We start from the raw sequence: 114,298 nt of genomic DNA, 5'->3' as shown, positions 1-114,298 counted from the left end.
AACTGATTCTCAGCAATCGCTGTAACGATGGTTGGCAATCCAAGAAAACAGCGCTCCCATGTTGTCGTACCGCCTGCACCGAGACAAAGATCCGCATTTGCCATTAGCTCTGCCATATTGGAAACTTGACAGTAATAGTGAAGGAATCTATGTGCGTCGCAAAGCTCCTTGATATATGCACGACACGGATTACTCCCGCCAACGACAACATCCACAGCGACGGAAGGAAGCTGCAGCTGAATGAGTGCGCGGATTGCTTTTTCGGTCTCCCTTGTCACATCACTGCCGCCATAAAAGACAAGAATGCGGCGCAGGACACCATCCCGTACACCAATCTTTTCCCGCGCCGCATAAAACTCCTCGCGCAGGAGAGCATGGCATGGACCGAGCAGAAGCTTACAGGCAGGAGGCACCAGTCCATCATACCGATGCCGCATCTCACGATAGAAGTTCTGGTCGAGAAGTACATCGCAGTCATGTGGGCGGTTCGCGAGATCGTCAATGACAAAGATCTCACGCACAAGAGGACGCAGTTTTTGCTCCCATACCACATCCAGCGCATAGCTGTCGACGACGAGACGGCTGACAGGCTGCATACGCGACAGAATCGCTCCCGTCTCCTCTGCGTCCACCAGCTGCGGCACCGTAAGCCATGCCGCATACCCTATGAGATTTGGATACATCTCATGCTGCGGCAAAAGATGCAGGGTAAATCCGCGCTCCGTAGCCAAGCGGTGCAGACTCCCAGAGAGATCACGCGAGATAAAATGAACCTCGGCGCCATCCTTCCACAGTCGCTCCGCCAGTGTCAGGCATCGCATCAAATGACCGCTTCCGATCTGCTCGGATGAGTCCACGCGAATCGCTACAACACAGTTCATGACATCCATCCGATCTGTTCCAACATAGAGCATCACCCCAGAACGATCTTGAGCGGCTGCCCCTCCATATAAGTTTCGGGATGCCCACTCTTCAGCGCCTCGCGATAAACTTTCATCGCATCCTCAAATACATTGAGCGTGAAGTCAAGATCCTCCTGCGTATGCGAGTAACAGGGGAAGATGTGCCAGCCAAGGAGGACGCCGCGCTTGACGCTTTCCTGCATAAAGATGGAGTTGTAGAGCCAATCCTTTTTCCCATCATAGTCTGTGTATTCAAGATTCAGACGGCAGGGATAACCGTTGAGATCAATCGGCACATCGATATCCTTGGCAAGACAGCGGAAATTATCCTGCAGATATTTCCCCTTTTCCCAGATTTTCTTTGTAACCTCACCGGATTCGAGTTCCTTCATCACGGCGATACCGGCGGCAAGAGACAGGCAGTCACCGCCAAAGGTAGTAGAGATAAAGATCTTCTTGTCCACTTCATCCATGATGCCCTTGCATCCCGCAACAATGGAAAGAGGCATACCGTTTGCCGCCGCCTTGCCAAACGTCGAGAGATCAGGCGTCACCCCGAAATATGCCTGTGCCCCACCGATCGAGAAACGGAAGCCGTTGACAACCTCATCAAAGATAAGCAACGCCCCATTCCGATGGCAGAGTTCCTTCAACTGTTCAAGGAAGCCTTCTTTCGGTGGCTCGACCTCGACCGCCTCAGTGATGACAGCGGCAATTTCCCCCGGATAGGTTTCAAAATACTCTTCGACCTTTGCCAAATCGTTATAGTCGAATTTATGGACGAACTGTCGCACTTCGGGAAGGATGCCGCCCTGACGAACATTCTCCGCCGCCGTCGTCCATTCATGCCAGCCGTGATACTCTCCGCGCACGATGTGCTTGCGCCCCGTATAGCAGCGCGCAATGCGTACAGCTGCCTCCGTCGCCGAGGATCCCGTCTTGAGGAAGCGCACTTTTCCCGCACTCGGGATATGCTTCACACACAGTTCGGCATACTCCACTTCTTCGGGCGCAACGAGGGAGTAGCCCATACCGCGATGAAGCTGCTTCATGACAGCATCATCCACCGCCTTGTATTGATAGCCAAGAAGGATCGGACCAAGCCCCATATCATAGTCAATGTATTCGTTGCCGTCCGGATCCCAGACGTGCCCATCTTTGCCGTGGTCGATATAGATGGGAGACACGCCCTTGATGTGCGTCTCCGGACCTTTGCTGTAGAGTTGACATCCCGAAAGAATGGTGTCTTGCGCCCTCTGCCACAGCTCATCCGACTTTTCCAAGCTTCTCTGATTGATCTTCATATAGATGTGCCTCCCATATTTACCCTATGTACTCCGTATCCTCTGCCAGAGATTTCTGTAGCCCCTCATTTCGGATAACCCCTTGATTGAGCTCTCGCAGTTCCGGATGCTCACTGAACAGCATCAGTATATCCTGCATGGCAAAATCGTTGTTGGTTGGATAAAGCTGCTCATAGATCGTCTCAACGAGCGCAAAATCACACGGCTCATCCACAGTCCAGCGCATATCCCCATAGTCTTCTGCACAATCCACAGCGCCAATACGAAAACATTCTGGATTGTTTCGGAAATAAAGTGTAACATGCTCTCGTTCAGAGGAACGTGTCGCTGCACGGTAAGCACGTTCCAAAGCAGCAAAGGTCATCACCTCTGTATCAAGACCTTCCGGAAAACGTTCCGTCATGTGCGTATAGTCATTATGCTCGGCAAGATGCCGCGCAATCACATCGTCAGTGACACGCCAGTCAATCACGGGACAATCCCCCGTCACGCGAACGATATGATCTGCGCCATATTCTTTCGCACAGGCATAATACCGTCCCAGAACATCATCAAGACTCCCCCGATAAACACTGACCCTCGCCTTATGAACAGCATCATATAATCCGTCATCGCTCATGTCCGTACTCGTCGCAAGAACGACCTTATCCATATAGCGACTGTGTGAGAGCCTCTCGATCTGACGCAGAATCATCGGGCGTCCAAGCAGCGGCTTCAAAACCTTGTTCGGCAGCCGACGCGAGGAACAGCGCGCTTGTAAAATAGCAAGTATCAAAATAATCCGTCCTTTTTCACCGGAAAACCATATACAGGAACATCAAGTATCATGCGAAAGAATGCATGCGTGGCCAATCCCTCTTTGAAATATGAAATTGAGAGTTCCTTATCCGTCGGTTTTATCATATCACCTGGGTATGCACGCATGCCGATATGATACCACTTCAGACCAAGCTCCTGCATATGTTGGATCGCCCGATTGTGTACGGCGTGACTGACCGGCTGATCAAACAGGTCACGCCGATACGCAGCTACGCTATAGACAGCCTCATCACGCGAAAACTCATAGAATGCCGCGCCAATCAGTTCCCCATCCTTTTGCCGCGCTGTCACAAGGAATCCACACCCTAACCTTATCGCTTTTTCCTGTATCTTCCATGTCAAAAACGACCTCGATACCCTCTTCTGCAAATACACGCTGCATACACGAACGCAAGAGCTCTGTTTCCATTTAGGATACCTTCTTCCACCGCTGCGGCTCAAGTATATTCACATCTACATCACGAAACGCACCATACAATTTTTGATAGGTTGCCGAAAATGCGGGACACTTTGATCGCAGCGCAGTATTTTCCCGTAGCTGCGCACCTGTGTCCACACCAAACACAACATAGGAAATACCCGTATGACAGAGCGCGTAGAGCATCGCCGCCTCACGCGGGAGGAATCCATCCTCTGCCGCCATTGATTGAAACTGCTCCACATACACACCGCTCCCCGCAACCTTTGTCTCTGCATCCGCAGGATGCATGAGCAGAAGCCCCTGCAAAAACGTACTCCGCGCAAATACTTCCTTCCCATTTTCCTTGGCACGTTTGAAAAAGTCACCGTCGTCAAGACGCTGATCGAGGACGTTGTAGGGCACCTGTATGATATCAATGCGGGAATCCTCTGCCGCTCGCACGGCATCCTCGGGGCTGTAGATGCTCACACCGATCGTATCCGTCCATCCATGCGCCTTTGCCTCATCCATCGCATCCATAACAGAGGCGTCATCCAGATCCTCTACGCGATGCAACATATAGCAGTAAAGCCTAGACACGGCAAGACGCACAAGGGAACGCCGGATTTCGTTTCGCACATCGCGCCGCTCTCCCCCCTCTGCAGGATGCAGCTTTGAGATAATCCGCCCGCCGCGTGCCGCCAAACCATAGCGACCGAGCAGAGCCTCTGCCGTGCCGTATGCGCTTGCAGTATCAAACATACGAATACCTGTATCAAGCGCAGCATTCAGTACACCAAAGACTTCTTCCTCAGTCGGCTGACGCCCCAATGTATTGTGAATACCATAGTGCATACCGAACTGCACCGTTCCTAGACAGAGCTTCGCCGCCATAATTCCTCCTGCTTTCCAACACGGCTGCTCCAATCAGCGCTGCCGCATTCAGCCGTCAATCAATACCTCATGCAGCGCCCGTGCGACCATTTCCTGCTCTGCATCCGTCATACATGGATAGAGCGGCAACGTCAGCGCCTCACGGTAGTACTCCATCGCCGCCGGACAATCCTCTGTATGGAAACCGAGCGTCTCATAATAAGGCTGCGTATGCACGGGGATATAGTGCAAATTTAGAGCAACGCCCCGCGTGCGCATTTCTGTAAAGATTTGCTGCTTCGTCTTATGTACACGATCAAAGTCAATGCGGACGATGTACAGATGCCACGATGGCTGCGCTCCATCCAAAACAAAAGGTGTTCTGAGAGGAAGATCGCGCAGCAGTTCATCGTAACGCGCCGCAAGAGCACGTCTGCGCACAACGAATTCATCCAGACGATTCATCTGGCTCACACCAAGCGCCGCCTGAATATCTGTCATGCGATAGTTGAAGCCAAGAGCCACCTGCTGATAGTACCAATCCCCATCGCTTTCCTTGGTCATGCGCTTTGGATCACGCGTAATGCCGTGACTGCGATAGAGACAAAGCCGTTCATAGAGGGCATTGTCATTCGTGAGAACCATCCCGCCCTCGCCTGTCGTGATGATCTTGACCGGATGAAAACTCAGCACCGCCATGTCCGAATGGGCACAGCTTCCCACCTTGGCATCGGCATAGTCCGCGCCGATACAATGTGAAGCATCCTCAAGCAGTATAAAACCGTACTCATCCGACAGTTTCTTGATGGCACGCATATCGCAAGACTGCCCTGCCATATGTACAGGAACGACGATCTTGGGCAGCCTGCCCCGCCGCTTCGCCTCCTGCAGTTTCTTCTCCAATGCAGAGACACTCATATTATAGGTGTTTTCATCAATATCGACGAAATCCACATCTGCACCGCAATAGCGTGCGCAGTTCGCTGAAGCGACAAAGGTAATCGGACTCGTCCAGAGGAGATCGCCTTTCCCAAGACCTGCTGCAAGGCAAGCGATGTGAAGCGCAGAAGTCGCATTGCAGACAGCCACCGCATACTTCACGCCGCAATACTGTGCAACGCGCTGCTCAAAACGCTCGATCACAGGTCCCTGGGTCAGAAAATCTGAGCGCAGCACCGTCTCGACCGCCTCCATATCTGCCTCGTTAATATCCTGTTTTCCATAGTAAATCATGGATTCATCTCCCGTAGCTCCTCCACCGTCAAAAAGTGTGGATTATTGCCGGAATTATAGTCAAAGCCATCTGGCACAAGTGCACCGACTTCGCCGATCGCATTATGTGTATAATCCACCGTCCGCTCCTGCGTAGAGGGCATGATAACAAAGTGATCTGCAAACTCCAACGTCTCATAGTAGAGGTCTGAGGGACACATCACCTCATGCAGCTTCTCCCCCGGACGAATGCCGATAACCTTGACCGGCACCCCCGGTGCGATCGCCTGTGCGAGATCAGTAATCCGCATCGACGGTATCTTCGGAATGAAGATTTCGCCGCCCTTCATTCGCTCAAAGCTCTTGAACACGAACGCAATACCATCCTCCAATCGAAGCCAGAATCGCGTCATACGCGGATCGGTCACGGGAATCTCTCGCGCCCCCTCTGCCATGAGCCGTTTAAAAAACGGCACAACTGAGCCGCGGCTTCCAACCACGTTGCCATAGCGTACGACAGCGAACCGCGTCGCCTTTGCACCGACAAAGTTATTCGCCGCCGTGAAAAGCTTGTCCGAACATAGCTTTGTCGCGCCATACAAGTTGATCGGATTTGCCGCTTTGTCCGTAGAAAGCGCAATGACCTTCTTGACACCTGCATGGAGCGCTACATCGATAACATTCTGCGCACCGTTCACATTCGTCTTGATGCACTCCATCGGATTATACTCCGCTGCCGGCACCTGCTTGAGCGCCGCCGCATGAACGACGTAATCCACGCCTTCCATCGCATATTTCAGACGCTCCCCATCTCGTACATCACCGATGAAGTAACGCATACATCTGTCGTTATACATCTGCTGCATCTCAAACTGTTTGAGTTCGTCACGTGAGTATACAATGACTTTGTTGGGCTGGTACTTCTCAAGTAAAATCTTGATGAACATCTTCCCGAACGATCCAGTCCCTCCCGTGACAAGGATATTTTTATTGTTGAACATATCTTACTCCCTTCCTCCCACCGCTACCTGTGGAGGATGCTCTTCCATATAGGGCACAATGAAGCGAAAAAACTTCTCCAGCCTTTCACCATTCTCCTTCGCGTCAAACACCGGCATAGCCTCCTGAACCTCCGTCGAATAAACGGCATCCACGGTCTTTTCCAAATAGCGGTACAAGGCTTGTTTCAAAGCATCATGATCGATCACATATGATGTGATATCCTCTGCACGCAACCCTTCATGATAACGAAATACACCGGGAAACGACTCGTACCATATGCGACCAAAAATCAGAGCGTTCTTTCCTCCACTGATTGCCTCCCACCCCGCCGTCCCCGTAATGGTAGCAACAAATTTGGAATGTTCCATAAGAGCATAGGTATCAATGGAGCGATCCACATATTTGACATTCGGAATAAGCTTCAGACGCTTGAAGAAACAACCGAGCCGCATGAGTTTTGTCTGCTTCGGATTTTCCTTAACATAAATCATCCAGTCCGGCGGCAACATCACACGCAGCTTTTCGATAGCGAGCAGCTGATCGTAGTATATTCCTCCTAATACATCTGTCGTCATCTCCGGCTGAAGATGGAGCGGAAAATATACATAATTGCAATTCAGATCAATATTTTTATCGACACTGCGTGTTGCATTCGTCTGGTATTGCTTCTTTTCGTAATAGTCCATCGCGCATATCGCAATTTTTTTAAAAATGAACTCGTGAAGGTTGCTGTATTTTTGAAGGGACCGTCTAAAAATCGTCTTCTTGCGCTGTATGAACGCCTTCGGCGAAGATACCTCTCTCCAGTGATATTGTAGAGAATGCCCTTGCTTCGGTGCATGTTTCCCCTTCATATAGAACAGGTCTTTTTTATACTCTTGCCGAATCTCAATCTCCTCAGCACGTGGCGTGCGGAATATCGGAACATCAACAAAGCGGCCATAATCTTCTATGGAAAAACAATATGCAAACGTACCAAAAGGACCGGACGGTACCAGAATCAAGATGCGTATTCCCATCGCCTGTAACAAAGGGTACAAAATACTCCTAAACCCATCATGCGGTATGTCGGCAAAAACAACCAACTCAATTTGATTCCGAGAGAGCAGTGTATAAAAATACCGTACCCAAAGCTGTATAATGTTCATATACTCATAGACAGGAGTTCGAAAATAGAACGCCTCACGGGCAAAATTTTGTAAAATCACGGGAAAATAGTGGCGTATCTTCTCATCCAACCAAGCAGGTGGAAGATCTACGTCCTCCTGCCGAAAATTCAGGTCAAACTTATCCTCAATGATTTCGACGCCTTCCCTCTGTGCAAAGAACGGCATCCTTCTCTCATCCACACCAACGATCCACTTTTTTATACAGAACACACCCACATCATGCAACTGCCCAATCACGGGTGCAGTAAAAGGCTGATCCAACCCCCAAATCAGTGTTCGTAACATCCTATTCTCTCCTCAAGCATAGTCATAAGCGGAAAAATAAACGAGCGAAAGGATTGAAACGCCTCGTTTCCATGCCACCCATGCTAAAAATCTCACCCACTAGCTCATGATGCGTCTAATCTGCGCTGTGAAGTATTCACATACAACCATGCTGCAAATCCCCAAAGCGCAGCGAGATTCCCAGCATGGATTCATAGTTTTTCTTCTTAACAGAGAGCTTCATGCAAACGTCAGATGATATGCTCGCCGTGATACTTCTCTCCGCCGATCTCAGGATAGACGCCGTACTCGATCGCCCACTCGCACTTGTACTTGATCGCCTGCGCATGAATCGTCTTGATGCGGTCAATCGTGCGCACGACCTTGCCCGGCATACCGACGACGAGGGAGTTCGGCGGAATGACCTCGTTCTCGCGCACGAGCGCCCCTGCGGCGATGATCGAGCCTTCGCCGACCTTCGCGCCCGTCAGAACCGTCGCATTCATGCCGATGAGGACATGGTTGCCGATCTCCGCGCCGTGCACGACGGCGCTGTGACCGATCGTCACATAGTCGCCAATGATGCACGGATTGTCATCCGCCACATGAAGGCAGACGAGATCCTGCACATTCGAGCACTCGCCAACGGAGATATAATTCACATCGCCGCGCGCAACAACGCCCGGCCAAAGGCTCGCGTACTTCGCGACGCGCACATCGCCCGAAAGGAACACCTGCGGCGCGACGAAAGCCTCCTCATCGATCTGCGGCTTGATACCATGAAATTCCGTGCTGGAAAGCGTATACATAAGACTCGCTCCTTTTCTTCGATTGGATTTGCTCACTGCATCCTATTATACAACGATTGGCGCGGAAAGGGAATATATCGTACCCAAATGCAGACACAACAGGATCTCCCATAGAAGAGAACAAGGGCGAAAGATCATTCTGTATCAAACACATAAAACCGCTCCTTTCCTTACTCGTCCGAGCAGTAGCGGAGCGGTTTTACCATGAAGCCCCAAGCGGTCAAGCCGAAGGTGCAGACCGATTGGCTAGGCTTCTGTAAGGGCGGCGCACAATGTCCACGAAGTGGACGTTTGTGCGTGTAGCTTATACATATCAGAACCAGCTTCAGCAGAACACGAAAGTTCCACGAATTAAAGCAAGCTGTGCATCTTGCCAAGTTCTTTCACTTTTTCCAAAGAAAACTTCGACATACTTGCGATCATTTCAAGCGGCAGCTTATTTCGCAGCATTTCCAGGACAATATCAACCTTTCCTTCCTCGCGCCCACGTTCCATGCCGCGCTCCATGCCGCGCTCCATGCCGCGCTCCATGCCACGTTCCATGCCTTGTTCATAGATGCCTGTACTCAGATTGCACATTGTCCTCATCTCCTCTTCTATATCTGCACTTATATCCATATCAAATTCATCTTTTAAAAGCTGCTTCTTCGCTGCCGGAGATATTTCCGTGTCCTTGAACAAGATCTGCAGGAATCGAATAAGCCAATCCTCGTCCTGCTGTCGTTCATTTCCAAGATAAACCGTGATGATGCTCATCAAATCATAGTCAGCACGCTTTTCTTTATGATGGTGCAGAATATGATGCTCGGCAAGGTCATAACGATTGATGGCGCTCCTGCCGTTTGGGGAGTCCATACAAAGCCAAATACTGTAGACTTTCTTGATTTCATCGTAGGATGATCCTGTAAATTCCGTTTCTTTCTGCGAAGAAATCAAGCGGCTCGCATAGTAGACGGCTCGGCGCAGGAGTGCGTAGCCCAGCTTCGCTCTTTTCTGTGTCCGCTGTGCCTCAACGTTGATAATCAAGGTGATGCGTTCACCCGATTGGGGAACTCTCGCGTGGAAAAGTATATCGAAGCGAATCCAGCCTTCCGTGATGCCGATATTTTCCGTGGCATCACCAAGGAATTCTTTCGGCGAATCTTTCCTGTTTCTTACGGTATTCGTCTTATCCCTGTCCACGGGAATCTCGCTGATCTGCGGCGTGCCCTCGATATATTTTTCTGCGATGTCAGCGATTGCAGCGTCCTCGAACTCCGGCACAGTTCGCTTCAAGAGACGTGCCATGATCGTTCTTTGCGAAAGCAGACGCTTGGCATGTTGATCGTATGTCGGATTTTGATAGGAAGCTCCTGGATTCTCTGGCATTAGGATTTCTCCTTGTTGTGTGAAAACGGTTTCCCTTCCACGCTCTGTCATCATTATAGCACTGATTACGCACTTTAGCCAGAAAGTTACTCCCCATATCCAACGGGATGCTTCTCGTGCCATTTCCATGCCGTCGCGATGATTTCTTCCACGTCGGTGAAGTGCGGCTGCCAGCCGAGGATGCGGCGCGCCTTGTCGCTGGAAGCAATGAGCTGCGCGGGGTCGCCCGCACGGCGTGCGCCGATTTCTGCCGCGATCTTCTTGCCCGTCGCCTTTTCTGCAGCAGCGATCATTTCCTTGACCGAGAAGCCCTGTCCGTTGCCGAGGTTGAAGATGTCGCTCTCGCCGCCCTTCCGCAAGTATTCGAGTGCGAGCACATGTGCATCGGCGAGGTCGACGACGTGGATGTAGTCGCGCAGACAGGTGCCGTCGGGCGTCTTGTAGTCATCGCCGTAGATCGTGATGTGCGCTCGCTTGCCGTTCGGTACTTGCAGGATCAGCGGAATCAGATGCGTCTCCGTCTTGTGATCCTCGCCGATCGAGCCGTCTGAGAGCGCACCTGCCGCGTTGAAGTAGCGAAGCGACACGTAGCGAACGCCGTCGGCACGACTGACCCACTTCATCATCTTCTCCATCGTCAGTTTCGTCTCGCCGTAGGTGTTCGTCGGCTCTGTGGCATCGTCCTCCAAAATCGGCACGCGCTTCGGCTCGCCATAGACCGCCGCCGTCGAGGAAAAGACGATCTTGTCGACGCCGTGCCGCACCATCACTTCGAGCAAAACCTGCATACCGTAGACGTTGTTGTTGAAATAGAGAAGCGGCTTCTCCATGCTCTCGCCCACGAGCGAGTTCGCCGCGAAATGAATCACAGCCTCGATCTCGTTCTCCGTGAAGATCGCATCAAGCACGGCGCGGTCGCGGATATCGCCTTCGTAAAACTTCGCCCGTGCGTGAATCGCACCGCGATGACCCGTCTGCAGATTGTCAACGACGACGACCTCTTCGCCCTTTTCAATGAGCTGATGAACGGCATGAGAGCCGATGTAGCCGGCGCCGCCGCAAACCAGAATTGCCACGGAAAAATCCCCCTCCAGATATATTGCCAAAAACTATCGCGAAACGCTCCTCATACCTTCGCCACAGGCAAGCAGCAGACGCTTCAAACGCCGCCGATCTGTGCGATGAAGGCGAGCGAGCGCAGCGGCTTGCCGAAAAGCGCACGCAGGTAAGCGAGCAGCAGACTTTCCGCTGCCAGAAGTTCCTGCTTTCTGACGGAAAACGGCGCCAAAGCGCGCACATCTGCCGCCTTCTGCGGCGAGAGAAACGCCTGCCAGTCGAGAGCGGTCAGCTTCTCAATGAACGCCTTCCATTCGGCAGAAAAGAGCGGCATATCCTCTTGACGGCAATCCGCGCACAATGCGCCGCCCTCGCCGATGTCGACGGACATCGGCTCTTCAAAGGGCGCACCGCAGTGGACGCAGCCTGCAAGATGAAGTGAAAGCCCCGCGAGCGCGAGGAGCTGATACGCCGCCGCCAGCGCCACGAGGCGCGGATTGCGCTCCTCAAAAGCGCAGAAAATCTGCAGCAGACGGTCGAAAGCGTCGGGCGCAGGCTCGTGTTCGGGAAAAAGCGCAAGCGCCAGTTCTGCCACGAAGGAGCCGTATGCCATGACCGAGAGGTCTTCCGAGAGACGGCGAAATCGCCCCTTGAGCGAACACTGCCGCACCGTCCAGACCCTGCCGCCTTCCGTAAGATCCACGTCGAGATGGCTGAACACCTGCATCCCTGCCGCAAGTGCGCTCTTCGGGCGGCGGCAGCCGAACGCCGCCGCCTCGACGCGCCCACACTCGCGCGTCAAGAGCGACGCCATCTTGTCCGCCTCACCCCAGTTCCTCGTGGCGAGCACGAGCGCCTCAGCGCTGCGGCGTGCCATGCGGTTCGGCTCCCTCGTTCGCACGTTTCCCTGCGCCTGCACACGAAACCTGTTCCTGCGACGCCGCCACGACCTCATCCGCCAACCGCGTCACAGATCCCGCATCCTGCATCTCTCCCGACGACTGCCGCTGCGGCATGACGGCGCCCGCCGTCAGCATGTACTGCAGCGCCGATTCGTTGCTGATGTCGAGATAGATGACGTCGCTCTTCTTGACGAAGAGGTTCGTACCCGAGGTCATGTTGAGACTCCACGGCACGAAGACGCAGACGTAGTCGTCGCCGAGCTTCTCGCGCAAGACCGCCGGCACCTCTGCCATGACGAAGCCGAGCGCCCGCGACTGATGAAACGGCACGAGCACGACGTGGTCAAACATGTTGTTCGACTCAAAAACGGCGGTCGAAAGGTGCTTGACACTGTTGTAAATGAACTTCACGACGGGAATCTTGCCGAGCAGCCATTCGCCATAGGAAATCACACGCTTCATGAACCAGTACGACGAGAGCCAGCCCACGAGATAAATGACGAGCAGCACCGTCACGATGCCCATGCCCGGATAATAGACGGGAAAATGCCTGCCAAGCACAATCTCCGTGAAATTCAGCACCTCTGTCACGACGAAAACCGTGATGGCCAGCGGCACGAGAAGGATAAGACCGTTAATAAAGCGTTTCGATACCTTGTTCATCCTGCTGCCGCCCTTTCCCTATTTCCTCTCATTCAAAGCCAAAGTTGTGCAGAACGCCCTCGCGGTTGCGCCAGTCCTTCTTCACCTTGACCCAGAGGTCGAGGAAGACCTTCGCGCCGAGAAGCATCTCGATGTCCTTCCTCGCCTGTGCGCCAATCTCGCGCAGAAGAGCGCCCTTCGCGCCGATGACGATGCCCTTCTGCGACTCGCGCTCCACGTAGATCGTCGCGCGGATGTAGAAGCCTCCCTTCGGGCGTTCCTTCATCTCATCGAGGTCGACGGCGATGGCATGGGGCAGTTCGTCGCGCGTCGCGAGAAGCGCCTTCTCGCGCACGAGCTCCGCCACAATAAGGCGCTCGGGCTGATCTGTCACCATATCTTCCGGATAGTAGGCAGGTCCTTCGGGCAGATACTTCTTGACTTCCGCCAGAAGCGAGTCGAGGTTCACCTCTTCCTTCGCCGATATGGGCACGGCGCCCGCAAACGGATATGCCTTCATGTAGCTTTCGAGGATCGGCAGCACGGCGGGCTTCTCGATGAGGTCGAGCTTGTTGACGACGAGGATACACGGACACTTCGTCGCCTGCAGGCGCTCTAAGATATAGCGCTCGCCCGGGCCCATCTTCTCCGTCGCATCGACGACGAAGAAGACGGCGTCGACCTCCTTCAAGGTGTTTTCCGCTGCACGCACCATGTATTCGCCGAGCTTGTGGCGCGGCTTGTGGATGCCCGGCGTGTCGAGAAAGACGATCTGCGCGTCCGGCTCCGTCAGGATACAGAGGATGCGCGTGCGCGTCGTCTGCGGCTTGTCGCTCATGATGGCGATCTTCTGCCCGATGAGGCTGTTGATGAGCGTCGACTTGCCGACGTTCGGCCGCCCAACGACAGCGATGAAGCCCGATCTATGCTTTGCCTTTTCCATCGTTCTCCCCTTTCGCTGTCATTTGCTCCGTGCATTCTGCAGAGCCTTTCGCCGCTTCCTCGCGCGTCACGCCGAGCGCCGCCATCACCTGGCGCTGCTCCTCCTCCATCTCCTGCCGTTCCGCCTCTTCTACATGGTCGTAGCCCAGGAGATGCAGCATGCCGTGCACCGTCAAGAAGACGATTTCGCGGCGCAGGCTGTGCCCGTAGTCCGCCGCCTGCGCCGCGGCGCGCTCAATCGAAAGGACGATGTCGCCGAGGACGTTGACGGCAGGTCCGCCCGCGATCGCCGGCTCCTCGCTCTCATTGAGCGCAAAGGAAATCACGTCCGTCGGACGATCGACCCTGCGGTACTCGCGGTTCAGCGCATGGATGTGCGCATCGTCCGTCAAGGTGATGCTGACCTCGGCGTCCGCCGCATCGTAAAGCTCGCCGACTTTTTCCACAGCGCGCCGAATCTCTGCTTCAAGGGTCTCATCGATGGGCAGGTCTTCCACCTCGTGACTGAGCAGGATGTTCATGCGTCCGCCTCCCCTCGCTCTGATGCCGCAGCCTTTTCCTGCGCCGCCGACTTTTTCTCAGAATCCCGACGCGCCTTGTCCGCGCGGTCATACGCCTCGACGATGCGTGCGACGACGTCGTGACGGATGACGTCGAGCGCTTCCAGCCGGACGACGCCCACGCCGCGCACATCGCGCAGGATGCGGCTCGCCTCGGAAAGTCCCGAGAACACGCCGCGCGGCAGGTCGACTTGGCTTAAATCTCCCGTCACGACCATGCGCGAGCCGAAGCCCAGACGCGTCAGGAACATCTTCATCTGGCTCGGCGTCGTATTCTGCGCCTCGTCAAGAATCACGAAGGCATCCTCCAGCGTGCGTCCGCGCATATAGGCGAGCGGCGCAATCTCAATGACGCCTTTGGCGAGGAGCTTCTGGTAAGTGTCAAAGCCGAGGATGTCATGCAGCGCATCGTAGAGCGGGCGCAGGTACGGATCGACCTTCTCCTGCAGATCGCCGGGCAGAAAGCCCAGCCGCTCGCCCGCCTCGACAGCGGGGCGCGTGAGCACGATCTTTTCCACCATCCTCGCACGAAGCGCCGCCACCGCCATGACGACGGCGAGATATGTCTTTCCCGTGCCTGCAGGTCCGATGCCGAACGTGATGGAATTTTTGCGGATGGCGTCGAGGTAGATGCGCTGGCCGAGCGTTTTCGGGCGCACATGACGACCGCGGCTCGTCACGAGGATCGTGTCGCTGAAAAGGCTGTGCAGCGCCTCACCCTTGCCGCGCTTGACAAGTCCCACGCTGTAGCGCACCTCGTGCATCGTGAGTGTCGTACCCTGCCAGTGCAGGTACTGCAGTTCGCGCACGACCTGCGCCGCTGCCCGCACGATCTGCGCTTCACCGTCGATCACAAGCGTATCGCCGCGGCTTATGAAGCGGCAGTCGAAATTGTCCATGAGCACCTGCAGATACTCGTCGCGCTCGCCGAGAAGCGCCGTCGCCTCGCGCTGATCGGCAAAGGCGATCTTCTCCTCCAAAACCTGTTGCAAAGAAAGACTCCTCTCTCGTGTATTCTTCTCATTATACCTTGCAGCAAGCGCGGACGCAATAGCGGTCCCTACCGTAAACCTTCATCATAGCATCAGTTGACTATAGGTGCCGTCTGAAATATAATAGGAAGGAATGCAAACTTTTGAAAGAAATGAGGCAAATGCCATGACAAAGGAAACCGCCGTCAAAAAACTCACAAAAGAGATTCTCTGCGGCCGCCGCATCAAGCGCGAGGACGACCTCTCCATCTTCCTCGATGCGCCGCTTGAAGCGCTGCAGCAGGGCGCACACGATCTGCAGCGGCAGTTCTGCGGCAAACACATCGACCTCTGCACGATCATCAACGCGCGCAGCGGTCACTGCAGCGAGGACTGCAAGTACTGCGCCCAGTCTGCGCACCACAGGACGGGCGTCGAGGAATACGCATTTCTCGCACAGGAAGAGATCATCGCCAACGCACGCGCCAACGAGGATGCGGGCGTCAACCGCTTCTCCATCGTGACCTCGGGCAGAGCGCTCGCGGGCAGGGAGTTCGACGCCGCACTCGACTGCTACCGCGCCATGCGCAAGAAGCTCCATATTGACCTCTGCGCCTCGCACGGCATTTTGACGCGCGAACAGTTCCGTGCGCTTCGCGCCGCGGGCGTCACGAGCTACCATCACAACATCGAGACATCGCGCCGCTTCTTTCCCGAGATCTGCACCTCGCACACCTACGACGACCGCATCCGCACGATCCGTCTCGCACAGGGCGAAGGCCTCAGCGTCTGTTCGGGCGGCATCATCGGCATGGGCGAGACGTGGGAAGACCGCCTCGACATGGCGGTGAGCCTCGCCGAACTCGGCATCGAATCCATCCCCATCAACTCCCTCATGGCGATTCCCGGCACGCCGCTTGAAGGCAGAACGCCTTTGACGAGCGACGAGATCCTGCGCACCATCGCCTTCTTCCGCTTCATCAACCCGACGGCAAACATCCGCCTCGGCGCGGGACGCAAGCTCATCGAGGACAACGGCACGCCCGCCTTCCTCTACGGCGCGTCGGCTTCCATCACGGGCAACATGCTCACGACCTCGGGCACGACCATTGCCGAGGACATGGCTCTTCTGCAGCGGCTCGGTCTCTCCAACGAGACGGCGAATGCAAGACAATCCTCCGCTGCCCACGCCGCCAATGAATGAATTGTCATCATTCTTGAGAAAATGTGATAAAAGCAACAGAAAAGATCCCGTCGTTGCTGTAAAATAAGCGCAAAGCGCATTTTCAGCAAAGGATAGGTGATCTTCATGGCAATCCATGTCATTGACGAGGCACGGCGCTGCCTCCAGTGCAAAAAGCCCCTGTGCCGCATCAAGGGCTGTCCTGTGCAGACGAACGTCCCCGAGATGATCCGCCTCTTTCTCGAAGGCAGCATCAACGAGGCGGGCGCCATGCTCTTCGAGAACAATCCTCTGAGCATCATCTGCTCGCTCGTCTGTGACCATGAAAAGCAGTGCGAGGGCAACTGCATCCAACTGCGCAAAGGATCTGCCATCCAGATCTCCAGCATCGAGCACTACATCTCGAATACTTACTTCGACCGCGTCGCCTTGGAGCGTGCGCCTTCGACGGGGCAGACCGTTGCCGTCATCGGCTCAGGGCCTGCCGGCATCACCGTCGCCATCAAACTCGCGCAGAAGGGCTACGACGTGACGATTTTCGAGCGCATGGACAAGATCGGCGGCATGATGCGCTACGGCATTCCCAACTTCCGTCTGCCGCTGAGCATCCTCGACCGCTATGAGAAAAAGCTGCGCGAATTCGGCATCTGCATCCGTCCCAACCGCACGATCGGCGGCCTTCTGACGCTCGACACGCTCTTTGCCGACGGGCACGACGCCATCTTCATCGGTTCCGGCGTCTGGCGTCCGCGCAGCCTCGGCGTCAAGGGCGAAAGCCTCGGCAACTGCCACTTCGCCGTCGACTATCTGCAAAATCCTGATTCCTTCGATCTCGGCGACCGCGTCGCCGTCATCGGCTCGGGCAACTCCGCTATGGATGTCGCGCGCACCGCGATCCGCAAGGGCTGCCGCTACGTCACGGTCTATTCGCGCAGCAACAATGTCGCCGCCAGCGTGCGCGAATTCGAGTACGCGCAGGCGGACGGCGTGGAATTCGAGTTCTGCAAAGGCGTCGATTCCATCACGAAGGAAGGACCTTTGATGCGCGACCGCCACTTCGACGAAGAAGGCAAACTGACGGGAGAGGGAGATCCTGTCCTATGTCCTGCCGACAGCACCGTCATCGCCGTCAGCCAAGATCCGAAAGACAAGATCGTGCGCACGACCACGGGCATAGAGACGAACGAAAAGGGCTTGGTCGAGGTCGATGAGACCGGCGCCACCACCCGCCCCGGCGTCTTCTCGGGCGGTGACGTCGTCCTCGGTCCGTGCAACGTCGTCCAAGTCGTCAACGACGCCAAACATGTAGCGGAGGCGATGGACGCCTATCTGCGTGAAAAGCGCGGCGAGAAGTAAGGTATAAATAAAAAAACAGGCAGAGCCGACATTTTTTTACGGTTCTGCCTGTTTTTGTCTTTTTCTACTGCTCTCACAAAAGCTCCGTCATGCGCTTGAGCGGCGCAGATGTGTCGAGGTGTCCGCCGAGAGAGTCAACCTTTTTCCCGTCGAGGAGAATCTGCACCGATTTGACTTCAGGGAACTCGGTCAGCGTATTGACGATAGAGCCGACAAGCATTTCTTCGCCGGTCGAACCGCCGGTGAAATTCTTGATGAGATCGTCATTGAAGTCGGCCGTCGCGATGCCGTTCTTGACTTCGACACTCTTGATCTTCGCTTTCTTGGGGATGATGGTAATTGCCCCCTTTGCTTTCGCTCCGGAAAGCAGCGATTCCACTGCCGCCTTGTACTTATCGCCCTTCGTCTCAATCGTGCGTGTCTCTGCGATGAGCTTCATACCGTTGTCGTCAGGATAGTAAACTTTGATGTTGATTTTTTCTGCCGCCTTTGCCGCACTGTCCTTTTTTTCTGCGTCTTTTTTTTCCGTGACCGCCGCCTTCTCCGAAGCCGGAGCTGCACCATCCTTCGATGCATTGTCCTTTTCACAGCCCGAGACAAAAAGGAGTGTGCAGAGCATGACGAGGGCGAGCATAGATTTCATGATATTCATTCTAAAGAAACCGCCTTTCTTTTCGCTAACCTTTCAGAATATATTCAGCCGTCACGCACAGCCGTAAACTTCTGCGCTTATCCGCCGATGAAGAAACGACTGAGTCCCTTCGCTATGGCAAACGCCATCTTATCTTGGAAGTCATCCGAAGTCAAAAGAGCTTCTTCACGCTCGTTTGAGATAAAAGCAAGCTCCACGAGAGATGCTGGAATGCTTGAGTGCTTGAGCACATAGAAGTTCGCTTCCTTCGTGCCTCGATCTCGCAGACCGCCTGCTTCAAGAAGCTCTTTCTGCAAAAGAAAAGCGAGTCTGCCGCCCTCGACGGAATCGTAATAGGAATACGTCTCCGTACCGTTCGCCGCAGGATTGGAAAATGCGTTGCAGTGGATACTCAAAAACAACTCTGCTCCCGGCGTACGTTCAGCCACATCGACGCGTGCCTGCAGCTCTTGCCCCGACGTGGCATTCGGACCATAGACGTCGCGATCTGTCGTACGCGTCATCACCACATGTGCGCCCGCGCCTTCTAAGAGGCGCTGTACCTTCTTCGCGACTTGGAGCGCTACATCCTTTTCGCGCACGCCGCTCGGACCGACAGCGCCCGAGTCGCTGCCTCCATGACCGGGATCGAGCACGATCGTATGTCCCGCAACGCCTTCGATACCGTCTGCTGTCAAAGGTTCCGGCACAGGTGCGGCGACGGGCGTCATGACGTCGATGACGAGGCGATACGGCTTCTTCGCACTGCGGTCGGCAGGCAGCGTATAGACCGCGTAATTCTGCTCATCCACATCAGAGGCGAGCGCCACCATGATCTCTACATGACGCTGCCCCGCAGGCCGCAGCGTCATAAAGCGACCGAGCGCGCCATCGAGCGTCACGTCCTTCGGCGCAGCGCCGATCTGCGCATCCTGCAAAGCAACGATCAAATGCTTTGGCTTGGCGGGATCCTTCTGCACTGTATAAGAAATATCCTCTCGATTCATACCGATCTCAATGCGCAGGACCGCACGCCCATTTTCCTCTATGACTTGCGTCTGAAGATCATGAATCTCATGCAGGCGCGCAGCGTATGCCTGCGGCGCAGCAAGCGAAAAGATCAGCAAAAAAAGACTGCAAACCCAAAAAAATCGCTGAAACAAAAAAACCACTCCTATCAAAACACAGAAGAGCGTCAAACTCCAACGGCAAAAATCGGCGCACATACGCCGCCCTTCACCGCGCTCACTCTCCCTTGAGCTCCTTCAAGAGAGCCGCCGCTTCTTCACGCGCCTCCTTCGTACGCTCTTCATCAAAGGAAATATCCCATCGGATATAGTCGCCCTCAGAAAGCCCAACAGGCAACTCATCTGCTGGAAAAACAACCTTCTTTTCCTCCTCGCCCACGAGAAGAACCGCTTTATCCGCTTCGAAACGGTCAATGACGGCAAATGCCATTTACTTCTCCTCCTTCACGTTATAGGTCTTGCCATCTGAGATCACGGCGATCGTGCCGCCTTGGTCGGTGCGATAGACCTTGATGTTGAATTTCTTGTATCTTTCGAGGACTTCCTTGTGCGGATGCCCATACTCGTTGCCTGCACCGCAGGAGATGGCGACCGCTTCGGGCGCCGCCGCCTTTAAGAACGCCGCCGTCGACGAAGTCTTGCTGCCGTGATGCGGCGCTTTGAGGACAAGGCTTTTGATCTCAGCAGCGCTGTGATGCGAGAGCACAGCCTTCTCCGTCTCCTTTTCTGCGTCGCCCGTAAAGAGCATGGTAAAGTCACCGTATTCGAGTCTGCCGACGATCGAATTGATGTTGAGATTCGGCTTGCCGTTCTTCTTGCCGCCCTCCTTCACCATCTGAGCCGTCGGACCGAGAACGCGGAAAGAAACGCCGCCGCCAAAGTCGAGCACGTCGCCGTCAACAAGCGCCTTGTAGGGTATGCCCTTCGCCTTGATGGTTTTCAAATAGTCACGGTAGAGTTTCGTCGTCGTCGGCTCGCCGTTGTCGTAAACCGCCTTGACTTCGCAGTTCTTGAAAATGACGGAAGCTCCGCCCAAATGATCGGCATGAGGGTGCGTGATGATGAGCTTGTCAACCGTCTTGATATTTTCCTTTTTGAGCGCTGCTTCGAGCTTTGGATGTTCGTCGACATCTCCCGTGTCGATGAAGATAACCTCTTCCGCTGTCCGTATAAGGATGGCGTCTCCCTGTCCGACATCGAGCACCTTGACTTCCAAAGCGCCGTCTTTCGCCTGCGCCGAGTCCGTCTTGCCCGCCGCACTCGGCTGTCCCGCCGCGCATCCCGTCAAAAGGGCACAGACAACAACGAACGCCGCAAGTACAAGCATCACTTTTCTCATGAAGATTCTCCTATCGTCCGTTGCATAACCGCAGATTTCAGCACATACACGCCTTTATTCTTCACCGACGCCATTCTTCTTTTCGCGCGGCAGATCAAAGACGACGCGCAGGATGAGGAACACCGTCCACAGCGCCATCGAAACGAGGTAAGCGATGTCAATGGTCTGCAGATTATTGTAGTCGAGCGTAGATATGAGCCAGACCGCCGCGATGAGAATGAACCAATCGAGCTTGCGTATTTTTTTCAGTTTTTCCATCCGATTCACCTTTACTTCACCGAAATTCTCTGCCGAAAAGCATCCCGTCCCAAGATGCAACATGTAAAAAAGCCGCTCTCACGCCAAGCGCCTTGGCTGAAAGCGGCTGCTCTCTCTATTTCCGCTGCATCTGAGTGTCAAGGGCGTCGTGCATACGATGGTTGATTGTACTCAAACCGCGGTAGACCGTCGTGATGTCAACCTCGTCCCCACGGTTTTCCATGTAGCGTTCGAGCTTCCGCTTCACGCGCTGCAGGGCGTTGTCGATGGACTTGACATGACGGTCGAGATCGACGGCAATCTCCTGGTACGATTTGCCGTCAAGATAGCTCATGAGCACACGCCATTCGAGATCACTCAGAATCTCCTCCATCTTTTCCTCGATGTCGATGAATTCTTCCTGACTGATGACGAGTTCCTCGGGATTCGAGACGCGCGCGCCCGGCAGAATATCGAGGAGCGTCCGATCCGAATCTTCATCGTAAATCGGCTTATTGAGCGATATGTAAGAATTCAGCGGAATATGCTTCTGCCGCGTCGCCGTTTTGATCGCCGTGATGATCTGGCGCGTCACACAAAGCTCGGCAAACGCACGGAAAGATGACAGACGGTCATTTCGAAAGTCGCGAATCGCCTTGTAAAGACCGATCATGCCTTCCTGCACGATGTCTTCGCGATCAGCGCCGATGAGAAAGTATGAACGAGCCTTCGCACGAACGAAGTTGCGATACTTGTTGATCAGGTAGTCCAGAGCAATATTGCTGCAATTTTCTTTAATTCTGGAAATGACTTCCTCATCCGTCAGACCATCAAATCCGTCAAACAGTGTATCGTTGCCGTCTTTCATTTCTGCTTCCATAGCATCGACCCCATTCGTGTTGTTTTCCGCATCCGTAGAAAACGCTGTCTCTCCCTAACAGCTTTGATTATACCCCAGAGATGCCCGAAACGTCAAGCATGACGCGGCTTTTTCCATCTTCGGCGCATTTTATTGTTCTTTGTTCTCATTTATCCGCGTATTTTCGTCTGCCTTTCAGCGCTGCTTTTTCCGCAGGGCATCGAGCTTTGCCGCCGTTCGGCTGTCGATGCGTGAGCCGACCTCGTTGCGCAAAAGGGGCAGCGTCACCTCGCCCAGATACTCGTCGGCGATCTTTTTTTTCGTCCTTTTCACGCGCCGCCAAAGCTCTGCCGATGAGATGCGATAGGCGCCCGCGCCGAGGATCGCCGACTGCTCGGCGCCGTCGGACGTCACGACATGCACCTCGCGCGAGGCGCGCACGGATTCATAAGCAAGCCGCTCGATGCAGCTGTCCGCCGTCACGCCCTCGCCCGTGTAGATGATTTCAAAGTGCGGCGCAGCCTGTTCTCTGTGCTCTTCGCCGCTTGCAAAGAGCGCATCGAATACGACGGTCATATCGTATTTTTCATACGCGCCGTATTCCATAAGGAGATGAATCAAACGATCACGCGCTTCTGCGAGATCGCCTGCGAGAGTGGCAAGCTCGGGCAGCGCATGAATGACGTTGTAGCCGTCGATGATGAAGTGTTCACGCTTCTTCGCCATCGTCTTACGCCTTTTTGAGAAGGCGCGTGCGCCTCGCCTCGTACATGAGGAGCGCTCCGGCGACGGAAGCGTTGAGCGAGTTGATCTTTCCGTGCATCGGTATGCGCACGAGAAAATCGCACGTCTCCTTGACAAGCCTGCCAAGCCCCTTGCCTTCGCTGCCGATGACGATGCACAAAGCCCCCTTCAAATCAGCATGAAAAAGATCCTGCTCGCCCGCCATATCCGCGCCTGCGAACCAAAGACCGCGCTCCTTGAGACGCTTCATCTCCTGCACAATATTGCCGATGCGCACAACGGGTACGTGCTCAACAGCTCCCGCCGCGGTCTTGGCGACCGTCGCGGTCAGCGCGCAGCTCCGGCGCTCGGGCACGAGCACGCCATGCACCCCCGCCGCGTCCGCCGTGCGCAGGAGTGCGCCGAAATTGTGCGGATCCTCGATCTCATCGAGCAGCAAGAGAAGAGGCGGCTCCCCCTCTTCTTCAGCGCGTTTGAAAACATCGTCAAGCGAAGCGTAGGCGACAGGCGCAGCGTAGGCGAGCACGCCTTGGTGGCGCAGATCGGGCGCAAGCAGGTCGAGCTTTTGGCGCGTGCTCGGACGCACGGGCACGCCCTGCTCACGCGCGAGCGCGAGAAGCGGCGCGAGCGCCGCATCCTTCGCGCCCTGCGCGACGAGGATGCGATTGATGCCGCGCCCCGCTTTCAGCGCTTCCCAGACGGCGTTTCGTCCGACGAGGATCTCATCGGCTGCGGGCGCGGCAGGCGCCGCTTCTTTCCTGCTCTTTTGCACCTGCTTCGGCGGATGCGGCATTTCTACCCGCTTCGCCGGATTCGTCCGCTTCTTCTTTTCCATCGCTTTGCACCAACTCCCACATGTCAATGTGCTTCGGGCTTCACGATGTACCTCGCGAGCCACGGCTCTTTTTCGATAAGGAGATCGCGCATCAAGAGCATCATTTCGCGGATCTCCCACTGCGCTCCCGGCGTCGTCACGCGCTTTTCGTAGACGTCCATGAAGGAGCGCAGGTTGAGCGTCGTCACGAAATTCGTACACGCCGCGCCCGGCAGCACGAACCGCGCATCCTGCTTCGCCACGCCGAGCGCGAGGAGATCATCGTAGGCTCGCTGAATCACCTGCATCGTTTCCATATAGCACACATACGCCGCTTCCTTCTCACGAATCGTCTCAGGCACGACATGGGAAAAAATGCCGTCCGCCTGCTTTTCCGACTGCTCCGAGACGTAGCGCTGGCTCTGGACGCTCAAGGAAACGCCGATGCGGTGGCGCGAATACTGCGCGAGAAGCGTGCGCGAGACGCCCTTGACGGCAAACGTCATCGAACAATGCTCGACGACCGAGAGGTGCTTGCTCGTCATGATGCGCTCCAACAGGCGCAGCATGTCCGCCTCGCTCTTTTCCTCGGCAAGAAGCTCGATGGGCGAATCCGCGCTGTAGCAGGTTCGCGCCGCCGTCCAGCACGTCTTCAGGTAGTTCGGCGTCTTTGCAATCAACTGTATTTCCACGGCTTTGTTCCTTCCTTAAAGCTGCACAGCATCATTCGATGCATCTTTCTTCACGCGCCGCCCGCGCTTTTTTGCAATCTCTTCCATCATATCACGCGCGATGGCTTGAAACGCCCATTCGGCGATCTCGTCCAAGCGCTCCATATCCTTTTCCAAAAACAGCGTGCCAAGAAGCGCTTCAAAGCCCGTGCTCGCGTGATACTCGGCGACACTCGCGCGGCGCGGCGCATGGCTCTTGGCGTTCCTGCCGCGGCGGAAGATGCCGCGCTCGCGCTCCGTCAAGCGCGCTTCGATCGCCCGATACGCTTTCGCCTGCCAGACCGCCGAGACGATCTGCGCGGCGAAGTCGCTCAAGACATGCACCTGCGACTGCTCGAAAGAAAGCAGCCGCGTGCGCACGAAGAGATGGAAGTAGGCGTCGCCGATGTAGGCGAGCACCAGAGGACTCGCCAGACGCACATCAAGCCCGTCGTAGCGCTCGGCGATGCCGCCCTCGCCGTCGGGTGTAAACATCGAGCCGACGATGGCGCGAAAACGATCAAACCTCATGCGCGTTTCCACCGTGCGCCCTGCGGCGTATCCTCGATGACGACGCCGCACGCTTTCAGCTCATCGCGCAGGTGATCGGCGAGCGCCCAGTTCTTCTCCGCACGCGCCTTTTGCCGCAGATTGAGGAGAAGTTCCATAAGGCTGTCAACAAGTCCATCGTCCGCCTTTTCTTCCTTCGCTTCAAAAATGCCGACAACCTCCGCCATCTCTGCATAGATGGCACGCACCTTAGCGAAATTCGCCGCATCAAAAGCCGCGCCGCCCGTCGTGACTTCGTGATAATAGCTGTTGATTTCCTTTGACAGAGAGAATATGTGGCTGACGGCGAGCGCTGTGTTGAAGTCGTCGTCCATCGCCTCGTAAAACGCCGTCTTTGCTGTCATCGCCGCTGACAGAAGGGATTTCGCACTGTCCGAAGCCGCATCGTCATGCGTCATAAGCGCTTCGGCATTGTCCCACGAAGTTTTCAGCCGCGCCAAACTCGTTTTCGCCTCCGTCAAACGCTCATCGGTGAAGTCAAGCGGACTGCGGTAGTGCGTCTGCACGATGAAGAAGCGCACGACTTCGCCCGCATATTTTTCTAAAATATCTTTTACCGTGAAGAAGTTGTTCTTCGACTTCGACATCTTCTCATCATGAATCGTGATGAAGCCGTTGTGCAGCCAATAGCGTGCGAAACTGTGATCGTCGCCCGTACATGCCTGCGCCTGCGCGATCTCGTTCTCATGATGCGGAAAGATGAGGTCGCTGCCGCCGCCGTGGAAATCGAAGGTATCGCCGAGGTACTTCATCGACATCGTCGAACACTCGATGTGCCAGCCCGGACGTCCCTTGCCCCACGGACTGTCCCAAAACGGCTCGCCGGGCTTCGCCGCCTTCCACAGCGCGAAATCCATCGGATGACGCTTGCGCTCGTCAACGCCGATGCGCGCGCCCGCCTGCATATCATCCAAGGCGCGGCCGCTGAGCTTGCCATAGCCTGCAAAATGCTCCACGCTGTAGTAAACGTCGCCTTCAAGCGCATAAGCATACCCTTTCGCAATGAGCTTCTCAATCACAGCGAGGACATCGTCGATATGCTCCGAAACACGCGGATAGGCGTCGGCGCGGCGCACATTGAGCGCGTCCATCGCCTTGAAATACGCCGCGATGTAGTGATCGGCAAGCTCCTTCCACGTTTCGCCCGCTTCCTTCGCACGGCGAATGATCTTGTCGTCAATATCCGTGAAATTCTGCACATAACGCACGGCATAGCCCTTTTTCTCCAAATAGCGGCGCACGACATCCCATGTGACGAAGGGGCGGGCGTTGCCGATATGCGGATCGTTGTACGGCGTCACGCCGCAGCAATAGATGCTGACCTTGCCCGGCTCCAGCGGCTTGAACTCTTCCTTCTCGCGCGTCAACGTATTGTAAACCCTCAGCATTTATCTCTCCTCCATTCGCTCCAAAGAAGCGACGGCATAGGCGGATATGCCCTTCTCCTCGCCCGTGAAACCGAGCTTCTCCTCCGTCGTCGCCTTCACGTTCACTTGGTCAAGCGCCAAATCAAGCGTTCCGGCGATATTTTGGCGCATCTTTTCGATGTATGGCGCGAACTTCGGACGCTGCGCCACAATCGTCGCGTCGATATTGCCGACGCAGTAACCTTTCTCACGAATCAATGCTGCGACATGCTCCAAGAGTTTCATGCTCGACACGTCCTTCCAACGCGCGTCGCTGTCTGGAAAATGCCTGCCGAGATCACCGAGCGCCGCCGCGCCCAAGAGCGCGTCCTCAACGGCGTGCAGCAGCACGTCAGCGTCCGAATGCCCCAAAAGCCCATATTCATGCGGGATGTCTACGCCGCCCACGATGAGTTTTCTTCCCGTCACCAAGCGGTGTACGTCATATCCCATGCCAAATCTCGTCATATCGTCACCTTCATTTCATCCGTACTTCTTAAGGATGCGCCAAAAGCGCCTCCGCCAGCCGCAAATCTTCCGGCGTCGTGATCTTCATATTGCCATAGTCACTCTCAACGACAAAAACCTCTTCCCCCAGACGCTCTACGAGACTCGCATCGTCCGTGCCAAGGAAGCCGTCCTTTGACGCCTTCTCATAAGCGCGCACAAAAAGCTCGCGACGAAACCCCTGCGGCGTCTGCACCTCCCAAAGCCTCGTGCGTGACGGCGTCGCTTCGACGCGCCCATCCTCGCCGACGACCTTGATCGTGTTCTTTGCACGCACGGCGGCGATGGCGGCGCCCTTCTCACGCGCCGCAGAGATGACCGCCTCAATCGTCTCTCGGCTTACCAAGGGACGCGCCGCATCATGCACAAGTACGATCTCACAAGCAGCAAAAAGATGCTCGATGCCGTTCGCGATGGAATACTGCCGCTCAGAGCCGCCCACAGCGATGCACCAAGGCTTGAGCGCCTTCGCTCCGGCGAGAAGGCGCTCCACAAAAGCAACCTCATCCTTTGCTGCAACAACGACCAGTTGTCCAACCTCGGGTACGGCAGAAAATGCCTGTAGGCTGCGAAGCAAGATCGGCACGCCGGAAATCTCCAAGAGCACCTTGTTTTGTCTCGCCCCCATGCGTCTGCCTGCGCCTGCTGCCGGAAAAATCACGGAAACCATAAAGCCTCCTTGCATATACTGCCTTATAAACACGCCGCCGATAAGTCTCTTGACCTATCGGCGGCACTCTCATTTCACCAATGTCGGGGCTTTGCAAAAATCATACGTCCGGCTGCCGTCTGCAGCGCCGAAGTGACCTCCACATCAATCGTGCTGTTGATATGGCGGCGTCCGTTCTCAATAACGATCATCGTTCCGTCATCGAGATAAGCGATGCCCTGCCCCGGCTCCTTACCCTCCTTGACAACGGAAACGCGCATCGCCTCGCCCGGAATGACCACGGGCTTGACAGCATTGGAAAGCTCGTTGATGTTGAGCACCGTTACACCGCGCAATTCCGCGACCTTATTCAAGTTGAAATCGTTCGTGATAAGTTTGCCGCCCACGACCTGCGCCAAGCGAACGAGCTTCGAATCAACCTCGGCGATATCGTCGAAATCCTGATTCGTGATCTCGACTTCCATCTTCGACTCCATACGGATGCGCTGCAGGACGTCAAGCCCGCGCCTGCCGCGCACACGCTTCAAAGCGTCCGACGAGTCAGCGATATGCTGCAGCTCTTCCAAGACGAACTCAGGGATGAGCAACGCGCCGTCGATGAAGCCCGTTTCGCATATATCGGCGATGCGGCCGTCGATGATGACGCTCGTATCGAGCAGCTTGTAGAGCTTGGGCGATTTCTGTTCCTTGCCGATTTGCCCCAGCGCTTCCTTGGCTTTCGCCTGCGCCTTCGCCTCGCGGCTCTTGCTGATCAGATTTGGAATCGTACCGAAAAGCTCCCCAACCTCTTTGCGCTTCTTGATCGTGATATGAATGCCGAGATAGCCGAACACGATGCTGAAAACGACTGGAAAATATGCGCCGACAAGCGGAATCTTAGAAAATGCCGCCCCCAATAAATTCGCGATGATAAGTCCGATGGCAAGTCCCGTTGCGCCTGCGATGACATCATGCGTCGGCATCTTGTTCAGCTGCGTCTCCACCCAATAGGTGAAGCGCTTGAGCGTAGCCGTAAAAAGAGGCGTCGTTATGAAGCCGAGAACCCCGCCCAAAGCAGCGCCGACAAGAATGCAGACGAGCGAAGCAAGCGTCAATCGAAAGAGTCCAAGATCCATCTTGAGAATTTCCGTGCTGATGAACAGCGTCAAAAGCGGGCTTGCAAGCTGCATGAGCGCACCACCGAGAATGACGAAAATCAGCGTGGTGAAAAAGCGCAATACTTTTTCGAGCAATAAACATCCCTCCCATCCCAGATAAAGGAAATGACAAAGCTAAACAGATTTATCATACTAAATCTATACAGCTTTGTCAAAAAAAATCCCTCTTGCATCACTCACTTGATCGGCGTCCGCATCAGGCAAAATCATTTTCTGCAAGGATGCCATCCATCCATGACTTGACTTCCTCAGGCGATTTGCTGCAAGCGTAAACAAGCTCGCTGACGATGATCTGCCGCGCAAGATCCAAAAGACGCCGCTCACCGCTTGAGATCTTGCGCAGACGATCCTGCAGGACAAGATTCCTCGCTACAGCCGCCACATCGCAAATATCGCCGCTCTTCATGCGCTCAAGATTTGCATGGAATCGTTTATTCCAACTGCCCGTTGCGCGTTCCGGCGCCATCTGTAATACACCCTTGACCTCTTCGACCTGCGTTTCGGGAATCACATCTCTAAGCCCCATATTATCTACATTATCCGTCGGTATCATAACCTTCATGTTGCCCAACGGCATCTTTAGCACATAATAGGACTTACCTTCACCCAGCACTTCGCAATCCTCTATACCGGAAATCACGCCCGCCCCGTGCATCGGGTAAACAACCGTATCACCAACCTGAAGCAATGCTTCACCCCCTGCCTTTCTCCACAGAAAACCCCTGTGGAAATCAAAAACTGCTTTTCCTATTATAGCACAAATCCTTGGCAAAGGGAAGAAATTAGATATTTTATCACATCCCCTATTTTATGTCAATTACCTCATTGGAATTTTAGGAAAATCGTCTAGATCATATCCGCGGGCATTTCCCCATGACGATGCCCCAAAGCCGCCGCCCATTCGTGGCTGATGAGACCGCCGTGCGCAAACAATTCGACAATATGCGCATTGGTTTCACGAATCGCCTGCGTCGCTTCCTCTGCGGCTCCCGCGCGAAGGAGTGCATAGTACGATTTTTTCAGCCGCCGATTGATGCGGTAATATTGCTGTGCGCGAAAATACATAAGAATTCCCCTTTCCTTTGCCCATTGCTTCGCAGTGCCGCAAGACATCACACCTTTTTTCCTATATGACTTAGTATAGCAGAAGTATACGACATCGGAAAAGTCTCAGAGGAAAAATAATTTTTCCTTCATGCTCTTGACAACGTTTCGGACAAGGAGTATATTATGCTTCATCGAGATTACAATGTAACACATCACGATAAAAGTTCATACACCGTAAAAATTCGATGACGGGAAAGAGTAACTGCGATAAGCACGTTCACAGAGAGCCGCTCCTGCGCTGAAAAGCGGCAGCCTGCCTTGCAGTGAAAATCCTCCCCGAGAAGCGAAGCTGAAATCGAGTAAGCCGAGCCGCCCCTTCCGCGTTAGAGGAAGCGCGTATGTTTGTACGCGGCAAGCGCCCGCTTCATGCGGGAATCTGGGTGGTACCGCGGATGATCTTCCGTCCCTTTCTAGGGGACGGAATTTTTTTATCATCCTGCATTATTTTAGGAGGAATCATTATGCAAACTTTAGATCTCGCCCTTCTCAGACGAAAGCGCGACCTGCGCATCATCCTGCCCGTCTTCCTCGTGTCCGTCATCGCCTGCATCGACCGCGTGAACATCGCCTATGCAGCGCTGACGATGACGCAGGATCTCGACTGGATCACGCCCGAAATCTTCGGCGCAGGCGCGGGCATCTTCTTCATGGGCTATCTGCTCCTGGAAATCCCCGGCGCACTCATCGCCGCCCGCTTTTCCGCCGCGAAGTGGATCGCACGCATCATGTTCACCTGGGGACTTGTCTGCATCTTCATGGCATTCATGCAGACGCAGACGGAGTTCTACCTTTGCCGCTTCCTGCTCGGCGCCTCGGAAGCGAGCCTTTACCCCGTCATCTACTCCGTGCTCTTCGCGCGTTGGTTTTCCGAAAGGGAGAGAGCGCGCGCCAATTCCCTCATGCTGACGTCACTTCTCATCTCAACGATCGTCGGCGCACCGCTCGCGGGATTCCTGCTGCAAACATCCTTCTTCGGCATGCACGGCTGGCAGGAGCTGTTCATCTTAGAGGCGCTGCCCGCTCTCCTCTTCGCCGTGTTTTTCTTCTACTTCGTCAAAGACAGACCCGAGCAAGTTTCCTGGCTCAGTGCAGCGGAAAAAGATTATCTCAACCGCCAATATGAAGAAGAGCAGGCGCGTATGCAGAGCGTCAAGAAGTACACGATCTTTCAGGCTTTCTCCGATCCCAAGGTCTTAAAGCTCTGCTTCATCTATTTCATGTGGGTCATCGGCTTCTGGGGCTTCAACTTCTGGATGCCGACGGTGCTCAAGGGGCTTTCGGGCTGGTCAACCGGATTCCTCGGCGGCGCCATCGCCATTCCGATGACGGCGGCGCTCCTCGTACAGGTCATCATCGGCAAGACTTCGACGAAGACGGGCGACAAGGTCTGGCACGTCGCGCTCGCTCTCTTCGTCGGCGCCGTCGGCCTCGGACTCAGCCCCTTTGCCGATAATATGTACACGGCGCTCTTCCTCGTCTGCCTGTCCGCCATCGGCATCTACGCCGCTATGGGCGTCTGGTGGACGATCCCGACGAGCTTCCTCTCCGGCTCCGCCGCCGCCGGCAGCGTCGCCCTCATCAACTCCTGCGGCAACCTCGGCGGCTGGGTCGGTCCCTACATGATGGGCTGGCTCAAGACGGAAACAGGCTCCTTCGACACGGGCTACTTCCTCATGTCGCTCTTCATGCTCATTGCGGCGCTCACCGTGCTGACGATCCAATACCGCTGGAACGGCGAGCGAAAGACGGCACAAGCGGAAAGCGAACATCCGCTTACGCTGCAGCAGGAAGCATAAGCGCAAAAGAAATGCACCATAAGCAAAAAGAGGGGCTGCGCACAAGTCGAATTCGACGACTGCACAGCCCCTCTTATCTGCTGTCGCACAAATTGGATGCGCGTCAGCTCTTCCTATTCATATTTTCCGCGCGAGAAACCGCATATCCCTAGAAACGATACGTGAGCTGCACACGCGCATAATCGCCGAGCTTGAAATCCTCGCTGCCAAAGAGCGTGGCTCGCTTCGCCGTTCCCTTGGCATCGAACGTATAGAAGAAGTCAACGCGCAGATTGTCGATGGGGACATAGCCCGCACCGAGCGTAAAGCTCCAGATGCCGTCGATGTAGCGATCGGGCAGGGACTCCGTGCCGTTGCCGCCGAGGAAGGAGCCATGCGCAAAACGCTTGTAGTCGAAAAATGCGTTCCAACTCCCCTTCTGCCAGCTGTCGGGCATCCCGTAGTCAAGACGCAGCACATGATAAGCAGGCGTCTCGCCCCCGTTCAGCCCTTTCGCAAAGCCCGAGGAGTTCTGCCCCCATTCATAGGAGAGCTTCGCCATCGCCCCCAGGCGCAGGCTCGCGCCGAGGCCGAACACCGAGGCAATTTTTCCGCCGTAAGCCGAATCCTGCAACGACTTCATATAGTGCGCCTGCACCCCGAGATCGTCCGTCAGAAGATGCTTGACCTGCACATATCCCGCCGTCTTGACGGCAGGCGTCGTATCGCGCATGAGGAGCTGTCCGTCGGGGACAGGAATCACTTTCGGTCCCTTGGAGAGCGGCAGATACGATACGCCATCCGGAGTCCACGATGTTGATAAATGGAAGAGCATATTCCCGATCGTCGTGTCAACGTTATCCCTTTTTGACAAATTATTCGGATCGCCGTTGCTCAGGCCGTAGTCGGCGAACCAGCGGCGGAAATTCTCCGGCGTAAGATCCGCCTCATGAACGGGCGTATGGCTGCCGTCCCTCAAATAGAGAACGCCGCCATTCTCCTTCATCGCCTTCTTTATCGTATTGAGGTATTCCGCACTGTTGAAATAGCTATCGAGATCCTTGGTCGGATCGAACTTATCCATCGCGACGCTGCCTACGTCGCCGCTGCCGGTTCTTCGTAAAAGCCCCGAATGCAGGCTAAATGTTTGTACACTTTCCGTAACGGACGGATCGATTTCCTTCAGCAGCGTATAGAACTCACGCAGAACCTTCATGCGATGCTCGACGCTGCCGCCGCCCGCCGCTTTGTCCCGCTGCTGGGCGTCGAGGAACTTCTGATGGTAGTTCATTTTGGGCAGATTAGGGGCAGGAATGCGATCGAATACCTCATCCCCCGCCGCATCTTCGGCCACCCAGCCAAGCAGCTCGTCCTTCGTCGCGCTGCGCAGGAACGCCATCGGCGAGAGCTTCGTATACGCCGTATCCGTGATGCCCGTCGTATGCGAGAAATCGCCAACGCCTGCACGCACCTGCGTACGATCGCTCGTCCAGACGGCGCGCGCCCCGTCGTAGTCCTTCCCGAAGAAATACCCCGTAAGACCGATGCGCTCCTCCAGCCGACCGAGCGAAACATCCACGTCCCCTGCTTCGTGACGCAGCTCTGCACGCTCGATACGCGCCTCATTCAGCCCCTGGCTCGGAGCGATGTCCTCCTGCCCGTCCATGCCGCCCGCCGCGCTGGCAGTAACCGTCGCTGACGTATGCTCGCCAAGCCCTGCATCCGCACGCACGCGCAGGCGCTGCGCATAGCCATGTGCAGGATTGTCCTCAAGATTCTTCTGCGCATCGCCGACATCCCGCTTGTCCGTGACGCGTACGCCGCTGCGCGCTTCGCCCGTATGACTGTCCTGCCGCAATCGGTAATCGCTGGAAACGCGGAACTCTCCCGGACGCAGCGTTTCCGTATCGCGCTGAATAAACCAATCGGGGCGATGCGAAGAAGAAAGCAGCCCCGTCCCCATGCGTGCGGCAGAACCGCCCGCGCTGTCAAAGGAGAAGTTCATGCCCAGACGATAGACGCGTCCTTGAAACGCACGATCATCGTCGCGCTTCGCGAAGAGATTGTCCACGCCGATATACGCCATAGCGTCTTCGCCGAACTTCTTCTGCACCATGAGATTCCAGATGCCAAAGCTTTTGCGCTTATAATCTGCAGCGCGCTTGGCTTCCGCCTGCTTGGACATGTCCACAGAATTGCTGTCGAGCATGTTCAGGTAGTAATCCGCCCAAAGCGAACCGCTCCAGCCGGTCTTCTCATCCATATAGCGGATGCCGAAATCGATCTTATGGCGCGGACGATCGAGAAGTTCGCGCGGCATGTGGTTCTCCTCGGCGTCCTTGTTGATCGCGTGCAGATACGTATAGCCGATTTTTGCCGACCAATGGCTGCTGAACGTATGGTCCAGCTCCGCCTCCAGCCCTGTGATCGCAACGTTGCCCAGATTGCGGAAAGAATAGAGCCGATCGCGCGAGCTGGGATCGGGATCGCCGATGCCTCCGGGCGTTGTCGGGGCTTTCGTCCGCAGATACAGATAATTCCCGCTGAAATAATGCGTCAGATAATCCTTGATGCGATTGTGGAAGATGCTCACGCGTGCAAAGCTGTTCTTCGTTTCCCCTTCCAGGGACAGCGAAAGATTGACGGACTTTTCCGGCTTGAGCTGCGCGTTGCCGATCCAATACCAGCCGGGAAAATCCTCGCTCATCGCCGGATACATCTCCCAGTTGTAGTAAAGCTCGCCCATGCCCGGCTCCGCATACCCTGTCCCTACATTCATCTTGAAGCGGCGATGGGAATTTCCTCCAACATTGTGCGTCATGCCGATGCCTGCCGTGACATGACTGCCAAAGAGACTGCTGTGATCCAAACGGACGACAGGCGTAAAAATCGTGTCTTTATCGTATTGCCACGTATCCATCAGATACGCATGCCATTTCTGGATGTGCGCCTTGCCGATCGTCAAGGTGTTCTGACGGGCATTGTATTCTTCCTTATATCCCAAGCCGTTAATGCGGGCAAGGTACGGAATCATCGGATTATCCCCGAATTTATAGGCGTAATATACGGTGCCGGCGCCCAGTGTCGTCAAAGGATCGGCGATTTCTTTCCCCGTCGCTTTATCGATGACCGTGATGTGATTGTTCGGCTTGAGTATATCGCTTGGCTTCGGCTGCTTGTAATTGTCCAAATCCGCCGTACCGCGATATTCGTACGCCTCATCCCAGTACACATTGCCGTTTGCATCTCGGTTGAATTTATAATCGTGTACGAAGGATTTTCCTTCCGGTGAAATATATGCGGTTCCCGGCAGGCTTTGATGCCACAAATTGGAATCATAATCGTCCGGTCGAATTTTTTTCTTATACGATTCAGGGGCATTTTGAATACGGGATCCCTCTCCATCTTCATCGGAGTAGCCGAATCCAAAGGTCAGGAAATGATCTGCATTGACTGCGGCATTGATCTTCGTATTCAAATGCCACTGCTGATGCGCAACGTCATTGAGGGTAAACAACATATTATATCCCGTGTACTGCGTATTTTTCGCCAAGGATAAAATACCGATGTCATTCTCCTGCCGTTTTCCATAATTGTAGTCTACGACCCAGTCGTATTTTCCCGTTCTCCCACGATAGGAGAGGTTATAGGTATCGCGTTTGATCTCTCGACGCAGATGCTGCTCCGGTTCTTCGTCTTCATTGCTATATTTGACGTTCTTCTTCATATCTTCGATCTCTTTGCCCAGAGAAAATTGGAGCGTTTGCTGCCTGCCAAGGTCATACTCCCCTTGAATGCCGACATTTTTGATACTTCCAAAGTAGCGCAGCGACGAGCGAAAGTCCGAATTCCAACTCGACGAAGTATCCTTCGCCGCATAGATCGGCAGGACGTCACGCTTGCTGCCCCATGCGGCAAGGTGCAGCTTACCCATCGCCCCCGCATCGGCACGCAGGAAGAAATTGCTGAACGGCGTATTTTCCTTGCCGTCCTGTGCGCGCAGACCTTCCACATTGAGCGCAACTGCAGCCTTTTTGCCTGCGGTCTTCGTGATGATATTGATGACGCCGCCGATCGCATCGGCGCCGTACTTCGCGCTCGCCGCCCCGCGAATGATTTCGATGCGCTCGATATTCTCCGCGCCAAGCCGCATCACCTCGTCGCCTGCGCCGCGATACTTCGCCACATCCCCGAGGACAGGATGTCCATCGACCATGATCAAGGTATGCCGCGGCTCCGCGCCGCGAATCGACACGCCGACATTCCCCATCGCATCGACCGTGCGCGTCACGCCGACCTCGCTGAAGATGATGTCCTCGACTGACTTCGCCTGCTTCTTCGCAATGTCGTCTGCCGTAATGATCGTCGTAGACTGCGATTCGTATTTCGCCTCTTCTTTCGCCGCGTCAGCTTCGACGTTTACCGATTCGGTTTGAACTTGTGTATCCCCCCCCGCACTTTCGTTCGCCCACACAACACAAGCAGGCAGCATCAAATGCAGTGCGACAGCCACCCCAAGCGCACGCTTGGCATTTCTCCTCATACACATTTCCATTAGAAGTTCTCCTCCTTATCATTACAAACAAAGATAATAAATATCACTTTTATTATAACATGACATGAAGAAAAGTCCACTGTTTTCACCAGAGAATTTATTATGAATGCGATTCACGTTTCTAGGGGATGGCTGATAAAACAATGTCGTTCCGGCGGGAAATACATCACAAAAACCGCCCTTGCAGTCGAGTGGACTGCAAGGGCGGTTTCTTATGCAATTTCTCTCAAGCCCAAATTACTTGAGCTCGACCGTTGCGCCAGCCTCTTCGAGCTTCTTCTTGAGCTCTTCCGCATCAGCCTTCGCAATGTTCTCCTTGATCGGAGCCGGAGCGCCGTCAACAAGCTCCTTCGCTTCCTTCAAGCCGAGACCCGTAGCTTCGCGAACCGCCTTGATGACGTTGATCTTCTTGTCGCCCGCAGCAGCGAGAACGACCGTGAACTCCGTCTTCTCCTCACCGGCAGCAGCCGCCGGAGCAGCGCCGGCAGCCGCAACAGCGACCGGCGCCGCAGCGCTGACGCCGAACTTCTCTTCCATCGCCTTGACAAGCTCGGAAAGCTCAAGGACAGTCATGCCCTCAATGGCCTGCATGATTTCTTCTTTAGTCATGGTATGTACCTCCATAAAATGTTTTTTTATTCATCGAATAATGTTCCTCAGCCTGCAAGCATCGGGTTTATCCCCACACAATGCCTGCTGCAGGAATCAGGCGGAAGCCTGCTCCTCCTTCTGCTTGCGAATCGCCTCAAGCACATAGACCGCATTGCGGATAACCCCCTGGAGCACGTTGACCGTACCCGCAATCGGAGACTGCATACTGCCCAACAGCTTGGCGAGAAGAACTTCGCGCGACGGCAGCTCCGCCAAAGCCTTGACCTCAGCGACATCAATGACGCGACCGTCCAAAAGACCGGCTTTAAGCGTCAAGATCCCGGCATCCTCCAGCTTGTTCTTCTTCATGAACTCGCAGATGACCTTCGCCGGTGCGACAGCATCGTCTGCGGAAACGGCAAGAGCCGTCGTCCCCTCCAAGTGCTCGCAAAGATCATCGAGACCGAGATCCTTCGCGGCGATGCGCGTCATCGTATTCTTGACCACATGGTAGGAAACGCCCGCCTCGCGCAGCGTGCGGCGAAGCGCCGTATCCTGCGCTACGGTCAAGCCCTTATAGCTTGTAAAAACGGCGCCCTTCGCTGTCTGGAGCCTCTCCTTCAGCTCGGCGACGACCGCTTCCTTCTTTGCATTTACCTTTGCATTCATACTTGCACCCCCTCTCAATAAAATTCACACATAATAAAACGGCTTCCAACTGCACGCCGGAAGCCGCATCTTTTGAAGTATGCGCCTGAATCCGACCTCGGCGGGCGAGCAACTTGCTCGTTCGATGGTTAAACCATACCTGCTGTCTACAGTCATCGTATGCTGTTTTATTCTATCGGATTAAAGGAAGCGCTGATAACATGAAGTCGTCCAGATTTGCACAGATGCGTTGGTTCTATCAAGGAGACAAACCGCAGACGTAGCGGTGCTACGTCGAGGATTTGCCGACGACGAGAGGACAGCGCAGATGTGTGAAGATGGGCGGCTGAATTTATCAGTGATTCCTTAAGCCATCGTAGCAATCGGAACGCCGGGTCCCATCGTGGAGCTGACCGTGATCGCACGGATATACTGCCCCTTCGCCGCTGCCGGACGAACGCGGACAAGCGTGTCGACGAGCGCCTGATAGTTCTCCTTGAGCTTCTCGACATCGAACGAAGCCTTGCCGATCGGGACATGGATATTGCCTGCCTTGTCCGTACGATACTCGACTTTACCGGCCTTGATCTCGTTGATTGCCTTCACGAGATCCATCGTGACCGTACCGAGCTTCGGGTTCGGCATGAGTCCGCGAGGACCAAGAACCTTACCGAGACGACCGACCGTGCCCATCATATCGGGCGTAGCGACGGCAACATCGAAGTCGAACCAACCGCCCTGGATCTTCGTGACGATCTCATCGGACCCGACATAGTCGGCGCCGGCATCCTCAGCCTCTTTGACTTTCTCGCCCTTGGCAAAGACGAGAACCTTCTTCGCCTTGCCCGTGCCATGCGGCAGCACCATCGCGCCGCGAACCTGCTGATCGGCGTACTTCGGATCGACGCCGAGACGGACGTGCAGCTCGATCGTTTCATCGAACTTTGCCGTCGCAGTCTTCTTCACCAGTTCCAAGGCTTCAGCAACGCTGTAGAACTTACCGACTTCAAGAAGCTTTGCGGCATCCTGATATTTCTTGCCGTGTTTTGCCATTCAAAAATTCCCCTTTCGTGGTCATAGCGGATTTTCCCATGAAACCCCAAGAGATCAAGCCGAAAGCGCAGACCGATTGGCTGGTTTCATGTAAGGACGACGCACAACGTCCAAAGTGAACGTCTGTGCGTGTAGTTTCCTGCCACAAGCATGTATATCGAATCAGTCGACGATTTCGATGCCCATGCTGCGAGCCGTTCCCTCGATCATGCGTGTAGCAGCTTCGAGGTCTGCCGCGTTGAGATCCTGCATCTTCGACTGCGCGATCTCCTGCGCTTTCGCGCGCGGCACCTTGGCGACTTTCGTCTTGTTCGGCTCGCCGGAAGCCTTTTCAATGCCGGCGGCTTTCTTCAAAAGAACTGCGGCGGGCGGCGTTTTCGTGATGAACGTGAACGAACGATCCTCGAAAACCGTGATCTCGACCGGAATGACAAGACCTGCCTGCTTGGCAGTCCTCTCATTGAACTCCTTGACGAACGCCATGATGTTGACGCCTGCCTGACCGAGCGCCGGACCTACCGGAGGAGCCGGACTTGCCTTACCGGCGACAACCTGCAGCTTGACGAGCTTTGCGACCTTCTTTGCCATACTTTTAACACCTCCTTAAAAGGGGTTTAGGAAACGCTACTAAAATGAAGTTTCCCAGATTCCACCGTGTTCAGCATCCAACGAAACTAAAGCGGCAGACTAGATTTTTTCAATCTCACTGTACGAAAGCTCAGCCGGAGTCTCGCGGCCGAACATATCGACGAGCACCTTGACCGTGCCCTTTTCAGGGAACACCTCCGCCACCGTAGCGGTGAGATTCTCAAGCGTGCCCGAATTGATGCGGACGGCCTGTCCCACCTCAATATCCATATCGACGATGGGCTTTCCTTCATCCGTCCCCGCAGATTTCAGGATATGCTTGACCTCTGCTTCTGACAGCGGAATCGGCTTCGTACCCGAGCCGACGAAGCCTGTGACGCCCGGTGTGTTGCGCACGACGTACCACGAGCGATCATTGACGATCATCTCAACCAAGGCATATCCGGGAAAAACCTTTTTCTTGACGATCTTCTTTTTACCGTCCTTGACTTCGGTCTCTTCCTCCATCGGAACGATGACATTGAAGATATTGTCCTCCATCCCCATGGTATGGACGCGAGACTCAAGATTCGCCTTGACCTTGTTCTCATATCCGGAATAGGTATGGATCACATACCATTTCTTCTCAGATTCCATCGCGCCTCCAGCCTTCTATTGCAGAATAAGTTGAAACAGCCTTGCAAAAAACGTGTCGCATATCCAGATCAGCGCACAGACGACCACGACCGCCACGCCCACAACGCCTGTATAAGCAACCAGTTCTCTGCGAGTCGGCCATGTTACCTTCTTCATCTCCGCCTTGACCTCGCCCATGAAGCGGAAGAGACTGAAACCGCCCGAAGAAGGCTGCGGCGCTGACGATCTTTCATCCGTCAAAGCATTCACACCCCGTATCATATTGCTGCAAGCCCCAAAGCTTACTTCGTTTCCTTATGCGGCGTATGCTTCTTGCAGAACTTGCAATACTTGTTGAACTCAAGCCGATCCGGATCATTCTTCTTGTTCTTGTTGGTCTGATAGTTGCGGTTCTTGCAAACCGTGCAGGCCAACGTAACGGCATTGCGCATGTTTCAGCACTCCTTCCATAAAATCACTAACATACTTTATCATACTTAATACACCGTGTCAACAATATGCAGAGAAAAATCCCCGGACTTCCCGCCAACATAACAAAAACCCCTCGCAGGGGTTTGAAAATGGTGGCGGCACAGAGATTTGAACTCCGGACACTGCGGGTATGAACCGCATGCTCTAGCCAACTGAGCTATGCCGCCTTATATGATGGAGCTGATGACCGGGATTGAACCGGTGACCTTATCCTTACCAAGGATACGCTCTGCCGACTGAGCTACATCAGCAATATTCGTTAGTATAGCACTAATCCGATGACGTTACAAGAGGTTTTACAAAAATTTCTTGCGAAATGCCCAGTCTTGAACCTCGATCATTTCTTTCTAGTGGATTCCGTAAACGTCCCATCGTTCTTTTCGTAATTTCATCGCAGAAAAATGCCCTTTGCGATTTTACGAAAAATCCGCAAAGCACAGCTTTGCGGATTTTTACATTTAGAGGTTCAAATTCTCTCGCACAATTCCATTCACAAGCGATTACGCGCGGAACTTGCGCTTGCGCGCCGCCTCGGACTTCTTCTTGCGCTTGACGCTCGGTTTCTCGTAATGTTCACGTTTCCTAACTTCTGCCAAAGTACCGGCCTTCTGGCAAGTACGCTTGAATCTGCGGAGAGCACTGTCGATCGTTTCGTTCTTTCCTACTTTGACCTCATTTGCCATTGTTCTTCCCCCCCTCCACTAGATTTGGGGCGCACGGGAAGGCAGGCGTAAAATAATTGCCAACTCTGCATCGTGCACCTTAATATTATACATGATTTCCCTTTTCGGTGTCAACCATCAACCGGGCGGCCATTGCATGGAGCGTCCTCCCAAGAGATGAAAGTGCAGATGCCCAACGGTCTGCCCGCCTTCTTCCCCTGTGTTGACGACGAGACGAAAGCCCTTTTCCGCAAGTCCGAGTTCCTTTGCAATCTGCGGCACGACGTCGATGTGGATATGAGCGACGAGCGCCTTGTCGTCTTTCGTCAGACCGAGCAGGCTTTCCATATGTTTCTTCGGGATGATGAGCACATGCACGGGCGCCTGCGGCTCAAGATCCTTGAAGGCGATGACAGAATCGTCCTCGTAGACCGCCGTCGCGGGAATCTCTTTCGCCGCAATACGGCAAAAAATGCAGTCTGCCATCTTTTCCACCTCCCTTCGAAAATTATTTCGCCTTTCGACCTTATTTTCATCATTCGACCTTTGCGACAAAAAACCTTCCAGATAGAAAAATATTCAAGGAAACGCTGATAAAATGAAGTCGCCCAGATTTACACAGATGCGCTGTTCCTATCGAGGAGACAAACCGCAGGCGTAGCGGTGCTACGTCGAGGATTTGTTGACGACGAGAGGACAGTGCAGATGTGTGAAGATGGGTGGCTGAATTTATCCGTGTTTCCTCAGCGGTCAGGATTCATGTATCCTGCATCTCACCCCAAATGCCGTCACGATAGAGTTGCACGAGGTGCATGTTGTAAATCTCTCCTGTCTGAACAGGCGCATCCGTATAGACGCGAATGTAGTTCTCCGTGAGACCATCTGCGACGCTCTCGCGCTGCGTCTCAAAGAGGACGGGCATTGTCCTGCCGAGAAAGTCGGCATGAAACGCTTCACTTTTTTTTGCAGCGAGCGCCTGCATACGATGTACGCGTTCTTTCTTTACCTCCTCGGGCACCTGCGCGGCGAAGGCTGCCGCCGGCGTGCCGCGGCGCGGCGAGTAGGGAAAGACGTGCATCCGTGCAAAATTCATGCACTCGACGAAAGCAAGGCTCTCAGCGAAAAGCTCGTCCGTTTCGCCCGGAAAGCCCACGATGATGTCGGTCGATATAGCAATTTCCGGCACGGCGCGCTCGACGCGCTCGATGAGCATGGCAAACTTCGCCGTATCGTAGTGGCGATTCATCGCGCGAAGCACTTCGTCCGAACCCGCCTGCAGCGGCAGATGCAGGTGTCGTGCGAAGCGCGGCTCATCCGCCAAAAGCGCCAGCAGCTCGTCTGACAGCTCGACTGACTCCAAAGATCCCAACCGCAGCCGCTTGATCCCCGGCAGCGCAAGCACTTCGCGCACAGCATCAGCGAGCGTCACATCGCCGAGATCACGCCCGTAGCAGCCGAGGTGGATGCCCGTCAAGACGATCTCCTTGAATCCCATAGCGATGAGCTTCGCCGCCTCGCGCCGCACGCTCGAAAGGCGGCGCGAACGCACAGGACCGCGTGCATACGGAATGATGCAGAATGAACAGAAATTCTCGCAGCCTTCCTCGATCTTCAAGAAAGCGCGTGTTCTCGCAGGCGCACCGAAGAGCGGAATATCCTCGAACTCCGATGTGTGCATGATGTCGCCCGTGCCGTCAAATACACCGGTTTCACGCGCTGCACGCTCGACATGATCGACGATTCCCACACGCTCCTTCGTGCCGAGCACGACGCGCACACCTTCGATCGCGCGGATCTCTTCCGGCGACACCTGCGCGTAGCAGCCCGTCACAGCGATGACAGCACGCTCGTTCAAGCGGCGTGCACGGCGAATCAGCTGACGCGACTTCCTTTCGCCGAGACTCGTGACGGAGCATGTGTTAATGATATAGACGTCTGCCGCCTCGTCGAAGGGTACAATCGTATAGCCGCGCTGACGGAAAAGCCCTTCCATCGTCTCCGTTTCAAACTGATTGACCTTGCACCCCAAGGTCGTCAATGCTGCTTTTGGCAAATCCCAAATCTCCTTTTTCATACTGCACAAGCGATATCGCGACAATCGCTGCCGTATCGACGCGCAATATGCGCTGTCCGAGCGTCACGGCGACGAAGCCGTGCGCTGCCGCACGCTGCGCTTCTTCCGGCGCAAAGCCGCCCTCCGGCCCCACGAGCATAAAGATGCGCTGCACCGCAGAGCCTCGGAGCACGGTGCGAAGATCACGCTGCTTCTCCGCTTCATAGAAGAAGAGACGCAGCGCCGCCGCATCGCTCGCCTGCGCTGCAAGCACGGAAGGCAGCAGCGCAGCAGGCGCAACCTCGGGAATACGCGCACGCCCGCACTGCTTGGCAGCCTCTGCCGCAATCTTCTGCCAGCGTTCACGTCGTGCCTGCGCTTTCTTCTCGTCGTAACGCACGACGACATTCTGACTGAGCAGCGGGCGGATGCGCGTGACGCCAAGCTCTGTCGCTTTTTGCACGATGAAATCCATGCGGTCGCCCTTGGGCAGGCATTGGAAAAGCTCAATCTCTGCCAGAGACTCCGCCGCCTCTTCCAACCGCTGCACGAGACGGAGCTGCACCTTGCCTCCCGCAAAACCTGCGACCTCAGCCTCCGCCGAACCGCCGGCGCCGTCTGCAACAAGCAGTCTCTCACCAATCTTGGTGCGCATGACATGGTGCAGATGATGCGCATCTGCGCCCGAGACTTCCATCATGTCTCGGATCTCACATTCTAAGAATACGCGTCTCATGCGTCACCTCTGACGATGACGGCTGCCCACCCCTTCTCTTCTTCGATGCGCTCGACGTGAAAACCGTGCCGGGCAGCGGCTTTCGTCACATCGTGCAGGCGATCTTCGATGATACCCGAAAGGAGCATCAAAGCGCCCGCTGCAAGGCTTTCTTTCACTTCACCGAACAGGCGCACGATGATGTCGGCGATGATGTTCGCTATGATGAGATCCGCCTTGCCCTCGACACTTTTCAAGAGGTCACTCTGCCCTGTGCGCACGACATTCGCCACGCCGTTTTGCCGCACGTTCTCGGCGGCGATGCGCACGGCGACAGGATCGAAGTCCACGGCTTCAACGCGCCCCGCCCCGAGCTTCGCCGCGACAATCGAAAGCACGCCCGACCCCGTGCCGACGTCGAACACCGTCATGCCCGGTTTGACAAGCGTTTCGAGTGCGCGGATGCACAGCGCCGTCGTTGTATGCTGTCCTGTGCCGAACGCCGCACCCGGATCAAGCTCCACGACGATCTCCTCGGCTTTCGCCTCGTAGTCTTCCCACGTCGGTTTGATGACGGTGCGTTCGCCGATCTTTTCCGTATGGAAAAATTCCTTCCACGTTTCCGACCAATCCTCATCGGCGACCGCCCGCCACGAAACCGTACCCGCACCTTTATCCACGCCATTCGCTGTCAAAGCAGCCAAGCGTGCGGCGAGGTTCTGCAGCTTTCCTTCCAACGCATCATCCATCGCCCAATACGCCTTGACCGTCACGACCTCCGTCTCATCGCTTTCCTTGAGGTCCGTATAATCCCAAAGACCCGAACGAATATATTCATTGAGGAGCGCGGGATCCTCGATGACTACGCCCCCGGCGCCCAATTCCTGCAAAATTTCCGATACAAGATCCATCGCCTCGTGCGACGTATCTATGCTCACTTCTGCCCACTGCAAAAAGCATCGCTCCTTTCTATGAACATCATACAATACCAAAGACTTTCGCGCAAGAAAAAGCCCCCGCCCGTAGGCAGGGGCACGCTCTCATTCGGTCAATCCGAGCGCCGCGCTGCGCGTCGCGCCGCCCTTGTAGGCGAGGTAGAGAAACGCCTCGATCGCGGGCAAGCCGCCCGTATTCGTGCTGCGTTCCTCCAGCGAAAGCAGCCGACCGTCGCTGTCGTAGATCTGCTCCTCAAGCGTCAGCCGGAAGCTGCCGTGCTTTTCGCGCAGCAATTTGCCGGAAAAATGCTCGACGAGGACATATTTGCAGCCTGCGGCGCGTGCAGCGGCAAAAAGCTCTTGCTGTTCCGCTGCCCCCGCTTTGGAAAACACCGTAGGCGCGTAGCGGATATCAAGCGCATCATGCACGGCACGCGCAATGTACGGTGCATCTTGCGCCAAGGTTTCCGGCAGATCAAAGGACGGCGCAGCGACGTAAAGACCACCGGAAAGCGCCTGCGGCGTACCGCCGAGCAACTCATGCGCCGTCTTTTCCTCCGCTGCATCATAATAACGGCGCAGCGCTTCATCAAAATAGAGCGCCATCTCATGATTAAAACGCTCCTCACGCGTCTGCGGCTTCCAGACAACCTTCTCACCAAACTGTACAAAGCGCTTGCTTAACGATTGCAAAATTCCTGCGACAGGATCATTCTTCATGACGATGCGTGTGAAATGGAACTTCTTTTCGTAAACTCGTGCGAAGCGCTCGTTGCCGACGGCAGGCGCACCGAACGTGATGACTTGCAGCTGATCCGCAGCCACGCCAAGATCCGAAAGCCGCGCCGCCGTCAAGAGCGCCGCCGCACCGCCAAGACTGTGCCCCGTCAGATAGAGTACCTCCGTGGGATTTGCCTTGAGCTCTTCTGCCAGCGATTCACCCGCCGTCATATCGCCGAACTCCGGCATCGTTTCCGTAAAAAGCGCCGCCGTTACGAAATCGTTGAATCCCTTATGTACACGCGGCACATCTGCTGTGCCGCTTCCGTCCCCTTCGGCGGACTCCGCAGAAGCGACATCGCCGAAGGGGACGGAAGCGAGGCGCAGATCCACCTCAATATCCTTTTTATTCTCCGTACCCGGAAAAGCGAGCATGACTACACGCCTGCCGTCCGCAAGCGTCTTACGCGCCAAGTGGACACGTCCGTCCGCCGCATGTGTCGCTGTGCTGCGGCTGTAGAACTCCCAATCCGTTTCCTTGAGCCAGCTGCGCACGAGAAGTCCGCCGTCATCTGCATAAGAAGCAGATGAAACGAGAGCAGCGATCAGGCAGAACTCCGGCTCTGCCCCCGCTAAAGCAGATTGCGGGAAAAGCATCAGGCAGAAGAAAAGAATCCCCCATGCCATCGTCAACAAACGCTGCCGTACACATACCCCTTGTTTCATCGCATCCTCCCCGTCGCAGCAAGCTCCCGTTTCGACGAGTGTATGACAAAAAAAGAGGAAAATCAATAGAAGCCGCATTAAGAACGACTTTTATTGATTTTCCTCCTGCCATGTCTCAAGGTAAGGACTTCGCCTCGGCAACGGGCCAGAACACGACCATCGCTTTGCCCTTGACGAGATCGTAGGGAACAAAGCCGACGTCAGCAAAGCGGCTGTCTTCCGAATTGTTGCGGTTGTCACCCATGACGAAGATATGTCCGGCGGGAACCGTTGACAGAGGATAGTTCGTCAACGTCTTTTCCAAGATGTAGTCCTCATTCAAAAGCTGTTGGTTCAAAAACACCTTGCCGTCCTTGATCTCAATCGTATCACCGGGCACAGCGATCACGCGCTTGATGAAGTCGCGGCTCGGATCGCGCGGATATCGAAAGACAATAATCTCATTACGCTCAGGCTCGCGCATACGATAGATGAATTTATTGACGACGAGACGCTCGCGCGACTGCAAGGTAGGGCGCATAGACGGCCCATCCACGACGTAAAGCTCTACGATGAACTGACGGATGACAAAAGCGAGCACGACGGCAACGACGATAGCCACGAGCCAATCCTTGACTTCTTCCCCTAACGAACTCATAAAATACCTCCCAAAAAGGAAATAGGGACTGCAAAGGAAAAATACCTCGCAAGTATCTCCTCGGGCAGTCCCCATGATGTGCTTTTAGCGTCTCTCGCGAATGCGTGCCGCCTTACCTGTGAGGTTACGCAGGTAATAGAGCTTTGCGCGGCGCACAATGCCGCGGCGCATGAGCTGGATCTTGTCCAAGCGCGGCGAATGCACCGGAAAGGTACGCTCGACGCCGACGCCATAGGAAATGCGGCGCACAGTGAACGTCTCGCGAACGCCCGTGCCGGAACGCGCAATGACGACACCTTCAAATACCTGAATACGCTCACGCGTACCCTCGACGACCTTGACATGCACACGCACCGTATCGCCGGGTGCGAACTCGGGAATGTCCGAGCGCAGCTGCTCCTGCTCCAAAGCCTGAATGATGTTCATTGTTTTTCCTCCTTAAATCTCAGACGTTCGTAAGAGAGTCATTCTCCCCCAGCGGACCGCCCGTATGCTTGCCTATTCTATCACAAAGAGCAAGACATTTCAACTGTCTGCACAGAAGTTTTTGTGAAATAGCGCTCTCGCCGCCTTATCCAAAGCTCCCGCTGCAAGCAGCGCCGTAAAGGCACGATGCCCTCAGAGCACTTTCGACAGGAAGTTCTTCGTTCTCTCCTCCTGGGGATGCTCAAAGACTTCCTTCGGATCCCCCTGCTCGATGATCCTGCCGTCGTCAACGAAGAGAAGCCGATCGCCAACCTCCCGCGCAAACCCCATCTCGTGCGTGACAATGACCATCGTCATGCCCTCGGCCGCCAAAGAGCGCATGACATCCAAGACTTCCTTGACCATCTCAGGGTCAAGCGCACTCGTCGGCTCATCGAAGAGCATGAGACGCGGCTTCATCGCGAGCGCACGCGCGATGGCGACACGCTGCTGCTGTCCGCCCGAAAGCTGCTCGGGGTAAGCGTCCGCCTTATCCGCAAGACCGACCTTCTCCAAGAGCATCCGCGCGTCCTTCTCGGCATCCTCGCGTGCAGCCTTTCGCACCTTTCGCGGCGCAAGCGTGATATTTTCCATGACCGTCTTATGCGGAAAGAGGTTGAAGCGCTGGAACACCATGCCGACCTCGGCGCGCACCTTATTGATGTCCGCCGCCGAAAGCTCCTTGCCGTCAATGGAAATTTTCCCCTGCGACGGTACATCCAGATAGTTTATTGAGCGCAGAAGCGTAGACTTACCGGACCCCGAAGGACCGATGATGACGACGACCTCTTTGTCCGCGACTTCGAGATCAATGCCCTTCAAGACGAGGTTATCGCCGAATGCTTTGTAAAGCCCCTTAATGCTTATCATCGGTTCTAAACCTCCGTTCGAGATATGCCACGAGCTGCGAAATGGAGAGCGTCATCACCAGATAGATGACAGCGACGCACGGCCAGATTTCCAAAGAGCCGTAGGTGCGGGCGATGATGAGCTGTCCGCTTCGCGTCAGCTCCTCGAAGCCGATGACCGATACGAGCGACGAGTCCTTCAAGAGCGCGATGAACTCGTTGCCGATCTGCGGAATAACACGCTTGACCGCCTGCGGCAAAACGATGTGCCACATCGTCTGCATCCACGTCATACCCAAGGAACGTCCGGCTTCCATCTGCCCCTTGTCAATCGACTGGATGCCCGAGCGAAAGATCTCAGCGACGTAAGCGCCGCTGTTGATACTGCACGCCGTGATCGCCGCGAAGAACGGATCGACGCGCTGCCCTGAGATGACGGGAAGCGCGAAGTAGATCAAAAAGATCTGCACCAGGAGCGGCGTGCCGCGCAAAAAGTCGATGTACGCCATCGCCAAAAGGCGCAGCGGCTTGAGCTGGGAAATGCGCGCCACACCGACGATGAGACCGATGACGACGCCGAGCGCGACGGAAATCGCCGTGATCTTTATCGTCACAAGCGCACCGATGAGCAGTATGGGGAACGAACTCACCGCCAGATCAAAATCAAAATTCATTCCTGCACCTCACGACCATCCTCAGTCGGCCTTCTTGCCGAACCACTTCGTGTAAATCTCGTCGTATTTGCCGTTTTCCTTGAGTTTCTTCAGCGCCGCGTCAACTTTTTTCTGCATCTCCTGATTGTCCTTCGCCATAGCGATGCCGTAGTCCTCGGACGTCAAGAGTTCCTTGACGACGCGCACGTCAGTCTCACCGCTCTTGGCAATGTAGTAGTCGTTGACCGGACGATCATTGACGACAGCCTGCACGCCGCCCGCCTTAAGCTCAAGGAAGGTGTCCGCCGAGCTGTTGAGTTCCTTGACCTGGATGTCGGGATTCTTCTTGACTTCCTTCGCACTTGTCGTACCGATCTGCACGGCGACCGTCTTGCCTGCGAGATCCGCAAAACCGTTGATGTCCTTATTGTCTTTCTTAACGACGATCGTCAAACCCGACTGATAATACGGCTCCGAAAAGAGCACGTTCTTCTTGCGCTCGTCATTGATCGTCATACCTGAAATCGAGATGTCAATGTTCTTCGATACGAGCGCCGGAATCAGACCGTCAAAGTTGATGTTTTGGATTTCCGCCGTCATGCCCATCTCTTCTGCCACAGCACGCGCGAGATCCATGTCGAAACCCTCGTACTCCTTGCCGTTCTCACTCTGGAACTCAAAGGGAGCAAAGTCCGCATTCGTACCGACGCGCAGCGTCTTGGACGCCGAACCCGAATCCCCCGAGCCGCCGCAGCCGGCGACAGCAAACGAAGCCGCAGCCAGAAGCCCCACAGCGCCGAGCAGCATCTTCTTCATTTTCATGAATAATTCCCCTCCTAGAAAGCCTTCCCTAAACAAACATAAAGAAGCCCGGGATGCCCCGAGCCTTCTCGCATCGCATATTATTATAGCACAGAAATAAGCGCATAGCCATAGTGCATTTTTCGCGATTGCGCCATTTTCGATTCCCGCTCATTCGCGCGGCATGGCAAGGCGCAGGGCGTCTTTGAGCGTCGCCGCGCCGAAAATCTCGATGCCTGCCACGCGCTGCAAGCGTTCGGCGTTTTTCTGCGGCAAGATCGCGGCGCGAAAGCCGAGCTTGGCGGCCTCTTTCAAGCGCACGTCAGCTTGGCTGACGGCGCGGACTTCACCCGAGAGCCCGACTTCACCGAAGATGATCGCCTTGGGGCGCACGAGACGATTGGCAAACGACGACGCCATAGCGACGCAAAGCCCGAGGTCTGCGGCAGGCTCGTCGATCTTGATGCCTCCCGCAACCTTGATGTAGACATCGCACGCGCCGATCGGCAGCTTGACGCGCTTTTCAAGGACAGCAAGCAGGAGCTGGATGCGCTTTACATCGACCGAATCCGCCGTGCGCCTCGGCGGCATGTAGGGCGTCTCGGCGACGAGCGACTGGATCTCGACGAGCAGCGGCCGCGTACCTTCGACCGTCGGCACGACGACCGTGCCGCTGTCCGGCTCGCGGTCGGACAAAAAGAGCTTGGATGCGTCCGGCACATCGAGGAGTCCCGTGTCGCGCATCTCGAAAAGTCCGAGTTCATTCGTGCTGCCAAAGCGGTTCTTGACGGCGCGCAGGACGCGAAACTGGGCGCCCTTCTCACCCTCGAAGTAAAGCACGGTGTCGACGATGTGCTCCAAGACGCGCGGTCCTGCAAGCGTGCCGTCCTTCGTGACGTGACCGACGACGAAGGTGGCGACGGCGTGCGTCTTGGCAAGGCGCAAAAGCTCGACGCTGCACTCGCGCACTTGACTGACGCTGCCCGGCGCACTCGTCACATCGGGGCGGAAGATCGTCTGAATCGAGTCAATGATCAAAAGCTCCGGCTTGACCGCTTCGATATGCGCCGTGATGCGCTCAAGATTCGTTTCGCTGACGACGAAGAGATCGACGGCAATCGCTCCAAGGCGGTCGGCTCTCATGCGCACTTGGCGCGTGCTCTCCTCGCCCGTCACATAGAGCACGCGCTTCTTCGTGCGTGCGATCTCCGCCGCCACGCGAAGCGTCAAGCTCGACTTGCCGACGCCGGGATCGCCGACGATCAAGACCATCGAGCCGGGGATCACGCCGCCGCCCAAGACGCGGTCAAGCTCACCCGAGCCTGTCAAAAAGCGTGGCATGTCCTCGACGGCGACCTCGCCGACGGCGACGGGCTTTGCGCCGTCGGAAAGCCCAAGCCTAAGCCCGTCGCCCGCCGCTTCGGGTGCGGCGACCTCCTCGACAAGCGTGTTCCATGCGCCGCAGCCCGGGCATTTGCCCATCCACTTGGGCGTATCGTAGCCGCACGCTTGACAGACGAACACGGTCTTTTTCTTCTTCGCCAAACTCATTCCGCCTTTCCTCGCCCTACCATCAGCGAGCGCCGCACGAAAAGAAGCAGCGAACGCACGAGCCAAAGCGGCGCCCACGCCATATTCAGAAGCAAATTCCCTGCGGAAGCTGCGCCGTTCGGCGCGAGCTTATTGCACTGCGCTCGCATGAAGAACATCCTTTTTCTTCTTTGACGTTTCTTTCGGCTGCTTCTTGACGAAGTCCAGACGCTCGCCGACCTTCTTGACGTAGATCGTATCGCCTCGCCCGAAGTCGCCCTTCAAGAGCCTTTCGGCGATCTCGTCCTCGATGAGCTTTCGTATCGCACGCTTCAACGGGCGTGCGCCGTACTTGAAGTCCGTGCCGTTTTCAACGAGCTTCGCCTTCGCCGCCGGACTGACTTCGAGCGCCATGCCTTTTTCCGACAGGCGGCTCTCCACCTCGCGCAGCATGATATCAACGATCTTTACAAGCTCTTCCTTGCCGAGCGGACGAAATACAAGCATCTCATCGACACGATTCAAAAACTCGGGGCGAAACACGCGCTTGACCTCTTCAAAAACGCGCGTTTTCCCCCTGTCGTAAGCGTCGCCGAGCGTCTGCAGACCCGCCGTGAAACCGAGCGCCGTCGAGTGCTTGAGGTAGTCGGCGCCCGCGTTCGACGTCATGATGATGACCGTGTTCTTACAGTCCACCGTGCGCCCCTGCGCATCCGTCAGCCGCCCGTCGTCCAAGACCTGCAGAAGCACGTTGAAGAGATCGGGATGCGCCTTTTCCACCTCGTCGAGCAAGATGATCGAATACGGATGGCGGCGCACGGCTTCCGTCAGCTGACCGCCTTCTTCATAGCCCACATATCCCGGGGGAGCGCCGACGAGCTTCGACACGGTGTGCTTCTCCATATACTCAGACATATCGAAGCGCACGATCGCTTCTTCCGTGCCAAAGAGCGATTCCGCCAAGGCACGCGCAAGCTCCGTCTTGCCGACGCCTGTAGAGCCAAGGAAAAGAAACGAGCCGATGGGACGCTTCGGATCCTTGAGCCCTGCACGCGCACGGCGCACTGCCTTGGCGACCGCCGTCACGGCTTCCTCCTGTCCCACAACGTGCGCCGCAAGAATCTGCTCCAAATGCAGCAGACGCTCCGATTCCTTCGCGGCAATATCTTTCACGGGAATGCCTGTCCAAAGCCCGACAGCATCGGCGATATCGTCCGCCGTGACCGTGACATCTTTCATCTCGCGCTCCTGCCAGCGATCCTTCGCAGCGGCAAGATCGTCCTTCAAGGCGCTTTCCTCGTCGCGCAAGGATGCCGCACGCTCATAGTCCTGCAGCTTGATCGCCGTGTCCTTCTCCGCGCCGAGCTTCTTCAAACGCTCTTCCAGCCGCTTGATCGAAGTCGGCAGCACGACGGCTTTCATGCGCGATTTCGACGCTGCCTCGTCCATGAGGTCGATCGCCTTGTCCGGCAGACAGCGGTCGGGAATATAACGATGCGACAAGCGCACCGCCGCCTTCAATGCCTCGTCCTTGATCTTCGCATGATGAAACGCCTCGTACTTCGGGCGCAGTCCACAGAGGATCTTCTCCGCCTCATCCGTCGTCGGTTCCTCGACGAGAATGCTTTGAAAGCGGCGTGCAAGGGCAGAATCCTTCTCGAAATATTTCTTGTACTCTTTGAGCGTCGTCGCGCCGATGATCTGCACCTCACCGCGCGAAAGGGGCGGCTTCAAGATATTCGCAGCATCAAGCGAACCTTCTGCCGCACCCGCACCGATCAGCGTGTGCATCTCGTCGATGAAGAGAATCACGTTGCCGCTCTTCATGACCTCATCAAGGATGCCCTTCAAACGCTCCTCGAATTCGCCGCGGTACTTCGCACCCGCCACCAGTCCCGCCATCGGCAGGGAAACGATGCGCTTAGGCTGCAAAAGACGCGGCACGGCGCCCGTGGCGATTCGCGCGGCAAGACCTTCGGCGACCGCCGTCTTGCCGACGCCCGGTTCTCCGATGAGGATCGGATTGTTCTTCGTGCGCCTGGACAAGATCTGCACAACTCGCTCGATCTCCTTTTCCCTGCCGATCACAGGATCGAGCTTGCCGTCCTTCGCCAGCCGATGGATGTCCCTGCCGTACTTGTCCAAGAGCGGCGTGCCCGTGCCGCTCTGCACGGGCGCGCCCGAACGGCGGCGGCGCTCCGGCTTCAAAAACTCCTCGCCTGCCCGCGTACCGCCGAGCATATCGACGACCGCCGCGCGCACGATATCAAGATCGGCGCCAAGCGAAATCAGGACGCTCGCCGCCACCCCTTCATTTTCACGAATCAGCCCCAAAAGGATATGCTCCGTGCCGATGTAATTGTGTCCGAAAGAACGTGCTTCCTCGACGGCAAGCTCCATCACACGTTTAGCGCGCTCCGTGTAGTACGATGCGTGCCGCTCCTCTACCTCACGGCTGTCCAGCATCCCCTCGATACGCGCGCGCACATGACCGAAATCCAATCCTAGAGAACGCAGCGCACGCGCCGCGACGCCCTCCCCCTCGTGCAGCAGACCCAAGAGAAGATGCTCCGTGCCGATGAAGTTCTGCTCCAACTCCTGCGCTTCATACTGAGCCAGTTCCAGCACCTTGAGTGCGCGGCCCGTAAAGCGGTTCATCATAAAAATTCCACCTTTTATCAAGGGGTCACTGATCATTTCAGCGCCGCCTAAAAAGCGCTTTTCCTGCGCTTCATCCGCCTGCCGCTCTATCGCGGCGGGGAGCTCATCATATCTATTGTGTACTTTCCAATATTTGGCGAACGACTTGTGCCCGTTTCCTATCTATTTCATTCTTCGACATGTTCTCATTTCCTGCCAGACCGCAAAGATAATTTGCCCGACTCGCGATCAAAATATCGCCAAAAACACTCGACGCCAGCCCCTCAATGATGCCAAGATCGACGCCGAGCCGCACGCGGCTCAAAAGCGCGAGCGTTTCTCCGTCGCCCAGCGCACGCGCATAGTGCAGCACGCCGTATGCGCGCCATACCTCATCTTCGATGCGTTCCTTGTCGTAGAGCATGAGCGATTTCCTCGCCCGACGCTCCTGCGCGACGATCTCGCCGACCGATATGCGCAGGTTGTCACTGAGTTCACGCTCCGTCAGCCCCAAGGACAGCTTATTGGCGACGGCGAACACGTTGCCGGCGGACTCCGCCCCCTCGCCGTACATCGCTGTCATCGAGAGGCCGATCTGCGGCGATATATTGAGGATATTGCCGATGTTCTCCGTGTAGACCAGCCCCGGCAAATGAAGCATAACCGATGCGCGAAGTCCCGTACCGAGGTCGGTCGGGCAACTCGTCAGATAGCCGAGCTTTTCGTCAAAAGCAAAATCGAGCTTCGCTTCAAAGACATCATCGACGCGCGACGCCCGCTCGTACGGCGTCTTGAGATCGAAGCCCGCTGTCATCGCCTGAATGCGCAGATGGTTCTCCTCGTTGATAAGGATGCTCATAGAGCGGTCGTTGCTGATGTATGCGCTGCGGTGTGCGGGATTCTTAAGCAAAATGCGGCTGATGAGCTGCTTCTCCCATAGCACGTTCTGCTCAAGCGCCGTACACTTCGAAAGCTCGACGCCATCGAACGGCTCATCGAGCGCTTCCTCCACATCGCCGAGTACGGCGGCGGTACGCTCTGCCACCTCGGCAAGCTGCCCCAAGTCCGCACGATTGGGAAAAGGAAGTTCCCGCAGGTTGCGTACGAGACATACGCGGCTCGCCAGGACGACATCATTGTCCGTGCCGTCAGCCATGAGCCAGTCGAGATGCGACCCTGAAAAAAGTTCATCCCTCGCCATCACGATTCGCCCCCTTTTGCTGCTGTCTCACCGTCAAAAGGAGCCGCCCCGTCCCCCGCATCATGCGCCTGTGCCTTCTTCTGCGCGGCAAGCTGCACAGAAAGCGCTCGTATCTCATCGCGGTACTGTGCCGCCTTCTCGTACTCCTCCTTCGCGACTGCACGCTCCTGCGCAGTGCGCAGACGCTCGATGCGCTGCTTGAGCGCGAGCGCACCGCCCGCCCGCTTCGGAATCTTGCCGCGATGATTGCCCGCGCCGTGGAGCCGCCGCAAAAGCGGCGTCAGTTCCTCACGAAAAGCCTCGTAGCAAACGCTGCAGCCGATCTTTCCCTGCTGTGCGAAATCACGAAAACTCATACCACAGTTCGGACAAGTGAAAAGCGTTTCCTCGTCGGTCGGCTTTTCCTCCGCCGTCGCTTCCGAAGGCGCAGGCATGTGCTGAATCACGCCCTTGATGAAATCGTTGATCGAGTAATCCCCGCCGCTCATACCCGCCATCGCCTTGCTGTAACGCGCTGCACAATCGCGGCAGAGATTCATCTCCGTCGTATCGTCGTTTTTCAAGACGATGAAGTGCACACGCGCTTCATTCTTTTTACAGTCATCACAAAGCATGGATTCCCCTCCTCACGAAAACTTTTCCAGTGTCAAAAGCAGTGAACGGATAAACTTCAAACGATCCTTCGGCTTGAGCTTCTTGTACGCCGTCGTCACCGACTGCATGACAAGCGCCGCCTCGCGCGTCGTTATCATCTGATGCTGCACGAGATAGCGCACCATCGACTGCACCAACTCCGGCTCCGATTCCTCCGTCAACTTCTCGATCATGTCCTGATAGACGAGATTTTGCAGCGGCACCTGCACGATGCGGATGAAACCGCCGAGACCGCGCCGTGATTCGACGGCAAAGCCTTTTTCCTGCGTAAAGCGCGTATTGAGCACATACGAGATCTGCGACGGCGCACACGAGATCTTATCGGCAAGCTCCGTGCGCCGAAGCTCCACCTTGCCATCCTGCTGCGCCGCCAACTGCCGCAGGATATATTCTTCAATCAAATCAGCAATATTGCTGCTCATAGTATCACCCTGCCTAAAATTTTACTGCCGAAAACACTCGGCGTTATTCTGACCATTTGATTTTTACCTCATTATATTTGTCTTTTTGACCTTTGTCAATGAGAAATCATCACACGGATACCGCCCTACGCTTCCTGCCCTTACAGCTTCAAATCCCTTCAACTCTACAAAAAATATGCTATAATAGTATCGTATTTCGTTATGTTTGTTTATCTTTGATTTTTCGCCAACAAAATATCCTATCCAAACATCGATCAGCGAAAGAGAGCGTTCCCGTGCATGTTATATTTTACGAAACAGAAAACGGAACTGTCCCTGCGAAAGATTTCATCTTCTCACTCGACCCAAAGCTCAAAGCCAAGGTCTTATATGTCATTGACAAACTGGAATCGCGTGGCTCCAAGCTACGACTTCCGGATTCAAAAGAACTGTCTGACGGAATTTTTGAATTACGAGCCATATCCGGCAGCAATATCGCCCGTGTCTTGTATTTTTTCATCATAGGAAATACTGCTGTTTTGACAAACGGGTTCATCAAAAAGACCCGCAAGACGCCGCTAAATCAAATCCTGCTCGCAAAAAATACCATGACGACTACAAAAGGAGGAATCCCATATGATAACATGGCATGAAGTTCGTAAAGAACTATTGAGCGACCCCGAAGTGCAGCATGAATACAATATTTTGAAACGGGAAGAGGATGCCAAACAACGGACGACGAACCGTGTTGAAAAATCTCACAGAAAGCCTCCCTCCACACCATCACATTCTTCTCCACCAACTTACGCTTGATACGCTTGAATCTTCCGTACAGATTATCGGGAAAACGTATCACGAAATACGACTCCATGCAACAAAAACAGGGGCAGCCCCGTAAAGCCGAAACGGCTTCGCGGGGCTGCCCCTTCCTTATGTCCGTCTGCGACGGGATTTCAAACGCAAACCGATGCCCTAATCTCAAATCTCGATCTTACCTGCATTCAAAAGCGCTTCTCTCGCTTCTTTGACAAGTTCTTCGATGATCGTCTTGACCGGCTCGATCTTCTTGAGCGGCAGAAGGCTCTGCCCCGCCTGCATCATGCCGTTTTCAACATCGCCGTCAACAGCGGCGAGTTTGTTCGTGCCTGTCGCGCGCTCGATGAGTTCTTCTTTCGTCGCTTTGCCCGAGAACTCCAGCGCAACAAAATCCTCTGAGAACTTGTTCTTGATGCCGCGCACCGCGCCGCCGATCGAAACGCCCGTAACGATCGTATCCGTATCGACCGCCTCGATGAGCTTCTCCTTCATCTTCGGATGCACATGGCACTCCTCGGCGACGAGGAAGCGCGTCCCCATCTGCACGCCCGCCGCGCCCATCAAAAGCGCCGCCGCCATGCCGCGTCCGTCGGCGATGCCGCCCGCCATGACGACGGGAATCTTGACCGCAGGAATGACCTGCGTCATCAGCGCCATCGTCGTCAATACGCCGATGTGACCGCCCGCTTCCATCCCTTCGACAACGATCGCATCCGCACCCGCCGCCTCGATACGCTTCGCGAGCTTCACGTTCGGCACGACGGGAATCGTCTTGACGCCCGCGCTCTTGAACTTCTCCAAGAACGGGACGGGATTGCCCGCGCCGAGCGTCACGAAAGCCGGCTTCTCACGGCAAATGACCTCGACGATCTCATCTTTGTTCGGCGCCATGAGCATGACATTGACGCCGAAAGGCTGATCGGTCAGCTCCCGCGCTTTCCGGATCTCCTGCTCGACCCACTCGGTCGAGCGACCGCCCGCCGCGATGATGCCCGCACCGCCTGCATTCGATACCGCCGCCGCGAGTTCTGCGTCCGCGATCCAAGCCATCGCGCCCTGAATGATCGGGTACTTGATGCCCAAAACTTCCGTGATGCTCTTTGCCATAATGTTTCCTCCATTCGTCTGCTTCTATGTCCATCATTTTTCATCTTCTCGTCAAAGCGCCAACTCCATCAGAACCTCGTCCGTATCGAGGTCGAGAATCGTGATTTTCTCATCCGTCATCAAGGCGATGGTCGCCCTGCCGTCTTCACGCTTGGAAAGCGACGGCGAGCCGGGATTGACGAACACGGCTGCACCGCGCTTTTCCAAGACGTTCGTGTGAATGTGCCCCGTGATGAATACGTCGGCACACATCACACGCGCCGCCTCATCTTTCGCGGCGTCGCTCTCAATGAGATGTCCGTGCGTCGCGACGATGCGCCTGCCGCCCGCAAAAGCGTAAGCGTAAGGGGCTTGAATCGGCGTTCTGAGTACGAGCTGGTCAACCTCGGAATCACAGTTGCCGCGGCAGATGAGAACGGGCGGCGCACTCGCGTTGATTTTCTCCGCAAGCCCTGCGGGGTTGTAGTCCTCCTTCATCGGGTTGCGCGGGCCGTGATAGAGCACATCGCCCGCATGAATGATGAGATCGGCGTCATGGAAATACTTCTCGTAGGCAAGCGCCCAGCGTTTCTCACAGCCATGCGTGTCGCTGATGATGCCGATTTTCATGACCTCACTCCTCAGCCGATCTTCTGCAGAAGGTTCGCCAGCTCCATCGCCGCCAAGGCGCAGTCGGAGCCTTTATTGCCCGCCTTCGTCCCCGCACGCTCGATTGCCTGCTCGATATTCTCCGTCGTCAATACGCCGAAAATCGTCGGCACGCCCGTCGAAAGCCCGACCTGCGCGACCCCCTTCGACACCTCGCTGCAAACGTAGTCATAGTGCGTCGTCGCACCGCGAATGACCGCACCGAGACAAATCACCGCGTCATACTTGCCGCTCTCCGCCATCTTCTTGGCGACGAGCGGGATCTCAAACGCGCCCGGCACCCAAGCGACGTCAATATCCTCTTCCTTCGTTTCATGACGATGCAGCGTATCGAGTGCGCCGCCCAAAAGTTTGCTCGTGATGAACTCATTGAAACGCGCCGCCACGATACCGATATGAAGACCCTTGCCTGTAATGAACCCTTCGATGGTCTTTGCCATATCCATCTCTCCTTACTTTTGCACCATCGCTACAAAACGATTATGCATAGCCGTATTATAATATCCCAATTTATGCAACGCATACCAGTCCTCGATCAAAGCCTCATCCGCAACATGCAGAGCAAGCAAGACTTCTCGGGCAAATTCCAACGGTGCAGAACCATTGGCTGTAACGGTATTCTTATCGTAAACCGCCTGCTTCGGCTGAAAATGCAATGCACCTTTATACTGCGAATCTGTCCATTGCAATTCAGACAAGCTGTTTCCAGTATGCTTCACAGCATCCAAAAACCCCGTCGCAGCCAAAAACCCTGCCGCATCGCAAATACCGCCGAGCAATCTGTCGTTTTGCGAGCAATGTTCGACAAGAGGAACCATCTTCCGTGCGCTTTCTTCACGCCATCGCATTCCTCCAATCAAAAGCAACGCTGCATAATCATCCGGCACAGTATCTATCGTATAATCCGGTACGGTTTGCAGTCCGCCGATGGAACGCACGCTCTGCTTCAAGAGCGAAACTGTCTTGATTTCAAATTTACCTTGCCCAAGCAAATGAATCGCCATCGACACATACGCTGCTTCCCAATCAGCATATTCTTCAAGCAGTACCAATAAAACAGTTTTCATTCGATCTCTCCTTTCCCAAAATCCAAACCATGAATCATGATTATTTCTCCAGATCTTCGTCGTTCAAGAGATGCCCCATCTTGACCTTTTTGACGCTCAAGTACCGTTTGTCGAACTTGTTTGCCTTGACGACGAGCGGCACGCGCTCGACGATTTCGAGGTTGTAGCCCTCAAGCCCCGCACGCTTGGCGGGATTGTTCGTCATGAGACGGATGCTCGTCAGGCCAAGGTCGGAAAGAATCTGTGCGCCGATGCCGTAGTCGCGGAGATCCGGCGCAAAGCCCAGCTCGACATTCGCCTCGACCGTATCCGCGCCTTTATCCTGCAGCTCGTAGGCACGCATCTTGTTCGCCAGACCGATGCCGCGCCCCTCTTGGCGCATGTAGAGCACGACGCCTTCGCCTTCCTTCTCGATGTTCTTCAAGGCGATGCCGAGCTGATCACCGCAGTCGCAGCGCATCGAGCCGAGCGCGTCGCCCGTCAGGCATTCGGAGTGGACGCGCACGAGCACATTCTTCTTGCCCGCGACCTCGCCCTTGACGACGGCAAGGTGGCATTTGCCGTCGAGCGTGCTCTCATACGCCTTGATCCGAAAATGGCCGTAGCGGCTCGGAAAATCAACGTCGGCGATCTGCTTGACGAAGCTCTCCGTGCGCTTCCTGTACTCGATGAGCGACTTGACCGTGATGATGTTCAGCCCATGCTTTTTCGCAAATTCCTTCAGCTCTGGCGTGCGCATCATGTGCCCGTCGTCCGCCATGATCTCGCAGCAAAGCCCCGCCGGATAGAATCCCGCCAGTCGCGCGAGATCCGTCGTCGCCTCCGTATGGCCCGTGCGGCGCAGCACGCCGCCCTCGACGGAGCGCAGCGGGAAAACGTGTCCCGGACGGCGGAAAGACGCAGGCTTTGCTTTCGGGTCAAGCAGCATCTTGATCGTCTGGCAGCGCTCGAACGCCGAAATGCCCGTATCCGTATTGTACGCGTCGATGGAAACCGTGAACGCCGTTTCATGATTGTCCGTATTGTTGGCGACCATCTGCCCGATGTTCAGCTCATCAAGACGTTTGCCGTCGATCGGCGTGCAGATCAGCCCCTTCGCGTACTTCGCCATGAAATTGATGTCCTCGGGCTTCACCGTTGCCGCCGCGATGATGAGATCGCCCTCGTTCTCGCGATCCTCATCGTCCACGACGACGACCATTTTGCCGTATCGAATATCCTCGATCGCCTGCTCTACTGTTGCAAAATCTGACATACTTACATCTCCTTATCTTTGGGAAACACGATCTTCCTTTCAGCCGCGCTTCCTTAAAATCCCTGCTCGCGCAGGAAACCCAAGGTCAAACCGCCCGCACTCCTCGGTGCGGCGTCGCCCGGCGCACGTCCTCCCGGAAAAAGTTTCTCCACATACTTGCCGAGAATGTCCGTCTCAATATTCAAACGGCTGCCGATGCGCTTTTCTCGCAAATTCGTGATCTCGCGCGTATGCGGAATGAGGCTGACCGTGAACTCCGCCGCCCCCGCGCGTGCGACCGTGAGACTGATGCCGTCGAGCGCGACCGAGCCTTTCTCCACGATGTAGCGCAGGAGATCGTCCCGCGCACGCACCGTCAGCAAGATGGCGTTGCCCTCTTCCTGCATCGCGGCGATCGTACCCACGCCGTCGATGTGACCGCTGACGATGTGACCGCCCAAGCGGCTTTGAAGCGTCAAGGCGCGTTCTAAGTTCACGCGGCTGCCGTGCCTAAGCTCTGCCAACGACGTGCGCCGCACCGTTTCGGGCATGACGTCCGCCGTAAAATGCGCCGCATCAAAATGCGTGACGGTCAGACAAATGCCGTTGACCGCGATGCTGTCGCCGAGGGCGACGTCTTCGAGCACCTTCGCCGCGCGTATGGCAATCTCGCCGCCCGCCAAGCGATCGAGCGTGCCGACTTCTTCAATGATTCCCGTAAACAAAGGCTACCTCGCTCCCTTCGCCGCATAGCCCGTGAGGAGCAGATCGTCGCCGAGCCGCTCCATCGTAAGATCCTTCAGCTCCACCGCATCGGCAAGCTCGGCAAAGCCCGCGCCCTCAACAGAAGTCAGCGCATCCGCGCCGCCCACGATCTTCGGCGCGATAAAGGCATGAACCTTATCCACAAGCCCCGCCGCAAAGAGCGAGAAATTCAGCGTGCCGCCGCCCTCGACAAAAACCGATGTGATGTCCCTCGCCGCAAGCAGTCGCATGAGCGCCAAAAGATCGACGCGCTCACCCGCACCCGCACAGACGACTTCGACACCCGCCGCCTGAAGAGCCGCGCAGCGCTCTTCGGGCGCGGCGCGTGTCACGGCGACGAGCGTCTTTGCCGCGCCGTCGCGGGCGACCTTCGCCCCAAGCGGCGTGCGTGCGCGGCTGTCGATGATGACGCGCAAAGGATTTTTTCCCGTGCCGTCCGTCAGCCGCGTCGTCAGCGACGGATCGTCCGATAGCACCGTGCCGATGCCGACGACGATGGCATCCGCCACATCGCGCATCTCATGCACGCGCCGACGCGCCGTTTCTCCCGTGATCCACTGCGAATTTCCCGCCGCCGTCGCGATCTTGCCGTCGAGCGTCATCGCTGTTTTGAGCGTGACAAACGGCAGCTTCTCCGTCACCCATTTGAGATATGCTTCGTTGAGCAGACGCGCCTCTTCGGCAAGCACCCCTACTGTCACTTCGACGCCCGCCGCTTCCAGCAGAGCCTTGCCGCGCCCTGCGACGAGCGGATTCGGATCGAGCATGGCGGTGACGACGCGCCGGACGCCCGCTTTGACGAGCGCTTCGGCGCACGGCCCCGTGCGCCCGTGGTGCGAACACGGCTCCAGCGTCACATAGGCGGTCGCGCCACGCGCGAGATCCCCCGCCATAGCGAGCGCATGAACCTCGGCATGAGGCGTGCCCGCCTTGCGATGCCAGCCTGCGCCGACGACACGCCCCTCGCGCACGAGAAGCGCACCGACGAGTGGATTCGGCGACGTGCGCCCTCGCGCATTCTTGGCGAGCAAAAGCGCCTCACGCATGAAATCTTCATCGCACTGCATCTTCCCGCCCCCTTCCTGTTTTTCCGCACAAAAAAAGACCGCAAAAAGAACGCTCTTTTCACAGTCTCCGCAACGCAACTTGCACGTCTTTTCCCATCCAGACTATACTGTCGGCTTCGGAATCACACCGAATCTGCCCAAAGGCTCGCGGGCTGCAGAAAGCACGAACAACGCAAGCGCTTCCTTCACCGCCGGTGGGGACTTTCACCCCGCCCCAAAGACTGCTTCTCCAAGAGAAAGAATACCATAAGACTAGGATATTTGTCAAGAATATTCTCCCCTCAGAGATGAGCCATGAAGCGTCGGAAACGGCTGGCTCCCATGTATTGCATAGAAGAATCCCCCGACAAAATGCTCGGGGGATTCTTCTATGCAATACACACTCATTCGTAGCGCAAAGCGTCGATCGGATCGAGTTTTGCCGCCTTTCTTGCGGGGTAGATGCCGAAGAAAAGCCCGATGCCGACAGCGAACGAGAAAGATACGAGAATAGGCATCGCCGTGATGACGGTCTTGAAGTCGCCGAAATGAGAGATGGCGACGGATGTGACATAGCCGAGACCGATGCCCAGAATACCGCCGACGACGCCCATGACGACGGATTCGATGAGGAATTGCAGCATGATGTTGCCAAACGTCGCGCCGAGAGCCTTTCGTATGCCGATCTCACGCGTACGCTCGGTCACGGAGACCATCATGATATTCATGATGCCTATGCCGCCGACGAGGAGCGAGATGCCCGCGATGCTTCCCAAAAGGATCGTCAGCATCGTCGTCTGCTGCGTCACCGTCTCAATGAGACTTGTGAGATTATTGACGGTGAAGTCGTTGTCCTTGCCATTTTGAATATGGTGCCGCTGGCGCAGGAGACTTTCCACTTCGCTCTGCACTTGAACGATCTTCGACGCTTCCGTGACCTGCAAGTTAATCATCTGCACATGTGTGATGCCCAAGAGACGCTCCTGCTCTGTCATCAAAGGCACGATGACGACATCGTCCTGATCTTGCCCCATAGACGACTGCCCCTTGCTCGCAAGAACGCCGATGATTTTAAACGGCTGGTTGTGAATGCGGATGTTCTTGCCGATAGGATTCTGACTGCCGAAGAGATTCGCCGCGACGGTCGGACCAATGACGGCGACGCGCTGTCGCTTGTCGTTGTCCGTCTGCGAGATGAAGGTGCCGACGGTCAGCGTGAGCGATCGGATCGACATATACTCGGGCGTCACCCCCATGACAACGGTGTTCCAGTTTTGATTGCCATAGACGATCTGATAGGAACGCTGCACGATCGGCGAAACATAGTCGATATTTTTGATCTTCTTCTTGATCGCGACGGCGTCGTCGTACTTCAAGGTCTCACGCGATCCTGCCGCGCCGCGAATGCCGCCCGAGTTCGCCGCGCCGGGCGTGACGATGAGCATATTGCTGCCTAGGCTTGCCATCGAGTCCTCGACGTTGCTCTTGACGCCCATGCCGACGGAGACCATAGCGATGACGGCGGCGACGCCAATGATGATGCCGAGCATGGTAAGGGCGGAACGCAGCTTGTTCGCAAACAGTTCATGCAGGGCGATGGTAATGCTTTCCCAAATCAACAAAGCTCTGTCCCTCCTATATGACGTCCATCTGGATGCCCCTGCCCTCATCGCGCGTGATGAGACCGTCGCGCACGAGAAGCTGACGGCTTGCACAGGCAGCGATATCCGGCTCATGCGTGACGAGGATGATCGTGCGTCCGGCAGCATGGAGCTTTTCAAAAAGCTCCATGATCTCATGCGTTGATTTCGTGTCGAGGTTGCCCGTCGGCTCGTCTGCCATGACGATGTGCGGATCGTTGACGAGAGCGCGTGCGATGGCAACGCGCTGCCGCTGTCCGCCCGAAAGCTCGTTGGGCTGGTGATCGGCACGGTCGGAGAGACCGACGGCTTCTAAGAGGTGCATCGCCCGCTCGCGCCGCTCTTTGCGGCTGACGCCCGCATAAACGAGCGGCAAGGCGACGTTTTCTGCCGCGCTGCTTTTCGCGAGCAGGTTGAAGTTCTGAAATACGAAGCCGATTTTCTTGTTGCGCGTGAGGGCGAGCGCATCGTCGGAGAGGTGCGCGACCTCTTCGCCGTCGAGCTTGTACGACCCCTGAGACGGGCGGTCGAGACAGCCCAAGATATTCATGAGCGTCGACTTGCCCGAGCCGGACGGTCCCATGAGCGCTGCGAACTCGCCCTTTTTTATCGTGAGATCCACGCCGGCAAGAGCGGCGACGATCTGATCGCCCATCGGATAAAGCTTCTTGATGCCTTTAAGCTCGATGGTCGCCGGCTCCTTCGCCGCGATCTGGCTTTCTTTCATTTGCTCCATGATCTTCCCTTTCCGCCTGCGTTACATCGGCGGGTGACCGCCGCCAGCCATGACGAACTGCGGCTGCGTCGCCGTGTAGGAAATGGATACGATCTCACCCTCCATCAAGCCGTCGAGGATCTCCACATAATCATCGCTGTAGATGCCCGTCTGAACGGGGCGGTTCTCCTTTGTGCCGTCAGGCATTTCGACGACGACGTAAGAGCCGGATGCGTCCGTCTTGAGCGCGGCAATCGGAATGGCAAGAGCGCTGGGCTTCGTCGCCGTCTCGATCTCAAGACGCGCCGTCATAGCAGGAAAGAGAAGATTGTCCGGGTCATCGACGTCGAGCGTCACATAGTAATAAATGACGCTTGCCGTCGAAGTCGTCGTGCTGCTTGACGAGGACACGGTCTGCCATGTGTTCGCCGTATCGGTCTGACTGATCTTCGTGACGCGCGCCGTAAACGTCTTGCCTGAATAAGCATCGACGGTAAAGGTCGCCTGCTGCCCGATCTTGATGTTGCCGATGTCCGTTTCGTCAACCTTCGCCATGATCTGCTTCTTCGACAGATCAGCGATGCGCATGATGACGGTCGGATAGTCCGTTCCCGCCGTCGCCATCGTACCTGCCGTCTTGGGCTTGCCGACGACGATGCCGCTGATCGGAGCCTGGATGATCGTCTCGGCAAGATCGGACTCCGCTTCTTCGAGCACGCTCTGCGCGGCGTCATAGTTGTACTGCGCATCCTCGTAAGTTGCCTGCGGATTGGCGCCGATGCTGTAAAGGTAGGCTTCGCGGTCGTACTTCGCCTTGGCGTTCGTGACCTTGAACTGCGCCTGATCGCGCTTCGTCGCGAGTGACTTCGCGTCGAGCGTCGCGACCGTCTCGCCTGCCGTCACGATATCGTTTTCCTTCACGAGTACGCTCTTGAGGCGTGCCGTGATCTTCGAGCTGACTTCAACGGAATCGACGGGAATGATCGTCCCCGTCGCCGATACCGTGGACTTCATCTCCACCCGCTCCACTCTCGCCGTCTCACCCGCAGTTTCCATCATCGCCTTTTCCGCCTGCTGCGCCTCATAGAAGCTATAGCCGCCGAAAGCGCATACCGCGAGAACAACGAGCGTCACAGCGATCTTCGCTTTCTTGCCGAAACTCTTCATGCCTTGCCTCCATTTCCGACCGCCGCTGCGGCTGCCGCCGTATCTGCCGACTCTTTCTCATCCGTCGCCTTTTCCTCGTATGCGGCAGGCGTTGCCTGCGTTTTTCCCGTCGATATATTTTCTGCACGGAAAGGAATGACCGTCGCATCTTGCCGCTCTTTTCGTGCTTTTTCATTCTCTTCGTAAGCGTGTACGGCATCCTTGCGGCTGATCTCAATTCTTGCAAGCGGTACGGCGTCCATAGCGTCCGCCGCACGCTGCTCGCTCTTTGTGAGGCTCTGCCCCACGGCGCTTTCCACCTGCGCCTTGCCGCGTGCAAAGTCGTACTGTGCGCCGATATGGTTCAGCTCCGCCTTCGAAAGCGCGAGCTGCGCGTCGATGACGTCGAGCATGATTCCTTCACCCGCACGATACTTCTCACGCGCGATGAAATAATCCTCCTTCGCCTTGTCGACGGCGTCCTGCGTCGAACGCAGGCGGTTCTCCGCTTCCTTCATGCCGAAGTACGCCGCGCGAATGTCATAATCGACGTCGTTTTGATCCTTTTCGAGCTGCAATCTTGCTGCATCGAGCGCCGCCTCCGCCGCTTCAATACGCGCCTTTTTCCTGCCGCCGTCGAAGATGTTCCAATTCAGCTGAACCCCCGCCGTCACACCTCGGCTGTCGGACGAAGCCGGCTCGAATTCTTTGTTCGCCGAAGCGGTCAAGGAAAAGTCGATCTGCGGTGCATAGCCTGCCTTGACGACCTCGACGTCAAGCTCCCTGCGGACGACATCATAGCTGTCGATCCAAAGCTCCTTGCGGCTCTTTGCGCCAAAGGCAAGACAGTCGGAAAGCGTCTGTGCAAAGGGGCTGTAGACGGCGTCGTCGGTGAGATGCAGCGGCTCTTCCCGATGCATATTGACGAGATTTCGGAGCTTCGCCAAGCTGATCTCGTAATCATTCTGTGACTTGATGAGCGTCTGCTGTGCATCAGAAAGCTCGACGGATGCACGCAGCACATCCATGCGAGCCTTAGCGCCCGCTGCAAAAAGCTGTTCGACATTCGTCAGATGCGCTTGGTAGTTGTCGACGGCTGCCTGATTCACGCCGACGGTCTTTTTCGCCTGCAAGGCGTTGTAATACGCCTCAATGACAGAAAGACGCAGCTTCTCCTCAGCACGCGCCGTCTTGAGCTGCGCCGTCAGAACGGCGATCTTCGCGCTGTCGATCCTGCCGCCGGACTTGCCGCCGTCCCATAGATTGACGCTGCCCTTCAATGCCGCGTCCAGCCCCGAAGACGTCGTATTCCGGCGATCGCTCCAAGTCCTGCCGAGCGAATAGCCGCCCGAAGCGTTGACGGAAAAATCATCGTCTCCCTTCGCCTCGTCAAGCGCCGCTATCGCCGCAGTCTCCGCCTGCTTCGTGATCCGAAGATCCGCATTCTGCACAAGCGCCAGCTCGACCGCATCCGCAAGCGAAAGATCCGCCGCCGCAGCTACAGATGAAAAGCCGCAAAGAAACGCCCCTGCCATGAGAAGCGTCCAAGGCTTTTTTCGCCGTATTTTCATGTCTCTCTCTCCTCCCCGATGGGTGTACTTCTGCTCACGCTGCCTATTATATCGTCCTTATCTGCGTGTCACAATAAGAAAACGCTGAGTTTTAAAGGGATTTAACGATTTTTCGCGAATGCTTTATCTTGGAATCTCATCCATGTACAGCATCATTTTCAAAATCCTTTCGTCAAATGGCAAAAAGAGATCTCCACAGAAAAAGGCAGCGCCTATACGCTGCCCATCCTCACGCCCCTGCCAATTTCTTCGCCTGCATTATGCCAAAGCCTTGATCTGTTCCTTCGCTATAGCGACATCTCTACAGCGCTGCTCATAAACCTGCCGATCAAACTCCACAAGCGTGACAAAGCACTCCGCATATTCAGCCGTATCGATATCGTTCACACGGCTCGCCTTAGGATACGCCTCTTCCGCCACATTCTCAAGCAGGCAGCCGATCGCATCCTGCGCCATCCACATCGCAGTTTCCAGCGTATCTCCCTCGGTGAAACAACCGTCAATATCGGGTACTGTCACCGTATAGCCGCCCTCCTGCGCCGTTTCGAAGATGGCGGGATAATAGTGTTTCACGAATCATGCGCCCCTTTCCCATCACGCAGTTTTTCCAATAAACCTGCCTGTTTCAAAATTTTATGTTCCAACCCCTTACCCAATACTCCCGTATGTATCGGTACAATCGTCGTTTTTCCCGTTGCAATATTTTTCATCTTTTGATGTGAACCGGAGCTTGATGCTGCCGCTGCAAAGCCATGCGCTTCAAGCAATCGTATCATTTGCTTCGCCGTCATCGGCATTTGCATCACCTCGTATATATATATTATATCATGTGTGGATTCTATGACCAAGATATATATTTCCTCATGAAAGGAAGTTTCTCTCCATGCCCGATCAAAAGTTTTCCCGTGCGCTGCAAATCCTTCGACAGACCTTCGGCTACCGGAGCTTTCGCCCTGCGCAGGAGACAGTCGTCAAAAGTCTGCTCGATGGGCGTGAGACGGTCGCCGTCATGCCTACGGGCGCGGGAAAGTCGATCTGTTTCCAAGTTCCCGCACTGCTCCTTCCGGGCGTCACGCTCGTCATCTCCCCTTTGATCTCGCTCATGAAAGATCAAGTCGATGCGCTCAAAGAAGCTGGCGCACCTGCGACGTTCATCAACAGCTCGCTGCCGCCGGCAAAAACGCACGCACGGCTCGACGCCATCGCCAGCGGCGCGTACAAGATCGTCTACGTCGCCCCCGAGAGACTTGAGACCGACTTCTTCCAAGCCGTCCTAAAGAAGCAGCTCGTTTCCTTCATCGCCATCGACGAAGCGCACTGCCTGTCACAGTGGGGGCACGACTTTCGCCCGAGCTACCGCGCCATCGCGCCCTTCATCGCGCGTCTTTCCGAGCGCCCCCTGATCGGCGCGTTCACAGCGACGGCGACGCCGCGCGTCAAGGATGATATCATCTCACTTTTAGATCTGCGCCATCCTGCGGTGCATGTTGCAGGCTTTGACCGCCCGAACCTCTTCTTCAGCGTGCTCACCGGCGTCGAGCGCAGGGATTTCGTCGCGAACTACCTGCGCACGCACCGCGATGACGCCGGCATCATCTACTGCGCGACACGCAAAGAGACGGACGCCTTGAGCCATTTCCTGCAGCAAAAAAAATTCGCCGTGCGTTCCTACCATGCGGGACTCAGCGACGAAGCGCGCACCAAGGCGCAGGACGACTTTCTCTACGACAACGTGCAGGCGATCGTCGCGACGAACGCCTTCGGCATGGGTATCGACAAATCCAACGTACGCTTCGTCATCCACTACAACATGCCAAAGAACATCGAATCATACTACCAAGAGGCAGGCCGCGCCGGACGCGACGGAGAGCCGGGCGAGTGCATTCTGCTCTTTTCGCCGCAGGACGTCATGACGCAGAAGTATCTGATCGACGTCTCGACCGAAGATGCGTCGCGCAAAGCGCACGAACTCGGCTGCCTGCAAAAGATGTCCGACTACTGCCATACGCCCGAATGCCTGCGCGCCTTTATCCTGCGCTACTTTGGCGAAAGCTCGCCCGCCGCCTCGTGCGAACACTGCAGCAGCTGCAAAGGCGACTTCGAACGGCGCAATGTGACGATTGAAGCGCAGAAGATCTTTTCCTGCGTCTATCGTATGCACGGACGCTACGGCATGACGCTGACGGCGCAGGTGCTCAAAGGCTCCGCCGAACAGCGCGTGCGCACGCTGCACCTCGACGCGCTGTCAACCTACGGCATCATGAAGGATCAGACGCTCGCTGCGATCAAACTCTCCATTCAGCGCTTCATCGCCACGGGCTATCTGACGCTCACGGAAAGCGAATACCCGCTTCTGCAGCTCGCCGAACCCGCCTACGCCGTCCTTCGCGGCAAAGAGCAAGTCTTTCAGAACTTCCCCAAGAAGCAGAAAGAAACGCCCGTCGATCTCTCCCTCTTCGACTACCTGCGCACCCTCCGAAAAGAACTCGCCGCACGCGACCAAGTGCCGCCCTACGTCATCTTCTCCGATGCGACGCTTCGCGACATGTGCCGAACGCTGCCCGAAACGCTTGACGACTTCCTGCATGTCAAGGGCGTCGGCGAAAGGAAATGCGAACGCTACGGCGAAGCCTTCCTCGCGTGCATCAAAGAACATCGCGCATAAAGGCGGCGCAGAAGCTTTCATCACCGCCCCTGCGCCGCCTGTAGAAGCACACGAAAACGAACGCCTTACGCCACCTTGCGAAATACATGCAGTCCGATGAGAAGCTGGAAAAAGAGCAAAACAGCAAGCAGCGCAAAGGACGCCAGCAGGCTCGTGCTGTGTGCGATAAAGCCGATGGCGGCAGGTCCCATAAGCACGCCAAGATAGCCAAACGTCGATACAGACGCGACCGCTGCATTGAGCGGCATATCCTTTTGTCTGCCCATCAGTGAGAAGAAAATCGGCACGATATTCGCACAACCGAAGCCGATGGCAAAGAAGCCCAGAAAGATGAGCGACGCAGCGGATGAACCAATCACAAGCAAAAATCCCGCGATGGCGATAAGCAAGCCAAAGAGAACGACGCGGCGCGCCCCCAGACGATTGACGACCGCATCGCCCAAAAGACGCATGAGGAGCATCGCCGCCGAAAAAGAGGCAAAACCCGTACCTGCAAGCGATATGTCCATCGCGCACACCTCCGTGAGAAATACGCCCGACCAGTCCATGACCGCGCCTTCAAGCAGAAACGAAACACCGGTGATCAAGGCGATAAAAATGACGATTCCGCGAGGCACAGCGATCTTCTTGCCACCGGACGAACTCCTTCCCGCAAGCAGAAAGCGCGTGAAAGAAAGCGTCAATAGCACCATGAGAATAGACGAGCACGCCGTCGCACCCAAAGCTGTAAATCCGAATGAATGCCATACGGCAAAAAGCCCCGCACCCATGAAGCCGCCCATGCTCCAAAGCGCGTGCATACCGCTCATCACACGCTTCTTCAAAAGCTGTTCGACGCGCACGGCATGAATGTTGACCGTGACATCAAGAATGCCCATCGCTGCACCGAACGCAAGAAGCGCAGGCACAGCGAGGCAGATGTCCCCCACCGCAGCGAGCGAAAGCAGAAGCGCGGCGAAAACGAGCGAATCGACAGCAAGCACCCGGCGACAGCCGAATCTTCCCGCCAAAAATCCGGCGATCGGCATCGTCAGAAGGGATCCGACGCCGATGCAAAGGAGCAGCAGCCCGAGTACATCCTCGGCGACGCCGAGGCGCGCTTTCAAAAGCGGCACAAGCGGCGCCCACGACGCCGTGCCGAAGCCGCCGACAAAGAAAAAAGCCTGATTGGCTCGATGCAGCAAGCTGCGCGAATGCTCAACAGGCAAATCATTGTGTTGCATAATCCTACCTCAATCCCAAACCCTGCAGGGAAGTCAAACAAAAAATATATCGTCTAACACCGCCTGGGACATCTCATCCTGCTTTCAGTATAGCATCCTATAACGCATACAGCAAGCTACACGAAACGGCAGGGAAATGCGCGTAAAAGTCGAATAATAATACATATATACTAAGTCCAAGGGAGGAATCATTCGTGACAACTGAGGATTTTGATGCACTCGTCGATCTTGTACTCACGAGCAGGCGACAGCCGCCGAGTGTGCTTTTTTCCGGCGGTTTTGGCGACTGGCACGCGCGTGCGCGGCTCGGACATTTTCTGGCGATGCAGGAAATCGGCAAGACGGAAGAAGCGCTTGCGCTTTTCCACTCCGTTCTCGATCAAGAAGTCGACGAGGGAAACAGCGAGGATATTGAAGAAAAAATCTTCGCCTTGCAGCGCCTGAGCGAAATCGAACACGCTGCGAAGGAGAACGATGCCGCGCTCGAACATATAAATCTCGCGATCGAGCTTGCCGAAGGTACGGACTACCTATATAAATTCATCCTGCGCGGCGAGCTTTGGGCGGCACGCTGGAACATCCTGCACGACATGGGACGCGCTGCCGAAGCCGAAGCCGAATGCGACGAACGCATCGCCGCCTACGAGAACATCCCCGTCAAGCACAACAGCTATCTATACTACGGCTACCGCTTCAAGGCGCAGCTCGCCGCCGAGCGAGGCGTCGTCCTCGTCGCGAAAGACTATATGCACATGGCGCTGCACGAGATGGACATTCCCGCAAAATACGAAGAAGCACTCGAAAAGGCGTTCTCCGCCACGCACGAGAACGCCTCTTGGATATTGCATGAGATCGACCGCGCCACACCGCGCCCCGAACTTTTCTCTTGGGATATTTAAGGCATGACTGCCTTTATCCATGCTTCCTTAACATCGTCAGCCTTCAATCGGATGTTTCAGCCGCATCTTCCATCTGCTTCTTCACTTCGCTGCGCTTTTTGCGCCGCTCCTCGAAGAAACGTTTCATGACAGCGCGGCACTCGTCCTCAAGAACGCCCGCGCGCATCTCCAGCTGATGATTGAGCGCAGGATGGCTGACGATGTTGAAAAGCGACTCGCACGCGCCCGCTTTCACGTCCGGCGCACCGTAGACGACACGATCAACGCGGCTCATGACGAGCGCACCCGCACACATCGGGCAAGGCTCAATCGTGACATAGAGCGTCAGCCCCGACAAACGCCAGCGCTCAAGCTTCCTCGCCGCCTTTTGGAGCGCGATGATCTCCGCATGTGCCGTGCCGTCATGCCACGTCTCACGCATGTTGTGTCCACGCGCAACGATCTCTCCCGCAGCATCGACGAGTACAGCGCCGATGGGTACCTCGCCTGCATCAAACGCCGCCTGCGCTTCCTTAAGCGCTTCCTGCATAAAGCGGGCATCATCCAACATGGATACGACTCGCAAGACCGGACAGATCAAGCGTCTGTCCGCTTCGATAAAACAGCGACTGCGTAGCACGGTTCACATCGAGATGATACGCTTCCGGCACGGCATCCTGCTCTCTTTCTTCACGGCTCTTTTTATTCTTCTCCATCGCCGAGTCGAGCATACGCTTGAAGTTTTCCTTCTTGTTCCCGCCCTCGCCGTCTTTCGCCTCACGGCGACGCACATCATAGACGGCGCCCCTCATGCGGGTAATTTTTGCAACCTTGTCAATCATGACGGACACCTCCTAAAATCCAAGGGGTTTGAAGTACCGAATTTTTATTTCCCCTTGTGCATTTTATATCGTCTAAATCCAGCGCCGTCTTAATAAAAAACCTAAACTTTCTAGGCTTTTTGTCTTATTAAATTTTCCCAAGAAAGGAGACTTCCTCATGGCAAATCTTTCGCAGCAAAACATGACCGCAGATCATGTGAATCAGCTGACCTATCGCTTCCTTGCAGCCGTTTCCCTCGTCGTATTCTTACTCTGGCTCGCAGGATTGATCTTCCTCGATCCGAATCCCTACGCACTCTACATTATCGTAGGCTTGATTCTCGCCGCCGTCACGCTCGGCGCAGGAAGCAGTGCACGCAAAGAGAAAACGACGGCAAAAGGCAGTACGGAAGATGTCGAATTTCTCAAAGCACTGCCCGAGGATTTTCAAATCTTCATGAATGTGAGCATCGGCGTGCGCACGAACCTCGATGCTGTCATCGTCGGAGCAAACGGCGTCTTCATCGTCGATGTAAAAACGCGCTCTGGCAAGATCGAGCCGACGCCAGGCAGCGACTGGATTCGTCACAAGGTCGGCAGCAAGGGTACACCGTACCGGGTACCGATGAAGAACCCTCTGCAGCAAATGAAACGCGACATCCGTGAATTGCAGTCGTATCTCGCATCCTTCGGCGTGCGCCCGTGGATCGAAGGCAGCGTCTATTTCACACGCGCAGAATTCGCCGAAGAGATCGACGGCTGCTACACCTCTGCAGACGATGTGCTGAATCATATCAAAAACTTCCCCGACGATCATCCTCTGTCCGAAGAAGAGCAAAAGACCACCGCCGAAGCGCTCGCCGAACGCCTGTAAGCGCAAAGAAAAAGGGCGCCCGCCGGCGCCCTTTTTCTTTAAATCCCCTTCACACTGTCCGGCAAATGAAACTTCATCACATCGCCGCCGCCCGCCGGCTGAATCGTCAATACCGCCGGATGCTCGTCCTCATCCAGCTCAAATACAAGGCTCGCCGTCGCCACCGCACCGGCAGGAATGTCAACGGCGCTGAATACCGGCGTCCTTTGGGCGGCAAGCGCCGCCATGCCGTCCTTCGATACGCTGTGCCGCCCCTCCTTGCTGTCCATGAGCGCCATCCCCTGCGGCACGACGCTCACAGGCTTCTTGTCAGAGTTCGCAATCGACGCCTTGACGATGAGGAACGGCCCCTTTGCTTTCGCGCCTTCGATCATCTCCACGCGCTTTGCCTCCACGATCATGACCTGCAAAGGATATGGGCTTTTGCCTTCCTGCTTCTCCTTTCCGGCTTCATCCTTCGCCTTTTCCTGCGCTTCCTTCACCTCGTTGGCATCGACAGCGGCCGCCTCGCCGCCCTCAGCCGCTTTGCCTCCATGCTCCTCACCCCGACTCTCAGCTCCTCGGGCTGCCTCCTGTCCTCCGCCTGTGCTGAATCCCGCACTGCCGCCCGCAAAGAAAAACCAATAGCCGCCAATGCAAAAAACGACGGCTGCCAATACAATGGCAGCGCATCTGCCCGCAAAACTCTTCATGCGTCCACTCCCTTTTCTTAGGAAATCACGGATAAATTCAACGCTTCCTCAAAGTACATCCTTATTATCGAAAAAAATATCATTTTCCCAAAGAAATAAAACTGCCGCATAAAGCCGATCAGACTTTATGCGGCAGCTTTCTGCACCCCTATATCACACTTAGGTCTTGAACTTCGCTGCGGCCTGGTTGAGGTCATGCGCCATATCAGAAAGACCTCGCGTACTTGCGGCGATCTCTTCCATGCCTGCCGCCTGCTCTTCCGTCGCAGCGGATACATTTTCAGCTTCCGCTGCAACCTTCGAGGCGGAGTCGTGTATCTTGCCCGTCGCATCGTCAATCTTGACAGCACGGTGCGAGAGATCCGACATCGTCTTTTCTATGGCGGCGGAATTCTCCTGCACGCGTTGGATCATATCGCGAATTTCCGAGAAGCCCTTGCCCGTTGCCGTGACATTTTCGCGCCCCTTTTCGGCTTCCTCGCGGCCAACCTCCATCGCCTGCACCGCCTCATTCGTCTCCTGCTGGATGGCGTGAATGAGCTCTTCGATCTGCTGCGAAGCATGCTGTGACTCTTCGGCGAGTTTTCGCACTTCTTCCGCGACAACGGCAAAGCCGCGTCCGTGCTCACCTGCGCGCGCCGCTTCAATGGCGGCGTTCAGCGCGAGGAGATTCGTCTGTCCGGAAATGTTCGAGATGACCTCGACGATGTTGCCGATCTCTTTTGAACGCTCACCGAGCTTCGCAACGACATTCGACGAAGAGATGACCGTATCGGCAATCGCGTTCATCTGCTCGACCGTCGAGAGGACGAGCTTGTTGCCCCCCTCCGCTCGCTGTGACGTATGCTCGATATCGGCAGCAACCTGCTCGATCGTCTGCATCGCATCTTCAAGCCCGCGTGTGAAAGCATGAACCTGATGCTTCGCCTCCGCGACGGAATCAAGCTGCGCCTGCGCTGCGCCCGCCACTTCCGTGATAGACTCGGCAACATTCTGTGTCGCCTGCGCCGACTGCTCCGAGGTACTCGTCAACGCGCCGGAAGAATCGGACACCGAATTTGCCGTTTCTTGAATCTTCCTCGTCATCGAGCGCACATTGTGCAGCATCTTGTTGCACGCCTCTGCCATCTGCCCGAATTCATCCGCCGAATCCATCGCCAGCTTCACACTCAAATCACCGTCGGCAACCTTCTTCAAAGCATTAAGCGTCGCCGTGACGGAGCCTCGGATCGTATGCAGCAAGAAGTAGCCACAGACGATCGCGACGATGAGCACAAGGATCGTGACGATAACCGTCGTCATGACGATACGCGTATAGACCTCGTCTGCATCCTTATCGACTTGATCCGCACCCTTCATAGCGCGGTCCTCATCATCCAGAATGAGCTTCTCCAACTTTTGATAGCTCTTGCTCCATTTCTGATCGATGAAAGCCATTCCTTCCGCTGTCTTTCCTTCAGCAAAAAGACGATCGCCCTCGTCGCTCATTCTCAGATACTCCTGCCAAGCGTTGTACTCGTTGTCAAAAAGCTCCTGATCCGAACGGCGTTCCTCTTCGCTGTAGTAAGTCGTCTCACTGAGCGTCTTTCTGTAATCATCAAAAACAGCTTCGACATTCTTCTTGCTCGCTTCGTGCTGCTGTTCAAGCTGCGCACGCGTCTGAGGATCCGGCGCAATCGCCTTCAGCAGGGCAAAGACGCGCGTTTCGTTTGCAGCGTCGGAAAGTCTCGACGCCATGTTCAATCTCCGCGTCCAATCCATGAGATCCGACGTAGACTTATTCAGCGTACTGCCCGCATAGTTCGCATAGATGCCAAACCCCAGAAACATCACGATCAAGATCACGAAGCTCAGGATAATCTTTTTTGCCACCGTAAGTCCATTCATTTCCTTCATCCCTTTCACGGAAGTAATTCTGCAAAATCAAGCCGCTCGCTGCATTGTGCATCGCGTCTCTTCTAAAACTTGCCGGATATAGCCCTCGCGCAAGAATCGTTGATATTCGCCACAAATAAAGAAAAATTTTTTTCTCCAGCAAATTACTTTTCTTTACAAAACCACTGCCACAAAAACTAAGAATACAAAATATGTTCTATACGTAATGATAGCACAAATGCCCCCCCCCCGCAAGACATTAACACCGCTGTAATAAAACTCATCGCAGCGATTCGCAGCCATCGCCTCCAATAGAAACTTGCCCGACGCATCCGTCCTATAAAAAAGCAATCTCATCTTGCGATAACAGATCCTGCATACTTCATATAGTATCACATATACACCCTGTCTGCAAGACATTCCCCTTTTTTTCTAGGACTTGCAGGCCGACAGCAAAATTTCCGTCCATCCGAGCATCCCGCCCGCGTCAAGAGCAACAAGCGCCGCCGTCTCATGCCGCATCCGCTGTAACAAAAGGGACACAAGCCAACGCTCATGCCCCTTGCGCATCCTATTTTCTACACCTGCACAATCTTGCTGAAATCTGCGGCTTCGCGCAGGAGATCGTCGATGCCCCGCAAAAGCGCGAGACGGTTCCGGCGAACATTTTTGTCGTCCGCCATGACCATGACGGCATCGAAAAATGCGTTGATCGGCTCGGCGAGATCCTTGAAGTCGTCAATCGCGCCGACATAGTCGTGCGCTTCGATCAAGCTCTCCGCCGCACTTTTGGCAGAAGTGTAGGCTTTCATCAGTTCCTTTTCTTCTTCCGTTTCAAAAAGCGCCGCATCGATGTCCGCCGTCCCATCCGCTTTCGCCGCGAGGTTCGCCACGCGCACAAAAGCCTGCACGGCAACCGCCGTATCGGGCGCGGCAAGCTGCTCGGCGACCGCGTTGGCTCTGAGCAGCACGCGGCGCAGATCGTCGATATCGCCGAGTACAGCATCGGCGACATCGTAACGCACGCCTTCTTCAGCGAGGACATTTTTCAAGCGCAGGCGCATGAAATCGGCGACATCCGACTGCATCTTCTCACGCGCCCTGTCATCTGCAATCTTGAGCAAATCCATCGTCCATGTGACGAGATCGCGCAGGGAAACGGCGACGCCCGCCTCGATGACGCTGCGCACCACGCCGAGCGCCTGTCGGCGCAATGCGAAGGGATCCTGCGATCCCGTCGGAATAAGTCCGCGGCTGAACGTCGCAACGATGTTGTCCATCTTATCCGCAAGGCTCACGACGAGTCCGGCGCACGTCTTTGGCTGCAGATCGCCGGAAAAGCGCGGCATATAGTGCTCATCAATGGCGACAGCGACATCCTCGCCCTCGCCGTCAAGACGCGCATACTCCTTGCCCATGACGCCCTGCAGCTCTGTGAACTCCGTGACCATCCCCGTGACGAGATCCGCTTTGGAAAGACGCGCTGCACGCTCCGCCGCTTTTTTCTCGGCGGCGTCTGCACCGATGGCATCGGCGATCTTGCCCGCGAGCTTTTCCAAGCGCAGCGACTTGTCGTAGACCGTGCCAAGCCCTTCTTGAAACACGACGGTCTTGAGCTTTTCCGCATGTTCTTCGAGACGCTTCTTTCTGTCCTCATCAAAGAAGAACTGCGCATCGGCGAGACGTGCGCGCAGCACGCGCTCGTTGCCATGCTGCACCGTCGCCAAATGCTCTTTGCCGCCGTTTCGCACCGTGAGGAAGAGCGGCAGAAGTCTGCCGTCCGCCGCTTTCACAGGGAAGTAGCGCTGATGATCGCGCATCGGTGTGATGACGGCGTCGGGCGGCAGCGCAAGATACTTGTCCTCAAAGCTGCCCGCGAGTACCGTCGGATATTCGACGAGGTACAGCACCTCTTCCAGGAGATCCGGCGTGATCTCCGCCGTGCCGCCATGCGCTTTCGCCGTCTCGGCAAGCCCCTTTTCGATCATCGCCTTCCGACGCGCAGAATCGACGATGACAAAAGCCTGTTCACAGGCATCTTCGTAATGCGCAGCGTCTTTGATCGTGAAATCCCCCGTGCTGAGGAAGCGATGTCCGCGCGATGTATTGCCGCTCTTGACACACGCCAGTTCGAAGGGAACGACCGTCTCACCGTAGAGCGCGACGAGCCAGCGCAAAGGACGGATGAAGCGAAAGTCGAGATCGCCCCACCGCATACTGTTCGGCAGAGAAAGACCGCATACGAGGTCAGGCAGCATTTTTTCCAGCACCTTTTCCGTGCGTTCGCCCGCTTCCTCGACAAGCGCGTAGACGTAGCCGTCGCGCACCGTAAGCTCTTGTGCAGAAAGACCCTGCCCGCGGGCGAAGCCTTCTGCCGCTTTCGTCGGCTTGCCCAGAGCATCGAACGCCACCTGTACGGACGGACCGCGCTTCTCCTCCGCGACATCCTCCTGCTTTTCCGCCAAGCCTTCGACGATGAGCGCAAGGCGGCGCGGCGTGCCGAGCGTCCGAATCGCGCCGTGTGCAAGGCGCAGCTCCTTGAGCGCTTTTTCGGCATTTTCGCCCAACTCCTTGAGCATCCCCGGCATCGCGTGCGCCGGAATTTCCTCCGTGCCGATTTCCAACAACAAATCCTTGCTCATGCCCTCGCCCCCTTTTTCAGCATCGGATAGCCCAGCTCCTCGCGCTGCTTCAAATAGCACTGCGCGCAGAGCCGCGCGAGCCTTCTCACGCGCCCGATGAATGCCGTGCGCTCCGAGACGCTGATCGCTCCGCGTGCATCAAGCAAATTGAACGCATGTGAGCATTTCAAGACATAATCATACGCAGGGTGGACACGACCAAGCTCGATGACGCGCACAGCCTCTTTCTCGTACTTATCGAAGAGATCAAAGAGCAGCGCTTCATCCGACAGATCGAAAGAATACGCCGACTGCTCAACCTCGTTCTGGTGAAAAACATCGCCGTAAGTATAATCCGCCGTCCACTGAATGTCAAAGACATTCTCCACGCCTTGAATATACATGGCAAGCCGCTCCAGCCCATAGGTGATCTCCGACGACACGGGCTTGACGTCCACGCTGCCGACCTGCTGGAAGTAAGTGAACTGCGTGATCTCCATACCGTCGAGCCAGACTTCCCAGCCAAGTCCCCAAGCACCCAAAGTCGGCGACTCCCAGTTGTCCTCGACAAAACGAATATCATGCTGCTTCGGATCGATGCCAAGGCTCTCAAGACTTTGCAGATAAAGCTCCTGAATATTGTCGGGCGACGGCTTCATGATGACCTGAAATTGATGATGCTGATACAAACGATTGGGATTATCGCCATAGCGCCCGTCCGCCGGACGGCGCGAAGGCTCGACATAAGCCACGTTCCAAGGCTCCGGACCCAAGACGCGCAAAAAGGTTGAAGGATTCATCGTACCTGCGCCCTTCTCCACATCATACGGCTGCGCCAAGATACAGCCCTGCTCGCTCCAGAACTTCTGCAAAGCGAGGATGATCTCCTGAAACTTCAAACTGAACAACTCCTTATCTCGCGAACGGCTCTGCTTCATCGCGCCGCACGCTTTTCTGAAGGTATATGCGTTTTCAGTCTAGCAAAAACCCACAGGCTTGTCAACGACGCGGAACAGGGCTGTGCATAAGTCATTTCAGACTCATGCACAGCCCTGTTTTATTTATGGAAGATTTTCTCGCACACCTTTCTTCCCGTCAGAAGCTCCAGCGAAGCCCTGCGTCGATGCGCCAATCGGTCTTGATGTCGCCGCCGAAGGTCTTCTCGAAGTCGCCGTAGAGGCTCGTCCTGTCATTGAGTTTGACGGTGCCGCCAAGCTGGATGCCGAGCCAAGTGTCCTTGCCATCCTGCTTCGTGTACTTTGTCGGATTGCCCGTGACTTTCCATGTCGTGTCCATATCTCCTGCGAACTCGTGATAGAGCGACGCCTTGAGGAACCATGTGCTGCGCTTCGTTTCCTGCCCCATGGCGATGCCGAGCCGACCGATGACACTCGTCAGACCGCTTTGATCGACTTGGAGCGTACCATGTCCGTTCGATGTCATCTCGTAGCTTGCGCCATTCAGGTGTCCGAACGTCATTTCGATCTGTGGTTCATAGTAGTAACCATTGTCTTTATGGAAACGTCTGCCATATTCGGCAGATACAGACTCGCCCCACGTATGATAATCGCCCTGAGCTGTCACGTTGCCCCATGCATTCGATACACTGAAATCGTTCGCCATGCGGCCGACCTTCGCAATGACATCGACGTATTCACCGCTCTTGCCCGTCCATGTGCCATAGACAGCGAGGTTGCCCGCCTTGTTGTCGCCGCTTCCCGTCGCATAGCTTGAACTTCCCTTCATATAGCTGCCCGCGACGCCGACACGCCAATCCTTGCCTGCCTTCCAGTCATAACCAACTTGGATCGTCGTGTAGTCCATGCGGAAGTTCGCCTTGTCCTTGTCACTCGATGTCTTGCCGCGATAGAAATGCACCCATGCCCCCATGTTCTCAGGAGAGAGCCGCAGATCTCCCATGCGTTTCATGACATCGTTCATCTCGTTGCGCCATACCATCGCCGTGGAGGTCATCGCACCCTTCGTACTCTGCATAACCATCGTTTCATAGTCGCCGTAGCCGATCTGCTGTTCTGCTACGGATGCCGCCTTGCCCGAGGAGTCAAAGAGGACATTGCCGAATGCGGTGGCGCTCGATCCGGTCAAAGATTCCATCGTCGCCAAGTTGACATTGAGGTTTTTGATGCGATAGCCTTGACGTTCCTTGCCTTCGGCATCTTTATAGGTGTTGCCCTTGACGATGCCTTCACTTCCGACGTCTGCCTGTACGGTCTGGTTGTATAACGAAAGGAGTGCATTCTGGTTGCGCTCTTTTTTCGCTTTTTGCTCTTCTGCCGTTCCTGTGCGTGCATCTTCTAAGGTCATACCGACTGCAGAGAGCGTGAGCTTATTCGTCTGTGCAGCATCGACTTTTTTGAAGATCAGCTTGCCGTTGTTCGCCGTGATTGTGCCGTCGCTGTTTTTCGTCGCCTGCTTGAGCACGTTGATGGTGCCGGAGATTTCTTCCGCCTGCACCTTGGCGTCAGAACCGAGGAAGAGTCTGCCGCCCGTATTTGATGAGAGTTTCTTGACGGCAATGTCGGCTGCACCCGCATTCTTCAACATAGCATTGCCAAGAGAAAGTTTGTCAAAACTCATGCCCGCCGTTGCGGCGTCCAGCGTCGTTTCCTTCGTGACTTCAGCTTCTTTAACGGCTGCCGTACCACTGCCTACCTTTTGGATCGTGCCGCCCGACATCGTGAGCTTATCCGTACGGATATTGCCATCGGCTGCCAGCTTCAAGCTGCCGTTTGCAGCGAGCGCACCTGCCGTGAGGGTGGCGCCGGTTTGCGCTGTGACTGTCGAGCCGCTGCCCGTGTTCAAGGTATCGACCTTGAGCTCCTTGCCGTCCGGCGCTTTGACTAAGGAATTTTCTCCGACCGTCAAGAGCTTGACCTTGGATGCACCCGTGAATTCCACATTTGCCGCTTTGCCCAGAATCAACTCCGTCGTGGCTAATGTCGCTGCTTTTGGCGAACGCAGACCGGATACTCCCGCCGTATCGGCAGGACCGTTGATCGTTCCGCGGAAAGAGGATCCCGTGCCCGACAGATCAATGCGGACGCTGCCGCCGAGGTTTAAGACGTTGCCGGCAAACGAGGATCCGTCACCCTTCATATTCATCGTCAGGCTGCCTCCGCCACTCTGCGAGAGGTTGCCCGCGAACGTGCTCTTGGCATTGCCGCCGTCGAGCGTCACCTTGCCGCCGTCGTTCTGCAGATCTCCATTGAGCGTCAGCCCTGCGGCTTCGACGTTCACGGCAGAGCCGCTCGCGGCAGAGAGAACGCCCCTGCCATTGAGTGTGACGCGTTTGTCGCTTGTGAGATCGATCTTATGATCCTTTGCCGCCTCGATCGCCCAATCTGCCGCTTCAACGGTGAGATTTGCGCCCTGCGCCTTGATGGTGATGTCCTTCTTCGATGCTGCATTGGTGATGCCGCTGCCTGCTGCCGGATGGATCTTCGTATCCTTCGTGAAGCCGTACTTACCGTCGTGAATGACGCCGCCTCGTGCATAAGGACGGTCTGCACCTTTTTTCGTCTCTCCGTCCCAATCGCCGGTGATCGGAGATGTGAAGTCTGTTGCCTGCTGTGTTTCCGGCACTTCCCATTTCACATTATAGATATAGGCGCCTTGCCCATTCTCCGTATTGAAAGGTTTGCCTTGGAAATCCGTACCGTCCGCAGCATCCGATGTCTTACCGAAAGTCGTAATTTCTTTCGAAATGTGCGCACCGGATCCGATCAGTCCTTCGCCGATCTCAACATACGCCTTGAGATGCGTCGGCTGCGTGGCATAGTTCTCATAATAGAGTTTATTCGCCAAGCCATTGAGCGTAGCATGAATAAGATTTTCATCAATGAGCTTCGTTGATGTGAAATCATAGCCCGTGCTATCCGTACGCAGGTGGATTTCACTGCCCATCGCCGCCGATGCAATCGTGAGTTTTCCACCAACAATCGTCGGCACTTTAGCTTGCTCCCCATCACGATCAACACCATCAGCAATCGTATGACCATACCAGAATACGCTGTTGCCGCTGTAGTTCGCTATCCGTGTATCACCACTCGAACGCATATCGACGATGCTGCCTGCCGTACCTGCGAACGTCTGAAGTGCGCTCGCTCCCGTATTCGTCCAACGCGCTACACCTCCAAGCGCGAGACTGCTCGTACCGCTGCCGCGAATGGCGCCGCTGTATGTACTGCCCGTCCCCTTCAAACTGAGCGTGAGCGTGCCGCTGTTGTCGATGTCTCCGGCAAGATTGCTCTTTCTTTCCTTATCGTCGAGCGTCAGCGCACCTGCATTCTGCACCGCGCCCTTGATGTCGAACGCACCCTTGAGAGCCGTCTTCGAGCCGGCTGCCGTGCGGATGACATGCGATCCCGTCGTCTCCATGACGGTCTTGCCGCCGCTAAGTGCAATATCGCTTCCTGCACCGGCATCGAGAGCTGCATCGCTGGCTTGGACAGAGAGCGTCTTGCCTTCTGATACAGCGGCAAGAATCTTATTGGCAGAGGTGCCTTTGATACCGTTCGCACCTGTGATCGTCGTATCCTTGGAGAACGTGTACTCGCCTTCCTCCATTACGCCACCCGTCACATAGGCGGTATCTGTCGTTTGATTTCCTGTGATCGGCGTCGTAAACGAAGTGACCGTTTGATTGAGAACCGCCGGTGTATAGATATATCCCCCTTGGCCCGTGCTGTGGTCAAACGTAATATTTTCCAGACGCAGACTCGCACTCGACCCTGTAAGACCGTCGGCGATCATGACTCTCCCTGTCAATGTGTTTTCCCCTGACTTGAAAGCCGTATACCACAGCTTCTTCGCCAAGGCGTTGAGCGTCGCACTGACCAGATTCTTCTTACGGGTGACGGTGGATGTCACGTCAAGTGAATCATTATCTGTAACGAGCGTGATCTCACTGCCAGCATCTGCATGTCCGATGGTGAGATCCCCGCCTTTGATCGTCGGCGTCTGTCCGTCGACCGTATGCCTATAGAATACCTTGAGATGACCACTGTACTGATCAATCGTGATGGGTTTCGCATCCCTCTGGAAGATCATCCCTGCATGCCCTGCCGTGCCGCCGACAAGCTTCGAAACATGGCTGCCCTGCCAACTCGATGAAGCTACAGAAAGCTGCTCATTTTTCCAAGAGGCGCCGTTCTGCAGCCAAAGGTTGAAATTCCCTGCCTTGACCGTAGCCGTATCCTCGTAGAGCGAAGCGCCATGCCACGAAGAGTCATTTGTCGTCAGTGCAACATTGAGCGTTCCCTTCGGCGCACTTCCAGCAGCGCCTGTGACATATACATCGCCATAGAGATTCGTCTTTCGCGTACCAGCGGTACCGTCAGTCTGCATATTGATATGAACCGTGCCAGCATTTTGCTTGACCAGTCGGAATTGATAGGATGGTCCTGCCTCAATTGCCGAGAGACTTCCTCCCGCTATACGGATGGTTCCCCCTTTGCCTTGCCCCGACTCATCATAAACGCTAAGAACAGTTCCTTTAACATCTCGAATATCAGCATCACCGGTTACAGTAATTGACGAACCCTCGCCATGGGCATCCAATGCCGAAACACGACTGCCATCTCCATCCAAATTTTCTTGGAGCGAATGAATCGTAAGCGTCCCGTCAATCTCCACCTTACTGTTTGCGCCTTCTGTTCGGATACCTGTCACTTCACGACCTTCTGACGTCACCTGCTCCACTACGACAGGTCCTTGGAGCTTGAGTGATGAATTCTCTGCCAGATAGATGCCATGCGCCGCAGTAGAACTCTCATTATTTGCCTTAATGGTCAATTCCTTGCCGGCAGCATTTTGAACCTCTACAGCAGCATTCGGGCGCAGCATGACGCCGCTCGCAGCCTTATCCTTGCTCAAGACCTCCAAATTCAAGGAATGACCATTCATGTTCACAATCATAGGATTGCCCGCGTTGTACGAGGTATTCCCTGCATAGAGTGCAGAAACATGCATATTGCCATGATCGTCCGCCGCATTAGCTTCTTCAGATACCGCCGTAAAATCCTTCGTCAAAATTTTTGCAGCACGGATAGCAGTCACTGGACGCGGCTCAGGGCGAGGTGTATACGTATAATCCGCTCTGCCGCCATTCGCTGTGTCGTAATGAATGCCGCCCCAAATGAGACGGTCTTGGGATGAAGTAGTCAATCCTTCGCCGATACGAACCTTAAGTTTCAGATTATCTGCATGAGCAGCGGCATCTTCGAACCAGAACTTGTTGACCAAGGACTTGACGAGCGCATCCGTAATATTCATATCCACATCAGAGGCATTCCCCTTCCAGTTCCACGCCCCTTTTGCTGCGGTCCACAGTGTAATCTCACTTCCTGCCTTTGCTTTTTTGACATGGATCTCAGCCCCTTTGGCAGCGACATGCAAACGATTGGTGTCGGGATCCTGTGTCACTACATTATCATACAGGAAATGCGTCTTGCCTTCGAAGGAGTTTATATTGACCTTATCTGTATCCTGCGTCGCCGTCAAATCAACGAGAGCTTCACTGTCGTAGCCGCCACCATCATACTCAGGACCTTTTAAATTCGCTATATGACTGCTTCCGGTGACCTTCCAGAGAGATTTCTGCGTCATATTGAGATTGAAATCTGAGTTTGTCCCCGTCTTTCCCGTCCATGTTGCTCTGTCATAGCCCAACCAAAGATTGACCGTACCTTCGTTCTCAAGATAATCTCCTGTCCATGAAGACCCCGTTCCATAGAGACCAAGATGAATGACTCCTTGCCCCCCCATGCCGCTTGTGCTCAAATTCCCTTCAACAACGGTTTTTTTATCGTCAGCTCCCGTAACATTCCCCGCAGAATCCTTCCTTACATTGACATAAACATGTCCGATTTTTCCAAACTGATCCCCTGCAGAATGAATCGCATACGTGCCTGCGCCCGTCGCACGTATCGTACCGCCGCCTTTCATGTTGATAATTGCACCCGTGCTGTTGACCGCTTCCTTGCTGCCTATTCCGTCTGCTTCGATATCCACTGCCCCATTGATATCGATGCTGGATTGCACGCCATGCCTGCTGTTGATTGCTTTCACTACCGCCGCCTTAGCGGCATTATCGGAACGTGCCCGCAATTTGAGCGTTTTCCCTTCATGGGCTTGAATGGAAATCTTTCCTCCGCCTGCAGCAAATAAAGCGGCACTATTCTTCCCAGCGGTACTTACGCTCTCAATATCCATATTCCCAGCATTATTGATCACTACTGTACTGTCTTTTCCTGTAGCGCCAATGCCCGTCGCATGATCATTCTTATTGATTCGGACAGCGAGATCATGCCCTGCCATATCAATCTGGAGGGGCTTCGTCGTATTCGTATTGGATATGGCAGCATAGGTCTTACCGCCGTATCCACCGTCTGAAATCTGTTTCCCGCTCGTTGTGATCGTCGTCTTATCCTTTGTGAATACGTAACTACCGTCGTCGCGACGCACAAAGTCGTCCTTATACTCAGTGTCCTCTGCTTCAATGTTGGTGATCGGCGTCGTAAAATTCTCTTTCGACTGCTTCTGTTCCCGGTAACTGCCATCTCCCGTGGTGCCGTCGAACGTAATATCGCCTTTCCATTGGGCGCTTGAGCTGATCAATCCCTCATTGATCTCCGCCGTTCCTTTTAGATTCTGCTTACCATTTTTGAAGTCCGTATACTGCAGCTTGTTGGCTAGAGCATTCAATACATCAGCCTGATTGGCGGCTGTGATATTCGGGCTTGGCGCCGTGCTGAAAACGACATGGGAGTTCGGCTCAGCCTCAGTGATAGTCACCTTGCCTCCGTTAATCGTCGTCGGCGTTGTCGCATCGTGCTCGAAGAGGAATCGCGTATTGCCGCTGTAGGAATCGATCGTGATATCCTTCATTCCCTGCTGTACCACGCCGACGTCTGCAGGAGCCATAGATGTACCGCCCGTCAGCTTATTCAAATGCGAACCCGTAAACGCCGTATTCGCTGCAAGATCTCCCGACTGCACCTCATGGATCCATTTGCCGCCCTTCATCAAGGTCAGATTCATTTCACCGCCTTTCCTGTAAACAGCCCCCTTCCAATGTGATGCTGCTGAAGTGAAAGAAGCGTTGATAATGCCGCTTTCCTCCGTCCACATATTGCCGACGACCGTGAAATCACGATCCCGGCTCTCATTGAGAGAGATCGTCCCCTTGATTCCATGGACTGCATAATACTTTTTCGTATTCGTAGAATCGGCTGCAGCGACAATCTTCCCACCTTTGATGGAAATTTTACCGTCCTCATCCTCTCCATTGTCACCGCCGCGGTCTAACCGAACCGCATCTCCCTTGACGCCGGCGATATCGACCTCATCTGCCGTAATCTTCGCATCTCCTCCATTCAGATCGAGGCCGACAGTGTACTTGTCCTCTTCGGCGGCAACGTCACGCATAGTGAGCTTTTTAAACGTCACATCCGCGCGCGTTCCTGCATAAACGCCATAAACAGAACCATAATCTCCTGTACGCTTGTTAACGACGGATGTAATTTCCACGGGCGTTTCAAAAGTAACCGTGGCGCTGCCATGTTGCTGCACCATTGGCGACTCCACCCAGATAGCAGACGCAACCGTGCTGGCAGCGTCATTCTCCACCGTTGCACTGAGAACAAGCTTACCGCCCCCTGCACTGTCCTTCACCGTCAACTTGTTCTCAGGACCTGCAAAGATTGTAGTAACCGCTGAAGCAGGTCCCGGCGGCTGCTTAGATGTCACGCCGAGTGTCCATGTATGTCCCTTCAAATCAATCGTAAAATCTTGAAATGCGTGTTTATTATTATTAATTTTATGATGATAATTCGTCAGAGCCGCAAATTTTTTGGGGATGCTATATAAACCCTCCATAAAGTTATCCTTCGTGAGATTCCTCGTTTCATCCTGCGTCAGTGTATAGACTCCACCGGTTGCATCCGCATCCTTTGCCGTAATCGTACCATTCGTATCGGCACTTGCCGTCGAACCATAGAGGAGTCCCATCAAAACCAACGCAGTCAAGCGCATGTGATTCTTCTTCCCAAAATATGTCTTCATCTTTCTTCCTCCTTAAAACATTTGACAAAAACATCTCATCCGCTGCATCCTTGCAGCCATCTCCTGTTCCCCCCTTAGAATTCATAGCGGAATGTCATATAGTAACTGCGACCTTGCAGCGGGTATTCGATATTGACCTTACCCGGATCGCTGCCAAAGCGCTGAACGCTGTTCACCTTCAGCTGCGGACCTTGGTTAAATACATCATTACAACCAAGCGTCAACGTCATATCCTTCTTCGGCGACCACTTAAACCCCAGATTGACGACGGTCAGCGCTTCTCTCGGGCGTCCGGCGAGTTCTTTTTCTACCGGATCCTTGACTTGTGGAATCGCATAATGCGTATAATATTTCGACACATAATGCGTTTCCCCAAAGAACAGCCACTTCTCCGTCGGGCGGTAGGTCAAGCGGATATTGCCCTCCCATGTCGGCTGAAACGTCGGACGCACCTCAAACCAGTCATAATGCACACCGGGAGATGAATCTCTTCTCTGTGCGCTTATATGAAGGTATGTCCCTTCCAAATCAAGATCGAACTTCCTCCAGTGGAAGTTGGTCTGCAGTTCGACGCCATGCGCCTTGCCGCGCATATCGTTGAAATAGGAGCTGTAGTTGAGTCCTGCACGATAGAGATAAAGCATCCTCTGCGTATCGCGCCAGAAGTAGGTCAGCGTCGTCCGATTGTCTCCACCCAGTGCTTTTCCGTCCCAAATGGCACTGATATCGAACTGCGAGCCATACTCCGGCTGCGGGAACTTGGCGCCGCTCCCCATATAGTCGATCGGCGCTGGAAGAATGCCCGCGCCGTCGCCCGCAATCTCATACATATTAAGCAAACGGAAATAAGTGCCGCCTGTCATACGCATCGTGAAATTCTCATTGAATTCCTTCTTAAGCGCCAATTGCCATGTTACCTTGGCATCGACCTGACTGTCCTTCGGATGAATCCAACGGTATGTTTTCATCGGATTGAAACGACCGAATCTGCTGTAGCCGATGATCTCCGAACGATTGTAACGAATGGACGGCGTCAACTGCCATGTGCGCTTTTTATCAAGTGTGATCGTATCCTGCAACTGCACGTTGAAAATATTTTGATCGAACTGATTGCGCATCTGTGCCCAAAGATTGCCAATGCCCGCCTGCACATCGTCAATGACCTTGTCCAAACCATCACCGTCAATATTCATGCGCTCATGCGAGTAATTCATCTGAAAGTCAAGCATATTATTCTTGCTAAGCTCGTATGTACCATCGATCTGAACGTTATATTTATTCGAACGGTAACGGCTCCACTCGCGCATCGGAATCAAGATTTGTTTTCTCAAAGCATCATTGATATGCTCTGCACGATAATCCTTGCTTTGGTGCAGGTAATCAATCATCCAGCCCCAATCGTAGCGCTTTCCCATATAGCGGCGCTGCACGAGAAGTTCCGAAGCATCTATCGTTTGATGGCGGCTGTCATATTTGTAGAGATCGTATCGGTCAACTTCCAAGCCAGGCGTAATCATATCAAAGTAGCTTCTCACATCAACCCAGAGGCTATCCGGCAGATGGCGGTTAATGGTCTTATATGTCCCCTTGATCATCCAATCCTTATTCTGCCATTTGAGCAATAGATCCGTATTCTTGTAATCATTATATTTGCGTCGCCGTTCAGGGTGATCCGCCGAATCCGTTTCCTTTGGGTAATCTCCCAGCCACTGCACACAGCCATCCACCTTGCTTTGCCATGCGCCTGCGCCATGCGCTGTGTCGTATGCTGCCCGCTCTGCCGCAGTCATAGACAGATATCCTTGCAGTTCCGCCCGCGTTTGTAAGATATCTCTTCCAACCTCTGTATTCGTATAGAACTGATCCGCTGCATAGCTGTGATACGGAAAATCGCCATCGCGCGCCTCGTGATTGAAACCAAAGAGGAGACTGCCGCTACCGACGGGAGCTGTGACTTCGACGGAGGCTTTCTTCGAGCCGAAGGATCCGGGACCGATCTCCGCCGAGCCGTGTGCGCCTGTCGGCTTCTTCGTCACGACGTTGATGACACCGCCGATGAAGGTGCCGGCGAAGCGTGCGGGAATGTAGCCGCGATAGACTTCGATGCGCTCGACGTTGCTGACGGGAATCGTCGAGATGTCAACCGCCGCGTCGCCGCCGAGGTTCGTCAGCACGCCGTCGACGAATACGCCGACCTGCGCCGCCGTCGAGCCGCGCACGGTCACGGTCGTATACTGCCCCTTGCCGTTGACCTCGCGCACATGGACGCCCGGCACCATCTTGAGGAAGTCGGGCAAGGTCTTCTGCTCACCCTTGAACTCCTCGGGGCGAATGACCGTCACCGTGCCCGGCGAGAGCGTTTCTTCCCAATCGGGACGCTTCGCCTCGACGGTAATCGGCTCCGTCGCATAATGCTGCGATACAGCTTCCGCCGCCTGTGCCGTCTGCACATCTTCCGATTCCGCTGCCTGTACTTCTGCAGCCTTTGCCATTGTCGGGTAGCCAAAAATACCGACAGCAAGCATGGACAGTATGCCTGCAATCAATCGCCGTTCCTTCCGTTTTGACATAATACAGCCTCCTTGCAGTTCTCAAGGTATCCAGTTCTTACGATGAAGCCCCAAGAGGTCAAGCCGTAGGCGCAGACTGATTGGTTTTTCATGTAAGGGCGACGCACAATGTCCATGAAGCAGACGTTTGTGCACGTAGTTTGTTTCGAATAAACAGATAATAAATCCCACATCTTCCCACTCAACCAATTCCCTAATATCCCACCTCCGAAATAAAAATCGCCTGCCCCCAAAGCATGGAGCAGACGACTAGATTTTTTCTCGGAAAAGAAAAAAACGGCGCATAAAGCTGCACCGAAGATAAATCTATCCCGAAACTCATAGACGAAATCCCCTACCCATCGCTCGCAGGTACCGACTTCAAGAATATCTCCTCAAAGCCGACGGTGATGTTGAAACAGGCAGTTCTCCTGGCTCAGATTCATCGCCCCTCCAAACCTTCCCAGAAAACTTTCCAGTGGTATTTTTTGGTGGACTCCTCTTACAGTGGCGGGACCGCTCCGGCTTCTACCGGATTCCCTATTAAGTCTTGCGACACCTGTTCCCTACCATATTAAATTTTTATGGTTTCATTAGTTTTAAGTTTAATACGGTGTACGGCATTTGTCAATAGTTTTTAAGAAAAGCTACGTCAATTTAAATTGTCCGTCGCTCAAAGCATCGCCTTGTACTTCGCTTGTTCCTCCTTCGGAATGGACAAAGCATCCATTGCCTTTTCCGCTGTCAGATGCAAATTTATCATGATCTTGCGAATAGAAAAAATGCGCTCATTCTCCATGCCCTGCGCCATGCCCTGCGCTACACTATATGCTTTCACTTCATTCATAAGATTTTCCATCGCTTCACACATGCTGATCGCTCCTTCCTCTGTTTCCTTAAGATATTTTACGCGTTCTGATAATATAGCATAATACATATCATCCGCCTGTGTACAACGGAAATCATGCATCAGTCTGCCAAGCGGCGTACTTTCATCCATCATCGAACTATTGACATAAATAATATGAGAGCCATCACAAAAGACGTGGTTTTCTTCTTCAATCATTCTGCAAATCCTGTAAATCGGTCGCCCATACCCCAACACATCTGTCTCCGTAATGAAGATCACATACGATTCCGGCAGTTTATCATAATCTTCCCCTGCACCCAAAGCATTGGCATCCATAAGGCTGCTGTTATACCTAGCTCGGCGCTCTGCCGCACCTTTTCCTCCACGCTGAATCTCGATGTTAAATTCCTGCTTGTTTGTCCACGCATGGATATCGAGGCGTACACTGCGTCCTTGTAAATTTTTCAACGTATCCTGCGTAGTCACTTTCGTTGCTTTAATCTGAGGATTATTCAAGATGATTTGCAAAACAAGATCAACACACGGCAAACTGCCTTGAAACACCGCCGTCATAAAGTCATCATCAAGCAAACGAAAACCTGCTAATATCTCTAAAAATCTCTGCCGCCATTGTGCCTTCTCATCTCTATCCATAATAACTTTCTCCCGCTTGAATTCCTATCATAATCTTGATGGCGTAGAATCTGTTTTCTGTTTTTATTATAGCATTATATAACTTATTCGACCAGTCATTCAAAAGATACAGATTAACAAACCCCTGTATACATTCAAAACTAGCACGCATGTATACGCTCTTCTGAAGCTGGATAAACTACACCACAAATGTCCGCTTTCCGGACATTGTGCGCCGCCCTTAATGAAAGTTCGTCAATCAGCCTGCGCTTTCGGCTTGACTTCTTGGGCTTTCATAGAAAAAAGAAGCGCATGAATCTCGTCACAGACGATTTTGCGCTTCCTTTCTTTCCTTCACGCGCCGAAATGGCCGATCCTTACGCCGATTTTCTGTGCAAGCTCTTCTATGTCGTCGGCGCCCGTTTCCATGCCTGCGAAAAGCGGGATGGCAGCGCATGTTCTGGCATCGTCCAGGGCGCGGTGGTGGCGGAAGTTGATATTGAGGTGTGCGCCTACGGTGTTGAGCTTGTGATCGTCAAGGCTAGGCCAGACCTTGCGTGCGATGCGCACGGTGCAGCATGTGCGAAAATCCGGCGCCTGCAGGCGATTGGCAAGGAGCGACGCCTTGAGCACGCCCATGTCGAAGGACGCATTGTGCGCGACGACGATCTTGCCGGCAAGGCGCGCCTTCAGTTCCTCCCAGACCTCAGCAAAGGTCGGCGCATCTGCCACATCCTTAGGCCTTATGCCGTGGATGCCGATGTTGAAACTGTCGAAGCGAAGTCCGGGCGGCTGAATGAGCGTCGTCCACCCTTCCTTTAGTTGTCCGTCCCGCACCTCTACGGTAGCCACGCTGCAGGCGGAGTTCATGCTGCCCGTCGCCGTTTCAAAATCAATCGCGATATAGTTCATCATGGCGATCACCTCGCAAAACACTTTCTGCGGCACTGCCGCGCCATATACACGCCGAGGGACGCTGTCTCTCCCGCGTCCCTCGAACACGCCTGCCGCTTCGGTCTTCTTCGAAGCTCAGGCATTCTTTTTCTTCTGCAGATACTCGTCGATGGCGGCGGCCGCCTTCTTGCCCGCGCCCATCGCCAGGATGACGGTCGCCGCGCCCGTCACGATGTCGCCGCCCGCGAACACGCCTTCCTTCGTCGTAGCTCCCGTCTCCTCGTCAGCGACGATGTTGCCGCGCTTCGTCGTATCCATGCCGGGCGTCGTCGTCGCGACGATGGGATTCGGCCCCGTGCCGATGGACATGATGACCGTATCGACGGGAAGCTCGAACTCCGAGCCTTCGATGGGCACGGGGCGGCGGCGTCCCGAATCGTCCGGCTCGCCAAGCTCCATCTTGATGCAGCGAATCGCCTTGACCCAGCCGTCTTCGTCGCCCAAGATTTCGACGGGATTGTTCAGCAAGCGGAAGTCGATGCCCTCTTCCTTCGCGTGGTGCACTTCCTCGCGCCTTGCGGGCAGTTCTTCCTCGCTGCGGCGGTAGACGATGTAGACTTTCTCCGCGCCGAGCCGCAGAGCCGTGCGCGCCGCATCCATAGCGACATTGCCGCCGCCGACGACGGCGACGCCCCTGCCGACGTGAATCGGCGTCGCAAAGTCGGGGAAACGGTACGCCTTCATGAGGTTGCAGCGCGTCAAAAACTCGTTGGCGGAATAGACGCCGTTGAGGTTTTCACCGGGGATGTTCATAAAATGCGGCAAGCCCGCGCCCGTGCCGACGAAGACGGCATCGAAGCCCTCTTCTTCCATGAGTTCGTCGATCGTATAGAGCCTGCCGACGACAGAATTCAGCTCGATCGTCACGCCGAGCTTTCTGAGGTTTTCGACCTCCTTCTGCACGACGCCGTCCTTCGGCAGACGGAACTCGGGGATGCCGTAGGAGAGCACGCCGCCCGCGACATGCAGCGCCTCGAAGATCGTCACGCGGTAGCCCTTTTTCGCGAGATCGCCGGCGCACGAAAGTCCCGCAGGACCTGCGCCGATGATCGCGACCTTCTGCGCGTCCGGGGCGAACTCGACGGGCTTGACCTCTTCTTCCTGCGCGAGCTGCCAATCCGCCGCGAAGCGCTCAAGTCTGCCGATGCCGACAGGCTCGCCGCGCTTGCCGAGGATGCAGAGCTTCTCGCACTGGTTCTCCTGCGGACAGACGCGGCCGCAGACGGCTGGCAACGCATTGTCGCCCTTGATGATGTCGATCGCCGCCGCAAAATCGTGCGCCTTGATCTTCTGGATGAACTCGGGGATGCGCACGGACACGGGACAGCCCTTGCGGCACTGCGGCACCTTGCAGTTGAGACAGCGCTCGGCTTCGGCGATCGCCGTTTCCTCATCGTAGCCCAACGCCACTTCTTCAAAGTTGTGGGCGCGAACCTTCGGGTCTTGCTCAGGCATCTTATGTTTTTCCAGCACCAACGCCATGTCAATTCCTCCCCAAGCCGATGTTGCAGATGTGATCCTTCTCCTTCGCTTCCTGCGTGCGGTACATCCTGCCGCGCGCCATCAATCCTTGGAAATCGACGAGATGACCGTCGAATTCAGGGCCGTCGACGCAGGCGAACTTCGTTTCCTCGCCCACCTGCACGCGACAGCCGCCGCACATGCCCGTACCGTCAACCATGATGGGATTGAGGCTCACGATGGTCTTGATGCCGTAAGGGCGCGTGGCTTCGGCGACGCTCTTCATCATGACGCCGGGACCGATCGCCGTGACCTGATCGATCTTCTCGCCGCGCTTCACGAGTTCTTCGATGGCGTTCGTGACGAACCCCTTGATGCCGTAGGAGCCGTCGTCCGTCGTGATCAGAACCTCGTCGGAAATCGCCCTCATGCGATCTTCAAAGATGAGGATGTCCTTCGTCTTCGCACCGAGAATCGAGATGACCTTGTTGCCAAGCTCATGCGCCGCGCGTGCGATCGGATAGACGGGCGCGACGCCGATGCCGCCGCCGACGAAAACGACGGTTCCCATGTGATCGGAAAGCTCCGACGGCTGCCCCAGAGGGCCGACGAAGTCAAGGATGGAATCACCTTCCTTGATCGAGGCGAGAAGCTCAGTCGAGGCGCCGACGACCTGGAAGAGGATCGTGACGATTCCCTTTTCGCGGTCGAAGTCAGCGATCGTCAGCGGTACACGCTCGCCTTCCTCATTGACGCGCAGGACGATGAACTGCCCCGGTAGCGCCTTCTTCGCCACGCGGGGCGCCTCGATATCGTACGCAAGGATGCCCGGTGACAACTCTTGCTTCTTTAAGATTCTGTACATTCCAATGCCCCTCCTCTGCATGAAAAAACAAAGAATCAGATTTCTGACACACCCTTTATCCTTCGGCAAATATGCCGCCCAAATACTCGTCAATCCCCGTGCGAATCGGCATGAGGTAGACGTGTTCACCCTTTGCCCGCGCTTCTGCCAGAACATCGCGCGCAAACGCAATGCTCCATGCAAGCGTCGGTTCGAAGTCCTTCGGGAACACGACCTGATTCTTCGTCTCCCAATAGCTCTCAGAGCGCTGCGAGGTCACGGGCGAGAGCCCCCAGTAAACCTCGATGCCTTCGAGCATGTCCGCATACATCGCGAGGAAGCGGCGATCGAAGAACGGCTGTGTGAAGAAACCGACAGCGCCCGCCTGCAGCTTGCGGCGAATGCGGTAATCTTCCTGCCTCATGCTGCCGCGATACTGGTCGATACCCGCAAATACTCGAATCTCGGGCATTTCCTCGCGGAACTTCCGTATGACGTCGATGCTCTCCGTCGGATAGACGGTGTGCGCCATGTTCTGCGGCGCATCTCCCTCGATGACGAGGACTTCTCGAATCGCATGTTCGCGCAGATAGTCCGCCATAGGCAGCGGCTTCGTGATGTCGATGTCCATAGCGCGGATGTGCGGCACAGCGGGGAAAGTCTCGCCCGCAATCGCCGCGCCCTCCCAACTGCGCACAGGAAGCCGCAGAAGGTCGGGGACGTTGATGAGATCGATCTTTCCCTCATATTTTTTCGTCTGCGCGAGCTCTTCACGCAGCGCCGCTTCATCGCGCGGCACAAGTTCAAGCGACACTTTGCTCATATCAATCACCTGCTCAACTCTAAAGGATACGCTTCTCGCACAGCCTCATCCATCGTCTCGAATGCCGGAATGAAGCGGGTCAAAATCTCCGTCACCAAAGCCCTTGCACGCGCGCTGTCATAGATATGCGTCAAATCATTGCGCGTGCGCAGCATGTCGAGCCACACGTCTTCCTCAAGAAAATCAAAGCAGCTGTATGCCGCCTTGATAATCTCCCTTGGCGATCCCGAAGCGGCAGTCGCCTTTCCCTCGTAACGCAGAAGCTCTTTCAGCACCTTCCAGCCAAGTTCAAACTGAATGAAAAACTTGTCGATGATGCCGCTGATGATGAACTCATTCTCCAAATCCTGCAGCGGAGCCTGCGCCAATACATGCAGATGACGGGAAAACTCGTCATACCTTTTCATACAAGATCACCCCATCGCGCAAAATCTCTGCGACAAGCTCCGCCGACGGCGATTCATTCATGTTGACGATGTCAAACGTCAGCAGCGTGTCCACTTTCTCCTCCACATCAAACGCGAAATCACGAAAATCGGCGCAGTCATAAACGGCGATATCCACATCACTTTTCTCCGCTTGCAACCTGCGCGCCCGTGAGCCAAAAAGCACCAGTTTCCCTACATCGTAGCGCTTTGCCAGAGCCCGAAGCTGGGCGAAGATTTTTTCCTCGCGCACCGTCCAACGAATTTGTGGCTCAGCCATCGTTTTCATTCGCATGACCTTCCCTTGTGTTCCAAGCGCCTTGTGCTTCCTCAGAACAATCCCGTGATTCTGCCGTCTTCCGTGATGTCCATATCCATCGCCGCCGGATGCTTGGGAAGCCCTGGCATCGTGAGGATGCTGCCCGTCAGGGCGACGACGAAACCCGCGCCCGCCGCGAGGCGAAGCTCGCGCACCGTGATGCGAAACCCCTCGGGCCTGCCAAGAAGCGCGGCGTCGTCGGAAAGCGAATACTGCGTCTTCGCCATGCACACGGGCATCTTGTCGAAGCCTAGCGCTTCCAGCTCCTCAAGCTCTCTTTGCGCTTCCTTCGTAAAATCGACGCCCGCTGCGCCGTAAATCTCACGCGCAATCTTGCCGATTTTTTCAAGGATAGACTCCTTCTCATCGTAGATATAGCGAAAGTCCGCCTTCTTTCGAAGCGCCGCCTCGACCTTCTCGGCAAGCGCCTCGCCGCCCTCGCCGCCCTTCGCCCAGACCTCGGACAGCGCAACCTCAGCGCCGAGCGCCTCGCACGCGCGGCGCACGAAATCAAGCTCTTCGGACGTATCGGTCGGGAAGGCGTTGACGGCGACGACGGCGGGCAGACCGAACTTCTGCACGTTCTCGATGTGCTTGGCGAGGTTCGCCATGCCCTTTTTGAGCGCCGTCATATCGACCTTCTCCAATTCCTTCTTGGAGAGTCCGCCGTGCATCTTGAGCGCACGCACCGTCGCGACGATGACGACGGCGTCGGGCGAAATCCCCGCAAAGCGGCACTTGATGTCGAGGAACTTCTCCGCACCGAGGTCGGCGCCGAACCCCGCCTCCGTCACGACGACGTCGGCGAACTTCAACGCGAACTTCGTCGCCATGATGCTATTACAGCCGTGCGCGATGTTCGCAAAAGGGCCGCCGTGGATGAAGACGGGCGTGCCTTCGAGCGTCTGCACGAGATTCGGCTTGATCGCGTCCTTGAAGAGCAGCGTCAGTGCGCCCGTCGCGCCGAGCTCGTCGGCACGCACAGCTCTGCCCGAGCGCGTGTAACCGATGACGATACGTCCGAGGCGCTCCTTCATGTCCATGAGGTCGCGCGAGAGACAGAGGATCGCCATCATCTCCGATGCCACCGTGATGTCGAAACCCGTCTCACGCGGCACACCGTGCGCCTTGCCGCCCATGCCGATGACGACGTGGCGCAGTGCGCGGTCGTTGAGGTCGAGGACGCGCTTCCATGTGATGCGGCGCACGTCGAGGTCGAGCGCGTTGCCCTGCTGGATATGGTTGTCGATGATGGCGGCGAGAAGGTTGTGCGCCGTCGTGATGGCGTGAAAGTCTCCCGTGAAATGCAGGTTGATGTCCTCCATCGGCACGACCTGCGCATAGCCGCCGCCCGCTGCGCCGCCCTTCATGCCGAAGCACGGCCCCATCGACGGCTCGCGAAGCGCCGCCGCCGCCTTATGACCTCGGCGAGAAAGCGCATCGGCAAGCCCGACGCTCGTCGTCGTCTTGCCCTCGCCCGCCGGCGTCGGGTTGATCGCCGTGCAGAGGATGAGCTTGCCGTTCGGCCTGTCCTTGACGCGCTGCCAGGCGTCAAGCGTAACCTTCGCCTTGTATTTGCCGTAAAGCTCCAAATCATCGGGCACAAGACCGATCTTCGAAGCGATCTCCTCGATCGGCTTCATCCTCGCCGCCTGTGCGATTTCCACATCAGATTTCATGGCTGCCCCTCCTCACTTCTCCACCCGCATCTTCGCCGCCTGCACCGTGTTCGCCATGAGCGTGGCGATGGTCAGGAGTCCGACGCCGCCGGGCACGGGCGTGATCGCGCCCGCGACTTCCTTCACGGCGTCGAAATCGACGTCGCCGACAAGCTTCCTCTCGGCGATGCGGTTGATGCCGACGTCGATGACCGTCGCGCCGGGCTTCACCATATCCGCCGTCACGAAGCGCGGCTTACCGACGGCAGCGACGAGGATATCCGCCTCGCGTGCGACAGCGGCGAGATCTTCCGTACGCGAGTGACAGACCGTGACCGTCGCATTCTCTGCGAGCAAGAGATGGCTGATCGGCTTGCCCACGATATTGCTCCTGCCGATGACGCAGGCGCGTTTGCCCGCGACGGGAATCCCCGCGAGCTTGAGCATCTTCATGCAGCCTGCAGGCGTGCACGGCACGAGCGAATGTTCTCCCGCGACCAATCGCCCGACATTGATCGGATGGAAACCGTCGACGTCCTTTTTCGGGTCGATGCGCTCGATGATCTCCGCCGCGCTCTTCGCGAGGTGCGCGGGCAGAGGAAGCTGCACGAGGATGCCGTCGATGCGGCGACTCGCATTGAGCCGGTCGATCTCGGCGAGAAGGTCCTCCTTCGTCGTCGTTTCGGGCAAGGCGATCAGAGCGGAAAAAAAGCCGAGCGCCTCGCACGCACGCTCCTTGTTGCGCACATAAACTTCGGACGCCGGATCTTCACCGACGATGACGACGGCAAGCCCCGGCATCCTGCCGAGTACGGTGCGCAAAGCCAGCGCCTCCTCCCGTGCCTCGTCTTTGATCTTTTGGGCAAAGACCTTGCCTTCGAGCAATCGGGCTGTCATATTTCACTCCCCCATCAAACGTACAAGCTCGCCACGGTAAAGATGAGCATGGCGATGGAAACGATGCCGTTGCGCATGAAGTAGCGCTGCGTGACGCGGCTGTAATCGTCAGCGCTCACAATGCGGTGCTGGTAGACGAGCGTTCCTGCCGCGACGCCCACACCGATGAAATAGAGCCACTGCAGTTCCATGAGGATGCCGAGGCCATAGAAGCACGCGATGCTTGCGGCGTGCACGAAGCGGCAGATGACGAGTGCGCCGTGCGCCGTGAACTGCGTCGCCAGCGAGTGAAGCCCCTCCGAGCGGTCGAACGCCTCATCCTGCGAGCCGTAGACGGCATCGAAGGCGCCGATCCAAAGCGCCACGGCGACGCAGAGGATGACGGCGGGCAGAGGAAGCTCTCCCGTCACCGCGACCCAGCTGCCCGCCGGCGCCATAGCGATGGCGATTCCCAGCACCAAGTGACACAGGAATGTGAAGCGCTTCGTATACGGATAGATCAAGAACGGCACGACGGCGACGGGCAGAAGCCAAAGACAGATCGGTCTGAGCTGCGCCACCGCCAAGATACAGACGATGAGATAAAAAACGATTGAGAGCTTCGCCTCGCGCGGCTTCAAGTCACCGCGCACCATAGCGCGTGAGGCAAGCCGCGGCTGTTTCTTGTCGTACTTCAAGTCGGCGAGATTATCCAAGGCAAGCGCCGCGCTCCTCGCGCCTGCGATGGCGACCGTGATCCAGACGAGATCCATCACGGGCGGCATCCCCCCCGCCGCCAGAAACGCGCTCATGTAGGCAAACGGCAGGGCAAAGACGATATGATGGAGCGCGATGTTGTTGATGTGCGCACCGAGTTTAGCCAAGTCCGAGTTCCCTCCACTTCGCATCGACACGCGCCTTGACCTCGTCCGTCATGACGATCTCGTCCGGCCATTCGCGCGTATGCCCCTCTTCCGGCCACGACTTCGTCGCATCGATGCCGAGTTTCGTGCCCCACTTCGCCATCGGCGAAGAGTGATCGAGCACGTCGAGAGGCCCTTCGACCATCTCAAGATCGTATTTCGCATCGATGTTGTTGAAGACACGCCACCAGACTTCCTTCATATCCTGCACGTTCACATGCGCGTCGACGACGATGATCATCTTGCAGAACATCATCTGCCCCATGCCCCAGATCGCGTGCATGACGCGCCGCGCCTGCATCGGATACGTCTTCTTGATGGAGACGACGCAGCAGTCGTGGAACACGCCTTCAAGCGGCATGTTGATGTCGATGATCTCGGGCACCATCTGCTGCAAAAGAGGCAGGAAGATGCGCTCCGTCGCCTTCGCGAGGAAGCAGTCCTCCATCGGCGGTTTGCCGACGATCGTCGCCGGATAGATCGGATTCTTGCGGTGCGTGATGCAGGTGATGTGAAAGACCGGGTAATCGTCCGCCAGAGAATAATAGCCCGTGTGATCGCCAAACGGCCCTTCGCGGCGGCGCTCGCTTTCCAACACATAGCCTTCCAAGACGATCTCGCTCGTTGCCGGCACCTCAATGTCGACCGTCTTGCACTTGACAAGCTCAACCGACTTGTGACGCAGAAAGCCCGCGAAAACCATCTCGTCGATGTCGCGCGGCAGGGGCGCCGTCGCGGCATACGTGAGGACGGGATCCGTGCCGATGGCGACGGCGACCTCGATGCGATCCTTGCCCTGCTCCTTTGCCGCACGGAAGTTCTCCGCGCCGTTTTTATGAATATGCCAGTGCATGCCCGTCGTATTCTTATCGTACTTTTGCAGACGGTACATGCCGACGTTGCGCTTGCCCGTCTCGGGATTCTTCGTAAAGACGAGCGGCAGCGTGATGAAGGGTCCACCGTCCTCGGGCCAGCACTTCAAGATCGGCAGGATGTCGAGCGACGGATTGTCCATCTCCACGACTTCCTGGCACGGCGCTTTCTTGACGTACTTCGGGAAGTTCACCGCCTTGCGCATCTTCGGGATGAGTGTGACGAGATCCATCTTGTTCGCGAGCGAGATCTTCGGCAGACGCATGAAATCGCGCAGATCATCGGCGATTTCATCGAGACTCTCAACGCCTAAGGCGATGCTCATGCGCTCCATGCTGCCGAAAGCGTTCATGAGCACAGGCATGTCATAGCCCTTGACGTTCTCGAAAAGCAGCGCGACGTTCTTCTCGCCCTCCATCTTGGAAACGCGGTCGGTGATCTCGGTGATTTCGAGCTCGGCGTCAACCTCCGTCTTGATGCGGCGCAAAAGCCCGCGCGATTCCAGTTCCTCAATAAACTCGCGTAAATCCTTGAAAGCCACGAATATTCCTCCTTATTTGCGCAAAACGAAACGAACGATGACGTAGCTGATCTCATAGAGGAGGATCATGGGCACGGCGATCATCGTCTGAGAAAAAACATCGGGCGTCGGGGAAATGACAGCGCCGATGACGAAAGACAGAAACACCACGATGCGCTGCTGCTTCCAGAGAAAAGCAGAGCCGACGAACCCGAGCTTCGCGAGAACCACGATGATGAGCGGCAGTTCAAAGATGCAGCCGAAAGGCAGGATGAACGCCAGCACGAAGTCAAGGTACTTTCCCAAGGAAAAAAGCGGCTCCAGATTGTCCGTGCCAAAGCCTATGAAGAAGCGGATGGCGGCAGGCAATACAAGGGTGAAGGAAAAGGCGATGCCGACGACGAAAAGCACGACGGAAAGCGGCACGATGAGGAGCAGCGCCTTCCTCTCGCGCACGGTCAAGGCCGGCAGGATGAAACGCCAAATCTCGTAGAAAATGACGGGCAGAGCGAGCAAAAAGCCGCCAAAGACCGCAATCTTCAGATAGGTGAAGAACGCCTCTGCCGGCTGCATGTAGTAGAGTTTTCCCGCAGGCGCTGTCAAGTAGCGCATGATCTCGTCGATGTAGAAGTAAGCGACGCCGCTACCGACGGCGACGGCGGCAATCGAATAGATCAGCCGCTTCCGCAGCTCTTCGAGATGCGCGATGATGGACATGCTGCCGTCCTTGCGCTCCTCCGGCGCCTGCGGCTGCGCTTGTTCTCGCGGTTCAGACAGCTGCTGCATCGACGGCTCGTGCATCTGCCGGATCGGCGTCTCGGGCGGCTGCTGCATCTGCGGCTCGTGCCCTGCCCCCGCCTGTCCATCGTTCAAGCCTTGCGGCTGCTCATGTTTTTCGTATGTCATTTTTCGCTCTTCTCGTCTTTTTTAGCAAGCGTCGGTGGCTCGGGCGTGACGTCGACGGTACTCTTTTCGACCTCGTCCTTGCCTTCCTTGAACTCCTTCACGCTCCTGCCGAGCGCCTTGCCGATCTCAGGCAGTTTGCGCGGACCGAAGATGATGAGTGCGACGAGGAGGATGGCTCCAAGCTCATAAAGGCTCAACATTCTATCTCCCCTCGCTTTCCTGCTTCTTGACTGCATCGCCTTCTGCGGCAGTCGTCTGCGCCCCATTCATCGGCTCGGGTGCAAGCGGCTGCTGCCCTGCCGGCGGTTCGGCAATCGTCTGCATCGGCGGCTGCTGCACACTCGGCGGCGGTGCGGCGCTCTCAATCGGCTTATTCACGTCGGACATCAGGTTGTTCGTCGCCTTTTTGAACTCGCTGAGACCCTTGCCGACGGCGCGTCCGATCTCGGGCAATTTGCCCGGGCCGAATACCACGAGCGCGATGACGAGGATGAGGATGAGCTCAGGAAAGCCCAAATTGAACATAGCTTTTCCCCCTTAAAGAACTGCGCAAAGCAGACCTTGTATACTTCAAGCAAAACTTACGATTCGCGCTTCGCGATGTAGTCCGCCGCCTTGCAGAAGGTATCGCGCACCTCGTTGGGCAAAACGGCGGGCAGAGATTCCTTCGCCTCGGCGAGGAACTCGCGCACCTTGGCACGCGCATACGCAACGCCGTCGGACGCACGCACGATGGCGAGCGCACGCTCGACATCCTCGCGCGTCATCGAAGGATTCGTTACGATGGAAAGAAGCTCCTCTCGTTCGGAGCTGACCTCAAGCGCACGAATCACAGGCAGCGTCACGATGCCCTCATGGATATCGTTGCCCGCCGGCTTGCCGATCTTCTTCTTATCCGAGGTCAAGTCGAGAAGGTCATCCGTGATCTGAAACGCCATGCCGACGTACTTGCCGTAAGCGTGAAGCCCCCGTTCTGCCTCCGCGCCAAGATTCGTCGCGATGGCGCCCAGCTCACAGCAAGTGGCGAGGAAATTCGCCGTCTTCTTCGCGATGCGCTCATAATACTCCTCGACATCACGCGAGGCGCGGTAAAGCTCCTTGTTCTGGATAATCTCGCCCGAACTGAGATCCATGATGAGCTGCGCAACACGCCCCGAAACGCGCTCGCCGAAGCCGTTCTCGACGATGAGCAAAAACGCGCGCGCGAAGAAGTAGTCGCCCGAGAGAATCGCCTGCTGATTGCCCCACATGGCATTCGCCGTCACCGCGCCGCGCCGCGTATCGGCATGATCGAGCACGTCGTCATGGACGAGCGAAGCCATGTGGATCAGCTCAAGCGCAACGGCGAGCGGCATCATTTTTTTCGCGTCGAAATCCTTGCTAGAGCGTGCCGCAAGCAAGAAGAGCGCAGGGCGCAGCCTCTTGCCGCCGGATTCCACGAGATGCGTGCCGATCTCCGTGATGCGATCCACGGGCGAAACGACAGCCTGCAAAAGTTCCCTCTCCAGCAAGGCAAGATCTTTTTTTATTAAAAGAAACATCGAATGGATGAACATCCCATCACCTACATGCCTACAATTTCATAATGCTCTCATAAGTTTACACCATTCAAGCGTTTTTGTCATGAACTTTCTTCTTATGCCAAACGCAGAAAATCCTAAAGCAGCTTTGCATCAAGCTCCTGCTGCCACGCAACGAGATCGGCAAGCGAGACATTTTCAATGATGTCCTTCATCGCCTCGTGCAGCCTTTGCCACAGAAAGAGCGTAGCACATCGCTCATGCCGTGGACAATCGTTCTCATCCATATCCATGCAGGCGACGGGAGCAAGACTTCCCTCGATCAGACACAGGATGCTGCCCGCCGTATATTCTGCCGGCGCACGCATCAGGCGATAGCCGCCCTGCGGTCCGCGGCTGCTCTTGACGAAGCCCGCCTTGTTCAGCACGGAGACGATCTGCTCCAAATACTTTTCCGAGATCTCCTGCCTTCGCGCAATATCCTTGATGCGCACCGGCTCCTCCTGCCCGTTTATGGCAATGTCCATCATGAGCCGCAGCGCATACCGTCCTCTCGTCGAAATCTTCATATTTCTGCCTCCATTTGGATAAAGTTATACGCACAAACATCCGCTTTACAGACTGCGTTTCATATATATCGTTCCTATATGATATATTTATACTTATACTATTATAGCGCATTTTCCCCTCGCTGTCTCCCTTGCAAATTCCTACACATCCCTTATAATATTCCTATAAACACCATTCCAAGGAGGAATCCATCATGCCAACACCACACAACGCCGCCGAGATCGGCGACATTGCCGAGCGCATCCTTCTGCCCGGCGATCCGCTGCGTGCGAAGTACATCGCTGAGAACTTTCTCACAGACGCTAAGGAATATTCACATGTGCGCAACGTGCTCGGCTATACGGGAAGCTACAAGGGCACGCCCGTTTCCGTGCAGGGCACGGGCATGGGTATGCCGTCCATCGCCATCTATGTGCACGAGCTAATCAGCATCTACGGCGTGAAGAAGCTCATCCGCGTCGGCAGCTGCGGCGCACTCGCCAAGGATCTCCATATCCGCGATGTCGTCATCGCGCAGGGCACGACGACAGATTCTTCCATGCCGAAAAACATCTTCGGCGCGTCCGTCCACTTTGCACCGCTCGCCGACTTCTCGCTCTTAGAAAGCGCCGTGCGTCATGCGCGTGAAAAAAATCTGCCCGTGCGCGTCGGCAACGTATTGTCGCAGGATCGCTTCTACGACGACGAAATCGACTTCGCCAAGCTCCTCGACTACGGCGTGCTCGCCGCCGAAATGGAGACGGCGGCGCTCTACCTGATCGCAGCCAAGTTCAGCGTGCAGGCGCTCGGCGTCTTCACGGTCAGCGACCACATCACCTGCGACGAAGCACGTGCGACGCCCGAAGAGCGTGAACGCTCCTTCAACGACATGATTGAGCTTGCCTTGGAAAGCATCATTGAGGCATAAGGGAAGCCCCGACGAACGCAGTGCTTCCAAAAGGCGAAAAGAAACCGCACAGCCAGCGCACCGTGCGGTTTCTTTTTGTCTTCTAGAACGTACTGCAGCGAGAAACTCCAAAAATCTATCACGTCTTAATTTTCACACCAGGAGGCGGCTTCGAGACATACCTTTCTACCGATTTTCCTGCTGCTTCGTCCGCATCTTCCTGTGCGTGGATTTCGGCTAAACATGATTCACAATATTCCTTGTTTCCATATCGGGTTCGATTCATCGCGATCCCGTTGCATCTCGCACACTTGTATGCCTGAATGCGTACGAGCACGATAATTGCATAAACTACAATCGGAATGATCGTATATTCTGTAAATATGAGTATTCCTGCTAAGAGAGCCGACAATATAGGGAAATGTCGTATCAGAATAAAGGGAAGAGCGAGCACGCCCAAGAGCAGACCCGCAATCAATGTTAAGACACCTTTCGCCATTTTTACAAGCAAATAAACAACAAGGATTGCAACGATTATCGCAACAATTCCCGCAATAATTGCTCCAATCCCCAGCACTACGCTTCCCCATGAAATATTGCCTCTCCTTTTCGTCTATCAGTTCCTATGCATAGATTGCAATTTCAAACATTCTGCTCTATTTAATGCATAGAATTCTTCTCGCGACATAACCATAGCATAATTTTCTTCATAAAAGGCATCAACATTGCATATCAACGGGCGATGCTGATAGATTGTGCAAAGATTTGTTGAATCATCCAGCCATTTGCATATGCCATTAGGAAGTGCCATATTTTTTCCCCATATAGTCATTCCCACCTGCCTGCAGCACTCACCACATTGCGTGCAATGAAACATACCTTTCCTTTCTATCGTAGTGGAACGCCTTGTTCTTCGCTTCGTTCTACCTTCGGAGCATCAATATCGTATGATATTTTCTTTTTTTCAAACAGCTCTTTCACAGCAACGTCTTTCAAATATTTCATATCCCGCGATGTTACAGCTTGAACCTGCATCCATTCGCCGTTTTTATCTTGATAATACAAAGCAATTTTAAGCGAAAACGTCTGATTTGTAACGTATGTGACAGTAAGTTGACCACCTCGATAAGCCCAACCAGTTTCTTTGATCGTTTTCAAAATTTCCGTATCAATTTTCTTTGAATAAAGATGAACCATTTCATCCAAATCCATCTTAGTGAAAACATCTATCATCGTATTCCAGATATTTTTCAGATCGTCAATCGCATTGTTTAAGTAACTGTTATTCCTCTCATCGCCCGGTGTTATCATGAAATTCATCCTCCTTAAATCTCTAGACCAAGTTCTTCTTCCATTTCTTCTGTAATATCCGTTTCCTTTTTTATCCCTTTGTTCCGAATGAAGGGCGGAACTTCACTCTCTGGTATTTTTCTAGTGGTAGTTTTTTCAATCCACTGTCCATTTTTCTTATAATAAAGTCTGTGAGAGATCTTCATCAGGCGTTCTGCGCCCTCAACAACAAGATCGCCAAAGATACGCGCCCCGTGAGGAATACTGTCACGAACTTTTTCCCATGCAGCTTTCAGCTTGGGGATAAAATCATGAAGCCAATCTACGATTTCATCCCAATTAGCAACAATGAGCGCTCCACCAATCAAAACACCCAACCCAATCAACAATGGTATCATAATACAACACGTTCCTTTCAATGCTTCCCCTGCATTTGACTTTTGGCATATTCTTCCGAAACGATGCGCTTCGTCGTAACCCCTGTTCTTGTGGCATTATCCGCCTTGCTTGCCAGTATCCCAGACGTGACATTCTCAATACAACTTTGCTCTACAAACCTTGCTCCACTTCGCACGGCTTTAAATGCTGCCATTAACACAGCCGTTGAAATATCGCTTCCTGATAAACCTTCAAACTTTCTCGCTAACGAATCAATATCAATATTATTGGGCATTTCCTCCGGAATATACATTCGCCATAAGATACGACGACATTCCTCGTTCGGCAAACAGAACTTCACATGCTTCGCAATTCTTCGCATAAAAGCAGGATCAAAATTCTCTATAAAATTCGTTGCAAAAATGATAAAATCCTCATGATAATTCAATATCATAAGCATTACAGAACGTGTTTGATTGACACTGACATCCGTCGCATTGCTCATATTGGTAACACGTCTGCTAAGAATAGCATCCGCTTCATCAAAGAACAAAATGCTTTTGGTTTCTTTTGCAACTTCAAACGCCTTGCGTATATTCTTCGGGGTTTCCCCTACATATTTAGACTCTATGTCGGCATAATTAACTGCTAGAATCTTTCTGCCCAGATGTTTTGCGATTGCATGAGCTGCCATTGTCTTACCTGTCCCAGGCGGTCCATACAAATTGATGCCCATACGTTTTGAGTACTTATGTGTTTTACCCAGTCCCCATTGCTCAAAAACAATCCTACTATTACGCGCATAATCAGCGACATCCAAAATATCGTCCCTTACAGCGTGCGGTAATATAATATCGCACAAGTCATACCTTGGCTCTTCCGGCACGAAACTTATGCTAGCTTCTTGTTTTTTTGATTTGTCCATTTGGGACGCATCTATTTTCGGCGACATTAACCTTGATTCAGGTATTCGATCTCCAACCCCCAAAATTTCCCCTCCTTTATGCTTCTCTGAGAGTGATTTATAACGGATGCGCGAAACCTCCTTTCCATTTGAAAATATTTCATGATCTTCATCCTTATCTGTTAGATATATTATCACATTCGTCCCCCCCGCAAGACATTTGTTTGTAGATACTTTATCCATAATTTCTATTAACCTTGCCAAATATATTTCACAATCCCTGCAACCTATAAGAAAAATAACCGCCCGGATTTAACCGAACGGTCATTTTTATATTTCTGTTACTGATGCAAAGGCGCATACGCTCCATCATCGATGCCCAACATACGAATGGATATTCTCATGCCAGTAGTCGTTGGATCCAGCAGCAATGCGAAGTTCCCTTGGAAAGCATCATCGAGGAATGATCTGCTGCACGCAAAGGGGCTGTGACAAAATACTTTCGCATTTTGTCACAGCCCCTTTATTATCTGAGCGGCACTGCCGCTTTTTGTCTGGTGGAGACGAGGAGAATCGAACTCCTGTCCGAAAGCATTGTTTCATCGGCTTCTCCGAGCGCAGTCTGTGCTTTAATTTAAGAATCCGACCGCCCACAGACAGGCTTCCGTCATCCGATTTCGCAAAAAGTTCCCCTTCGAGCCTGCGAAAATCAGCTCTTGAGTATCCCGCAGTCGTCCTCTTATCCGCTCAGGCGGGAGCCAAGCGAACAGAGGCTGGCGTTAAGCCGCCAGAGCGTAGTCTTCGTTTGCTTTTATATTTAAATAAAAGTTTCACCTTACTGACGGGATGATGACCCCCCGGCTCGCTGCCCATGCACCATCTACCCCCGTCGAAACCTTTACGTCCCCGTCGATATGCGCATGAAGCGTTCGCTGGAAAGATTCCTAAGAGCCATCCCAGCTAAGACATATAGTATACATCCTTTCCAAAGATTTTGCAAGGATTTTCACATCGTCATGATCGGATCAACATCGATAAGCACGTCATTTCTTGTATCAAGCCCCTCACCGCGCAGAAAATCTCTCACAGACGCCAGATCTGCCGTCTTGATCAGAAGCACGAAGCGATGGACACCGCGAAACTGCGCGATCAAAGCAGGCGCAGGACCGATGATCTGCTGGTCGGTTCGCCCTGCAAAAGCGGCGAAAAAATTTTCCTGTATGCGGCACGCTTCTTGACGTGCCGCTTCTTCCTTTTCGTGCTGCACAATGAGTTTTACGAGACGGCTGAACGGCGGATAGAAAAGCTGCTCCCGTATGGCTATCTCCTGCCGATAAAACGCCTCGTAATCCTGCTTGATCGCCGCCTGCACCGCATAATGCTCAGGGCTGTAACCCTGCACGACGACCTGCCCCGAAGCATCGCCTCGACCCGCACGCCCCGCCGTCTGCGTGATGAGCATGAAGCATCGCTCCGCCGCGCGAAAATCGGGCATGTTGAGACTCGAATCGGCGCTGAGAATGCCGACCGCCGTGACGCCCGGGATGTCATGCCCCTTGGCGACCATCTGCGTGCCGAGCAGGATGTCATACCGCTTCTCGCGAAAAGCTGTAAGTATTTCCTGATGTGCGAGCTTCCTTGTCGTCGTATCCCGATCCATGCGCACGATGCGTGCCGCAGGCACGAGCGCCTTTAGCTCCATTTCGAGTTTTTCCGTTCCCGAACCAAAATATTTGATATAAGGGCTGGCACATTCGGGGCAAAGGAGCGGCGACGCCTGCTCGATGTCGCAATGGTGACACAAGAGCCTGCCGCTTCGATGATAGACGAGAGGCAAGCCGCATGACGGGCATTTGACGACGGCGCCGCACGAACGGCACATGACGAAAGTCGAAAAACCGCGGCGATTCAGCATGAGAATGAGCTGCTCCTTCTTCGCCATCGTCTCTTCGATAAGGCGACGCAAACGTGCGGAGATGATATTGCGGTTGCCATGATGCAGCTCCTCGCGCATATCGACGCACTCGACGCGCGGCAAGGGCCTCGCACCGATGCGTTCAGGCATGGAAAGGAGCGTGAGTTCTCCGCATCTCGCGCGGTACGCCGTCTCAAGAGATGGCGTTGCGCTGCCCAGAAGCAGCACGGCGCGATGGATTTTTGCCATCGCTTCAGCGATGGGCCGCGCGTGATAGCGCGGCGCTTCGTCCTGCTTGTAGGACATGTCCTGCTCCTCATCCATGATGATAAGCCCGACATCCTCAACGGGCGTGAAGAGCGCCGAACGTGCGCCGATGACGATGCCCGCCTCACCGCGCCGCACGCGGAAAATCGCGTCGTTTCTCTCAGAGAGCGAAAGCTGGCTGTGCATGACGACGATATCCTCCGGAAAAGAACCTTTAAAGGCGAGGACGATCTGGCTCGTCAAGGCGATTTCCGGCACAAGCACGATGACCCTGCGCCCCGCCTTTCGCGCCGCCGCCGCCGCTTCGATATAGACCTGCGTCTTGCCGCTGCCCGTCACACCCTGCAGCAGAAAGCCACGGTACTCGCGGCGTTCGATATAAGGACATACAGCTGAAACCGCCGCCTGCTGCTCCTTCGTCAGATCGAAAGACGCGGCAAATCCCGTCATGCCGCCGTAGCTGTCGCGCAGAATGCGCCGCTTCTCACTCTTCACATCGCCGGATTCCAGCACGGCACGAAGCACGGCAGCAGAGACGCCCTTCCTGCGCAGCGCGGCGTCGCTCTGCTGCCCTTCGGCGGCAAGCAGCTCCAACAAACGTCTCTGTGCATGTCGCTTTCGATAACGCACGAGCATTTCATCATCAAGAGGCCGTGCAAGCGACAGAACATTTTCATAACGCGCTCTGTCGCGCGCCTTCGCTCGATAGAACTTTCGCACAGCCTTTTGCTGGATGAACCGCGCCACGATTGCAGGAATTTTTGCAGAAAATGCAGAGAATGCCTTCTGAAGAGCAAGCATCTCTACCGCGCCATTTTTTTGCAAGTACTGAAGAATCTGCCGCGCCTCGCTGCTTAAAGAAAGCGGTTCCGCCCCCTCGATCGCCTCATATTCCACCTCGATCTTCAAACCGCTCTTTCCGGGCATAAATAAACGCATCGCTTCGGCAGGAGCGCACAAGTAAAAGTCTGCGATGCAGTGCGCCGCTTCCATCATCTCAGAGGTAAACCACGCTTCCTCATCCACAGCAGAGATGATCGCCTTCAAATCGTAGGCGCAGCGCCCAACTTCTTCGTCATGAACCGCAAGAACGAATCCCTCGACGCTTCGTCCGCCAAAGGGCACAAATACACGCCAGCCGGCCGCAAGGAAGGACATCTCGTCGGGCACAGCGTAGCTGTACGCCTTCGCTATGCTTTTCACGGGAATATTGACAAAAACTTCCGCTCTTCGCAAAATGCTCGCCTCCAAGAAGAAAAAGGCTTTCAGCGCGAACATTTCGCACCGAAAGCCAACTTTCGCTCACTGCCTCACGGCAAACGTTCATCGACGAAAACGATGAATCTCTCTCAGTCCATGATAAAAATCTCGACAGTCTTACGACCGAACTGGATCGCTTCTTCCGCCGTATCAAAAGCGATATCGATCGTATTGCCGCGAATCGCTGAGCCGACATCCTCAGCTATAGCCTCGCCATAGCCCGGAATGAATACGCGCGTACCCATCGGAATAACAGACGGATCCACAGCGATCACACCTCTTCTGACCAACGTCCCGCTCGCCGTATGATTCGACAAACCCGGGTCGAAGCGGCTGTATGCTGTCGCCGAAACGAGCAACGAACGTCCGCCGCCGCGATTGGGCGCCGGCTCCGCTGCCGGCGGCTCCTCTCCGCCCGAAAGAGCTTTGTAGGTCAGACGGCCACATACGCCGTCGGCTTCTAAACCGTTTTCCTGCTGAAACTTCGTGATGGCAGCCGCCGTTTTCCTGCCGCATACACCGTCAGCTTCACCATCTGCAAGATAGCCGTGCGCAATCAAGAGCTTCTGTACGGCACGCACACTGTCTCCCCGCATTCCTTCCTTGACAAGAAATCCGCCAGCAAACGCCGCTGCACTTGTCAGCAAAAGACAGAGACAAAAAACGAACGAAAAAATCACCGTTTTCCTCAATAGACGTCACCTCACAGAAAAACTAATTTTCTCACAAGTTTATTATATCAAAAAAAATGACCATTTGTCCATAGCATATTGCAACGACTTATGACAGCTATGCGCAAACCCAGAAATACCAAGGGTTCAAAGATATAATAAGCGACGCTCCCCTGCGATAGATCATACGAGATAAAAAACGCCATGTACACATGAAGCCATGCTTACGCCGGAGATATCTCGATCTTGAATATGACAGACAACCACCGCAGGGATCATGTCCCTGCAGGCTGAACTTATGCAGCTTCTTAAAATTTGTCAACTATTCTTAACAATATCATCCTTCATGTCATATTCTTTTTTAATATTTGTCCGTCTTTTTTCCATTACAAGCTTTGCAAAGCATTTGGCAATTATCAGGCTGCGTATGTCCGCCCTTACTCCAAGGGATGATATGATCCCCTTCCATTTCCTCAAAATCAAAATGCTTTTTACACGCAGCGCATATCTCACCTTGCTTACTATACGCTGCCAATTTATCCCTTTTGTCAAATGCTCGTAAATTCAACAATCGTCCTGCAAACGGATCTATATCCCTGCACAACAAAAATTCATAAATGCCCTTACTTTTTTGTACTTCCTCATCTTCATGCAAGCGTTTCGTTTCCGCCGCCATGACGGCAGAATTATAAGTACGGTTATGATATTTGTTATAGAAATGAAACCAATCCAAGCCTTTCATATCCGAAAAATACTTAGGAAAAATCTTTTCTATCCAATGAATGACATCTTGAAAATATTGCCATAATCTATTCGCATCCACATCTGCCTTATGCTGCGCCATATATTCCGTAACCTCTTTGATTCCCTCGTATTCGCAAATGCCTTTAAGCACCTTTTCAAGAAGTTCCTGTCGATTCGGATCTCCCGTTATATATTTTCCTGCCAATGCTTTTGCCGGACAATTGCGTTTTGAAAAATATCTCTTTGCATCCGACAGCCACGCCCCTGTGTAAACTGAGTTCCGCAGTTCCTGATCCGTCAGTTTTGCGCCAGCGATATTGACGACCTTGAACCATTCCAACTTTTCAGACTCTTCACCTTCACAAATATAGACCATAAATTCATAATCCATGATTGCATCATATTTATCATCAGGCAAGGAATCCCAATAATACTTTTGACCGCCAATGCTAATGGAAAACTGATGCTTTAGATACTGCATGACAGACAGCGTTCTCTGCTGACCATCCAGAATCTCATAAGCATCTTCGTCAACTTTTACCCAGTATATGACATTTAGCGGGAACCCTTTTAAGACGGTCTGAATCACTGCCTCTGCCTGTTCGTCATCATAAACAAATTCTCGTTGATACGGAGGACGCACAGCGAGCCTGCCGCTATAAGCAAAAACGCCGTCATCCCCTTTGTCATCATAGCCCTTAAAAACATCCCTGATCTTGATTTGTTTCGGCATTATATTCATCGTCGTATCCTCCTAATCAAAATACGAGGATATATGCTCAACAAATATCCATCTGTATTCTTGGCAGTATAATACACTTTCCCGACAGGTTTTTCCTTCACAAGGATTGCGGCTCGCGTATTCACCTTACCACCGCCCTGCGTTTCACCATTTCGATTATGCTGTACGCCCTCTTGATAAAGAGTTGTCATCGGATAATCCACCGTATTTCCCAAGGTAATTCCTAAAATTTCAAACTGCTCCGGATTATATTTATCCAGAAAAGTAATCGGCACACCCATGATCCCATTACATTTTCCGTTTGATAAAAATTCTTCCATAGCGCAACTTGCCGTCAATATACGGTCCATCCTTTCCCGTGCTTGAGGCAATTCCCGCAAGTCCCCGAATATTTCCGGCAGCAAGTCCGATAATCTCAAATTGATCGGGGCTGTACTTGTCGAGGAAGGTAATCGGGACTCCCAATATGCCATTACAACTTGCGCCTGATGACCACTCTGAAGTACAATCGACGATACTTCCGTTCCGTTCCGTTCCGTTCCGTTCCGTTCCGTTCCGTTCCGTTCCGTTCCGTTCCG

Annotated in this window: 114 protein-coding genes, 2 tRNA genes, 1 other RNA gene, 2 riboswitches and 1 other annotated feature (1 of these 120 running past the window's edge); of the genes, 9 read left to right on the top strand and 108 right to left on the bottom strand. The window is 55.0% G+C overall.

The window, feature by feature from the left end:
• The 16 genes from pseG to ACO5Z0_RS06205 all read right to left on the bottom strand — a co-directional run.
• Positions 1–881 carry the 5' portion of a UDP-2,4-diacetamido-2,4,6-trideoxy-beta-L-altropyranose hydrolase gene (gene pseG, locus ACO5Z0_RS06280; protein ID WP_485649604.1) on the bottom strand. The gene continues 169 nt to the left of window position 1, outside the view, so the window shows 881 of its 1,050 coding nt (coding positions 1–881); the start codon lies at positions 879–881; its stop codon lies off the left edge, out of view.
• Between the two features lie 32 nt (positions 882–913).
• A complete protein-coding gene (locus ACO5Z0_RS06275) occupies positions 914–2,206 on the bottom strand; it encodes an aspartate aminotransferase family protein (RefSeq protein ID WP_485649603.1) in 1,293 nt (430 codons plus the stop codon).
• Positions 2,207–2,225: 19 nt separating this feature from the next.
• The gene (locus tag ACO5Z0_RS06270; protein WP_485649602.1) at positions 2,226–2,981 is read right to left on the bottom strand and encodes a cytidylyltransferase domain-containing protein; all 756 of its coding nucleotides are present in this window, start codon (positions 2,979–2,981) and stop codon (positions 2,226–2,228) included.
• A complete protein-coding gene (locus ACO5Z0_RS06265) occupies positions 2,978–3,400 on the bottom strand; it encodes a GNAT family N-acetyltransferase (protein ID WP_485649601.1) in 423 nt (140 codons plus the stop codon). The genes ACO5Z0_RS06270 and ACO5Z0_RS06265 overlap by 4 nt, the downstream gene beginning before the upstream one ends.
• A gap of 34 nt (positions 3,401–3,434) precedes the next feature.
• The gene (locus ACO5Z0_RS06260; RefSeq protein WP_485649600.1) at positions 3,435–4,319 is read right to left on the bottom strand and encodes an aldo/keto reductase; all 885 of its coding nucleotides are present in this window, start codon (positions 4,317–4,319) and stop codon (positions 3,435–3,437) included.
• 48 nt (positions 4,320–4,367) lie between these two features.
• Entirely contained in the window at positions 4,368–5,531 is a 1,164-nt protein-coding gene (gene pseC / locus ACO5Z0_RS06255) for a UDP-4-amino-4,6-dideoxy-N-acetyl-beta-L-altrosamine transaminase (RefSeq protein ID WP_485649599.1), read from the bottom strand.
• The gene (gene pseB, locus ACO5Z0_RS06250) at positions 5,528–6,511 is read right to left on the bottom strand and encodes a UDP-N-acetylglucosamine 4,6-dehydratase (inverting) (protein ID WP_485649598.1); all 984 of its coding nucleotides are present in this window, start codon (positions 6,509–6,511) and stop codon (positions 5,528–5,530) included. The genes pseC and pseB overlap by 4 nt, the downstream gene beginning before the upstream one ends.
• A gap of 3 nt (positions 6,512–6,514) precedes the next feature.
• On the bottom strand, positions 6,515–7,966 hold the full coding sequence (locus ACO5Z0_RS06245) for a capsular polysaccharide export protein, LipB/KpsS family (RefSeq protein ID WP_485649597.1): 1,452 nt from the start codon (positions 7,964–7,966) through the stop codon (positions 6,515–6,517).
• Positions 7,967–8,196: 230 nt separating this feature from the next.
• On the bottom strand, positions 8,197–8,754 hold the full coding sequence (locus ACO5Z0_RS06240; protein WP_006191537.1) for a gamma carbonic anhydrase family protein: 558 nt from the start codon (positions 8,752–8,754) through the stop codon (positions 8,197–8,199).
• A gap of 351 nt (positions 8,755–9,105) precedes the next feature.
• Positions 9,106–10,122, bottom strand: a complete 1,017-nt coding sequence (locus tag ACO5Z0_RS06235) for a nuclease (protein WP_485649596.1) — start codon at positions 10,120–10,122, stop codon at positions 9,106–9,108.
• An 86-nt stretch (positions 10,123–10,208) separates the two neighbouring features.
• Positions 10,209–11,198 carry a UDP-glucose 4-epimerase GalE gene (galE, locus tag ACO5Z0_RS06230; RefSeq protein ID WP_485649595.1) on the bottom strand — a complete coding sequence of 330 codons (990 nt, stop codon included), beginning with the start codon at positions 11,196–11,198 and terminating at the stop codon, positions 10,209–10,211.
• An 83-nt stretch (positions 11,199–11,281) separates the two neighbouring features.
• Positions 11,282–12,055, bottom strand: coding sequence for a DNA repair protein RecO (gene recO / locus ACO5Z0_RS06225; protein WP_485649594.1), 774 nt, complete (start codon positions 12,053–12,055; stop codon positions 11,282–11,284).
• Positions 12,036–12,743, bottom strand: a complete 708-nt coding sequence (locus tag ACO5Z0_RS06220) for a DUF502 domain-containing protein (RefSeq protein WP_442673706.1) — start codon at positions 12,741–12,743, stop codon at positions 12,036–12,038. The genes recO and ACO5Z0_RS06220 overlap by 20 nt, the downstream gene beginning before the upstream one ends.
• 28 nt (positions 12,744–12,771) lie before the next feature.
• Positions 12,772–13,665 carry a GTPase Era gene (gene era / locus ACO5Z0_RS06215; protein WP_485649593.1) on the bottom strand — a complete coding sequence of 298 codons (894 nt, stop codon included), beginning with the start codon at positions 13,663–13,665 and terminating at the stop codon, positions 12,772–12,774.
• Positions 13,646–14,185 carry an rRNA maturation RNase YbeY gene (gene ybeY, locus ACO5Z0_RS06210; protein WP_485649592.1) on the bottom strand — a complete coding sequence of 180 codons (540 nt, stop codon included), beginning with the start codon at positions 14,183–14,185 and terminating at the stop codon, positions 13,646–13,648. The genes era and ybeY overlap by 20 nt, the downstream gene beginning before the upstream one ends.
• Positions 14,182–15,216: a PhoH family protein gene (locus ACO5Z0_RS06205; protein ID WP_485649591.1), complete on the bottom strand. Its 1,035-nt coding sequence runs from the start codon at positions 15,214–15,216 to the stop codon at positions 14,182–14,184. The genes ybeY and ACO5Z0_RS06205 overlap by 4 nt, the downstream gene beginning before the upstream one ends.
• A gap of 166 nt (positions 15,217–15,382) precedes the next feature.
• On the opposite strand from ACO5Z0_RS06205, the gene bioB reads away from it, so the two are divergent.
• Together bioB and ACO5Z0_RS06195 are read left to right on the top strand one after the other, a co-directional pair.
• A complete protein-coding gene (gene bioB / locus ACO5Z0_RS06200; protein ID WP_485649590.1) occupies positions 15,383–16,399 on the top strand; it encodes a biotin synthase BioB in 1,017 nt (338 codons plus the stop codon).
• Positions 16,400–16,504: 105 nt separating this feature from the next.
• Complete coding sequence (locus ACO5Z0_RS06195; RefSeq protein ID WP_485649589.1) at positions 16,505–17,734, top strand: NAD(P)-dependent oxidoreductase; 1,230 nt, start codon at positions 16,505–16,507, stop codon at positions 17,732–17,734.
• 73 nt (positions 17,735–17,807) lie between these two features.
• On the opposite strand, the gene ACO5Z0_RS06190 is transcribed toward ACO5Z0_RS06195, so the two are convergent.
• From ACO5Z0_RS06190 to ACO5Z0_RS06115, 16 genes are all read right to left on the bottom strand, one after another.
• Positions 17,808–18,386: a GerMN domain-containing protein gene (locus ACO5Z0_RS06190; RefSeq protein ID WP_485649588.1), complete on the bottom strand. Its 579-nt coding sequence runs from the start codon at positions 18,384–18,386 to the stop codon at positions 17,808–17,810.
• A gap of 77 nt (positions 18,387–18,463) precedes the next feature.
• Positions 18,464–19,537 carry an N-acetylmuramoyl-L-alanine amidase family protein gene (locus tag ACO5Z0_RS06185; protein ID WP_485649587.1) on the bottom strand — a complete coding sequence of 358 codons (1,074 nt, stop codon included), beginning with the start codon at positions 19,535–19,537 and terminating at the stop codon, positions 18,464–18,466.
• Positions 19,538–19,610: 73 nt separating this feature from the next.
• The gene (locus ACO5Z0_RS06180) at positions 19,611–19,823 is read right to left on the bottom strand and encodes a DUF3006 domain-containing protein (protein ID WP_485649586.1); all 213 of its coding nucleotides are present in this window, start codon (positions 19,821–19,823) and stop codon (positions 19,611–19,613) included.
• Positions 19,824–20,732 (bottom strand): ComEC/Rec2 family competence protein, encoded by a 909-nt coding sequence (locus tag ACO5Z0_RS06175; protein WP_485649585.1) that lies wholly within the window; start codon positions 20,730–20,732, stop codon positions 19,824–19,826.
• Positions 20,733–20,786: 54 nt separating this feature from the next.
• Positions 20,787–20,990, bottom strand: a complete 204-nt coding sequence (locus tag ACO5Z0_RS06170; protein WP_485649584.1) for a hypothetical protein — start codon at positions 20,988–20,990, stop codon at positions 20,787–20,789.
• 115 nt (positions 20,991–21,105) lie between these two features.
• Positions 21,106–21,849, bottom strand: a complete 744-nt coding sequence (sigH, locus tag ACO5Z0_RS06165; RefSeq protein WP_442673525.1) for an RNA polymerase sporulation sigma factor SigH — start codon at positions 21,847–21,849, stop codon at positions 21,106–21,108.
• A 174-nt stretch (positions 21,850–22,023) separates the two neighbouring features.
• Positions 22,024–22,554, bottom strand: coding sequence for an NYN domain-containing protein (locus tag ACO5Z0_RS06160; protein WP_485649583.1), 531 nt, complete (start codon positions 22,552–22,554; stop codon positions 22,024–22,026).
• A 4-nt stretch (positions 22,555–22,558) separates the two neighbouring features.
• Positions 22,559–23,407, bottom strand: a complete 849-nt coding sequence (gene rlmB / locus ACO5Z0_RS06155) for a 23S rRNA (guanosine(2251)-2'-O)-methyltransferase RlmB (protein ID WP_485649582.1) — start codon at positions 23,405–23,407, stop codon at positions 22,559–22,561.
• Positions 23,408–23,430: 23 nt separating this feature from the next.
• The gene (gene thyX / locus ACO5Z0_RS06150; protein ID WP_485649581.1) at positions 23,431–24,078 is read right to left on the bottom strand and encodes an FAD-dependent thymidylate synthase; all 648 of its coding nucleotides are present in this window, start codon (positions 24,076–24,078) and stop codon (positions 23,431–23,433) included.
• Between the two features lie 15 nt (positions 24,079–24,093).
• Positions 24,094–24,627: a Mini-ribonuclease 3 gene (locus tag ACO5Z0_RS06145; RefSeq protein ID WP_485649580.1), complete on the bottom strand. Its 534-nt coding sequence runs from the start codon at positions 24,625–24,627 to the stop codon at positions 24,094–24,096.
• On the bottom strand, positions 24,624–26,054 hold the full coding sequence (cysS, locus tag ACO5Z0_RS06140; protein WP_485649579.1) for a cysteine--tRNA ligase: 1,431 nt from the start codon (positions 26,052–26,054) through the stop codon (positions 24,624–24,626). The genes ACO5Z0_RS06145 and cysS overlap by 4 nt, the downstream gene beginning before the upstream one ends.
• Complete coding sequence (ispF, locus tag ACO5Z0_RS06135) at positions 26,055–26,540, bottom strand: 2-C-methyl-D-erythritol 2,4-cyclodiphosphate synthase (protein WP_485649578.1); 486 nt, start codon at positions 26,538–26,540, stop codon at positions 26,055–26,057.
• Positions 26,541–26,568: 28 nt separating this feature from the next.
• Entirely contained in the window at positions 26,569–27,249 is a 681-nt protein-coding gene (gene ispD, locus ACO5Z0_RS06130) for a 2-C-methyl-D-erythritol 4-phosphate cytidylyltransferase (protein WP_485649577.1), read from the bottom strand.
• 74 nt (positions 27,250–27,323) lie between these two features.
• Entirely contained in the window at positions 27,324–28,481 is a 1,158-nt protein-coding gene (locus ACO5Z0_RS06125; RefSeq protein WP_485649576.1) for a PIN/TRAM domain-containing protein, read from the bottom strand.
• Positions 28,482–28,602: 121 nt separating this feature from the next.
• Positions 28,603–29,094, bottom strand: coding sequence for a CarD family transcriptional regulator (locus tag ACO5Z0_RS06120; RefSeq protein ID WP_442674077.1), 492 nt, complete (start codon positions 29,092–29,094; stop codon positions 28,603–28,605).
• A gap of 158 nt (positions 29,095–29,252) precedes the next feature.
• Positions 29,253–29,471, bottom strand: coding sequence for a hypothetical protein (locus ACO5Z0_RS06115; protein WP_485649575.1), 219 nt, complete (start codon positions 29,469–29,471; stop codon positions 29,253–29,255).
• A 218-nt stretch (positions 29,472–29,689) separates the two neighbouring features.
• Positions 29,690–29,924: a binding site (T-box leader), on the top strand.
• A gap of 50 nt (positions 29,925–29,974) precedes the next feature.
• On the opposite strand from ACO5Z0_RS06115, the gene ACO5Z0_RS06110 reads away from it, so the two are divergent.
• Positions 29,975–31,309 carry an MFS transporter gene (locus tag ACO5Z0_RS06110; RefSeq protein WP_485649574.1) on the top strand — a complete coding sequence of 445 codons (1,335 nt, stop codon included), beginning with the start codon at positions 29,975–29,977 and terminating at the stop codon, positions 31,307–31,309.
• Between the two features lie 148 nt (positions 31,310–31,457).
• On the opposite strand, the gene ACO5Z0_RS06105 is transcribed toward ACO5Z0_RS06110, so the two are convergent.
• From ACO5Z0_RS06105 to ACO5Z0_RS05975, 27 genes are all read right to left on the bottom strand, one after another.
• Positions 31,458–35,843 (bottom strand): TonB-dependent receptor plug domain-containing protein, encoded by a 4,386-nt coding sequence (locus ACO5Z0_RS06105; RefSeq protein ID WP_485649573.1) that lies wholly within the window; start codon positions 35,841–35,843, stop codon positions 31,458–31,460.
• Between the two features lie 237 nt (positions 35,844–36,080).
• Positions 36,081–36,452 (bottom strand): 50S ribosomal protein L7/L12, encoded by a 372-nt coding sequence (gene rplL / locus ACO5Z0_RS06100; RefSeq protein WP_442673433.1) that lies wholly within the window; start codon positions 36,450–36,452, stop codon positions 36,081–36,083.
• Between the two features lie 96 nt (positions 36,453–36,548).
• On the bottom strand, positions 36,549–37,103 hold the full coding sequence (rplJ, locus tag ACO5Z0_RS06095) for a 50S ribosomal protein L10 (protein ID WP_442673434.1): 555 nt from the start codon (positions 37,101–37,103) through the stop codon (positions 36,549–36,551).
• 345 nt (positions 37,104–37,448) lie between these two features.
• On the bottom strand, positions 37,449–38,135 hold the full coding sequence (rplA, locus tag ACO5Z0_RS06090) for a 50S ribosomal protein L1 (RefSeq protein ID WP_485649572.1): 687 nt from the start codon (positions 38,133–38,135) through the stop codon (positions 37,449–37,451).
• A 162-nt stretch (positions 38,136–38,297) separates the two neighbouring features.
• Complete coding sequence (rplK, locus tag ACO5Z0_RS06085; RefSeq protein ID WP_314622013.1) at positions 38,298–38,723, bottom strand: 50S ribosomal protein L11; 426 nt, start codon at positions 38,721–38,723, stop codon at positions 38,298–38,300.
• A gap of 99 nt (positions 38,724–38,822) precedes the next feature.
• A complete protein-coding gene (gene nusG / locus ACO5Z0_RS06080) occupies positions 38,823–39,359 on the bottom strand; it encodes a transcription termination/antitermination protein NusG (RefSeq protein ID WP_442673436.1) in 537 nt (178 codons plus the stop codon).
• Between the two features lie 15 nt (positions 39,360–39,374).
• Positions 39,375–39,536: a preprotein translocase subunit SecE gene (gene secE / locus ACO5Z0_RS06075; RefSeq protein WP_485649629.1), complete on the bottom strand. Its 162-nt coding sequence runs from the start codon at positions 39,534–39,536 to the stop codon at positions 39,375–39,377.
• A 104-nt stretch (positions 39,537–39,640) separates the two neighbouring features.
• Positions 39,641–39,790, bottom strand: a complete 150-nt coding sequence (gene rpmG, locus ACO5Z0_RS06070) for a 50S ribosomal protein L33 (RefSeq protein ID WP_006192858.1) — start codon at positions 39,788–39,790, stop codon at positions 39,641–39,643.
• 130 nt (positions 39,791–39,920) lie between these two features.
• A tRNA-Met gene (locus ACO5Z0_RS06065) sits at positions 39,921–39,997 on the bottom strand.
• A gap of 8 nt (positions 39,998–40,005) precedes the next feature.
• Positions 40,006–40,081, bottom strand: a tRNA-Thr gene (locus tag ACO5Z0_RS06060).
• Positions 40,082–40,330: 249 nt separating this feature from the next.
• Positions 40,331–40,513, bottom strand: coding sequence for a 30S ribosomal protein S21 (rpsU, locus tag ACO5Z0_RS06055; RefSeq protein ID WP_006193396.1), 183 nt, complete (start codon positions 40,511–40,513; stop codon positions 40,331–40,333).
• A gap of 117 nt (positions 40,514–40,630) precedes the next feature.
• A complete protein-coding gene (locus tag ACO5Z0_RS06050; RefSeq protein ID WP_485649571.1) occupies positions 40,631–40,978 on the bottom strand; it encodes a histidine triad nucleotide-binding protein in 348 nt (115 codons plus the stop codon).
• A 271-nt stretch (positions 40,979–41,249) separates the two neighbouring features.
• Positions 41,250–42,545, bottom strand: coding sequence for a tRNA (N(6)-L-threonylcarbamoyladenosine(37)-C(2))-methylthiotransferase MtaB (mtaB, locus tag ACO5Z0_RS06045; protein ID WP_485649570.1), 1,296 nt, complete (start codon positions 42,543–42,545; stop codon positions 41,250–41,252).
• A complete protein-coding gene (locus ACO5Z0_RS06040; protein ID WP_485649569.1) occupies positions 42,496–43,245 on the bottom strand; it encodes a 16S rRNA (uracil(1498)-N(3))-methyltransferase in 750 nt (249 codons plus the stop codon). The genes mtaB and ACO5Z0_RS06040 overlap by 50 nt, the downstream gene beginning before the upstream one ends.
• Positions 43,246–43,277: 32 nt before the next feature.
• On the bottom strand, positions 43,278–44,213 hold the full coding sequence (gene prmA / locus ACO5Z0_RS06035; protein WP_485649568.1) for a 50S ribosomal protein L11 methyltransferase: 936 nt from the start codon (positions 44,211–44,213) through the stop codon (positions 43,278–43,280).
• Positions 44,214–44,300: 87 nt separating this feature from the next.
• Entirely contained in the window at positions 44,301–45,641 is a 1,341-nt protein-coding gene (locus tag ACO5Z0_RS06030) for a lipase family protein (RefSeq protein WP_485649567.1), read from the bottom strand.
• A gap of 115 nt (positions 45,642–45,756) precedes the next feature.
• The gene (gene lepB / locus ACO5Z0_RS06025; RefSeq protein ID WP_442673442.1) at positions 45,757–46,278 is read right to left on the bottom strand and encodes a signal peptidase I; all 522 of its coding nucleotides are present in this window, start codon (positions 46,276–46,278) and stop codon (positions 45,757–45,759) included.
• A gap of 84 nt (positions 46,279–46,362) precedes the next feature.
• A complete protein-coding gene (gene rplS / locus ACO5Z0_RS06020; protein WP_442673441.1) occupies positions 46,363–46,704 on the bottom strand; it encodes a 50S ribosomal protein L19 in 342 nt (113 codons plus the stop codon).
• A gap of 192 nt (positions 46,705–46,896) precedes the next feature.
• Positions 46,897–47,613, bottom strand: a complete 717-nt coding sequence (locus ACO5Z0_RS06015; RefSeq protein WP_442673440.1) for an amino acid ABC transporter ATP-binding protein — start codon at positions 47,611–47,613, stop codon at positions 46,897–46,899.
• The gene (locus ACO5Z0_RS06010) at positions 47,600–48,265 is read right to left on the bottom strand and encodes an amino acid ABC transporter permease (RefSeq protein ID WP_442676454.1); all 666 of its coding nucleotides are present in this window, start codon (positions 48,263–48,265) and stop codon (positions 47,600–47,602) included. Before ACO5Z0_RS06010 ends, ACO5Z0_RS06015 begins: the two co-directional genes overlap by 14 nt.
• Positions 48,266–48,286: 21 nt before the next feature.
• Positions 48,287–49,066, bottom strand: coding sequence for a basic amino acid ABC transporter substrate-binding protein (locus ACO5Z0_RS06005; protein ID WP_442673614.1), 780 nt, complete (start codon positions 49,064–49,066; stop codon positions 48,287–48,289).
• Between the two features lie 150 nt (positions 49,067–49,216).
• Positions 49,217–50,590: a DNA repair protein RadA gene (radA, locus tag ACO5Z0_RS06000; RefSeq protein ID WP_485649566.1), complete on the bottom strand. Its 1,374-nt coding sequence runs from the start codon at positions 50,588–50,590 to the stop codon at positions 49,217–49,219.
• 2 nt (positions 50,591–50,592) lie between these two features.
• Complete coding sequence (locus ACO5Z0_RS05995) at positions 50,593–50,745, bottom strand: hypothetical protein (protein ID WP_485649565.1); 153 nt, start codon at positions 50,743–50,745, stop codon at positions 50,593–50,595.
• Positions 50,726–53,236 (bottom strand): ATP-dependent Clp protease ATP-binding subunit, encoded by a 2,511-nt coding sequence (locus ACO5Z0_RS05990; RefSeq protein WP_485649564.1) that lies wholly within the window; start codon positions 53,234–53,236, stop codon positions 50,726–50,728. Before ACO5Z0_RS05990 ends, ACO5Z0_RS05995 begins: the two co-directional genes overlap by 20 nt.
• Positions 53,237–53,348: 112 nt before the next feature.
• Complete coding sequence (locus ACO5Z0_RS05985) at positions 53,349–54,416, bottom strand: ATP--guanido phosphotransferase (RefSeq protein WP_485649563.1); 1,068 nt, start codon at positions 54,414–54,416, stop codon at positions 53,349–53,351.
• Entirely contained in the window at positions 54,416–55,030 is a 615-nt protein-coding gene (locus tag ACO5Z0_RS05980) for a UvrB/UvrC motif-containing protein (protein WP_485649562.1), read from the bottom strand. The genes ACO5Z0_RS05985 and ACO5Z0_RS05980 overlap by 1 nt, the downstream gene beginning before the upstream one ends.
• A gap of 12 nt (positions 55,031–55,042) precedes the next feature.
• Positions 55,043–55,492 carry a CtsR family transcriptional regulator gene (locus ACO5Z0_RS05975; RefSeq protein ID WP_442673620.1) on the bottom strand — a complete coding sequence of 150 codons (450 nt, stop codon included), beginning with the start codon at positions 55,490–55,492 and terminating at the stop codon, positions 55,043–55,045.
• 275 nt (positions 55,493–55,767) lie between these two features.
• Between ACO5Z0_RS05975 and ACO5Z0_RS05970 the strand changes: the two genes are divergently transcribed.
• Together ACO5Z0_RS05970 and ACO5Z0_RS05965 are read left to right on the top strand one after the other, a co-directional pair.
• Complete coding sequence (locus ACO5Z0_RS05970) at positions 55,768–56,124, top strand: type II toxin-antitoxin system RelE/ParE family toxin (protein WP_485649561.1); 357 nt, start codon at positions 55,768–55,770, stop codon at positions 56,122–56,124.
• The gene (locus ACO5Z0_RS05965) at positions 56,108–56,284 is read left to right on the top strand and encodes a hypothetical protein (RefSeq protein ID WP_485649560.1); all 177 of its coding nucleotides are present in this window, start codon (positions 56,108–56,110) and stop codon (positions 56,282–56,284) included. The genes ACO5Z0_RS05970 and ACO5Z0_RS05965 overlap by 17 nt, the downstream gene beginning before the upstream one ends.
• A 165-nt stretch (positions 56,285–56,449) precedes the next feature.
• Here the strand turns inward: ACO5Z0_RS05965 and ACO5Z0_RS05960 are convergent, their stop codons facing one another.
• The 13 genes from ACO5Z0_RS05960 to ACO5Z0_RS05900 all read right to left on the bottom strand — a co-directional run bounded on the left by ACO5Z0_RS05960 (position 56,450) and on the right by ACO5Z0_RS05900 (position 68,023).
• Positions 56,450–57,394 (bottom strand): nitronate monooxygenase, encoded by a 945-nt coding sequence (locus tag ACO5Z0_RS05960; RefSeq protein ID WP_442676610.1) that lies wholly within the window; start codon positions 57,392–57,394, stop codon positions 56,450–56,452.
• 51 nt (positions 57,395–57,445) lie between these two features.
• A complete protein-coding gene (gene yfcE, locus ACO5Z0_RS05955; RefSeq protein ID WP_485649559.1) occupies positions 57,446–58,003 on the bottom strand; it encodes a phosphodiesterase in 558 nt (185 codons plus the stop codon).
• Positions 58,004–58,014: 11 nt separating this feature from the next.
• Entirely contained in the window at positions 58,015–58,482 is a 468-nt protein-coding gene (gene ribH, locus ACO5Z0_RS05950; RefSeq protein WP_485649558.1) for a 6,7-dimethyl-8-ribityllumazine synthase, read from the bottom strand.
• Positions 58,483–58,494: 12 nt separating this feature from the next.
• On the bottom strand, positions 58,495–59,109 hold the full coding sequence (locus tag ACO5Z0_RS05945; protein ID WP_485649557.1) for a DJ-1/PfpI family protein: 615 nt from the start codon (positions 59,107–59,109) through the stop codon (positions 58,495–58,497).
• Between the two features lie 40 nt (positions 59,110–59,149).
• Complete coding sequence (locus ACO5Z0_RS05940) at positions 59,150–60,364, bottom strand: bifunctional 3,4-dihydroxy-2-butanone-4-phosphate synthase/GTP cyclohydrolase II (RefSeq protein ID WP_485649556.1); 1,215 nt, start codon at positions 60,362–60,364, stop codon at positions 59,150–59,152.
• Positions 60,365–60,417: 53 nt separating this feature from the next.
• Complete coding sequence (locus tag ACO5Z0_RS05935; protein ID WP_442673930.1) at positions 60,418–61,068, bottom strand: riboflavin synthase; 651 nt, start codon at positions 61,066–61,068, stop codon at positions 60,418–60,420.
• A 3-nt stretch (positions 61,069–61,071) separates the two neighbouring features.
• A complete protein-coding gene (ribD, locus tag ACO5Z0_RS05930; protein ID WP_485649555.1) occupies positions 61,072–62,175 on the bottom strand; it encodes a bifunctional diaminohydroxyphosphoribosylaminopyrimidine deaminase/5-amino-6-(5-phosphoribosylamino)uracil reductase RibD in 1,104 nt (367 codons plus the stop codon).
• Between the two features lie 81 nt (positions 62,176–62,256).
• Positions 62,257–62,401: riboswitch (FMN riboswitch) on the bottom strand.
• A 157-nt stretch (positions 62,402–62,558) separates the two neighbouring features.
• On the bottom strand, positions 62,559–63,776 hold the full coding sequence (locus ACO5Z0_RS05925; RefSeq protein WP_442673458.1) for an ABC transporter permease: 1,218 nt from the start codon (positions 63,774–63,776) through the stop codon (positions 62,559–62,561).
• Positions 63,777–63,789: 13 nt separating this feature from the next.
• Positions 63,790–64,530, bottom strand: coding sequence for an ABC transporter ATP-binding protein (locus tag ACO5Z0_RS05920; protein ID WP_442673457.1), 741 nt, complete (start codon positions 64,528–64,530; stop codon positions 63,790–63,792).
• Positions 64,531–64,551: 21 nt separating this feature from the next.
• The gene (locus tag ACO5Z0_RS05915) at positions 64,552–65,676 is read right to left on the bottom strand and encodes an efflux RND transporter periplasmic adaptor subunit (protein ID WP_485649554.1); all 1,125 of its coding nucleotides are present in this window, start codon (positions 65,674–65,676) and stop codon (positions 64,552–64,554) included.
• Positions 65,673–67,226: a TolC family protein gene (locus tag ACO5Z0_RS05910; RefSeq protein WP_485649553.1), complete on the bottom strand. Its 1,554-nt coding sequence runs from the start codon at positions 67,224–67,226 to the stop codon at positions 65,673–65,675. The genes ACO5Z0_RS05915 and ACO5Z0_RS05910 overlap by 4 nt, the downstream gene beginning before the upstream one ends.
• A 258-nt stretch (positions 67,227–67,484) precedes the next feature.
• Entirely contained in the window at positions 67,485–67,799 is a 315-nt protein-coding gene (locus ACO5Z0_RS05905; RefSeq protein ID WP_485649552.1) for a type II toxin-antitoxin system HicB family antitoxin, read from the bottom strand.
• The gene (locus ACO5Z0_RS05900) at positions 67,796–68,023 is read right to left on the bottom strand and encodes a type II toxin-antitoxin system HicA family toxin (RefSeq protein WP_485649551.1); all 228 of its coding nucleotides are present in this window, start codon (positions 68,021–68,023) and stop codon (positions 67,796–67,798) included. Before ACO5Z0_RS05900 ends, ACO5Z0_RS05905 begins: the two co-directional genes overlap by 4 nt.
• Positions 68,024–68,109: 86 nt before the next feature.
• Between ACO5Z0_RS05900 and recQ the strand changes: the two genes are divergently transcribed.
• A complete protein-coding gene (recQ, locus tag ACO5Z0_RS05895) occupies positions 68,110–69,891 on the top strand; it encodes a DNA helicase RecQ (protein ID WP_485649550.1) in 1,782 nt (593 codons plus the stop codon).
• A 65-nt stretch (positions 69,892–69,956) separates the two neighbouring features.
• On the opposite strand, the gene ACO5Z0_RS05890 is transcribed toward recQ, so the two are convergent.
• On the bottom strand, positions 69,957–71,114 hold the full coding sequence (locus ACO5Z0_RS05890) for an MFS transporter (protein WP_485649549.1): 1,158 nt from the start codon (positions 71,112–71,114) through the stop codon (positions 69,957–69,959).
• 194 nt (positions 71,115–71,308) lie between these two features.
• On the opposite strand from ACO5Z0_RS05890, the gene ACO5Z0_RS05885 reads away from it, so the two are divergent.
• Positions 71,309–72,013 carry a tetratricopeptide repeat protein gene (locus ACO5Z0_RS05885; RefSeq protein WP_485649548.1) on the top strand — a complete coding sequence of 235 codons (705 nt, stop codon included), beginning with the start codon at positions 71,309–71,311 and terminating at the stop codon, positions 72,011–72,013.
• Positions 72,014–72,056: 43 nt separating this feature from the next.
• Here ACO5Z0_RS05885 and tadA read toward each other — a convergent pair whose 3' ends face one another.
• Both tadA and ACO5Z0_RS05875 read right to left on the bottom strand, forming a co-directional pair.
• A complete protein-coding gene (tadA, locus tag ACO5Z0_RS05880) occupies positions 72,057–72,563 on the bottom strand; it encodes a tRNA adenosine(34) deaminase TadA (RefSeq protein WP_442673612.1) in 507 nt (168 codons plus the stop codon).
• Positions 72,553–72,834, bottom strand: a complete 282-nt coding sequence (locus ACO5Z0_RS05875) for a rubrerythrin (RefSeq protein WP_485649547.1) — start codon at positions 72,832–72,834, stop codon at positions 72,553–72,555. Before ACO5Z0_RS05875 ends, tadA begins: the two co-directional genes overlap by 11 nt.
• A gap of 157 nt (positions 72,835–72,991) precedes the next feature.
• Here ACO5Z0_RS05875 and ACO5Z0_RS05870 point away from each other — a divergent pair, with 157 nt between their 5' ends.
• Positions 72,992–73,687, top strand: coding sequence for a nuclease-related domain-containing protein (locus ACO5Z0_RS05870; protein WP_442676616.1), 696 nt, complete (start codon positions 72,992–72,994; stop codon positions 73,685–73,687).
• A 38-nt stretch (positions 73,688–73,725) separates the two neighbouring features.
• On the opposite strand, the gene ACO5Z0_RS05865 is transcribed toward ACO5Z0_RS05870, so the two are convergent.
• The 22 genes from ACO5Z0_RS05865 to ACO5Z0_RS05760 form a co-directional block, all read right to left on the bottom strand.
• On the bottom strand, positions 73,726–74,379 hold the full coding sequence (locus ACO5Z0_RS05865; RefSeq protein ID WP_485649546.1) for a DUF4352 domain-containing protein: 654 nt from the start codon (positions 74,377–74,379) through the stop codon (positions 73,726–73,728).
• Positions 74,380–74,538: 159 nt separating this feature from the next.
• On the bottom strand, positions 74,539–76,251 hold the full coding sequence (locus ACO5Z0_RS05860) for a methyl-accepting chemotaxis protein (RefSeq protein ID WP_485649545.1): 1,713 nt from the start codon (positions 76,249–76,251) through the stop codon (positions 74,539–74,541).
• Between the two features lie 581 nt (positions 76,252–76,832).
• Positions 76,833–78,896: a glycine--tRNA ligase subunit beta gene (gene glyS / locus ACO5Z0_RS05855; RefSeq protein WP_485649544.1), complete on the bottom strand. Its 2,064-nt coding sequence runs from the start codon at positions 78,894–78,896 to the stop codon at positions 76,833–76,835.
• Positions 78,893–79,774: a glycine--tRNA ligase subunit alpha gene (gene glyQ, locus ACO5Z0_RS05850; RefSeq protein WP_442676612.1), complete on the bottom strand. Its 882-nt coding sequence runs from the start codon at positions 79,772–79,774 to the stop codon at positions 78,893–78,895. The genes glyS and glyQ overlap by 4 nt, the downstream gene beginning before the upstream one ends.
• Positions 79,775–79,970: 196 nt before the next feature.
• Entirely contained in the window at positions 79,971–87,959 is a 7,989-nt protein-coding gene (locus ACO5Z0_RS05845; protein ID WP_485649543.1) for an autotransporter outer membrane beta-barrel domain-containing protein, read from the bottom strand.
• Positions 87,960–88,033: 74 nt separating this feature from the next.
• Positions 88,034–90,529 (bottom strand): TonB-dependent receptor plug domain-containing protein, encoded by a 2,496-nt coding sequence (locus ACO5Z0_RS05840; protein ID WP_485649542.1) that lies wholly within the window; start codon positions 90,527–90,529, stop codon positions 88,034–88,036.
• Between the two features lie 383 nt (positions 90,530–90,912).
• A riboswitch (cobalamin riboswitch) is annotated at positions 90,913–91,086 on the bottom strand.
• Between the two features lie 95 nt (positions 91,087–91,181).
• Entirely contained in the window at positions 91,182–92,012 is an 831-nt protein-coding gene (locus ACO5Z0_RS05835) for a PD-(D/E)XK nuclease family transposase (protein ID WP_485649541.1), read from the bottom strand.
• Positions 92,013–92,345: 333 nt separating this feature from the next.
• Positions 92,346–92,906: a 3'-5' exonuclease gene (locus ACO5Z0_RS05830; RefSeq protein ID WP_485649628.1), complete on the bottom strand. Its 561-nt coding sequence runs from the start codon at positions 92,904–92,906 to the stop codon at positions 92,346–92,348.
• 114 nt (positions 92,907–93,020) lie between these two features.
• Positions 93,021–94,427 carry an NADPH-dependent glutamate synthase gene (gene gltA, locus ACO5Z0_RS05825; protein ID WP_485649540.1) on the bottom strand — a complete coding sequence of 469 codons (1,407 nt, stop codon included), beginning with the start codon at positions 94,425–94,427 and terminating at the stop codon, positions 93,021–93,023.
• Position 94,428: 1 nt separating this feature from the next.
• Positions 94,429–95,271, bottom strand: coding sequence for a sulfide/dihydroorotate dehydrogenase-like FAD/NAD-binding protein (locus ACO5Z0_RS05820; RefSeq protein WP_485649539.1), 843 nt, complete (start codon positions 95,269–95,271; stop codon positions 94,429–94,431).
• 55 nt (positions 95,272–95,326) lie between these two features.
• A complete protein-coding gene (locus ACO5Z0_RS05815; protein ID WP_006192933.1) occupies positions 95,327–96,073 on the bottom strand; it encodes a methylenetetrahydrofolate reductase in 747 nt (248 codons plus the stop codon).
• Positions 96,074–96,078: 5 nt separating this feature from the next.
• Positions 96,079–96,480 (bottom strand): HI0074 family nucleotidyltransferase substrate-binding subunit, encoded by a 402-nt coding sequence (locus tag ACO5Z0_RS05810; RefSeq protein ID WP_485649538.1) that lies wholly within the window; start codon positions 96,478–96,480, stop codon positions 96,079–96,081.
• On the bottom strand, positions 96,467–96,778 hold the full coding sequence (locus ACO5Z0_RS05805) for a nucleotidyltransferase domain-containing protein (RefSeq protein WP_485649537.1): 312 nt from the start codon (positions 96,776–96,778) through the stop codon (positions 96,467–96,469). Before ACO5Z0_RS05805 ends, ACO5Z0_RS05810 begins: the two co-directional genes overlap by 14 nt.
• Before the next feature lie 50 nt (positions 96,779–96,828).
• Positions 96,829–98,496: a formate--tetrahydrofolate ligase gene (locus ACO5Z0_RS05800; RefSeq protein ID WP_485649536.1), complete on the bottom strand. Its 1,668-nt coding sequence runs from the start codon at positions 98,494–98,496 to the stop codon at positions 96,829–96,831.
• A 12-nt stretch (positions 98,497–98,508) separates the two neighbouring features.
• A complete protein-coding gene (gene folD / locus ACO5Z0_RS05795) occupies positions 98,509–99,372 on the bottom strand; it encodes a bifunctional methylenetetrahydrofolate dehydrogenase/methenyltetrahydrofolate cyclohydrolase FolD (RefSeq protein ID WP_485649535.1) in 864 nt (287 codons plus the stop codon).
• Between the two features lie 14 nt (positions 99,373–99,386).
• Positions 99,387–100,235, bottom strand: a complete 849-nt coding sequence (locus ACO5Z0_RS05790; protein ID WP_485649534.1) for a 4-hydroxybenzoate octaprenyltransferase — start codon at positions 100,233–100,235, stop codon at positions 99,387–99,389.
• Positions 100,228–101,688 carry a menaquinone biosynthesis decarboxylase gene (locus ACO5Z0_RS05785; protein WP_442673603.1) on the bottom strand — a complete coding sequence of 487 codons (1,461 nt, stop codon included), beginning with the start codon at positions 101,686–101,688 and terminating at the stop codon, positions 100,228–100,230. The genes ACO5Z0_RS05790 and ACO5Z0_RS05785 overlap by 8 nt, the downstream gene beginning before the upstream one ends.
• A gap of 12 nt (positions 101,689–101,700) precedes the next feature.
• Positions 101,701–102,573 (bottom strand): twin-arginine translocase subunit TatC, encoded by an 873-nt coding sequence (gene tatC / locus ACO5Z0_RS05780; protein WP_485649533.1) that lies wholly within the window; start codon positions 102,571–102,573, stop codon positions 101,701–101,703.
• On the bottom strand, positions 102,570–102,773 hold the full coding sequence (locus ACO5Z0_RS05775; RefSeq protein ID WP_485649532.1) for a Sec-independent protein translocase subunit TatA/TatB: 204 nt from the start codon (positions 102,771–102,773) through the stop codon (positions 102,570–102,572). The genes tatC and ACO5Z0_RS05775 overlap by 4 nt, the downstream gene beginning before the upstream one ends.
• 1 nt (position 102,774) lies before the next feature.
• Positions 102,775–103,098, bottom strand: a complete 324-nt coding sequence (locus ACO5Z0_RS05770; protein WP_485649531.1) for a twin-arginine translocase TatA/TatE family subunit — start codon at positions 103,096–103,098, stop codon at positions 102,775–102,777.
• 56 nt (positions 103,099–103,154) lie between these two features.
• A complete protein-coding gene (locus ACO5Z0_RS05765; protein ID WP_485649530.1) occupies positions 103,155–104,129 on the bottom strand; it encodes a polyprenyl synthetase family protein in 975 nt (324 codons plus the stop codon).
• 101 nt (positions 104,130–104,230) lie between these two features.
• A complete protein-coding gene (locus ACO5Z0_RS05760) occupies positions 104,231–104,662 on the bottom strand; it encodes an RrF2 family transcriptional regulator (protein WP_442673598.1) in 432 nt (143 codons plus the stop codon).
• 194 nt (positions 104,663–104,856) lie between these two features.
• On the opposite strand from ACO5Z0_RS05760, the gene deoD reads away from it, so the two are divergent.
• Positions 104,857–105,570 (top strand): purine-nucleoside phosphorylase, encoded by a 714-nt coding sequence (deoD, locus tag ACO5Z0_RS05755; protein WP_485649529.1) that lies wholly within the window; start codon positions 104,857–104,859, stop codon positions 105,568–105,570.
• 118 nt (positions 105,571–105,688) lie between these two features.
• Here the strand turns inward: deoD and ACO5Z0_RS05750 are convergent, their stop codons facing one another.
• The 11 genes from ACO5Z0_RS05750 to ACO5Z0_RS05700 form a co-directional block, all read right to left on the bottom strand.
• Complete coding sequence (locus ACO5Z0_RS05750; RefSeq protein WP_485649528.1) at positions 105,689–106,126, bottom strand: hypothetical protein; 438 nt, start codon at positions 106,124–106,126, stop codon at positions 105,689–105,691.
• Between the two features lie 39 nt (positions 106,127–106,165).
• Positions 106,166–106,426, bottom strand: coding sequence for a YkgJ family cysteine cluster protein (locus ACO5Z0_RS05745; RefSeq protein ID WP_485649527.1), 261 nt, complete (start codon positions 106,424–106,426; stop codon positions 106,166–106,168).
• Between the two features lie 11 nt (positions 106,427–106,437).
• On the bottom strand, positions 106,438–106,860 hold the full coding sequence (locus tag ACO5Z0_RS05740; RefSeq protein WP_485649526.1) for a hypothetical protein: 423 nt from the start codon (positions 106,858–106,860) through the stop codon (positions 106,438–106,440).
• Between the two features lie 14 nt (positions 106,861–106,874).
• The gene (locus ACO5Z0_RS05735; RefSeq protein ID WP_315275713.1) at positions 106,875–107,237 is read right to left on the bottom strand and encodes a hypothetical protein; all 363 of its coding nucleotides are present in this window, start codon (positions 107,235–107,237) and stop codon (positions 106,875–106,877) included.
• 17 nt (positions 107,238–107,254) lie between these two features.
• On the bottom strand, positions 107,255–108,364 hold the full coding sequence (locus tag ACO5Z0_RS05730) for an ATP-binding protein (protein WP_485649525.1): 1,110 nt from the start codon (positions 108,362–108,364) through the stop codon (positions 107,255–107,257).
• A 312-nt stretch (positions 108,365–108,676) separates the two neighbouring features.
• Positions 108,677–109,029: a transfer-messenger RNA gene (gene ssrA, locus ACO5Z0_RS05725) on the bottom strand.
• A 98-nt stretch (positions 109,030–109,127) separates the two neighbouring features.
• A complete protein-coding gene (gene priA, locus ACO5Z0_RS05720) occupies positions 109,128–111,581 on the bottom strand; it encodes a replication restart helicase PriA (protein WP_485649524.1) in 2,454 nt (817 codons plus the stop codon).
• A gap of 71 nt (positions 111,582–111,652) precedes the next feature.
• Positions 111,653–112,255 (bottom strand): 3D domain-containing protein, encoded by a 603-nt coding sequence (locus ACO5Z0_RS05715; protein ID WP_485649523.1) that lies wholly within the window; start codon positions 112,253–112,255, stop codon positions 111,653–111,655.
• A gap of 340 nt (positions 112,256–112,595) precedes the next feature.
• Positions 112,596–113,720 (bottom strand): HNH endonuclease family protein, encoded by a 1,125-nt coding sequence (locus ACO5Z0_RS05710; protein ID WP_485649522.1) that lies wholly within the window; start codon positions 113,718–113,720, stop codon positions 112,596–112,598.
• Entirely contained in the window at positions 113,717–114,040 is a 324-nt protein-coding gene (locus ACO5Z0_RS05705) for an adenine-specific methyltransferase EcoRI family protein (protein ID WP_485649521.1), read from the bottom strand. The genes ACO5Z0_RS05710 and ACO5Z0_RS05705 overlap by 4 nt, the downstream gene beginning before the upstream one ends.
• The coding region (locus ACO5Z0_RS05700) for an adenine-specific methyltransferase EcoRI family protein (RefSeq protein ID WP_485649520.1) at positions 114,009–114,298 on the bottom strand (290 nt) is incomplete at its 5' end. The genes ACO5Z0_RS05705 and ACO5Z0_RS05700, both read right to left, overlap by 32 nt.

The sequence above is a fragment of the Selenomonas sp. genome (assembly GCF_057272215.1).
This window is presented reverse-complemented; position numbering and strand designations above follow the sequence as displayed.

What these genes read in the sequence shown, in the direction of transcription:
- tatC (WP_485649533.1), bottom strand. Translation starts at nt 102,573, where the DNA reads ATGACATACGAAAAACATGAGCAGCCGCAAGGCTTGAACGATGGACAG.
- ACO5Z0_RS05845 (WP_485649543.1), bottom strand. Translation starts at nt 87,959, where the DNA reads ATGAAGACATATTTTGGGAAGAAGAATCACATGCGCTTGACTGCGTTG.
- ACO5Z0_RS05975 (WP_442673620.1), bottom strand. Translation starts at nt 55,492, where the DNA reads ATGAGCAGCAATATTGCTGATTTGATTGAAGAATATATCCTGCGGCAG.
- ribD (WP_485649555.1), bottom strand. Translation starts at nt 62,175, where the DNA reads ATGCAGTGCGATGAAGATTTCATGCGTGAGGCGCTTTTGCTCGCCAAG.
- ACO5Z0_RS05745 (WP_485649527.1), bottom strand. Translation starts at nt 106,426, where the DNA reads ATGTTTCATTGCACGCAATGTGGTGAGTGCTGCAGGCAGGTGGGAATG.
- ACO5Z0_RS06030 (WP_485649567.1), bottom strand. Translation starts at nt 45,641, where the DNA reads ATGAAACAAGGGGTATGTGTACGGCAGCGTTTGTTGACGATGGCATGG.
- ACO5Z0_RS05735 (WP_315275713.1), bottom strand. Translation starts at nt 107,237, where the DNA reads ATGATACCATTGTTGATTGGGTTGGGTGTTTTGATTGGTGGAGCGCTC.
- rplA (WP_485649572.1), bottom strand. Translation starts at nt 38,135, where the DNA reads ATGGCAAAACACGGCAAGAAATATCAGGATGCCGCAAAGCTTCTTGAA.
- ACO5Z0_RS05960 (WP_442676610.1), bottom strand. Translation starts at nt 57,394, where the DNA reads ATGGCAAAGAGCATCACGGAAGTTTTGGGCATCAAGTACCCGATCATT.
- ACO5Z0_RS06260 (WP_485649600.1), bottom strand. Translation starts at nt 4,319, where the DNA reads ATGGCGGCGAAGCTCTGTCTAGGAACGGTGCAGTTCGGTATGCACTAT.
- ACO5Z0_RS05840 (WP_485649542.1), bottom strand. Translation starts at nt 90,529, where the DNA reads ATGTCAAAACGGAAGGAACGGCGATTGATTGCAGGCATACTGTCCATG.
- ACO5Z0_RS05985 (WP_485649563.1), bottom strand. Translation starts at nt 54,416, where the DNA reads ATGGCGAGGGATGAACTTTTTTCAGGGTCGCATCTCGACTGGCTCATG.
- ACO5Z0_RS06240 (WP_006191537.1), bottom strand. Translation starts at nt 8,754, where the DNA reads ATGTATACGCTTTCCAGCACGGAATTTCATGGTATCAAGCCGCAGATC.
- rpsU (WP_006193396.1), bottom strand. Translation starts at nt 40,513, where the DNA reads ATGGCAAATGAGGTCAAAGTAGGAAAGAACGAAACGATCGACAGTGCT.
- ACO5Z0_RS05875 (WP_485649547.1), bottom strand. Translation starts at nt 72,834, where the DNA reads ATGATTGACAAGGTTGCAAAAATTACCCGCATGAGGGGCGCCGTCTAT.
- ACO5Z0_RS05910 (WP_485649553.1), bottom strand. Translation starts at nt 67,226, where the DNA reads ATGAAAATACGGCGAAAAAAGCCTTGGACGCTTCTCATGGCAGGGGCG.
- rlmB (WP_485649582.1), bottom strand. Translation starts at nt 23,407, where the DNA reads ATGGAAAAGAAGAAGCGGACGAATCCGGCGAAGCGGGTAGAAATGCCG.
- ACO5Z0_RS06010 (WP_442676454.1), bottom strand. Translation starts at nt 48,265, where the DNA reads ATGAATTTTGATTTTGATCTGGCGGTGAGTTCGTTCCCCATACTGCTC.
- ACO5Z0_RS05805 (WP_485649537.1), bottom strand. Translation starts at nt 96,778, where the DNA reads ATGGCTGAGCCACAAATTCGTTGGACGGTGCGCGAGGAAAAAATCTTC.
- ACO5Z0_RS06115 (WP_485649575.1), bottom strand. Translation starts at nt 29,471, where the DNA reads ATGTATTTTCGCGCACAGCAATATTACCGCATCAATCGGCGGCTGAAA.
- ACO5Z0_RS05940 (WP_485649556.1), bottom strand. Translation starts at nt 60,364, where the DNA reads ATGTCAGATTTTGCAACAGTAGAGCAGGCGATCGAGGATATTCGATAC.
- rplL (WP_442673433.1), bottom strand. Translation starts at nt 36,452, where the DNA reads ATGACTAAAGAAGAAATCATGCAGGCCATTGAGGGCATGACTGTCCTT.
- ACO5Z0_RS05815 (WP_006192933.1), bottom strand. Translation starts at nt 96,073, where the DNA reads ATGAGCAAAGTGTCGCTTGAACTTGTGCCGCGCGATGAAGCGGCGCTG.
- nusG (WP_442673436.1), bottom strand. Translation starts at nt 39,359, where the DNA reads ATGGAATCTGAGAAGAAATGGTATGTGATCCATACCTATTCCGGATAT.
- ACO5Z0_RS06190 (WP_485649588.1), bottom strand. Translation starts at nt 18,386, where the DNA reads ATGAATATCATGAAATCTATGCTCGCCCTCGTCATGCTCTGCACACTC.
- bioB (WP_485649590.1), top strand. Translation starts at nt 15,383, where the DNA reads ATGACAAAGGAAACCGCCGTCAAAAAACTCACAAAAGAGATTCTCTGC.
- ACO5Z0_RS05945 (WP_485649557.1), bottom strand. Translation starts at nt 59,109, where the DNA reads ATGAAAACTGTTTTATTGGTACTGCTTGAAGAATATGCTGATTGGGAA.
- secE (WP_485649629.1), bottom strand. Translation starts at nt 39,536, where the DNA reads ATGGGCGAGGTCAAGGCGGAGATGAAGAAGGTAACATGGCCGACTCGC.
- ACO5Z0_RS06015 (WP_442673440.1), bottom strand. Translation starts at nt 47,613, where the DNA reads ATGATAAGCATTAAGGGGCTTTACAAAGCATTCGGCGATAACCTCGTC.
- ACO5Z0_RS05990 (WP_485649564.1), bottom strand. Translation starts at nt 53,236, where the DNA reads ATGATGAACCGCTTTACGGGCCGCGCACTCAAGGTGCTGGAACTGGCT.
- ACO5Z0_RS05760 (WP_442673598.1), bottom strand. Translation starts at nt 104,662, where the DNA reads ATGAAGATTTCGACGAGAGGACGGTATGCGCTGCGGCTCATGATGGAC.
- pseC (WP_485649599.1), bottom strand. Translation starts at nt 5,531, where the DNA reads ATGATTTACTATGGAAAACAGGATATTAACGAGGCAGATATGGAGGCG.
- rplK (WP_314622013.1), bottom strand. Translation starts at nt 38,723, where the DNA reads ATGGCAAAGAAGGTCGCAAAGCTCGTCAAGCTGCAGGTTGTCGCCGGT.
- ACO5Z0_RS05980 (WP_485649562.1), bottom strand. Translation starts at nt 55,030, where the DNA reads ATGCTTTGTGATGACTGTAAAAAGAATGAAGCGCGTGTGCACTTCATC.
- rplJ (WP_442673434.1), bottom strand. Translation starts at nt 37,103, where the DNA reads ATGAATGCAAAGGTAAATGCAAAGAAGGAAGCGGTCGTCGCCGAGCTG.
- ACO5Z0_RS05830 (WP_485649628.1), bottom strand. Translation starts at nt 92,906, where the DNA reads ATGATGAACTATATCGCGATTGATTTTGAAACGGCGACGGGCAGCATG.
- tadA (WP_442673612.1), bottom strand. Translation starts at nt 72,563, where the DNA reads ATGTTGGATGATGCCCGCTTTATGCAGGAAGCGCTTAAGGAAGCGCAG.
- ACO5Z0_RS05870 (WP_442676616.1), top strand. Translation starts at nt 72,992, where the DNA reads ATGGCAAATCTTTCGCAGCAAAACATGACCGCAGATCATGTGAATCAG.
- ACO5Z0_RS06275 (WP_485649603.1), bottom strand. Translation starts at nt 2,206, where the DNA reads ATGAAGATCAATCAGAGAAGCTTGGAAAAGTCGGATGAGCTGTGGCAG.
- ACO5Z0_RS05995 (WP_485649565.1), bottom strand. Translation starts at nt 50,745, where the DNA reads ATGCGAGCGCAGTGCAATAAGCTCGCGCCGAACGGCGCAGCTTCCGCA.
- ribH (WP_485649558.1), bottom strand. Translation starts at nt 58,482, where the DNA reads ATGGCAAAGACCATCGAAGGGTTCATTACAGGCAAGGGTCTTCATATC.
- rplS (WP_442673441.1), bottom strand. Translation starts at nt 46,704, where the DNA reads ATGAACATCATTCAGGCTTTGGAGCAGGAGCAGCTGCGCTCGGACATT.
- ACO5Z0_RS05835 (WP_485649541.1), bottom strand. Translation starts at nt 92,012, where the DNA reads ATGGATAGAGATGAGAAGGCACAATGGCGGCAGAGATTTTTAGAGATA.
- ACO5Z0_RS05920 (WP_442673457.1), bottom strand. Translation starts at nt 64,530, where the DNA reads ATGGAGCAAATGAAAGAAAGCCAGATCGCGGCGAAGGAGCCGGCGACC.
- ACO5Z0_RS05890 (WP_485649549.1), bottom strand. Translation starts at nt 71,114, where the DNA reads ATGCAACACAATGATTTGCCTGTTGAGCATTCGCGCAGCTTGCTGCAT.
- ACO5Z0_RS06160 (WP_485649583.1), bottom strand. Translation starts at nt 22,554, where the DNA reads ATGGCGAAGAAGCGTGAACACTTCATCATCGACGGCTACAACGTCATT.
- era (WP_485649593.1), bottom strand. Translation starts at nt 13,665, where the DNA reads ATGGAAAAGGCAAAGCATAGATCGGGCTTCATCGCTGTCGTTGGGCGG.
- ACO5Z0_RS05915 (WP_485649554.1), bottom strand. Translation starts at nt 65,676, where the DNA reads ATGAAGAGTTTCGGCAAGAAAGCGAAGATCGCTGTGACGCTCGTTGTT.
- deoD (WP_485649529.1), top strand. Translation starts at nt 104,857, where the DNA reads ATGCCAACACCACACAACGCCGCCGAGATCGGCGACATTGCCGAGCGC.
- ACO5Z0_RS05775 (WP_485649532.1), bottom strand. Translation starts at nt 102,773, where the DNA reads ATGTTGAGCCTTTATGAGCTTGGAGCCATCCTCCTCGTCGCACTCATC.
- ispF (WP_485649578.1), bottom strand. Translation starts at nt 26,540, where the DNA reads ATGACGAGATTTGGCATGGGATATGACGTACACCGCTTGGTGACGGGA.
- ACO5Z0_RS05820 (WP_485649539.1), bottom strand. Translation starts at nt 95,271, where the DNA reads ATGTACAGAATCTTAAAGAAGCAAGAGTTGTCACCGGGCATCCTTGCG.
- glyS (WP_485649544.1), bottom strand. Translation starts at nt 78,896, where the DNA reads ATGAGCAAGGATTTGTTGTTGGAAATCGGCACGGAGGAAATTCCGGCG.
- sigH (WP_442673525.1), bottom strand. Translation starts at nt 21,849, where the DNA reads ATGGAAGCAGAAATGAAAGACGGCAACGATACACTGTTTGACGGATTT.
- ispD (WP_485649577.1), bottom strand. Translation starts at nt 27,249, where the DNA reads ATGGTTTCCGTGATTTTTCCGGCAGCAGGCGCAGGCAGACGCATGGGG.
- recQ (WP_485649550.1), top strand. Translation starts at nt 68,110, where the DNA reads ATGCCCGATCAAAAGTTTTCCCGTGCGCTGCAAATCCTTCGACAGACC.
- ACO5Z0_RS05765 (WP_485649530.1), bottom strand. Translation starts at nt 104,129, where the DNA reads ATGTTCATCCATTCGATGTTTCTTTTAATAAAAAAAGATCTTGCCTTG.
- ACO5Z0_RS05730 (WP_485649525.1), bottom strand. Translation starts at nt 108,364, where the DNA reads ATGGATAAAGTATCTACAAACAAATGTCTTGCGGGGGGGACGAATGTG.
- rpmG (WP_006192858.1), bottom strand. Translation starts at nt 39,790, where the DNA reads ATGCGCAATGCCGTTACGTTGGCCTGCACGGTTTGCAAGAACCGCAAC.
- ACO5Z0_RS05770 (WP_485649531.1), bottom strand. Translation starts at nt 103,098, where the DNA reads ATGTTCAATTTGGGCTTTCCTGAGCTCATCCTCATCCTCGTCATCGCG.
- ACO5Z0_RS06050 (WP_485649571.1), bottom strand. Translation starts at nt 40,978, where the DNA reads ATGGCAGACTGCATTTTTTGCCGTATTGCGGCGAAAGAGATTCCCGCG.
- ACO5Z0_RS05865 (WP_485649546.1), bottom strand. Translation starts at nt 74,379, where the DNA reads ATGAAGAGTTTTGCGGGCAGATGCGCTGCCATTGTATTGGCAGCCGTC.
- ACO5Z0_RS05900 (WP_485649551.1), bottom strand. Translation starts at nt 68,023, where the DNA reads ATGCCGATGACGGCGAAGCAAATGATACGATTGCTTGAAGCGCATGGC.
- yfcE (WP_485649559.1), bottom strand. Translation starts at nt 58,003, where the DNA reads ATGAAAATCGGCATCATCAGCGACACGCATGGCTGTGAGAAACGCTGG.
- cysS (WP_485649579.1), bottom strand. Translation starts at nt 26,054, where the DNA reads ATGCTGAGGGTTTACAATACGTTGACGCGCGAGAAGGAAGAGTTCAAG.
- ACO5Z0_RS06170 (WP_485649584.1), bottom strand. Translation starts at nt 20,990, where the DNA reads ATGGAAAAACTGAAAAAAATACGCAAGCTCGATTGGTTCATTCTCATC.
- ACO5Z0_RS05810 (WP_485649538.1), bottom strand. Translation starts at nt 96,480, where the DNA reads ATGAAAAGGTATGACGAGTTTTCCCGTCATCTGCATGTATTGGCGCAG.
- priA (WP_485649524.1), bottom strand. Translation starts at nt 111,581, where the DNA reads ATGTTCGCGCTGAAAGCCTTTTTCTTCTTGGAGGCGAGCATTTTGCGA.
- ACO5Z0_RS05965 (WP_485649560.1), top strand. Translation starts at nt 56,108, where the DNA reads ATGATAACATGGCATGAAGTTCGTAAAGAACTATTGAGCGACCCCGAA.
- ACO5Z0_RS05705 (WP_485649521.1), bottom strand. Translation starts at nt 114,040, where the DNA reads ATGGAAGAATTTTTATCAAACGGAAAATGTAATGGGATCATGGGTGTG.
- ACO5Z0_RS06175 (WP_485649585.1), bottom strand. Translation starts at nt 20,732, where the DNA reads ATGAGAAAAGTGATGCTTGTACTTGCGGCGTTCGTTGTTGTCTGTGCC.
- folD (WP_485649535.1), bottom strand. Translation starts at nt 99,372, where the DNA reads ATGACAGCCCGATTGCTCGAAGGCAAGGTCTTTGCCCAAAAGATCAAA.
- ACO5Z0_RS06005 (WP_442673614.1), bottom strand. Translation starts at nt 49,066, where the DNA reads ATGAAAATGAAGAAGATGCTGCTCGGCGCTGTGGGGCTTCTGGCTGCG.
- ACO5Z0_RS06105 (WP_485649573.1), bottom strand. Translation starts at nt 35,843, where the DNA reads ATGGAAATGTGTATGAGGAGAAATGCCAAGCGTGCGCTTGGGGTGGCT.
- ACO5Z0_RS06220 (WP_442673706.1), bottom strand. Translation starts at nt 12,743, where the DNA reads ATGAACAAGGTATCGAAACGCTTTATTAACGGTCTTATCCTTCTCGTG.
- ACO5Z0_RS06195 (WP_485649589.1), top strand. Translation starts at nt 16,505, where the DNA reads ATGGCAATCCATGTCATTGACGAGGCACGGCGCTGCCTCCAGTGCAAA.
- ACO5Z0_RS06110 (WP_485649574.1), top strand. Translation starts at nt 29,975, where the DNA reads ATGCAAACTTTAGATCTCGCCCTTCTCAGACGAAAGCGCGACCTGCGC.
- ACO5Z0_RS05740 (WP_485649526.1), bottom strand. Translation starts at nt 106,860, where the DNA reads ATGATAACACCGGGCGATGAGAGGAATAACAGTTACTTAAACAATGCG.
- ACO5Z0_RS06040 (WP_485649569.1), bottom strand. Translation starts at nt 43,245, where the DNA reads ATGATGGAAGTCTCGGGCGCAGATGCGCATCATCTGCACCATGTCATG.
- recO (WP_485649594.1), bottom strand. Translation starts at nt 12,055, where the DNA reads ATGGCACGCCGCAGCGCTGAGGCGCTCGTGCTCGCCACGAGGAACTGG.
- pseB (WP_485649598.1), bottom strand. Translation starts at nt 6,511, where the DNA reads ATGTTCAACAATAAAAATATCCTTGTCACGGGAGGGACTGGATCGTTC.
- ybeY (WP_485649592.1), bottom strand. Translation starts at nt 14,185, where the DNA reads ATGAACATCCTGCTCAGTCACGAGGTGGAAGACCTGCCCATCGATGAG.
- ACO5Z0_RS06245 (WP_485649597.1), bottom strand. Translation starts at nt 7,966, where the DNA reads ATGTTACGAACACTGATTTGGGGGTTGGATCAGCCTTTTACTGCACCC.
- ACO5Z0_RS05710 (WP_485649522.1), bottom strand. Translation starts at nt 113,720, where the DNA reads ATGAATATAATGCCGAAACAAATCAAGATCAGGGATGTTTTTAAGGGC.
- ACO5Z0_RS05800 (WP_485649536.1), bottom strand. Translation starts at nt 98,496, where the DNA reads ATGAAATCTGATGTGGAAATCGCACAGGCGGCGAGGATGAAGCCGATC.
- gltA (WP_485649540.1), bottom strand. Translation starts at nt 94,427, where the DNA reads ATGGCGTTGGTGCTGGAAAAACATAAGATGCCTGAGCAAGACCCGAAG.
- ACO5Z0_RS06145 (WP_485649580.1), bottom strand. Translation starts at nt 24,627, where the DNA reads ATGAGGTTTGATCGTTTTCGCGCCATCGTCGGCTCGATGTTTACACCC.
- lepB (WP_442673442.1), bottom strand. Translation starts at nt 46,278, where the DNA reads ATGAGTTCGTTAGGGGAAGAAGTCAAGGATTGGCTCGTGGCTATCGTC.
- ACO5Z0_RS06180 (WP_485649586.1), bottom strand. Translation starts at nt 19,823, where the DNA reads ATGGCATTTGCCGTCATTGACCGTTTCGAAGCGGATAAAGCGGTTCTT.
- ACO5Z0_RS06235 (WP_485649596.1), bottom strand. Translation starts at nt 10,122, where the DNA reads ATGCCAGAGAATCCAGGAGCTTCCTATCAAAATCCGACATACGATCAA.